At 57.3% G+C, this 114958-nt stretch carries 105 protein-coding genes and 4 tRNA genes (1 of these 109 cut by a window edge); 51 read left to right on the top strand and 58 right to left on the bottom strand.

The features are described from left to right. Positions 1-5 precede the first annotated feature (5 nt). Both GS630_RS05735 and GS630_RS05740 read right to left on the bottom strand, forming a co-directional pair. Positions 6-677: a YafY family protein gene (locus GS630_RS05735; protein ID WP_171179907.1), complete on the bottom strand. Its 672-nt coding sequence runs from the start codon at positions 675-677 to the stop codon at positions 6-8. 21 nt (positions 678-698) lie between these two features. Continuing rightward, complete coding sequence (locus tag GS630_RS05740; protein ID WP_171234398.1) at positions 699-1004, bottom strand: hypothetical protein; 306 nt, start codon at positions 1002-1004, stop codon at positions 699-701. A gap of 222 nt (positions 1005-1226) precedes the next feature. Here GS630_RS05740 and GS630_RS05745 point away from each other — a divergent pair, with 222 nt between their 5' ends. The 4 genes from GS630_RS05745 (at position 1227) to GS630_RS05760 (ending at position 3743) form a co-directional block, all read left to right on the top strand. Continuing rightward, positions 1227-1442, top strand: a complete 216-nt coding sequence (locus GS630_RS05745) for a twin-arginine translocase TatA/TatE family subunit (RefSeq protein ID WP_171179912.1) — start codon at positions 1227-1229, stop codon at positions 1440-1442. A 6-nt stretch (positions 1443-1448) separates the two neighbouring features. Next, positions 1449-1907, top strand: a complete 459-nt coding sequence (gene tatB / locus GS630_RS05750) for a Sec-independent protein translocase protein TatB (RefSeq protein WP_171179914.1) — start codon at positions 1449-1451, stop codon at positions 1905-1907. Then, complete coding sequence (gene tatC / locus GS630_RS05755) at positions 1904-2785, top strand: twin-arginine translocase subunit TatC (protein WP_171618868.1); 882 nt, start codon at positions 1904-1906, stop codon at positions 2783-2785. Before tatB ends, tatC begins: the two co-directional genes overlap by 4 nt. A gap of 115 nt (positions 2786-2900) precedes the next feature. After that, positions 2901-3743 (top strand): ATP-binding protein, encoded by an 843-nt coding sequence (locus GS630_RS05760; RefSeq protein ID WP_171179918.1) that lies wholly within the window; start codon positions 2901-2903, stop codon positions 3741-3743. A gap of 60 nt (positions 3744-3803) precedes the next feature. Here the strand turns inward: GS630_RS05760 and GS630_RS05765 are convergent, their stop codons facing one another. The 11 genes from GS630_RS05765 to alr all read right to left on the bottom strand — a co-directional run bounded on the left by GS630_RS05765 (position 3804) and on the right by alr (position 13697). Continuing rightward, positions 3804-4448 (bottom strand): SDR family oxidoreductase, encoded by a 645-nt coding sequence (locus GS630_RS05765; RefSeq protein ID WP_171179920.1) that lies wholly within the window; start codon positions 4446-4448, stop codon positions 3804-3806. 42 nt (positions 4449-4490) lie between these two features. After that, complete coding sequence (locus GS630_RS05770) at positions 4491-4739, bottom strand: hypothetical protein (protein WP_171234395.1); 249 nt, start codon at positions 4737-4739, stop codon at positions 4491-4493. A 265-nt stretch (positions 4740-5004) separates the two neighbouring features. Beyond that, the gene (gene purF, locus GS630_RS05775) at positions 5005-6528 is read right to left on the bottom strand and encodes an amidophosphoribosyltransferase (RefSeq protein WP_171179924.1); all 1524 of its coding nucleotides are present in this window, start codon (positions 6526-6528) and stop codon (positions 5005-5007) included. Between the two features lie 654 nt (positions 6529-7182). Further along, on the bottom strand, positions 7183-7776 hold the full coding sequence (locus GS630_RS05780) for a CvpA family protein (protein ID WP_171179926.1): 594 nt from the start codon (positions 7774-7776) through the stop codon (positions 7183-7185). Positions 7777-7816: 40 nt separating this feature from the next. After that, a complete protein-coding gene (gene radA, locus GS630_RS05785; RefSeq protein ID WP_171179928.1) occupies positions 7817-9181 on the bottom strand; it encodes a DNA repair protein RadA in 1365 nt (454 codons plus the stop codon). Positions 9182-9302: 121 nt separating this feature from the next. Then, positions 9303-10085, bottom strand: a complete 783-nt coding sequence (locus GS630_RS05790) for a DNA repair protein (RefSeq protein ID WP_171179931.1) — start codon at positions 10083-10085, stop codon at positions 9303-9305. Positions 10086-10235: 150 nt separating this feature from the next. Next, positions 10236-10688: a paraquat-inducible protein A gene (locus GS630_RS05795; protein ID WP_171618870.1), complete on the bottom strand. Its 453-nt coding sequence runs from the start codon at positions 10686-10688 to the stop codon at positions 10236-10238. A gap of 3 nt (positions 10689-10691) precedes the next feature. Further along, entirely contained in the window at positions 10692-11132 is a 441-nt protein-coding gene (locus GS630_RS05800) for a hypothetical protein (protein WP_171618872.1), read from the bottom strand. An 8-nt stretch (positions 11133-11140) separates the two neighbouring features. Beyond that, positions 11141-11887, bottom strand: coding sequence for an ABC transporter ATP-binding protein (locus tag GS630_RS05805; RefSeq protein ID WP_171179937.1), 747 nt, complete (start codon positions 11885-11887; stop codon positions 11141-11143). After that, entirely contained in the window at positions 11884-12666 is a 783-nt protein-coding gene (locus GS630_RS05810) for an ABC transporter permease (RefSeq protein WP_171179939.1), read from the bottom strand. Before GS630_RS05810 ends, GS630_RS05805 begins: the two co-directional genes overlap by 4 nt. Beyond that, positions 12663-13697 (bottom strand): alanine racemase, encoded by a 1035-nt coding sequence (gene alr, locus GS630_RS05815; RefSeq protein WP_171618873.1) that lies wholly within the window; start codon positions 13695-13697, stop codon positions 12663-12665. Before alr ends, GS630_RS05810 begins: the two co-directional genes overlap by 4 nt. A gap of 241 nt (positions 13698-13938) precedes the next feature. Between alr and GS630_RS05820 the strand changes: the two genes are divergently transcribed. Next, positions 13939-14478 (top strand): GNAT family N-acetyltransferase, encoded by a 540-nt coding sequence (locus GS630_RS05820; protein WP_171618874.1) that lies wholly within the window; start codon positions 13939-13941, stop codon positions 14476-14478. A 254-nt stretch (positions 14479-14732) separates the two neighbouring features. Here GS630_RS05820 and GS630_RS05825 read toward each other — a convergent pair whose 3' ends face one another. From GS630_RS05825 to GS630_RS05850, 6 genes are all read right to left on the bottom strand, one after another. After that, positions 14733-16223 (bottom strand): replicative DNA helicase, encoded by a 1491-nt coding sequence (locus GS630_RS05825; protein ID WP_171179946.1) that lies wholly within the window; start codon positions 16221-16223, stop codon positions 14733-14735. Positions 16224-16424: 201 nt separating this feature from the next. Then, positions 16425-17102: an orotate phosphoribosyltransferase gene (locus GS630_RS05830; protein ID WP_171179948.1), complete on the bottom strand. Its 678-nt coding sequence runs from the start codon at positions 17100-17102 to the stop codon at positions 16425-16427. Positions 17103-17238: 136 nt separating this feature from the next. Then, on the bottom strand, positions 17239-18420 hold the full coding sequence (locus tag GS630_RS05835) for an ammonium transporter (RefSeq protein ID WP_171618875.1): 1182 nt from the start codon (positions 18418-18420) through the stop codon (positions 17239-17241). A 204-nt stretch (positions 18421-18624) separates the two neighbouring features. Continuing rightward, positions 18625-19092 (bottom strand): CinA family protein, encoded by a 468-nt coding sequence (locus GS630_RS05840; protein ID WP_171179951.1) that lies wholly within the window; start codon positions 19090-19092, stop codon positions 18625-18627. Then, the gene (locus GS630_RS05845; RefSeq protein ID WP_171234387.1) at positions 19089-19586 is read right to left on the bottom strand and encodes a phosphatidylglycerophosphatase A; all 498 of its coding nucleotides are present in this window, start codon (positions 19584-19586) and stop codon (positions 19089-19091) included. Before GS630_RS05845 ends, GS630_RS05840 begins: the two co-directional genes overlap by 4 nt. Further along, positions 19583-20713: a bifunctional 2-C-methyl-D-erythritol 4-phosphate cytidylyltransferase/2-C-methyl-D-erythritol 2,4-cyclodiphosphate synthase gene (locus tag GS630_RS05850; protein WP_171618876.1), complete on the bottom strand. Its 1131-nt coding sequence runs from the start codon at positions 20711-20713 to the stop codon at positions 19583-19585. Before GS630_RS05850 ends, GS630_RS05845 begins: the two co-directional genes overlap by 4 nt. A gap of 182 nt (positions 20714-20895) precedes the next feature. Here GS630_RS05850 and dusB point away from each other — a divergent pair, with 182 nt between their 5' ends. The 7 genes from dusB (at position 20896) to GS630_RS05885 (ending at position 29945) form a co-directional block, all read left to right on the top strand. Beyond that, a complete protein-coding gene (gene dusB, locus GS630_RS05855) occupies positions 20896-21879 on the top strand; it encodes a tRNA dihydrouridine synthase DusB (RefSeq protein ID WP_256368689.1) in 984 nt (327 codons plus the stop codon). Further along, positions 21876-22964: a nitrogen regulation protein NR(II) gene (locus GS630_RS05860; RefSeq protein ID WP_171237687.1), complete on the top strand. Its 1089-nt coding sequence runs from the start codon at positions 21876-21878 to the stop codon at positions 22962-22964. Before dusB ends, GS630_RS05860 begins: the two co-directional genes overlap by 4 nt. Continuing rightward, positions 22964-24331, top strand: coding sequence for a response regulator (locus GS630_RS05865; RefSeq protein WP_171179962.1), 1368 nt, complete (start codon positions 22964-22966; stop codon positions 24329-24331). The genes GS630_RS05860 and GS630_RS05865 overlap by 1 nt, the downstream gene beginning before the upstream one ends. Before the next feature lie 123 nt (positions 24332-24454). After that, the gene (locus GS630_RS05870) at positions 24455-26719 is read left to right on the top strand and encodes a PAS domain-containing sensor histidine kinase (protein ID WP_171179964.1); all 2265 of its coding nucleotides are present in this window, start codon (positions 24455-24457) and stop codon (positions 26717-26719) included. Further along, positions 26716-28125, top strand: coding sequence for a sigma-54 dependent transcriptional regulator (locus tag GS630_RS05875; RefSeq protein WP_171090357.1), 1410 nt, complete (start codon positions 26716-26718; stop codon positions 28123-28125). Before GS630_RS05870 ends, GS630_RS05875 begins: the two co-directional genes overlap by 4 nt. Before the next feature lie 24 nt (positions 28126-28149). Further along, complete coding sequence (locus GS630_RS05880) at positions 28150-28728, top strand: helix-turn-helix domain-containing protein (RefSeq protein ID WP_171618878.1); 579 nt, start codon at positions 28150-28152, stop codon at positions 28726-28728. 53 nt (positions 28729-28781) lie between these two features. Continuing rightward, complete coding sequence (locus GS630_RS05885; RefSeq protein ID WP_171618879.1) at positions 28782-29945, top strand: MFS transporter; 1164 nt, start codon at positions 28782-28784, stop codon at positions 29943-29945. Here the strand turns inward: GS630_RS05885 and GS630_RS05890 are convergent. Beyond that, complete coding sequence (locus GS630_RS05890) at positions 29937-30419, bottom strand: hypothetical protein (protein ID WP_171090351.1); 483 nt, start codon at positions 30417-30419, stop codon at positions 29937-29939. The two genes, GS630_RS05885 and GS630_RS05890, sit on opposite strands and share 9 nt — an antisense overlap. Before the next feature lie 96 nt (positions 30420-30515). Between GS630_RS05890 and trkA the strand changes: the two genes are divergently transcribed. The 5 genes from trkA to GS630_RS05915 all read left to right on the top strand — a co-directional run bounded on the left by trkA (position 30516) and on the right by GS630_RS05915 (position 35401). Further along, entirely contained in the window at positions 30516-31892 is a 1377-nt protein-coding gene (trkA, locus tag GS630_RS05895) for a Trk system potassium transporter TrkA (protein WP_171179974.1), read from the top strand. Next, complete coding sequence (locus GS630_RS05900; protein WP_171618881.1) at positions 31892-33430, top strand: TrkH family potassium uptake protein; 1539 nt, start codon at positions 31892-31894, stop codon at positions 33428-33430. The genes trkA and GS630_RS05900 overlap by 1 nt, the downstream gene beginning before the upstream one ends. A gap of 131 nt (positions 33431-33561) precedes the next feature. After that, positions 33562-33801: an RNA chaperone Hfq gene (hfq, locus tag GS630_RS05905; protein ID WP_005982826.1), complete on the top strand. Its 240-nt coding sequence runs from the start codon at positions 33562-33564 to the stop codon at positions 33799-33801. Continuing rightward, positions 33801-35072 (top strand): GTPase HflX, encoded by a 1272-nt coding sequence (gene hflX, locus GS630_RS05910; RefSeq protein ID WP_171618883.1) that lies wholly within the window; start codon positions 33801-33803, stop codon positions 35070-35072. The genes hfq and hflX overlap by 1 nt, the downstream gene beginning before the upstream one ends. Positions 35073-35092: 20 nt before the next feature. Next, entirely contained in the window at positions 35093-35401 is a 309-nt protein-coding gene (locus tag GS630_RS05915; RefSeq protein ID WP_171237681.1) for a putative quinol monooxygenase, read from the top strand. Between the two features lies 1 nt (position 35402). On the opposite strand, the gene GS630_RS05920 is transcribed toward GS630_RS05915, so the two are convergent. From GS630_RS05920 to hemB, 4 genes are all read right to left on the bottom strand, one after another. After that, positions 35403-35798: a nuclear transport factor 2 family protein gene (locus GS630_RS05920; RefSeq protein ID WP_171234378.1), complete on the bottom strand. Its 396-nt coding sequence runs from the start codon at positions 35796-35798 to the stop codon at positions 35403-35405. 109 nt (positions 35799-35907) lie between these two features. Next, entirely contained in the window at positions 35908-38370 is a 2463-nt protein-coding gene (locus tag GS630_RS05925; protein WP_171618885.1) for a penicillin acylase family protein, read from the bottom strand. Between the two features lie 170 nt (positions 38371-38540). Further along, positions 38541-39116: a YSC84-related protein gene (locus GS630_RS05930; RefSeq protein WP_171234376.1), complete on the bottom strand. Its 576-nt coding sequence runs from the start codon at positions 39114-39116 to the stop codon at positions 38541-38543. 145 nt (positions 39117-39261) lie between these two features. Then, positions 39262-40260 carry a porphobilinogen synthase gene (gene hemB, locus GS630_RS05935; protein WP_171618887.1) on the bottom strand — a complete coding sequence of 333 codons (999 nt, stop codon included), beginning with the start codon at positions 40258-40260 and terminating at the stop codon, positions 39262-39264. 119 nt (positions 40261-40379) lie between these two features. On the opposite strand from hemB, the gene GS630_RS05940 reads away from it, so the two are divergent. Next, positions 40380-40904 carry a component of SufBCD complex gene (locus tag GS630_RS05940; protein WP_171179990.1) on the top strand — a complete coding sequence of 175 codons (525 nt, stop codon included), beginning with the start codon at positions 40380-40382 and terminating at the stop codon, positions 40902-40904. Positions 40905-40925: 21 nt separating this feature from the next. Continuing rightward, positions 40926-44384, top strand: coding sequence for a transcription-repair coupling factor (gene mfd, locus GS630_RS05945; RefSeq protein WP_171179992.1), 3459 nt, complete (start codon positions 40926-40928; stop codon positions 44382-44384). A 145-nt stretch (positions 44385-44529) separates the two neighbouring features. Here the strand turns inward: mfd and GS630_RS05950 are convergent, their stop codons facing one another. From GS630_RS05950 to GS630_RS05965, 4 genes are all read right to left on the bottom strand, one after another. Then, a complete protein-coding gene (locus GS630_RS05950) occupies positions 44530-46188 on the bottom strand; it encodes a tetratricopeptide repeat protein (RefSeq protein ID WP_171711901.1) in 1659 nt (552 codons plus the stop codon). A gap of 58 nt (positions 46189-46246) precedes the next feature. Further along, positions 46247-47455 carry a multidrug effflux MFS transporter gene (locus GS630_RS05955; RefSeq protein ID WP_171618889.1) on the bottom strand — a complete coding sequence of 403 codons (1209 nt, stop codon included), beginning with the start codon at positions 47453-47455 and terminating at the stop codon, positions 46247-46249. Positions 47456-47531: 76 nt separating this feature from the next. After that, a complete protein-coding gene (locus GS630_RS05960; RefSeq protein ID WP_171179999.1) occupies positions 47532-48191 on the bottom strand; it encodes a DsbA family oxidoreductase in 660 nt (219 codons plus the stop codon). Further along, the gene (locus tag GS630_RS05965; RefSeq protein WP_171618891.1) at positions 48188-49705 is read right to left on the bottom strand and encodes a class I adenylate-forming enzyme family protein; all 1518 of its coding nucleotides are present in this window, start codon (positions 49703-49705) and stop codon (positions 48188-48190) included. Before GS630_RS05965 ends, GS630_RS05960 begins: the two co-directional genes overlap by 4 nt. A gap of 65 nt (positions 49706-49770) precedes the next feature. On the opposite strand from GS630_RS05965, the gene GS630_RS05970 reads away from it, so the two are divergent. Next, positions 49771-50394, top strand: coding sequence for a helix-turn-helix domain-containing protein (locus GS630_RS05970; protein WP_171618893.1), 624 nt, complete (start codon positions 49771-49773; stop codon positions 50392-50394). Here GS630_RS05970 and GS630_RS05975 read toward each other — a convergent pair. Next, entirely contained in the window at positions 50383-50622 is a 240-nt protein-coding gene (locus GS630_RS05975; RefSeq protein ID WP_171237674.1) for a hypothetical protein, read from the bottom strand. The genes GS630_RS05970 and GS630_RS05975 overlap by 12 nt on opposite strands. A 543-nt stretch (positions 50623-51165) precedes the next feature. Further along, positions 51166-52995, bottom strand: coding sequence for an extracellular solute-binding protein (locus GS630_RS05980; protein WP_171618895.1), 1830 nt, complete (start codon positions 52993-52995; stop codon positions 51166-51168). A gap of 301 nt (positions 52996-53296) precedes the next feature. Here GS630_RS05980 and GS630_RS05985 point away from each other — a divergent pair, with 301 nt between their 5' ends. Further along, positions 53297-54070 (top strand): 3-hydroxybutyrate dehydrogenase, encoded by a 774-nt coding sequence (locus GS630_RS05985; protein WP_171180010.1) that lies wholly within the window; start codon positions 53297-53299, stop codon positions 54068-54070. 64 nt (positions 54071-54134) lie between these two features. Then, entirely contained in the window at positions 54135-55160 is a 1026-nt protein-coding gene (locus GS630_RS05990) for a patatin-like phospholipase family protein (RefSeq protein ID WP_171180012.1), read from the top strand. Here GS630_RS05990 and GS630_RS05995 read toward each other — a convergent pair whose 3' ends face one another. From GS630_RS05995 to GS630_RS06005, 3 genes are all read right to left on the bottom strand, one after another. Continuing rightward, the gene (locus tag GS630_RS05995) at positions 55161-55838 is read right to left on the bottom strand and encodes a DUF502 domain-containing protein (RefSeq protein ID WP_171237672.1); all 678 of its coding nucleotides are present in this window, start codon (positions 55836-55838) and stop codon (positions 55161-55163) included. A 79-nt stretch (positions 55839-55917) separates the two neighbouring features. After that, a complete protein-coding gene (locus GS630_RS06000; protein WP_171618897.1) occupies positions 55918-56829 on the bottom strand; it encodes a pseudouridine-5'-phosphate glycosidase in 912 nt (303 codons plus the stop codon). Further along, positions 56826-57719 (bottom strand): PfkB family carbohydrate kinase, encoded by an 894-nt coding sequence (locus tag GS630_RS06005; RefSeq protein ID WP_171237671.1) that lies wholly within the window; start codon positions 57717-57719, stop codon positions 56826-56828. Before GS630_RS06005 ends, GS630_RS06000 begins: the two co-directional genes overlap by 4 nt. A gap of 169 nt (positions 57720-57888) precedes the next feature. On the opposite strand from GS630_RS06005, the gene GS630_RS06010 reads away from it, so the two are divergent. Beyond that, positions 57889-59031 (top strand): HupE/UreJ family protein, encoded by a 1143-nt coding sequence (locus GS630_RS06010; protein WP_171711903.1) that lies wholly within the window; start codon positions 57889-57891, stop codon positions 59029-59031. A 7-nt stretch (positions 59032-59038) separates the two neighbouring features. Here the strand turns inward: GS630_RS06010 and GS630_RS06015 are convergent, their stop codons facing one another. After that, entirely contained in the window at positions 59039-59659 is a 621-nt protein-coding gene (locus GS630_RS06015; RefSeq protein ID WP_171618901.1) for a thiamine phosphate synthase, read from the bottom strand. Between the two features lie 163 nt (positions 59660-59822). Between GS630_RS06015 and GS630_RS06020 the strand changes: the two genes are divergently transcribed. The 4 genes from GS630_RS06020 (at position 59823) to GS630_RS06035 (ending at position 64388) form a co-directional block, all read left to right on the top strand. Further along, complete coding sequence (locus GS630_RS06020; RefSeq protein WP_171180024.1) at positions 59823-60566, top strand: RNA methyltransferase; 744 nt, start codon at positions 59823-59825, stop codon at positions 60564-60566. A gap of 59 nt (positions 60567-60625) precedes the next feature. Next, a complete protein-coding gene (ctaA, locus tag GS630_RS06025) occupies positions 60626-61771 on the top strand; it encodes a heme A synthase (RefSeq protein WP_171180027.1) in 1146 nt (381 codons plus the stop codon). Positions 61772-61775: 4 nt separating this feature from the next. Further along, entirely contained in the window at positions 61776-63245 is a 1470-nt protein-coding gene (locus GS630_RS06030; protein ID WP_171237666.1) for a carboxypeptidase M32, read from the top strand. A gap of 447 nt (positions 63246-63692) precedes the next feature. Then, a complete protein-coding gene (locus GS630_RS06035) occupies positions 63693-64388 on the top strand; it encodes a THxN family PEP-CTERM protein (RefSeq protein WP_171180031.1) in 696 nt (231 codons plus the stop codon). A 107-nt stretch (positions 64389-64495) separates the two neighbouring features. Here GS630_RS06035 and gyrA read toward each other — a convergent pair whose 3' ends face one another. Further along, positions 64496-67219, bottom strand: coding sequence for a DNA gyrase subunit A (gyrA, locus tag GS630_RS06040; RefSeq protein WP_171237665.1), 2724 nt, complete (start codon positions 67217-67219; stop codon positions 64496-64498). A gap of 192 nt (positions 67220-67411) precedes the next feature. On the opposite strand from gyrA, the gene GS630_RS06045 reads away from it, so the two are divergent. Further along, entirely contained in the window at positions 67412-67681 is a 270-nt protein-coding gene (locus GS630_RS06045) for an usg protein (protein ID WP_171180035.1), read from the top strand. A 101-nt stretch (positions 67682-67782) separates the two neighbouring features. Then, entirely contained in the window at positions 67783-68478 is a 696-nt protein-coding gene (locus GS630_RS06050; RefSeq protein ID WP_171180037.1) for a hypothetical protein, read from the top strand. Here the strand turns inward: GS630_RS06050 and GS630_RS06055 are convergent, their stop codons facing one another. Further along, on the bottom strand, positions 68479-69432 hold the full coding sequence (locus GS630_RS06055) for a radical SAM protein (protein ID WP_171180039.1): 954 nt from the start codon (positions 69430-69432) through the stop codon (positions 68479-68481). Between the two features lie 165 nt (positions 69433-69597). On the opposite strand from GS630_RS06055, the gene zwf reads away from it, so the two are divergent. From zwf to GS630_RS06075, 4 genes are all read left to right on the top strand, one after another. Further along, positions 69598-71052 (top strand): glucose-6-phosphate dehydrogenase, encoded by a 1455-nt coding sequence (gene zwf / locus GS630_RS06060; protein ID WP_171180041.1) that lies wholly within the window; start codon positions 69598-69600, stop codon positions 71050-71052. Further along, the gene (pgl, locus tag GS630_RS06065; protein WP_171234357.1) at positions 71049-71720 is read left to right on the top strand and encodes a 6-phosphogluconolactonase; all 672 of its coding nucleotides are present in this window, start codon (positions 71049-71051) and stop codon (positions 71718-71720) included. The genes zwf and pgl overlap by 4 nt, the downstream gene beginning before the upstream one ends. 4 nt (positions 71721-71724) lie before the next feature. Then, positions 71725-73329 carry a glucose-6-phosphate isomerase gene (pgi, locus tag GS630_RS06070; RefSeq protein ID WP_171618903.1) on the top strand — a complete coding sequence of 535 codons (1605 nt, stop codon included), beginning with the start codon at positions 71725-71727 and terminating at the stop codon, positions 73327-73329. A 185-nt stretch (positions 73330-73514) separates the two neighbouring features. Then, on the top strand, positions 73515-75134 hold the full coding sequence (locus tag GS630_RS06075; protein WP_171618905.1) for a long-chain-fatty-acid--CoA ligase: 1620 nt from the start codon (positions 73515-73517) through the stop codon (positions 75132-75134). A 19-nt stretch (positions 75135-75153) separates the two neighbouring features. Here GS630_RS06075 and GS630_RS06080 read toward each other — a convergent pair. Further along, positions 75154-75228, bottom strand: a tRNA-Asn gene (locus GS630_RS06080). A 371-nt stretch (positions 75229-75599) separates the two neighbouring features. Between GS630_RS06080 and GS630_RS06085 the strand changes: the two genes are divergently transcribed. Then, positions 75600-76193 carry a hypothetical protein gene (locus tag GS630_RS06085; protein WP_371809068.1) on the top strand — a complete coding sequence of 198 codons (594 nt, stop codon included), beginning with the start codon at positions 75600-75602 and terminating at the stop codon, positions 76191-76193. Positions 76194-76323: 130 nt separating this feature from the next. Here the strand turns inward: GS630_RS06085 and GS630_RS06090 are convergent. Next, positions 76324-76398, bottom strand: a tRNA-Asn gene (locus GS630_RS06090). 76 nt (positions 76399-76474) lie between these two features. Further along, complete coding sequence (locus tag GS630_RS06095; protein ID WP_171618944.1) at positions 76475-77389, bottom strand: MBL fold metallo-hydrolase; 915 nt, start codon at positions 77387-77389, stop codon at positions 76475-76477. 44 nt (positions 77390-77433) lie between these two features. Here GS630_RS06095 and GS630_RS06100 point away from each other — a divergent pair, with 44 nt between their 5' ends. From GS630_RS06100 to GS630_RS06115, 4 genes are all read left to right on the top strand, one after another. Further along, on the top strand, positions 77434-78753 hold the full coding sequence (locus GS630_RS06100) for an ATP-binding protein (RefSeq protein ID WP_171237650.1): 1320 nt from the start codon (positions 77434-77436) through the stop codon (positions 78751-78753). Between the two features lie 98 nt (positions 78754-78851). Then, on the top strand, positions 78852-79388 hold the full coding sequence (locus GS630_RS06105; protein WP_171618945.1) for a hypothetical protein: 537 nt from the start codon (positions 78852-78854) through the stop codon (positions 79386-79388). Positions 79389-79685: 297 nt separating this feature from the next. Beyond that, entirely contained in the window at positions 79686-80327 is a 642-nt protein-coding gene (locus tag GS630_RS06110) for an imm11 family protein (protein ID WP_171173790.1), read from the top strand. A 160-nt stretch (positions 80328-80487) separates the two neighbouring features. Further along, a protein-coding gene (locus GS630_RS06115) for an IS5 family transposase (RefSeq protein WP_171618947.1) occupies positions 80488-81275 on the top strand; the annotation gives its coding sequence in 2 pieces (ribosomal slippage) (positions 80488-80827 and positions 80827-81275; 789 coding nt in all). 351 nt (positions 81276-81626) lie between these two features. Here GS630_RS06115 and GS630_RS06120 read toward each other — a convergent pair. After that, positions 81627-81703: transfer RNA gene (locus GS630_RS06120), tRNA-Ile, on the bottom strand. A 107-nt stretch (positions 81704-81810) separates the two neighbouring features. Here GS630_RS06120 and purM point away from each other — a divergent pair. The 3 genes from purM to rnd all read left to right on the top strand — a co-directional run bounded on the left by purM (position 81811) and on the right by rnd (position 84722). Beyond that, the gene (purM, locus tag GS630_RS06125) at positions 81811-82857 is read left to right on the top strand and encodes a phosphoribosylformylglycinamidine cyclo-ligase (RefSeq protein ID WP_171176150.1); all 1047 of its coding nucleotides are present in this window, start codon (positions 81811-81813) and stop codon (positions 82855-82857) included. Beyond that, positions 82854-83450, top strand: a complete 597-nt coding sequence (gene purN / locus GS630_RS06130; protein WP_171173794.1) for a phosphoribosylglycinamide formyltransferase — start codon at positions 82854-82856, stop codon at positions 83448-83450. Before purM ends, purN begins: the two co-directional genes overlap by 4 nt. Before the next feature lie 114 nt (positions 83451-83564). Beyond that, positions 83565-84722 carry a ribonuclease D gene (rnd, locus tag GS630_RS06135; protein ID WP_171173796.1) on the top strand — a complete coding sequence of 386 codons (1158 nt, stop codon included), beginning with the start codon at positions 83565-83567 and terminating at the stop codon, positions 84720-84722. A gap of 6 nt (positions 84723-84728) precedes the next feature. On the opposite strand, the gene GS630_RS06140 is transcribed toward rnd, so the two are convergent. Further along, a complete protein-coding gene (locus GS630_RS06140) occupies positions 84729-85259 on the bottom strand; it encodes a hypothetical protein (protein WP_171173797.1) in 531 nt (176 codons plus the stop codon). Positions 85260-85398: 139 nt separating this feature from the next. On the opposite strand from GS630_RS06140, the gene GS630_RS06145 reads away from it, so the two are divergent. Then, on the top strand, positions 85399-85809 hold the full coding sequence (locus tag GS630_RS06145; protein WP_171173799.1) for a SufE family protein: 411 nt from the start codon (positions 85399-85401) through the stop codon (positions 85807-85809). A gap of 2 nt (positions 85810-85811) precedes the next feature. Here the strand turns inward: GS630_RS06145 and GS630_RS06150 are convergent, their stop codons facing one another. Together GS630_RS06150 and GS630_RS06155 are read right to left on the bottom strand one after the other, a co-directional pair. Continuing rightward, complete coding sequence (locus tag GS630_RS06150) at positions 85812-86471, bottom strand: DUF1638 domain-containing protein (RefSeq protein ID WP_171173801.1); 660 nt, start codon at positions 86469-86471, stop codon at positions 85812-85814. Between the two features lie 238 nt (positions 86472-86709). Further along, positions 86710-87408, bottom strand: a complete 699-nt coding sequence (locus GS630_RS06155; RefSeq protein WP_171090262.1) for a B12-binding domain-containing protein — start codon at positions 87406-87408, stop codon at positions 86710-86712. Between the two features lie 275 nt (positions 87409-87683). Here GS630_RS06155 and GS630_RS06160 point away from each other — a divergent pair, with 275 nt between their 5' ends. Continuing rightward, positions 87684-88751 (top strand): PA0069 family radical SAM protein, encoded by a 1068-nt coding sequence (locus tag GS630_RS06160; protein WP_171237641.1) that lies wholly within the window; start codon positions 87684-87686, stop codon positions 88749-88751. Positions 88752-88885: 134 nt separating this feature from the next. Here GS630_RS06160 and gltA read toward each other — a convergent pair whose 3' ends face one another. Both gltA and gltX read right to left on the bottom strand, forming a co-directional pair. Further along, on the bottom strand, positions 88886-90181 hold the full coding sequence (gene gltA, locus GS630_RS06165; RefSeq protein ID WP_171173804.1) for a citrate synthase: 1296 nt from the start codon (positions 90179-90181) through the stop codon (positions 88886-88888). Positions 90182-90303: 122 nt separating this feature from the next. Continuing rightward, on the bottom strand, positions 90304-91704 hold the full coding sequence (gene gltX / locus GS630_RS06170) for a glutamate--tRNA ligase (RefSeq protein ID WP_171619449.1): 1401 nt from the start codon (positions 91702-91704) through the stop codon (positions 90304-90306). Positions 91705-91782: 78 nt separating this feature from the next. Here gltX and GS630_RS06175 point away from each other — a divergent pair, with 78 nt between their 5' ends. Then, positions 91783-93831, top strand: a complete 2049-nt coding sequence (locus tag GS630_RS06175; protein ID WP_171618949.1) for a ComEC/Rec2 family competence protein — start codon at positions 91783-91785, stop codon at positions 93829-93831. Here GS630_RS06175 and lexA read toward each other — a convergent pair. The 6 genes from lexA to GS630_RS06205 form a co-directional block, all read right to left on the bottom strand. After that, the gene (lexA, locus tag GS630_RS06180) at positions 93825-94523 is read right to left on the bottom strand and encodes a transcriptional repressor LexA (protein ID WP_171173811.1); all 699 of its coding nucleotides are present in this window, start codon (positions 94521-94523) and stop codon (positions 93825-93827) included. The two genes, GS630_RS06175 and lexA, sit on opposite strands and share 7 nt — an antisense overlap. Before the next feature lie 78 nt (positions 94524-94601). Further along, positions 94602-95774, bottom strand: a complete 1173-nt coding sequence (gene glp / locus GS630_RS06185) for a gephyrin-like molybdotransferase Glp (protein WP_171234346.1) — start codon at positions 95772-95774, stop codon at positions 94602-94604. After that, positions 95771-96244, bottom strand: coding sequence for a cyclic pyranopterin monophosphate synthase MoaC (gene moaC, locus GS630_RS06190; RefSeq protein WP_171173814.1), 474 nt, complete (start codon positions 96242-96244; stop codon positions 95771-95773). The genes glp and moaC overlap by 4 nt, the downstream gene beginning before the upstream one ends. After that, positions 96244-97056 carry an indole-3-glycerol phosphate synthase TrpC gene (gene trpC / locus GS630_RS06195; protein ID WP_171618951.1) on the bottom strand — a complete coding sequence of 271 codons (813 nt, stop codon included), beginning with the start codon at positions 97054-97056 and terminating at the stop codon, positions 96244-96246. The genes moaC and trpC overlap by 1 nt, the downstream gene beginning before the upstream one ends. Next, complete coding sequence (gene trpD, locus GS630_RS06200) at positions 97053-98072, bottom strand: anthranilate phosphoribosyltransferase (RefSeq protein WP_171173818.1); 1020 nt, start codon at positions 98070-98072, stop codon at positions 97053-97055. The genes trpC and trpD overlap by 4 nt, the downstream gene beginning before the upstream one ends. Next, a complete protein-coding gene (locus tag GS630_RS06205; RefSeq protein ID WP_171176152.1) occupies positions 98069-98650 on the bottom strand; it encodes an aminodeoxychorismate/anthranilate synthase component II in 582 nt (193 codons plus the stop codon). The genes trpD and GS630_RS06205 overlap by 4 nt, the downstream gene beginning before the upstream one ends. Positions 98651-98849: 199 nt before the next feature. On the opposite strand from GS630_RS06205, the gene GS630_RS06210 reads away from it, so the two are divergent. After that, entirely contained in the window at positions 98850-100268 is a 1419-nt protein-coding gene (locus GS630_RS06210) for a divergent polysaccharide deacetylase family protein (RefSeq protein ID WP_171618953.1), read from the top strand. 56 nt (positions 100269-100324) lie between these two features. Here GS630_RS06210 and trpE read toward each other — a convergent pair whose 3' ends face one another. From trpE to fabI, 5 genes are all read right to left on the bottom strand, one after another. Then, the gene (gene trpE / locus GS630_RS06215) at positions 100325-101836 is read right to left on the bottom strand and encodes an anthranilate synthase component I (protein ID WP_171711905.1); all 1512 of its coding nucleotides are present in this window, start codon (positions 101834-101836) and stop codon (positions 100325-100327) included. An 11-nt stretch (positions 101837-101847) separates the two neighbouring features. Further along, entirely contained in the window at positions 101848-103689 is a 1842-nt protein-coding gene (locus GS630_RS06220) for a peptidylprolyl isomerase (protein WP_171173824.1), read from the bottom strand. 80 nt (positions 103690-103769) lie between these two features. Continuing rightward, complete coding sequence (locus GS630_RS06225; RefSeq protein ID WP_171618957.1) at positions 103770-104945, bottom strand: aminotransferase; 1176 nt, start codon at positions 104943-104945, stop codon at positions 103770-103772. 64 nt (positions 104946-105009) lie between these two features. Then, entirely contained in the window at positions 105010-105519 is a 510-nt protein-coding gene (gene gpt, locus GS630_RS06230) for a xanthine phosphoribosyltransferase (RefSeq protein ID WP_171237632.1), read from the bottom strand. A 4-nt stretch (positions 105520-105523) separates the two neighbouring features. Continuing rightward, the gene (gene fabI / locus GS630_RS06235) at positions 105524-106330 is read right to left on the bottom strand and encodes an enoyl-ACP reductase FabI (RefSeq protein WP_171237631.1); all 807 of its coding nucleotides are present in this window, start codon (positions 106328-106330) and stop codon (positions 105524-105526) included. Positions 106331-106465: 135 nt separating this feature from the next. Between fabI and pdxH the strand changes: the two genes are divergently transcribed. The 4 genes from pdxH to GS630_RS06255 all read left to right on the top strand — a co-directional run bounded on the left by pdxH (position 106466) and on the right by GS630_RS06255 (position 108314). Continuing rightward, complete coding sequence (gene pdxH / locus GS630_RS06240; protein ID WP_171173832.1) at positions 106466-107071, top strand: pyridoxamine 5'-phosphate oxidase; 606 nt, start codon at positions 106466-106468, stop codon at positions 107069-107071. Positions 107072-107213: 142 nt separating this feature from the next. Then, the gene (locus GS630_RS06245; protein ID WP_174836485.1) at positions 107214-107720 is read left to right on the top strand and encodes a cold-shock protein; all 507 of its coding nucleotides are present in this window, start codon (positions 107214-107216) and stop codon (positions 107718-107720) included. 6 nt (positions 107721-107726) lie between these two features. Further along, positions 107727-108194, top strand: coding sequence for a DUF192 domain-containing protein (locus GS630_RS06250; RefSeq protein WP_171237630.1), 468 nt, complete (start codon positions 107727-107729; stop codon positions 108192-108194). 43 nt (positions 108195-108237) lie between these two features. Further along, positions 108238-108314: transfer RNA gene (locus GS630_RS06255), tRNA-Pro, on the top strand. Between the two features lie 11 nt (positions 108315-108325). Here GS630_RS06255 and GS630_RS06260 read toward each other — a convergent pair. Next, positions 108326-108760, bottom strand: coding sequence for a hypothetical protein (locus GS630_RS06260; RefSeq protein WP_171711907.1), 435 nt, complete (start codon positions 108758-108760; stop codon positions 108326-108328). 542 nt (positions 108761-109302) lie between these two features. On the opposite strand from GS630_RS06260, the gene GS630_RS06265 reads away from it, so the two are divergent. Both GS630_RS06265 and GS630_RS06270 read left to right on the top strand, forming a co-directional pair. Further along, the gene (locus GS630_RS06265; protein WP_171173840.1) at positions 109303-112923 is read left to right on the top strand and encodes a vitamin B12-dependent ribonucleotide reductase; all 3621 of its coding nucleotides are present in this window, start codon (positions 109303-109305) and stop codon (positions 112921-112923) included. Positions 112924-113464: 541 nt separating this feature from the next. Then, entirely contained in the window at positions 113465-113710 is a 246-nt protein-coding gene (locus GS630_RS06270) for a hypothetical protein (protein ID WP_171173843.1), read from the top strand. Between the two features lie 43 nt (positions 113711-113753). Here GS630_RS06270 and GS630_RS06275 read toward each other — a convergent pair whose 3' ends face one another. Beyond that, on the bottom strand, positions 113754-114958 hold the 3' portion of the coding sequence (locus GS630_RS06275) for a trimethylamine methyltransferase family protein (RefSeq protein WP_171618963.1). 340 nt of this gene lie beyond the right edge of the window; the window shows 1205 of its 1545 coding nt (coding positions 341-1545); its start codon lies beyond the right edge, outside the window; it ends in the stop codon at positions 113754-113756.

Below are 114958 nucleotides of genomic sequence, written 5' to 3' on the forward strand. Positions count from 1 at the left end.
ACCTGTCAATCGTTTGGGTCGTAGTCGCTCAGGCGTTTGCCAGGTTCATCGGCAAAGACTTCCGGCAGAGGTAAGACGGATTCGATCAGGTCGATACGGAAGACCCGGAAACCCTGACGCAGCTCGCACCAGGCCGTGAGGGTCCAGACGCGGCCCCAATACTCCATGTGCAGCGGGCGGATAGTGCGGTTGGTGAGAACCCCGTCGATTCTGCGATAGGACAAGCGGAGTTTCTGGCGTGATTTGATGGCCGCGCGGATCGGGGCCATATGTGCCAGCCCGCGGGCGGCATCGGCAAAGGGGTAGACTGCGAATTTCCACGTGTCAGCTTCGGCCACAACCTGCGTCGGTAGAACCGCGTCGATTTTGTCAGCCAGCGCGTTGGCGGCGGCTTTAAGTTCCGGGTCGGCAGCTTCCGCCACGATGGCCATGCCAAGGTTCAGCGCCTCAAGCTCGGCTGGGGTCAGGTTCAAAGGGGGCAGAGTAATCTGCTCGCGCACCATGTAGCCTACGCCGCGCTCGCCTTCGACCGGAACACCCGAAGCCACCAGCGTGTCCATGTCGCGATAGATGGTGCGGACCGACACCTCAAGCCGGTCCGCAATGTCCTTCGCACGGTGCAGTTTGCCGTCGCGCAGGATCTGGATGATATCAAATAGGCGATCCGTGCGGCGCATGTCACGCCGCCCAGACTGCGCCTAGGCAGTCATGTTCCATAGCACATTCTCGTGACGCATCTGAATGCTTTCAGGGTTGATGGCCGCCATCATACCGGCGCAAAAGTCCTGTTGTGGGAATTGTGCGGCGGCGTCCTTGGCCGCCTTCATGTCCGTCCAGATGACATAGTCAGTCCAGCGACCGTCTTCGCCCTGGCTCAACTGGCGGTTGGCAAAGCCCGGTGCGCTGCGCACAAAGGCTTCTGAGGCTTGGCTGAGCTTCACAAACTCTTCCGGTGTAGTGCCATTGGCGAGGGTGAAGGTGACGATTTCAGCAACATGGGTCATTTGGGTCTCCGTTGACCAGGTTTCGATACCGTCTACTTATGCGTACCCAACTGACATAAACCTGTCAGTTGAGAAATACGAGCCCTTAGATTCTTTCAGATCACATCAAATTTTGCCTTCAATCCGCTTCTGATCTCTTTTTACAAAAAGCCTCCGGGCGTAAACACAGAGCCAGTTCATATTCCCGGCGTTCATTCGCGCCGACGAAAAAGGAGAAAAGACATGCTCAACAATATCGGCCTTCCCGGTCTTCTGCTGATCGCCGTTGTGGTTCTGGTTCTGTTTGGTCGCGGCAAGATCAGCTCGCTGATGGGCGAAGTTGGCAAAGGCATCACCGCGTTCAAAAAAGGCGTGAAGGACGGAACGGAAGAGCTGGAACAGGATGCGTCCGAGATCGCCAAGGACGTGACCCCCGAAACCGAGAAAGACAAGGCGTAAGCGCAGATGTTTGATCTGGGCTGGACCGAACTTCTGGTCATCGGCATCGTCGCCCTGATCGTTGTGGGGCCGAAGGACCTGCCGGTGCTGTTCCGCAATGTCGGGCGTTTTGTCGGCAAAGCCCGTGGCATGGCGCGCGAATTCAGCAGCGCCATGAACGAGGCTGCGGATCAGGCTGGCGTGAACGAGATCAAGAAAGGTCTCAACGCCGCCGCGAATCCTGTGGGTTCTGCCGTGGACGGTGTCAAACAAGCCGCGCAGGACATGGCAAAAAGCATCGATCCCACTAAATTCGATCCTGACAGCGAAACCGGCAAACTGGCGGCAGAACGGGCCGAGCAGGCCAAGAAAATTCAGGCCACCACAGCACGTGCCGCTGCCGAGCGCAAAGCCAAGGAAGCCGCCGACGCACTGGCCAAGGCGGAAGAGGCCGAAGCCGCGCTGAATACTGAAAGCAAGACATGAGCAAGACCGACGAGATCGAAGATACCTCGGCGCCCCTGATCGAGCATCTGGCCGAGCTGCGCACACGGTTGATACACTGTGTCGTGGCATTTCTGGTCGGTATGATCATCTGCTTTACCGTGGCCACGCCGCTTTTTAACTTTCTGACAAATCCCCTGTGCGAGGTTCTGACCGAGCGTGGACAGGATTGCGGCCTGATTTTCATCTCGCCGCAGGAAGGTTTTTTTGTGGCTATCAAGGTCTCGTTGCTGGGCGGGTTTATTCTGGCGTTTCCCTATATAGGGATGCAGATGTGGCGCTTTGTGGCGCCTGGTCTCTACAAGTCGGAAAAGAACGCGTTTTTGCCCTTTATGCTGGCCTCGCCCTTCATGTTCCTTCTGGGCGCAAGCTTTGCGTTCTATGTCGTCACGCCACTGGCCTATGATTTCTTTCTTGGGTTTCAGCAGTTCGGCGCCGAAGGTGAAGCCGTAGCAGAAGGTGCAACTCCTGCACCCCTGAGCGTTGTTTTCCAGGGCTCAGCACAGGAATACCTGAACCTGACGATCAAGTTCATCGTGGCTTTCGGACTGTGCTTCCAACTGCCGGTTCTTTTGACCCTCATGGGCAAGGCGGGACTGGTCAGCGCCGAAGGGCTGGGTGCCGTGCGCAAATATGCCGTCGTAGGCATTCTGGTTTTAGCGGCCATTGTCACGCCCCCTGACGTGATCACTCAGATCATCCTCTTTGTTGTGGTTTATGGTCTCTACGAAATTTCGATCTTTTTGGTAGCCCGGGTTGAACGGAAGCGAGAAGAACAATTGCGCGCCGACGGCTACTACGACGATGAAGAGGCCGAAGCGGATGAAGACCTTATGCAGGAGTTCGAAGACAAGAAGTAATCTGCTGAGAAAACAACAAAGGCGCGCCACATCTGGGCGCGCCTTTTTCGTTGGTTGGCCTTGTTGCGTCAATCAGAACATGCTTTGAACCCATCAGAATTGACCGGAGGACCCGATGGACGACCAAGCTTTGAACCGCATCGCCGCTGCATTGGAACGCATGGCACCGGCGCCTCTGGCAACGCCGGATTTCAACGCGGCACCGGCTTTTGTCTGGCATGTGGAACCAGAACGTCTGGAACCGGTGGAGCAGGTCAACCGCGTCGATTTGGACTTATTGGTCGGCATCAACCGGTCGCGCGATACCTTGCTCGACAACACACGCCGGTTTGCTGCCGGGTACAAAGCGAACAACGCGTTGTTGTGGGGCGCTCGGGGAATGGGGAAGTCCAGCCTGGTAAAGGCCGTCCACGGCACGCTCAGCACGGATCACCCGGATCTGAAACTTGTAGAGCTACAGCGTGAAGATATGGCTTCAGTCGCGCGCCTGTTGAATCATCTGCGCCCCGCCCCGTACCGGTTCATCCTGTTCTGTGATGACCTGTCGTTCAGTCATGATGACCAGCACTACAAGTCGCTCAAGGCCGTTCTGGATGGAGGCATCGAAGGCCGACCCGAGAACGTGGTGTTCTATGCCACTTCGAACCGCCGTCATCTGATGCCACGGGATATGATCGAAAACGAACGCTCCAGCGCCATCAACCCATCCGAGGCGGTTGAGGAAAAAGTCTCGCTGTCCGACCGTTTCGGTCTTTGGTTGGGTTTCCATCCCTGTGATCAGGACGAATACCTTGCCATGATTGACCGGTATTGCGCGGCCTATGGTGTGTCAGCCGATGCAGATACCCTGCGGGCTGAAGCGATCGAATGGCAAGCTACGCGCGGTTCGCGCTCGGGCCGTGTCGCATGGCAGTTCTTCGTCGATCTGGCCGGGCGCAATGGCGTCCATATCGCCTGATCCCAGCTTCATCTGGCTAAAAATACCTCCGCCGGCGGCATGGCCCGATAGGGCCATTTCCTATAACAGCGCCAGAATGCGCGCGGCTTCACTTGCCGTGCTGTTCAACGCATCCCGGTCTTCTCCGGGATGAAACCTTGCACGTACAGCGGTGGGCATCGGTGCAGGTTCGACAATTGAAACGCGCGGACCGGTGCGTTCGGTTTCCGCGGCCCAGCTACGGGCCAGAGCCATCTGCGCCGCCTTGGTGGCCCCATAGATGCCATAGAATTTTTCACCAACCTTCGGATCGTCAAAGAACACCGCGTGGCCGTTTTCACCCAGCAGGGGCGTAACGTAGGGAATCAGAACCGAGGTCGCATTGGCGTTGGTGTTAACGGCCTTTGCCCACTCTTTGGGATCAATGAAATGAGCCGGTGTCAGGGCCGAGGTATGGATCGCTGTGTGCAACCAAAGATCCACCTTGCCCCAACGGTCGTGAATTCCTCTGCACAAGGTTGCCATGGCATTTGGATCGGTGATGTCCATAGGGGCCAGCGTTGCCGACCCACCCTTGGCCTTGATCCTGTCGTCCAGCTCTTCCAGCCCGCCGGTGGTGCGGGCAACGGCGACGATATGATATTCGGGCGCCAACGCTTCGGCCAGGGCAGCGCCCAACCCGCGAGAGGCCCCGGTGATAAGGGCGATTTTGGTCTGATCGGTCATGGCTGCGGTTTGAACCCCTGCGCGCGGGGCGTCAAGTCGCGATTAGCTGCCGGGAATGGTGATCCGCTTGGTCTGGCCGCTTTGTCGCAGCATAATGCCATGTTCATCAATCGCAACAACCGTACCCGAAGCAACCCGACTGCCGGTTTTGACCTCTTTTACTCGTCCCGACGAAAGTCGCATGAGGGCCCGCATCTCGGCCTTTGGTCCAAAGACGCCAAGGACCGACACGGAGTTCTTCTTCAACGCGCCCCGCTGGGTGGCCGCGCTTTTGACTGTTGCATTCGACATGATCTGCGGCCTGGACCGTAGCCCAAACCCCTTTTTAGTGAGTGGTGTGGGCCAACTACCAAAACCAAAGCGCAAGCAAAAGCGCATCACACACAGATGTCATCGAGAAAAAAATGCCCTACGAAAAAGCCCCTGAGATCACACGGCATTCACCGCTGAGTTGTGGCAAAAAACCACTCATCGAAACGGCCCGAACTGAATGCTGTCGTCACGTTACCAAAGCGAATCATCCGCCCTTAGCACCGGGGGGTAAAGGTGAACCCGTTTAGCCAGAAGCCAGCTTTGCCGCGTTCCACGACCCGCCGGGCACCTGCATGTCTGCACGCTTCTGGCTGACGCGGCTGCTGTTTTCCAGATTGTCCAGATAATCCTCGCTGACGCTGCCGGTGATATAATTGCCGTCAAAGCACGAACAGTCAAAGGCGTCGATCTCGGGGTTGCCTTCTTTGGCGGCCCAGATCAGGTCATCCAGATGCTGATAGAACAGAGCATCCGCGCCCAGTTCTTCGCGGATCTCCTCGATCTCTTTTCCGTTTGCGATCAACTCGGCCTTAGTCGGCATGTCGATGCCGTAGACATTGGGGTATTTTACCGGGGGCGAGGCGCTTGCGACATAAACTTTCTTGGCACCCGCGTCGCGACACATCTGCACAATTTTTTTGATGGTATTGCCGCGCACGATGGAATCGTCGATCAGCAAAACGCTGTGGCCATCAAATTCCAGCGGAACGGCGTTCAACTTGCGGCGAACGGATTTCTGCCGTTCAGCCTGGCCAGGCATGATGAAGGTGCGCCCGACATAACGGTTTTTCACCAGACCTTCGCGATAGGGGATTCCGGTGATCTTGGCTGCTTCCAATGCCACGGGGCGGGCACTATCCGGTACAGGGATGATCCGGTCGATTTCCAGACCAGACTCCTGAATCTGCTTGGCCAGCGTCTGCCCCATACGCATTTGGGTTTTGTACACCGAAACCCCGTCCAGCAGTGAATCAGGACGGGCGAGGTACACGTATTCAAAGATACAGGGCGTCAGCTTGCCTTCGACGGCCTGGAATTCGTGCATGTTGCCGTCCAGATCGATCAAGATCGCTTCACCCGGGCGCAGATCGCGCAGCTTTTCAAAGCCGTTGATGCCGAAGGCTACGTCTTCTGAGGCAAACGCATAGTCATCGCCCTGGCCATCGACCTCGCGCTTTGCAACCGACAGAGGACGAATCCCAAACGGATCGCGGAAGGCCAGCATCCCGACGCCCGCGACCAGACATATCACGGAATAGGCGCCCTGAACGCGTTCCATCGTCATCTTCACACCTGCAAACAGGTTGCGGATGGGTTCCGCATTGCCGTTTACCTTGATCGCGTCCGCCACCTTGTCGGCCAAGACGTTCAACAGAATCTCGGAGTCTGAGGTGGTGCGCAGATGGCGGCTGTATTTGCCGGTAACCTTCTCGCGCTGCTCGGCAGTGTTGGTAATGTTGCCGTTGTGAACCAGATAGATGCCATAAGGCGCGTTTACAAAGAACGGCTGCGCCTCGGCCGCGCTAAGCGAACCTGCGGTGGGATAACGGACATGGCCCATGCCGACATGGCCCAGAAGGGTTTCGGCGTCCTGAGCATTGAACACGTCCTTGACCAACCCGTTGGCCTTCTTTTCCCGGAAAAACTCGCCATTGAAGGTCACGATCCCCGAGGCATCTTGACCCCGGTGCTGCAGCATAAGCAGCCCGTCATAGATCTCGGCAAACACATCATGTGTCCGGCTTGCGATTCCCAAAATCCCACACATTTACGGGGCTCCAACTTCTATGACGATTTTATCTGAGGACTGACCGCTTTTCGGAGACGGGCCGTCTGCAAAGCGTATGCGGATGTCTTGGTAGCAGGTGAAATTGACGCCAATAGGGCGACTATCATCACGACCAGCGCGCATTCATACAGAAAGAACAAGATCGGTGGCTCCGATTCCGTGGCGGGTTGGCCTCCACATAAAGCCTAATGACCGGGCTGTCATCAAAGGATCACACTCACCTATTGCCGCAGGCGGAAATATTCGCCGGAGTCGTGTTGTGACGAAGGTGATGACATGCACAGACATATATGCTGTCATGCTAAGGAGTATCCGCAAGTTTGGAGTAGTAGAGCACACAGAGGACCCGAATGTGGCAGCATAAGTCTCAACAGAACAAGCAGGAACGCATCAAACAACGGTGTCATCGCTGCCGGGGCATGGGGCGTGCGCCTTGTCAGATCTGCAACGGTGCTGGTGAAGTTGCCAAAGGTCGCGATATTCTGGGTAAACCCATCTTTAGCCGGTGCGATGGCTGTTTCGGACTGAAAACCATCCGATGCACCGTATGTGGTGGCGAAGGTTTCAACTGACCGGCATGAAAAAAGCCCGGGCCAGACCGGGCTTTTCAGTGAAAACCAAACGAAAGGGCGCTTAACCTTCGGCAGGTGCCGTTGTTGCAGGCTGGGCGTTATCTGCAGTGCAGCTGGCTACCAGCTCTTCATATTGCGCCGTAACCCAGCCCAAAGCGGCTTCGGGATTTTGTTCTTCGATCTGACCGCTGAACTGTTCGAACACCTTGGCCGAGCGGCTTTCGTCAACGATCGTGTAAGATTGGCCGGTCATGACGGTGTCGTAGACAAAGAAGGCAATCGCAACCAGCAGAATGCCGCGCGCGATACCAAAGAACAGACCAAGCGCCTGATCCAGCCCCCCCAAGGCCGAGCGTTGCACCAGTGACGAAAACAACGGCGTGAAAATGCTGACCACGATTAGCGCCACGGCAAAGACTGCAGCAAAGCCGGTGATGACCGAAAGCTCGCAACTGTCGCGTAAGAAATCTCCGACAACGGGGATCTCCTTGACCAGTGGGACGGCCTGTGGGGCAAAGATGAACGCCAGAACGGCCGCTGCGACCCAGCCTGCGATTGCAAGAACCTCGCGCATGAAGCCACGTGAGTAGGCCAATATGCCCGACACCACGATGATCAGGGCGACGACCCCGTCAATTATTGTAAAACCTTCCATGGCCCTCGCCTGTTCGTTTTCTGCCCCTCAGGGCGCGACTTTAACCTGCTCCGAAGGTTTCGCCAACAAACCCAACCAAATCAGAGGGTCGGGTGAGTGACAGACCTGCCACAGTGCCGGTTTTGCCACCTGCCGGAGCAATTGCCGCTGTGAAACCAAGTTTTTGTGCTTCTTTCAACCTGTTTTCTGTCTGCGGGGCAGGTCTAAGTGCCCCAGATAGCGAGATTTCTCCGAAAACGACGGTGTCGGCGGGCAGGGCGGTGTCTTCACGCGCGCTGAGTAACGCAGCGGCAACTGCGAGGTCGGCGGCGGGTTCGGTGACCTTTAGCCCTCCTGCCACGTTTAGATAGACATCGAGGCCTGCAAACGGGATTCCGCAACGCGCCTCGAGCACGGCAAGGATCATGGCCAGCCGCCCGCTGTCCCATCCAACGACCGTGCGGCGGGGCTGGGAATGGGGCGAAGGGGCGACAAGGGCCTGCAATTCGACCAAAACGGGGCGGGTGCCTTCGATGCCTGCAAAGACAGCTGAACCGGGGCTGGGCGTGCCTCGTTCCGACAGGAACAGGGCAGAGGGGTTCGTGACCTGAGCCAGCCCTTTGCCAGTCATCTCGAAGACACCGATCTCGTCCGCCGGGCCAAAGCGGTTCTTGACGGCGCGCAGGATGCGGAACTGGTGGCCGCGCTCGCCTTCGAAATACAGCACCGTGTCGACCATGTGTTCGACCACGCGGGGACCGGCAATCTGGCCCTCTTTCGTAACGTGGCCGACCATTATGATCGAGACACCGTGCCGTTTCGCAAATGTGGTCAGTTCATGCGCTGCGGCCCGGACTTGTGACACCGAGCCCGGCGCGCTGTCCACATTGTCGGCCCACATGGTCTGGATCGAGTCGATGATCGCCAGACCGGGCTTTTCGGCCTCAAGCGTCGTAAGGATGTCGCGCAGGTTGGTTTCTGCGGCCAGTTGCACCGGAGCATCCTCCAAACCCAAACGACGCGCACGCATCCGGACCTGAGCGCTGGCTTCCTCGCCCGAGACGTAGATGGTTTTGACGCCAGCACGCGCAAACCGGGCAGCAGCCTGCAACAGCAGCGTGGATTTACCGATGCCCGGATCTCCGCCCACAAGAAGGGCAGAGGCCGGGACCAGACCACCGCCCAATACCCGGTCAAGCTCCTCGACCCCGCAAAGGGTGCGGGGCGGCGGGGTTTCCTCGGTCGACAAATCCGTGAGTGCAATGGACTGGCCGCGTTTGCCGCCGAGGGATTTCTTGGTCGGGCCAGCCGAAAGGGGCACGTCCTGAACGATGGTGTTCCATTCGCCGCACGCGTCGCAGCGTCCGGACCACCGCGTATGTGTTGCTCCGCAGGCCGAGCAGGAGAAAGAAGTCGTTTTTGCCATGCGGCCTTTGGTGCCCGAGCTTGGGCGGTTCTTCAAGCCCTTGCAGGCTTTCCTCACCGCCGGTGGCGCGCTGCGGCCTCAGGCCCGGATGGGCCATCGCCCACAGCGGGCGCTGACGCGCCTATTCCGCCGCCCGAGGGGGAGACATTGCAACCACGCTGGACGCCTTTGAGGCGCTGTCTTTGCGTGGTGTTTGCAACTGAGTCGACAGTTCGGGCAACAGCTCGAACAGTTCATCCCGCAAGCGTGCCAATTGCGACTTGGCGATGGTCTCTTCCATTTCCACATCGCGCGTCCATTGGCGCAATTCGTTTTGGATGACCTGAGCCTCTTCCAAACGTTGCTGGAACAGCTCAATCTCTTGCTGCCGTTGTTGCAGGAACATCTGCGCCCGTTCGACCCGCGCGTCGCCATAGGTTTCGGCCAATTCCTGGCTGATCTGGCTCATTTGTGCAGCCAGTTCCAGAATCTCTGGTTCAAGCGATTGCAGGTCAGGGTGCTGGCGCAGAAACGCCATACGCTCTTTGACCGCGTCGAACTCGGAGGACATCATGAACAGCCCGCCTCGGTCAGCGGCATGGGCCATCTGATACGCGTTCGCGATGTCATGCATATCGAGGGCAAATTTGCGGTGGTTGTTTTCCAGGGCCATCATTCGTGCGTTTGCGGGCAGGTAGAATGCCAGCATTAGAATCAGTGCGGTCAGCCCGATCTGGATGAACATCCCGGCATCCGTCGCCGGTCCGTCGCCGAATCCGGCCTGCATCGAAAGCCAGGGCAACACGCCCGCAGCGGATAACATCGTGGTTGAAACGGCCAGCAGGGCCGCCATGCAAATCAGTAAAAAAGTCAATCTTAAAAAGGCATTCTGACATTGCAATGTGATGTTGTGGAGGGCGGCCATGGTCGTCGAACTCCTTTTTCAAACCGGAACACACCGGGCCGAAGCGGAGGAAGATCAAACAACTTAGGGCGATCCGCTGCGGACCCGAAAACTACAAATCTTAACTGCTCGAAATATAAAGATGATACTTAGATATGTGTTTTCAATCAATTAGGTCTGAGCTTTTCGTGAACCAGATGTCATCTCTGTAATATGGCCAAGCGCGATCGAGGCCAGAATACAGGCCGTGAACAGGTAAAGACCCCACGCAGTTTCGATGGTGGCGTAAGAGATGCCCTTGGCCAATGTGATGTAAAGCGCGATCAGAAAAATGTCTGCCATGGCCAGTTTACCGAGGATGTTCAGCGCGGTTTGGACGCGGGCGTCCAGCAGGTTCCACTGGATCAGCGCGGTGCCGATGGTTTTGATGTAGGGGGCGAAGAGGGCGAAGATGGTCACGATTAGCGCGAGGAAGATGTCGGATTTCCACAAGGATTGGAGCCCGGTGATGACGCTGATTTCGCTGAGACCGAAAATCGGCAGGAACCCCGCGCGCATAAGCGGGGCAAACCACGCGATGGGGTAGAGGATCAGGAGCGAGAGGGTGGCGAGGCGGAGGGTCATTCTTCAAATCTGTTGTAAGTAGAAAAACAATCCAATCAAAAAACAAGCGAAATCCAGTTTTAATCTGGATCCGTACCAGTCTCGTAAAAACTGTCTTCTAAGAAACAATCCCATTACTAGCGATGCCGAACCCAGCAAGAAATTTAACGCAGGTATTTGAGCATTCTCCACCCATCTAAACCCGTAAATCGTGAGGCCGATAAGAAGGACAGTAACGGGAAGCATACGCAAGACTTGTTTGGTACTAACCTCCTTATCTGGTGCTTCGGGCGCACCCCATCCTAATTTTTGGCGGCGAATACGAGCCTCTGCTTCAGCGTATTTGAGTTTTGAAAAAATGGTCTTTCCAAATCCTGGGAATATCCCGGATGTGGTGATCACCAGGCCTGCTACGTAGGAAATTCCAAAGACTCTAACGAATTCGGAGGCGACAAGAAAAGTCATTTCACTGATTACCGAACCGCCTCAATCGGCCCCTCTGCACTCCCGCTGATGAACTGCTCGACATAGGGATCACCCGAGGCATCCATCTGCCCGACGGGACCGGTCCATTGGATGACGCCTCCGTGCAGCATAGCGACGTTGTCGGCAATCGCGCGGACCGAGCTCATGTCGTGGGTGATGGTCATCGCGGTGGCGCCCATCTCGGTCACGATTTCGCGGATCAGATCGTTGATCACGCCGGACATTATCGGGTCAAGACCAGTGGTGGGTTCGTCGAAAAAGATGATCTCGGGCTCGGCGGCGATAGCACGGGCAAGGCCCACACGTTTTTGCATCCCCCCTGACAGCTCGGCCGGAAAACGGTCGGCGACGTCGGATTTCAGGCCCACACGACGCAGTTTTTCGATAGCGATTTCGCGCGCTTCCTCGGTCGGACGTTTCAGAGAACCACGCAGCAGGCGGAAGGCAACGTTTTGCCAGACGGTCAGTGAATCAAACAGGGCGGCCCCCTGAAACAGCATCCCGAACCGGGCCAGAAACGCGTCGCGGTCGCCTTTGCTGGCGTCTTTTCCGTCCACATAAATCATGCCGCTGTCGGGGTGGATCAGGCCAAGGATACATTTCAGAGCCACCGATTTTCCGGTGCCCGACCCACCGATGATGACCATCGAAGTGCCCTTGGGGATCTCAAGGTTAAGTCCTTGTAATACGCGGTTGTCACCAAAGGCTTTATGTACGTTCTCCATCCGGATCATAGCGAGAAGAATACCCCTGTGAGAACGAAGTTTGCGGCCAGGATCAGCACGGCTGCGGCCTCGACCGAGCCTTTGGTGGCGCGGCCTACGCCCTGTGCACCGCGACCGGAATTCATACCGTAATAGCACCCCATGATGGCCGCGATCAGGCCGAAGACTGCGCCTTTGACCAAAGACGAGACGATGTCGCGGGCTTCAAGGAAATCGACCGTGTTTTTCAGATAGGCCGCCGGATTAAAGCCCAGATTTTGAGTGGCAACCGTGTAGCCTCCGGCAATGCCGATGATGTCACCCACCGCGACAAGTGCGGGCACGGTGATCAGCGCAGCCAACACGCGTGGAGCGGTCAGGTATTTCATCGGATGGGTCGACAGCGTGACCAAAGCATCGATTTGCTCGGTCACTTTCATCGTGGCGATCTCTGCAGCGATGGAAGAAGTTACGCGGGCAGCAATCATCAGGCCGACCAGCACCGGGCCAAGCTCTCGCACCATACCGATGGCTACGATTTGGGGTACCACGGCTTCGGCGTTAAAACGTGCGCCGCCGGCGTAGATTTGCAACGCCAGCGCGCCGCCGGTGAAGATAGCGGTCAGGCCGACCACGGGCAGGGAAAGCCAACCGATATTAAGCAAGGCCATTCCGAACTCGCGCGGATAAAAAGGCGGGCGCAGGATATGCGAGATGGCATCCAGCGCAAACAGGGCCACGCGGCCAAAGGCTGCCATCAGGCTCAGTACAGCCCGGCCCAGCCCCCCAAGCGCGGAAATTGGGTTCATTCCACGTAGCCCCGCGAATAGCGATTGCCGAGAGATGTCAGTATTTCGTAACCGATTGTTCCGGCAGCTTCAGCCAGATCGTCGACAGTCTGGTGGCCGTTGAGAATGCGCAGGCGTTCCGGGTCGTTCGGCAAGTCGGTAACATCCACCGTGATCAGGTCCATCGAGATACGGCCGACCACCGGGCAAGGCTGGTTTCCGGCAAAAGTGTCAATCCCTCCGCCGATGGCACGATGCAGGCCATCAGCATAGCCCGCCGCGACGGTCGCGATACGTGACGGGCGGCGTGCGACCCAGCTGTTGCCGTAGCCGACGGTTTCGCCCACCTCTAGTTGGCGTACCTGAATGACGGGCAGATCGACGGTGACAACCGGCTTGGCCCCAGCAAACGGCAGACCGCCATAAAGGCCGATACCCGGGCGGCAGAAATCGAAATGGAACTCTGGCCCCAGTAAGGTGCCTCCGGTTGCGGCCAGCGAACGCGGGGCAGTGATGCCGTCGGTCATCTCGCGGAAGGTCTTAAGCTGCTGATGGTTCATCGGGTGATCCGGCTCGTCCGAACAGGCCAGATGAGACATGACCACCGCCGGGTTCAAGGCCTCAGCCTTTGGGCGCAATTCGGCCCAGTCTGCGCGCTCCAGCCCCAGACGGTTCATGCCGCTGTCCAGTTGAATGCCGAATGTGTGGTCAGGGAGTGCTTGCAGGTGACGCTGGAACTGTTCGGCCGAGTTGATCAGAGGCGTCAGGTCGTGCGCGCGCAGCAGATCCGTGTCGCCTTCCATATGCCCAGAAAAGACACCGATCATCGGGCCAGGTCCCACGGCCTCGCGCACGGCAGCACCTTCCTCGGAGGCGGCAACAAAGAATTTGCGAACGCCTTCTTCGGCCAGCGTGTCACTGACAGGCCCGACACCCAGCCCATAGGCATCGGCCTTGACCACGGCTCCGGTTTCAACCCCGGTCTTCGCATCAAGCGCGCGCCAGTTGCTGGCCAGCGCATGAAGATTGATCGTCAAACGTGCAGTACTCATGGCACTGTTCATGACATCGCGCTGTCCAAGGTCAAGAGGGAATGGTGCTTTTCTGTTGCGTATTCCGTTGCACGATGTTGCCAATCATCAGATGGCGCCGAAAACCATGACGTTTTAGCGGTTTTTCGCTGTGAATGGTTCGCTTTGCGATTGTTTTCACATTGGTGTTAAAGCGATCTTGCGAGAATGATCGTTCCATCATTGTTCAGTCAATGACAAAGCAGCGAGAATTGAGGAAGTCATGAAGTTTTCGACCGGGTTGGCTGATAGCCCCTTCAATGTGGCCCAGTTTTTCGAGGATGTTTTTGCGGCGTCTGAAGGCACGGGTGAAGGCGTGGTCATTGGTGCCTTTGTGCAAGACCTGATCGACAGCACGCCATCAAAGGACCTGTTGGTCTGCACCGCGCATAGCGAAAGCCAACTGCTGGGCTGTGCCATCTTTTCGCGCATCATGTTTCCGCAGGACGCGCGTTGCGTATTCATCCTGTCGCCCATGGCGGTTAGGACAGACAATCAAAAGACTGGCGTGGGGCAGGCATTGATCTCTTACGGGTTGGACTGCCTGCGCGCAGCTGGTGTGGATGTGGCGCTGACCTATGGCGATCCCGGGTACTATTGCAAAACCGGCTTTGGTCAGATCTCTGAGACAACCGCGCAACCGCCGCTGGCGCTGAGCCATCCGCACGGATGGCTGGGGCAGTCATTGGATGGTCAGGATCTGACACCGCTGAAAGGCCCGTCGCGCTGCGTGCCCGCATTGAACAATCCATCGCTTTGGTGAGGGGAATCGTGCGGTACGCGAAAGGACCTGTCGCCAGTTCAGAGAATAATCGAGCATTGTCTTGTTGTTGTGAACATGGCGCGCCACCAGCTTCTTTTGCGGCCGTTGTCTTGGGATATGGCCGGCCATAATCCGCAGCGCCGGCGGCGATGCAGACCTGTTGCTGTGGAAGCTTTGTTCAGCGGTTCTAACACAGCGTGGCTGATGCGCCATCGCTTCGGCCGGAGGAACAGGAAAAGTCAGAGACCGCCTGTTCAGTAGCCTTCGATCTCGCCACCCTGCTGCCAGGGTTTGACCAGATTGCCAAAGCGTGTGAACTGGGCTTCGAACGAAAGCTCGACGGTGCCAATGGGACCGTGGCGTTGCTTGCCGACAATGACCTCGGCCTTGCCGTGCAGGCGTTCCATCGCCTGCTTCCACTCTTCCATCTTTTCCAGCTCGTGATCACCGGGCTTTTCGCGTTCCTTGTAGTATTCCTCGCGGAACACAAACATCACCACATCGGCATCCTGCTCGATCGAGCCCGATTCCCGCAGGTCGGACAGTTGCGGGCGTTTATCGTCGCGGTTTTCGACCTGACGGCTCAGCTGTGACAGGGCGATGACCGGGATATTCAGTTCTTTGGCGATGGCCTTCATACCCATCGAAATCTCGGCAATCTCGTTCACGCGGTTGTCGGACATACCTCGGCAAAGCTGCAGATAGTCGATCACCAGAAGGTCCAGACCATGCGTCCGCTTGAGCCGACGCGCACGGGCGGCAAGCTGCGAGATCGGCAGTGCCGGGGTGTCATCGATGAACAGGGGGCAGGCTTCCAATTCCTTGGCCGCGTCCACGAAGCGGCGGAACTCGGCCTCGGTCATATCGCCTTGACGGATCTTGTGCGAGGAAATCTCGGACGCTTCGGCCAGCACACGGCCCGCCAACTGCTCGGCGCTCATCTCAAGTGAGAAGAACCCGACCACACCACCGTCAATCGCGCCTTCCGAGCCATCCGGCTTCTGTCCGCGTTTGTAGGCTTTGGCCACGTTGAACGCTACGTTCGTCGCCAGCGAGGTTTTCCCCATCGACGGACGCCCGGCCAGAATGATCAGGTCAGAGGGGTGCAGGCCCCCAAGCTGTTTGTCCAAGTCGGCCAGACCGGTGGAAATCCCCGCCATTCCACCACCGCGCTGGTACGCTTCATTGGTGACGTTGACGGCTTCTGTGACCGCCTTCAGGAAGGATTGAAAACCTTGTTCGGTCTGGCCCTGCTCGGATAGCTGATAGAGCTGCTGCTCGGCCTCGACGATTTGTTCTTTTGGCTCACTGCTGACTTCGACCCGCGCTGCCTTGTCTGAAATGTCGCGGCCAAGTCGGATCAACTCGCGCCGAATGGCGAGGTCATAGATCATCTGGGCATAGTCATGCACAGCAAAGGCGCTGATCGAGGCACCGGCAAGCTTGACCAAATAGGCCGGGCCGCCCAGCTCCTTCAAGCCTTCATCTTCGCCCATGAAGGATTTCAGTGTGACCGGTGAGGCCAGCGCGTTTTTAGCGATGCGGGCGGCGGCGACTTCATAAATCCGGGCATGAACCGGATCATAGAAATGCTCGGCCCCGATGATCGAGGCGACCCGGTCATAGAGGTCGTTATTGGTCAGGATCGCGCCCAGAAGCTGCTGTTCAGCCTCAATGGAATGCGGCATGGTTTCTGCGTTTTGAATCTGTGCCGCTGCTTGCTCGATACTGCTGATCTCGTTCATTGCTGCTCTCACCGTCCCTTGGGACATGGTCCATAGCTTAGCCCTGCGAGTCGGGGCAAATTGTATGTTTTCTGGGGATATGCTGTGAATATCTCCGGGCCCCATCATCTTGAAGCATGACGGGGCTGTACGTCAACATGTAGTGCGAATTAAGTCCGCGGACCTGCTACTGTTTCCGCTCAGAAAATTGATTTCGCGACGTCAGCTTTTATTCGCTTCCTGCCACCCCCGCGGGTCATTCAGGAAGGCCTCGACGCCGCTAAGGGTCTCTTCGTCAAAGGCCTTTTGCGCCTTGGCCTCGGCAAGAACATCCCACCAAGTGCAAAGCGAATGCAGCTTTACACCGTGATCGCCCAGTGTTTTCTCGGTTTCGGGAAAGATGCCGTAGTAGAAGATCACCGCAGTATGCCCGCAGGTCGCGCCGGTTTCGCGGATCGCGTCCACGAAGGAAAGTTTCGAGCCACCGTCGGTTGTCAGATCCTCGACCAGCAGCACCCGCTCGCCTTCGTTCATCGCGCCTTCGATCCGGGCGTTGCGGCCATAGCCTTTGGGTTTCTTGCGCACATAGGTCATCGGCAGCGCCATCCTCTCGGCAACCATGGCGGCAAAGGGGATGCCTGCGGTTTCGCCGCCGGCGATGTTATCGAACGCCTCGAACCCGGCCTCGCGCATCACGGTCACGGTCAGGAAATCCATCAGTGTCGAACGGATGCGCGGGTACGAGATCAGCTTGCGACAGTCGATATAGGTCGGGCTGGGCAGTCCGCTTGCCAGGGTAAACGGCTCACGCGAGTTGAAATGGACGGCCTTGATCTCCAGCAGCATCCGCGCGGTCAGGCGGGCGATTTCGGTGCTGTCGGGAAAGGAACTGGGGATCATGGCGCAAACCTCGGGGCTGAAAACACGTTGCGGGCTGATAGCCCGACCGTTGGGCCGGAGTCGAGAGGGCAAAAAAGAAAAGCGGACCCCCAAGAGGTCCGCTTTTCGCCCTTTCGGGCAGAGCGCCAAGGTGGGCTTAGCTGCTCATGTCGTAGGCGCGTTCCCCGTGTACCGAAAGATCGAGCCCGTTTGTCTCGGTTTCGGCGTCTACGCGAAGCGGGGTGAGAAGTGCAACCACCTTCACCAACACAATCGTAACAACTGCCGTAAAGACACCCACGATCATCAACCCGCCCAATTGCGCGGTCCATGTGCCAAGGCCAAACGCAGCGATCATGATGGTGCCGAAAATGCCGCCGACGCCATGCACCGCAAATACATCTAGCGTGTCGTCGATGTTCAGCTTGTTGCGGATGACATTGACGGCTTCCTGACACAGGACACCGGCGACCGCACCGATGATCAGCGCTTGTACCGGACCCACAAAGCCGGATGCCGGTGTGATCGAAGCCAGACCAGCAATGGTGCCTGTGACCAGACCGACCATGGAAGCCTTGCCAAAGCGGATACGTTCCCACAGTGCCCAGGTCAGCGACGCGGTTGCGGCGGACAGATGCGTGACGGTCATGGCCATTGCGGCGCCGCCATCTGCGGCCAGCTGTGATCCGCCATTGAAGCCGAACCAACCCACCCACAACATCGCAGCACCAACCATGACGTAGCCGGGGTTGTGCGGGGGTGTGGTACGGTTGCGGCGCGGGCCAAGTATGACGGCGATGATCAGAGCGGCCAGACCAGCGGTTTCATGGACTACGATTCCGCCCGCAAAGTCGCGTACGCCGATCTCGCCCAGAATGCCGCCATCAGCCAGCATGCCGCCGCCCCAGATCCAATGGACGACCGGCGCGTAACAGAGCAGCATCCAGAGGGCGGAAAAGGTCAGAACAAACCCAAAGCCAACGCGTTCGACATAGGCACCCACAATCAGGGCCGGTGTGATGATCGCAAAGGTCATCTGAAAGGCGAAGAACAGGATCTCGGGCAGGGTGCCTGCAAGGCTGTCGGCATCCACACCGTTCAGGAACGCTTTGCCCAGACCACCCCAAACCCCGCTTTCTCCGGGGCCGAAGGCGATCGAGTAGCCCGCAACGAGCCACAGAATGCTCATCAAACAGGCGATTGAGAAGCAGTGCATGAACACGCTGAGTACATTTCGGGCACGTACAAGCCCGCCGTAGAACAGGGCAAGACCTGGCAATGTCATGAAAAGGACCAGTGCGGTTGCAACGATGATCCAGGCTGTATCGGCTCCATTCATGGGCCGTTCTCCTTTCCCCTGCGTTTGGTTCGGAACGCTTTGTATCGGCGCTCGGAAGCCTTGTGAGTGTGTGCGCAGCCTTGAAACGGAGGAGAGGTGAGGAAAAAAGAGGCAGAGTTGTTAAAGGCGCTTAAAATGTCGCCTTTTATTCAAGTGATGACAGTTTTTGCGGCTTTTCAGGCATCTTGCCTAAGGAATGGGCGTTTAGGAAAGGCCATCTTTAAGTAGATCTAACGCGTGATCACGCGCTGCCAGCCGGACCGCATCTCGCCCCAATGCGCCAAATTCAACGGTTTCGGTTCGAGTGTCTCTACTGTCTCGGGACAGTCCAAAACACACACGCCCCTCTGGCTTGAACTCGGACCCGCCCGGTCCGGCAATGCCGGTGATCGACACGGCTAGCTGCGCCTGAGAATGACGCAGGGCTCCGTCTGCCATCTCGCGGGCGACCTCCTCTGACACTGCGCCATGCGCGGCCAGCGTTTCGGCCAAAACACCCAGCATGTCCTGTTTGGCTGCGTTGGTGTAAGTGACAAAGCCCCGGTCAACCACAGCGGAGCTGCCGGGAATATCGGTCAGGGCCGCAGCCACCATCCCGCCCGTACAGCTTTCAGCCGTGGCGATCATCACGCCCTGCGCCTTGGCAAAATCCAACAGCTCGCTCACGTTCACAGACCCAGTACTCCGTGTGCTATTCCCGCCAGTATCATCACGCCGATGGCTGCGAAAACGCCTGCGATGACGTCGTCGAGCATAACGCCCATCGGATCGCCACGCCTGTCGGCCCAGCCAACGGGGCCGGGCTTGGTGATATCGAACAGGCGGAACAGGATGAACCCAGCCACCCAACCGGGCCAAAGGGCGGTAATGTTGATCCCATGGGCCCAAGACGGGTAAGAAATCGCCCAAAGCGCGATGAACTGGCCTGCGACCTCATCAACGACGATTTCTGACGGGTCGTGATCATCTTGGCCCTCGGTCATCACGCGGGTTGCCCAAAGGCCGCCAACAAAAACGGCCAGTGTTGCAAGTGCCAGCAGGGGAAACCCACCCAGCGTGTGCAATATCCAAGCCATCGGCAGCGCCGCCAAGGATCCCCAGGTTCCGGGGGCAGGGCGCAAATATCCGACACCGCCGACCGTACCGATCACCTGTGCCGTGGTCATTGTTTCACCAAGCAGGCTGTGGCGAGCGAGGCGATCCCTTCGCTGCGACCAGTAAAGCCCAAACGCTCAGATGTGGTGGCCTTGACCGAGACCTGATCTGCGCTTAACCCCATGATTTTAGACATTTCAGCGCGCATGGCAGCGGCATGAGGGCCGATTTTTGGATACTCGCAGACTAAGGTGCAATCGACGTTCGAAATGCGGTATCCCATCTGCCCGGCCAGCTCGACCGCATGGCGCAGAAAAATCTCGCTGGCAGCACCCTTCCATTGCGGATCTGAGGGCGGGAAGTGGTGACCAATGTCACCCTGCGCCAAAGCGCCGTAGATCGCATCGGTTACGGCGTGCATCCCGACATCCGCATCTGAATGTCCCTGCAATCCGCGCCCATGAGGCACCTTCACACCACACAGGATAACGTGATCCCCCTCGCCAAAACGGTGTACGTCATACCCGTTGCCAAGCCTTACATCCATATCCGTTCCCATTATCCGTTCCGCCCGGGCAAAATCCTCGGGTCGGGTGATTTTTAGATTGTCTGCGTCGCCGGGGACAATGCATACATCAAGGCCCGCCGTACGGGCGACCTCCACATCATCCGCAGCCCCGCCCGAATGGGCTGCGTGTGCGGTTGTGATGGCGTCAAAGTGAAACCCCTGCGGTGTCTGCGCAGCATAGAGGCCATTGCGATCCTGCGTGCCCGTTACAGCGCCATCCCGCCCAACCCACAGCGCATCCGTGACAGCAAGCCCCGGGGCAGCCGCTTGGTGCGTTTCCAGCGCGTTCAAAACGTCCTTTATGATGCGCGACGAGACACAAGGGCGGGCCACGTCGTGGATCAGAACATGTTGCACACCCAGACCTTCCAGGGCCTTCAATCCGCTACTTACTGAGCCTGAGCGATCTGATCCGCCAGATGCGAGGATCAGATCTGAATTGCGAAACTCTTCCCATGCGGGGGTGTCTTCGTCTGAAAGCACAAGTACGATGTGATCCACCTGTCCGCGGAACCGCTCGATCGTCCAGTCTGCCACGCGACGGCCCGCAAGGATGCGCCACTGCTTGGGTACGCCACCTCCGGCGCGCAACCCGCGCCCTGCGGCGACTATGATGGCGGCTGTAGTCATGTCTCGGGCGCTCCTTCGTATTGGGCTGTGTTTAGGCGGCGGTGAAAGCAGAGGCAATCACCCAAGGTAAAACGATTAAAAATTAGGCATGTGATGATTTTGCGGGCTTGTTTCGCGCCGTTTTGTTGTTCATATGCGCGGAATTCGATATCAAAACCGCAACTGCCCAAGGATTAAGCACGTTGACTCTGCGCCTCGCTGAAAAAGAAGTAACATCACCGGTCCTTCTGGCTCCGATGGCCGGAATCACTGATCGCCCGTTTCGCGATCTGGTGATGCGGTTTGGTGCCGGCATGGTGGTAAGCGAAATGGTCGCCAGTCAGGAGATGGTGCAAGCCAAGCCTGGCGTGCGCGAACGTGCGGAACTGTCTGCGGACGTAGAAAACACTGCCGTGCAATTGGCCGGGCGTGAAGCGCACTGGATGGCCGAAGCCGCCCGTCAGGTGGCCGACAGGGGCGCGCGGGTGATCGACATCAACATGGGCTGTCCCGCCAAGAAAGTGACCAATGGTTATTCTGGTTCGGCGCTTCTGAAAACGCCGGATCACGCACTGACCCTGATCGAAGCCGTGGTCAGTGCCGTTGATGTGCCGGTGACCTTGAAAACCCGGCTAGGCTGGGACGACTCTCTGCTGAACGCACCAGACGTGGCGCGACGAGCGCAGGACGCCGGAATTCAGATGGTCACGATTCACGGGCGCACGCGGTGTCAGTTTTACAAAGGGCATGCCGATTGGCGGGCGATCCGGGCCGTGAAAGAGGCTGTGTCGATTCCAGTCATCGCCAATGGCGATATCGTGGATACCGCTTCCGCGCAGACTGCGCTGGATCAGTCCGGTGCAGATGGGGTGATGGTCGGGCGCGGCGCGCAGGGCAAGCCCTGGCTCTTGGCGCAGATGTGTCACGACCTTTACGGGGCAAAGGCCCCAGAAATTCCCGTTGGTGGGGATCTGATCGACATGGTGCAGGCGCATTATCAAGCGATGCTGTCCTTCTACGGTGCAGATCTGGGGCTGCGCGTCGCCCGCAAACATCTGGGCTGGTACATGGATGAGGCCGCGACACCACCGCCTTTACGGCGGGCTGTTCTGACGTCGCGCGATCCAAAAGAAGTGCTTCGCCTGTTGGCCGACGCATTGAGTGAAACAGACGAGGTGGCGGCATGAACTCGAACGCCAGCATCTGGAACTCATTGCCCGTTCCGGCCTTCATCATTGATCCGGACGATCGCATTTCCGATGTAAATGCCGCAGGTGAAGGGTTTCTGAACGCGTCACGCAAGGCTGTGATCGGCCATCCCGTGTGGGATCAGATCGCCGTAGATGCACCGCTTGAAGAGGCTTTCGAGCGCGCGCGCACCTATGGTACGCCGCTTTTTGTCAACGATGTAGACGCCGGATCAGGAAACCGCGCACCGTTGCAATGCGCGTTGCAGATCGCGCCTTTGGTTGGATATCCTGGATCGATGATCATGATCATCTCGCCGCGCGAATTGTCGGGGCGGATGACACGGGGCAACACGGTCAAATCGGCCGCGCAATCGGCCATTGGCATGGCTGAGATGCTGGCCCACGAGATCAAGAACCCCTTGGCCGGGATCACGGGCGCCGCGCAGTTGCTGAGCATGAATATCCCGGCGCAAGATTTAGAACTTACAGACTTAATCGTGGCGGAAAGCCGCAGAATTGTGAAGCTGCTGGAGCAGGTTGAACAATTCGGAAACTTGCAGAAACCCGACTTCAAACCAGTCAATATCCATGACGTTCTGGATCGCGCCCGCCGGTCAGCCTTGCTGGGGTTTGGCGCGGACATGACGATCATTGAAGATTACGACCCGTCCTTGCCGTTGGCCTTCGGAGACCCGGATCAATTGTTGCAGGTGGTTCTGAACCTGCTCAAGAACGCATCCGAAGCTGCTGGGCCGCAGGGGGGAACCATCCGGCTTCGGACTTACTTCGAACATTCCTTCCGTCTGCGCCGCAGCGATGGGTCTGGTCATTCATTGCCTTTGCAGATCGAGATTATCGACGATGGACCAGGGTTGCCCGAGGACATTCGCGGGGACATTTTTGACCCCTTTGTCTCGGGCAAGGAAAATGGCACCGGGCTAGGGCTGGCGCTGGTGAGTAAGATCATATCGGACCATGACGGCTGGATTTCAGCCGAGTCCGTTCCCGGGCGAACCGTATTCAAACTGTCGCTGCGCCGCGCGCCGCGCGAGGTCGCCGAGCACAAAAAGGAGACCACCTAATGGATGGCACCGTACTGGTTGCGGATGATGACCGCACGATCCGCACCGTTCTGACACAGGCCCTGACGCGTGCAGGGTGCAAGGTGCATGCAACGTCGTCGCTGACCACGCTGATGCGCTGGGTTGGGGAAGGTAAGGGCGATGTGGTGATCTCGGACGTGGTCATGCCAGATGGCAACGGATTGGAAATGCTGCCAAAGATTGCCGAAGATCGTCCCGGACTGCCCGTCATCGTGATCTCGGCGCAAAACACGATCATGACGGCGATTCAGGCGGCAGAGGCGGACGCCTATGATTACTTGCCGAAACCTTTCGATCTACCTGACTTGATGAAACGAACCGCGCGGGCCTTGGATCAAAAGCAACGGGTACAGCCCGAAACGGCTCATGTAGATGGCGAGCGTCCGGACGAATTGCCTTTGGTCGGGCGCACCCCGGTGATGCAGGCCCTGTACAGGTTGGTCGCACGGGTAATGAACACCGATTTGTCGGTGCTGATTTCCGGTGAAAGTGGAACAGGTAAGTCCCTGATTGCACGTGCTATTCATGACTTCTCGGACCGGCGCACATTACCTTTTGTTACAGTTACGGCGGCGGAGTTGCGGGATCTGGAAGGACCCGCGCGTGTTTTGGCGCGGGTTCGCGGCGGCACGCTGTTGATCGATGAAATCGCAGATATCGAAGATGAGGTTCAGGCCCGTATCGTGCGCATGATGGATACACCTGGCGATCATGTTCCGCGTTTCATGGCCACAAGCCAGTCGGATCTGACGGAAGGGATGGAAACCGGGCGCATTCGTCAGGATTTGTATTACCGGTTGTGCGGTGCCACCATTCATGTGCCGTCATTGCGTGAACGGGTGGATGACATTCCGCTGCTAGCGGAACATTTTCTGGCCCGCGAAGAGCGTGAAAGCGGTGCAAAGCGCTGGCTCAGCCCCGAAGCGGTAGAATTGGTGCGGCGCTATTCCTGGCCCGGTAACGTAAGGCAGTTGGAAAACGCAGTGCGCAGGCTGAGCTTGACAAGCCGGGCGGATGAAATCTCGAAGGCTGAAGTGGAAATGGTTCTGGGCAGCCAGCCCGAAGCGGAACCGGTTCTCAGTGGCGGAGAGCGTGAAAAACTGTCGACCTCGGTCGAGCGACATTTGCGTCGATATTTTGACCTGCACGGCAATATTTTGCCGCCGCCGGGTCTGTATCAGCGCATTTTGCGTGAGGTTGAGGCACCGCTGATCGAAATTGCACTGGACGCAACCGGCGGAAATCAGGCGAAATGTGCCGATTTGCTGGGGATCAACCGAAATACGTTGCGAAAAAAGATTACTGACCTCGATATTCAGGTGACACGCCGTCGCAAACTGATGTAATATCGCCACACAAACCGTGGCATCCCGGCATCTGTCGGGAAAAGATCACGATATATGGCGGTAAGCCGCGAACGCGGCACATCAGGATGAGGGCAGACGGTGGCAACCCGAGCACAGAGCGGGATGATCCCATCGATAAGTCGATGGCGTAAATCACGAAAACTGCGCAATTTCGGTACCTTTGGGCTGGTCCTTTTAGGGCCAGTGCTGGCGCTTGCCACCTATCTTGTGATCGGACCTTTTGACCTTGGTTCGACCGCACCGACCCTGCGCCTGATTCTTCTGGCCGATCTTGTTTACGTTCTGGTTGTCGCTGCGCTGGTGCTGGGGCAGGTGGGTAGCCTGATTGCTGCGCGGCGTGCAAAGTCGGCTGGCTCGCGCCTGCACTTGCGCCTGATTGGGGCGTTCACTCTGCTGGCGCTGGTGCCTACCGTAACCGTAGCGATTTTTGCCGGGCTCACTGTGAATATCGGCCTCGAGGGCTGGTTCTCGGACCGGGTGCGGCAAGTGGTTGGATCGTCCCTGACAGCGGCAGAAGCGTATGAACAAGAACACCGCCGCGGGTTGGTTCAGGACGCCTCGGTGCTGGCGCGGTATCTGGACAATGCGCGTTCGCTGGATTTCTACATCTCGGACGCCGAATTGCGCGAAGTGTTGGCGCAGGGGCAGGCCCAAATTCAACGCGGATTGCGGGAAGCTTATGTCATCGACGGCAGTGGCGAGATCAAATCGCGCGGCGATCGATCATATCTGTTCAACTACGAAGCACCCACTTCGGAACAGATGGCTGAGGCCACTGACACAGGGCTGCTGATCATAGCTGATTGGCCAAACAATGAATTCCGCGCGCTTGTGCCTCTGACAGCCTATCTGGACCGTTACCTTTATGTCAGCCGCGAAGTGGATGGGCAGTTGCTGACCCTGCTGGATGACACCAAGGAAACGGCACAGTTCTACCAACAGCTGGAAAGCGAGCGGGGCAGGGTGCTGTTCGAATTTGGCCTGCTGTATCTGGGCTTTGCGTTGATCCTGATCCTTGCTGCGATGTCTTTGGGGATGTGGTTCGCCGAACGCCTATCACGTCCGGTGGGGCGTTTGACCACGGCGGCCCAAAGGGTCGGGGCCGGGGACCTGAGCGTTCAGGTTATAGAAGAGGCCAGCGATGACGAGATCGCCATGCTGGGCCGGTATTTCAACCAGATGACCCGGCAACTGAAAGGGCAGCGGGACACGCTGCTGGAAAACACACAGCAAATCGAAAGCCGCCGTCGCCTGTTCGACTCGGTACTCAGCTCGGTCACATCGGGTGTTGTCGGCGTTGACCCTGAGGGCTGCGTGACCTTTGTGAACCGCTCGGCCGAACGGTTGCTGGACTGGTCGCGGGGAGAAGAGCACCTGGCCATTGGCATCGCGGTGCCAGAGTTTCTGCCTCTGTTCGAAAGCCTGAAAGACAGCGGGCAAGAGGCTGTTCAGGGCGAGGTTAAAGTCACACGCAAGGGACGTCTGGAAAACCTCTTAGTGCGGATGGCCATCCGTCGCGGCGAAGATGGTGGGTTGGAAGGCTATGTGGTCGCCTTTGACGACGTGACCGATCTGGTCAGTGCGCAGCGGATGGCGGCCTGGGGTGACGTTGCCCGCCGTATTGCACATGAGATCAAGAACCCATTAACCCCGATTCAGCTGAGCGCCGAACGCATCAAACGCAAGTTCGCGCGCAAGCTGGACGAGGAGGATTGCGAAAGCCTCGAGTCGATGACAGGTGTCATTGTGCGCCAGACCAACGATTTGCGCCGTATCGTGGACGAGTTCTCGAAATTTGCGCGGATGCCCGAGCCTGAGCGCCGCGAAGAAAACGTGGTCGAACTCGTCCGTGAAGCAGTTGTTTTGCAACAGGCAGGGCAACCGGACGTGCAGATTGACGCGGATTTGCCGAAGCAACCCATCATGGCCGACCTGGATGCGACGATGTTGCATCAGGCCCTGACAAACCTCATTAAAAACGCCGGAGAAGCGATTGGTACCCTTAAAGAAAAAGGGGCACCGGATAATCTCAAGCCACAGATAAAAGTGGCAGTTTCCAGTGATGATGCCGGTACGGTCATCACGATTGCAGACAACGGGATCGGTCTGCCCGAGGATCGGGCGCGACTGTTTGAACCCTATGTGACTACACGCGACGAAGGGACCGGGCTGGGCCTGCCCATCGTCAAGAAAATCATCGAAGAACACGGCGGAGCGCTGACGCTTGAGGACGCGCCCGTCTTTGACGGACAGGACCATTTTGGCGCGATGGCCGTAATCCGTTTGCCGGGGGCCAATATGTCCTCGACCGTTGCGCCACAGAAGCAGGCAATTAGAACCAACAAACTGAAAGCAGGCCAAAGATGAGTGACATTCTGATCGTAGATGACGAGCGCGATATTCGCGAGCTGGTGTCCGACATTCTGGAGGACGAAGGCTATTCAACCCGGCTGGCGGCCAACTCGGACGAGTGTATGGCGTCCATCAATTCCGAACCGCCGGGGCTGTTGATCCTTGATATCTGGCTGAAGGACAGCCGCATGGATGGGATCGACATTCTGAAAGCGGTGAAACGCGACAACCCGGATGTTCCGGTGGTGATCATTTCCGGACACGGCAACATTGAAATCGCTGTCGCCGCCATCAAGCAGGGCGCATACGACTTTATCGAAAAGCCCTTTAACATTGACCAGTTGATGGTGGTGATCCGCCGCGCGATGGAGACCTCTCGCCTGCGTCGCGAGAACGCGTCGCTCAAGCGCAAAGAGGTCAACAACTCGGACATGATCGGCAAATCCGCGTCGTTCCGGGCCATGCAGGGTCAGCTGGACAAAGTGACCAAATCAAATGGTCGCGTGATGCTGAGCGGTCCTGCCGGGTCGGGCAAGGAAATCGCAGCGCGCTATATCCATGCGCATTCCAACCGCGCAAACGCGCCCTTTGTCACCGTGAACTGTGCCGGGATCGAGCCTGAGCGCGTGGAAGAGGTATTGTTTGGCCGGGAATCCGCCGAGCGTGGCGTTGAACCCGGATTGCTGGAAGAAGCCCATGGTGGTGTGGTGTACTTTGACGAAGTGGCGGATATGCCATTGGGCACGCAATCCAAGATCCTGCGGGTGTTGGTGGATCAGCAATTTCAGCGTGTGGGCGGCTCCGACAAGGTGCGTGTGGATCTGCGGGTTATCTCGTCCACCAACAAGGATCTGGACGAAGAAATCGCAGCCGAGCGTTTCCGCGAAGAGCTGTATCACCGATTGAACGTTGTGCCGGTTGCGGTTCCTTCGCTTGAAGATCGCCGCGAGGACATTCCGGTTCTGGCCCAGCATTTCATCGAAATGTGTAACGAAACCCAAGGTTTGCCGATCCGTGAACTGTCGGAAGAAGCCGTCGCTCTGTTGCAGACGATGACCTGGCCGGGGAATGTGCGTCAGCTTAAGAACCTGATCGAACGGGTTTTGATCCTGGGCGACGGAACCGGCCCGATCGAAGCGCGCGAGCTGCCAAGCGAAGAGGAAAAGACCGAAGATTCGGGCCGCGTCGTTCTGTCGGGTGCGCTGGCGACCTTGCCACTGCGTGAGGCGCGTGAAGCGTTCGAGCGCGAATACCTGCTGACCCAGATCAATCGCTTTGGCGGCAATATCAGCCGCACGGCCAGCTTTGTTGGGATGGAGCGCAGCGCGCTGCACCGCAAGCTGAAGTCGCTGGGCGTGGTGACGTCGAACAAGTCCGGTGCACGTGTTGCGCAAATCGATGAGCCGGAACCGGCAGAGTAATCCGCCGGGACGGCTGGGCTGGCCATGAGTGTTTTGAGAGCAGTGAATCGGCTTGAAACCCGCGGCTATCCGGGGTTCGGAAAGCGCCTGAAACGGCTGCGCCGGTCGGTTGGGTTCAAGCAAGCTCATCTGGCTGAATTGTTGGAGGTGGATCAGGCAACCATTTCGCGGTGGGAACGAGGCGGTCAGACACCGCCGCCCGAGACCCAACAGGCCGTCTTTGCGGCCCTTGGACCGGTCCGCGCTAATGACAGCGCATTGCGGCGGTTGGTCATGAGCTCGTCAGATTGTTTGCATTTGGTGGAAGAGGCGAGCCACAGGTGTCTTGCCTATTCGGCCAGCAGGGCGCGCGATTGGAAAACCAGCCAAAGCGCGCTGTTGGGAGTATCTCTGTGGCAGTTTGCAACGGATGAAATACAGGCGGCCGAGGCTGAACTCGACGCCGACGGATGGTGGGACATGCATACGCCCGCACCAAAGGCGTTCCTAACGTCCGAAGCTGTCCATGACCGCATTCGCATCAGCGCGGGCGAAATCATCTGGGAACGTCTGTATCTGTCTGACGGCACGCCTGTTCGTCTGGTCAGCGGATCCAGACACTGAGGCTGCATAATTTATGCGTTCCTTGATCCTGTTGCGCGCAGTAGAAGCGGCTTATGATACAGATATTTCAGGTTCTTCTTCTCTGGCTTGCTGGTCTGGGCGCGGCGACGCAATTTGCAAAAATTGCAGTTCCGTTTCCCGAGCTTGTCTTACTGTATCCTGATCACACCGAAACCATGGGATGGTTGCTGTCGATCATCAGCCTGATCGGAGCCTTGCTTGGGGCCTTGTCCGGGGCCATCGTGGGGCGGGTTGGGCCCTTGAAACTTTTGATCTTCGGCTTGTGCCTCGGTGGCGCGATTTCGATGTTTCAGGCGACATGGCCCGGGTTTTACATCATGCTGGCCAGTCGCTTTGTCGAGGGGCTTTCACATCTGGCCATTGTCGTCGCTGCGCCCACACTGATCGCACAAATCACAACCGGCAAGGCGCGCAACATTGCGATGGTCCTTTGGAGCACATTCTTTGGCGTCGCTTTTGCGCTGAATGCGTGGATCGGATTGCCGCTGATCGCCGCTTTTGGTCTGACCACGTTCTTCCTGCTGCATGGTTTCTTGATGCTTGGAGTAGCTGGCGTGATCCTGATCTGCCGGATGCGCGTGCAATTTGCCTCTGACACCAAACCCTGGCAGTGGACAGAAGTGCTGAACGTTCATCTTCGCACCTATCGCTCTCCGTTCGTGTCAGCCCCGGCAGTGGGGTGGTTCTTTTATACGCTGACCTTTGTGTCTTTGCTGGCCATCCTGCCGGGTCGTTTGTCGGAAGAAATCAGCGCGCACGTCGCCGGGTTGATGCCACTGGCTGGAATTGTCCTGAGTTGGATAGCAGTTCCCGTCCTATTGAATGTGATGCCCTGCGTCGCGGTGATCAATCTGGGGTTCGGGCTGGGCATTTTTTCCATTGCCGGGGCCTTCCTTGGTCTGCCGCTGGAGATAGTATGCGTTCTGCTGTTTGCCGTGTTGGGACTCGTACAGGGGGGCAGCTTTGCAGCAGTGCCGATCCTGAACCAAACGGCCGAGGCGCAGGCGCTTAGCTATGGGGCAATGGCGCAGATGGGAAACGCGGGCAACTTGCTGGGTACACCAGTTCTGCTGGCGGTTTTGTGGCGCGTGGATGAGGCCGGGATGCTGTTGAGTGTGATCGGAATTTATGCAATCGCGATCCTTGCGCATATCGCGCTGGCCCGCCAGCGCGCGGCACAAACGCGGTCAGCCTGACTGACCGGGCGAAATGATTTGAAAAGACCCGTCATCGAATTTGACAAAACACGATTGCGTCGTAAGCGGCGGCAATGTTGTTGTGCGCGTTGCAGGTACGCTTGATTTTACGTTTTGCTTGCAGGCTGGCAGGCTGACGGGGCGGAACCCTTTTTGCGCCATGCACTGCGCCTCGACCGTGTTGCGCAGGCCCTGGTTCACATCCACGGTGTAAACCCGGCCCGGCTGCCACCATCCCGGTGACTGGTAACACCGTCCCCGACCGTCGCAATAGGTGCGACCGGGCCAGTATGTTGGCGGGCTTTGACGGATTTGATTGGCAACCGGCACTTCTTGTACTGCCTTTAGCTGACACTGTGTCGTCTCTTTTTGCAGGCGGGAAACGGTTGCCCCTTCGCGGTAATAGAGCGAAAGCGGCCCGCCGCATGAGGACAGCACCATTAGGGTTGCAAGCATAGGAAACAGCGTTTTCATATGCTTATCTTGCCGCAGCTGCGCTGGGATGACAATTCAATTGACCGCTTTAGGGGCATCTGTCATTCAATCCTTTCAGGCAGAAGGGCCAGAAACATGAAGGTCATCATTTGCGGTGCGGGTCAGGTTGGCTGGCAGATTGCGCGGCACCTTTCGGGCGAGCTGAATGACGTAACGGTCGTGGACAACAATCCCGACCTCGTGCGCCGGGCGACGGAAACGCTGGATGTACAGGGCATTGCAGGGTTTGCAAGCTACCCTGACGTGCTGGAGCGGGCAGGGGCCCGTGACGCCGACATGATTATCGCCGCGACCCATTCTGACGAAGTGAACATGGTCACCTGTCAGATGGCGCATTCGGTGTTCTCGATCCAGCGCAAGATCGCGCGCCTTCGGTCGAAATCTTATCTGGAAGCCATTCATTCGGATCTTTATCGCCGCGATCACCTGCCCATCGATGTGGTGATCAGCCCGGAACGCGAAGTGGCCGCCGCGGCCATGCGCCGCCTGTCTGCCCCGTCGGCCTTTGACACCGAGATTTTCATGGACGGCAAGGCGCAGCTACTGGGCATCAGGGTGGAAGAGGATTGCCCGATTGTGAATACGCCGCTCCGGCAACTGACTGATCTGTTTTCCACGCTCAGTTCGATTGTGGTTGGTGTTCGGCGCGAGGGTACGCTATTCGCGCCTGAATCCGAGGATCAGCTGTTCGTCGGTGATGAATGCTACGTCTTTACCAATGTAAACGACGTGAACCGCACCATGGAAGTGTTCGGAAAAGCCCAAAAGCGACAGGATCGGGTTGTGATCGTTGGCGGTGGCAATGTCGGTTTGGAGGTGGCCAGAACGCTGGAGGAGCGCGAAAGCCGCGTGCGCGCAAAGGTCATCGAACGCGACCGCCAATGCGCCGAGATCGCCGCCGAAGCGCTGGAGCGGACGATTGTTTTGCATGGGGACGGTTTGGATTCCGGCTTGCTGAGCGAGGCCGGGATCGACCGGGCCGATGCGATGCTGGCCGTCACGGATGACGACCGCACGAACATGCTGGCTGCCGTGCGTGCCAAGGCCGAAGGCTGTGCGCTTGCGATTGCGCTGATCAACGATCCCAGCATGGTTGCCCTTATGGGACCGTTGGGCATTGATGCTTATATTAACCCGCGCGCTACCACCGTCAGCTCGATCCTGCGCCATATCCGGCACGGGCGTGTTAGACAGGTCTATTCCATCGGTGACGCCGAGGCCGAGGTGATCGAGGCCGAGGTTCTGTCGACCTCTCCGATGGCGGGGCAGAAACTGCGCGATATCGATTTCCCCGAGGGTGTGCTGGTTGGTGCCGTGCGCAAAGGAGACGAGGTTCTGCGTCCGACGGGCAGTCTGCGGATTGATGAAAAGGACGTGGTCGCAATCTTTGCCATGGCCAAGGACGTGCCCGAGGTCGAACGTCTGATGCAGGTCTCAATCGATTTCTTCTGATGGCGCGCGCAGGGACACAACAGGTTGGGATTCTGCGGCGTTTACCGTTGTTCTTGCTGATCTGGGCTATCGTGTCGCTGGCCATGTGGATTCCGGCAGTCTATGCTCTGGTGCTGGATGATCACGATACATCGCGGTCCTTTCTTTACTCGGGCCTTCTGGGCCTGTTTCTGGTCGCAATAATTGCAATGGCCTCGTCCAATCGCATTCCACGGCGGGGGACTTTGGGGCAGTTAGCGGTGATGCTAGCCTGTTTCACCATCCTGCCGATCTTTCTGGCGATACCGCTCCATGATGCGCTTGGCACGACCACATTTCTGAACGCCTATTTCGATATGGTCAGCGCGCTTACAACGACCGGGGCTGATCTGTTTCCTGACTACAACCGGCTAAGCGCGCCGCTGCACCTTTGGCGTGCGCTGGTCGGTTGGATGGGTGGCTTGCTGATGTGGATTGCGGCCGCTGCGATTCTGGCGCCGCTGTCCCTTGGCGGGTTCGAGGTAACAGCCAAGGGGCAGCCCGGTCGGCCGGTGTCAGGTGTTGCGCAAAGCGAACGCGTGGACCCGCGCGGCCGTTTGCTGCGTGTAGCGCGGACGCTGACACCGGTATACGCCGGGCTGACTGTAGCGATCTGGGTTCTTCTGATGATCGCGGGTGAGGCCGGTTTGACCGCCGTTTGCCACGCAATGTCGGTGATGGCCACGTCCGGTATCTCTCCGGTTGGTGGTATGGAGGGGGCGCAGGCCGGGTTTACCGGTGAAGCGATCCTGTTTCTGTTCCTGTTCTTTGCCCTTTCGCGCCTGACCTTCTCGACCGATACTGCCGCCACAGGGTTTTCTCGTTTGGACAGAGACCCCGAGTTTCGTATCGGCCTGATGACCGTTCTGGCAGTTGCACTTTTATTGTTTTTCCGGGTGGTGGCCGGCGTCACCGAGATCGGTGGGCAAATCGCTCCACTTCAGGCGTTGCAGGTGATTTGGGGTATGCTGTTCACCGTGTTGGCCTTCCTGACCACTGCCGGGTTCGAAAGTGCGAACTGGAACGATGCGCAACAATTGTCGGGTCTTGGCACGCCGGGGTTGTTGCTGATGGGACTTGCGCTGATTGGCGGTGGGGTCGCCACCACGGCTGGAGGCGTCAAGCTGTTGCGGGTTTTTGCGTTGTACCTGAACGGTGCGCGCGAGATCGACCGATTGATCTATCCCTCATCCGTAAGCGGTGTCGGGGGCGGCAACCGGCGTATTCAGAGCGACGGAGCCTTTATCGCCTGGATCTTTTTGATGCTTTTCGCTCTGACGCTGGCGGTGTTCAATCTTTTGCTGGCGGCGATGGGGGCCGGATTTGAACAGGCAATGGTGCTGAGCGTTGCCACCCTGACGACGACAGGCCCATTGATCGAGCTGGCGACGGATGTCCCGATCCGGCTGATTGATTTGTCCGCAGGGGCAAAACTTACGCTCTGTGCAGCGATGGTGATTGGTCGTCTGGAAACGCTTGCAATTATTGCATTGATAACACCGTCGCTGTGGCGGGATTGAACCACAACGCTCGGCCAACGTTACCACCTTATTTTTCATCTGGAATATCTCTGCGCGGCACTCCATACTCGCCCGGAGGGAGCGCGTTGGTCCGCAGCGCGTAGCAAGAACAATGGCGAGATTATAAAAATATGGCTTCGGACAGACAGAATCTTCAGGATGCCTTCCTGAACAATGTACGGAAAGCTAAGGTTCCGGTAACGATCTTCCTGATCAATGGCGTGAAACTGCAAGGTGTGATCACCTGGTTCGACAATTTCTGCGTATTGTTGCGCCGCGACGGACAGTCGCAGTTGGTCTATAAACACGCGATTTCGACCATCATGCCATCACAACCGATCAATCTGTATGAGGGCGAAGACGCCTCTTGATGGAACATGACCGGAGGCGCACCCGAGCCTGGGTGCTGCATCCCGAAATCAAATCAGATGAACAGCGCCGTGTTCCCGAACCAGCGCTGGCTGAGGCGGTTGCACTGGCCGCTGCGCTACCCGATCTGGATGTGATTGGGTCCGAGATTGTGCGCCTGCAACGTGCCCAACCGGGGCTTTTGTTCGGCAGTGGCAAGATCGAGGAACTGGCCGAACGGCTGCATGACAGTGAAATCGAGTTGGTTTTGATCGACGGGCCGGTCACGCCCGTGCAGCAACGCAATCTGGAAAAGGCGTGGAAGGTCAAGATACTCGACCGAACCGGGCTGATCCTTGAAATTTTCAGCGATCGCGCCCGCACCCGTGAAGGGGTGCTGCAGGTCGAGATGGCGGCTCTCAGCTATCAACGCACGCGATTGGTCCGGGCCTGGACCCACCTTGAACGGCAACGGGGTGGGCTGGGATTCGTTGGCGGACCCGGTGAAACCCAGATCGAAGCCGACCGCCGCGCCATTGACGAACAATTAGTCAGACTACGGCGTCAGCTGCAGAAAGTGGTCAAGACCCGTACCCTGCACAGGGCTGCGCGCGCCAAGGTGCCGTATCCAATCGTTGCCCTTGTGGGGTATACAAACGCGGGCAAGTCGACCCTGTTCAACCGCTTGACCGGTGCCGAAGTGATGGCCAAGGACATGCTGTTTGCCACGCTGGACCCAACCATGCGTCGCGTCCAGCTTCCTGATGGCCCTGAGGTGATCCTGTCGGACACGGTGGGCTTTATCTCGAATTTGCCGACCGAGCTTGTGGCGGCCTTCCGCGCAACCCTCGAGGAAGTGCTGGGCGCGGACCTGATCGTTCATGTGCGTGACATCAGCCACGAAGAAACGGATGCGCAGGCCCAGGATGTTGAGACTATCCTGACCTCATTGGGTGTCGATGAAGAACGTCCACGGCTTGAAGTTTGGAACAAGATCGACCTGCTCAACCCCGAGGACAAAGACGCCGCTTTGGCGCGGGCTGAACGGGACCCGGCGATATTCTCAATCTCGGCAGTAACGGGCGAAGGCGTTAACCCGCTGTTGGCCGAGATCGCCACACTGCTTCAGGGTGCACGGCACGAGGTTGTCTTGGACCTGTCTTATGCCGAGGGGGACAAGCGGGCGTGGCTGTTCCGTCAGGACGTTGTCCAGGGTGAGGATCAAACCGAAGAAGGGTTCCGCCTGACCGTTTTGTGGACAGACAAGCAAGCCGCGCAGTTTGCGTCGCTTTGAACAAGGTGGAAAGGTCAGCTATGACGGAAAATTCAGATCAAAGAGTGTTCTTGAACGGCCTTATCGATGTACCGCAGGACCGGCTTGAAGACGTGCGGGCAGCTTTGCCGCTCCATATTGCTCTTACACGCGCGGAAGAGGGCTGTATGTCTTTCGAAGTTGTGGAAGATCAGACAACGCCCGGGCGGTTCATGGTGTCGGAAGTGTTTGCAACGCAAGCGGCCTTTGACGCCCATCAGGTGCGAACCAAGGCGTCAGACTGGTTTCAGGTCACGCAGGGAATACCCAGGAACTACACGATAGAAACGGCTGCGGATCGGACACGTTAAGCTATTTGCCGTCAATCTGCCGTTGATAGTCATCTGCGTCGAACCAGCCCAGCGAAGACTTTACAAGATAGTCTGACGTCAATTCCCACTCTTCCCAACCGCGCGCCACAACGTGATTGCCGGTTTCGGCGTGGTTCCCCTCTAGAGTCCAAACAAAAATAGCGTGAGATCCGGCCCATCGCATCATATCGCAGCGGACCTCTAGATCAGGAAAGTCGGCGTAAAAGCCACGAGCCATATCGGCAATCGCTGCGCGCCCTTCTATGGGGTCGCCCCGATTGATCGTGATTTGCCCATCAGGTGCAAAGAAACCGGCAACTGCATCGGGGTCACCGGAACTCCAGGCAATTGCGTAATCCCGCGCGAGATTGTTCAATGTATCCCGAATACTGGCCATATTCGCCCCCCTTTGGTCCCACATAATCGGTGGAATGATCATAGGCGAAAAAGGTTCAAGGTGCTACGACGCCCCGGAAACCGGGGCGAGGAGTTGCCGATTAGGCGGATTATCGCGGGATCAGATTGGTCACGCCAACCGCTGCAGCGCGGGCCAGATCAAGGTCCAATGACATCGGGATATATTCGCCACGCCGCCATAGCTGCGCCTGATCGTCGTAGTAGCGCGACAGGAAGTGCCCCGATTGACCGGTCGCAGTGATAAAGACCGAGCTGTTGGGATCAGCAAAATCGTACACCCCGCGATACCCCGCACCGTGTACGTTCTGGAACGGATCCGGGCCTTCGCCTGACGTGCGCCCGCGCAGCAGCGTATTGTCGCCACCGCTGGTCGATTGGCGGATGTTCACGAAATAGCGCAGGACAGGCACGTCGCCCAGGACCGGGTGATCATGCGTGGCTTGATGCGCATCGCCCCAGCGCAGGGATTCCAACGCGCTGCCATAGCGCTCAGAAATCCAGATCAGGGCGTCGTCCAGCGCCAGTCGGGCCATTTCGGTACACGTCTCAACCGGGGCGCTTTGTCGTACATCGCACCAGACGCTTGCTCCGTCGATGTCGCGATAAACGCGTTCGATGAACAGCGGCTCGACGTGTTTGTATTCGCTGGCCAGTGGCCCAAGCTCATCCGCGATCAGGCGGATCTGAAGAGCGCGCAACCATGCCGCATAGATCAACGGCTCGGGCAGGTGTTCATTCATCTCACCATTCCAGTCTGCCAGCAGTGACAAGGCGATCTGGCGCTGACGTTCCGGTGTGCCCTCGGGGGCCGAGGCACCGGTGAACCACAGGTCTGCGCCGATGAGCGGTAGCAGGGACCGCGCCGTGAAGCTGACGGTATCAAGTTGCGCTTCGATAAAGCTGTCGCGCGTATGCACCTCACGCGATTGCATCAGGCGATCCCAACGGTGCACGCGCTGTGTGTCGCCCCATTCGTAAGAGACATGGTTGGGAAAAGGACGGTCGATAATCTTGTTGTTCGTATTGCCCAAAATGCCACCGACCGGTGCGACAAATTCCGGATTGTCCGCATAGGGCAGGCGGCCCTGCCAGCGGTTTGCCTCGATCCAGCCGGGCGTTGGGATGCGCCCGCGGCTTTGGTTTTGCAGATCCCGGCTGGGCATGGCACCGATCAACTTCATCCCAATTGTAGTCCGGTCGACCAGAGACAGGTTCTGGGATGGGGCGATGAACTGCTCGCCCGCTTGTATGGCCTGACGCACGTTGTCCGCATTCATGAGCGCCATAGAAGCGGTCATCGAAGTGTCGCGCGGGCTGAGCGCCGTCCAGGACAGAGACGCCACATGGCCGGGCGGAGTGATGGTCTCCAGCTTGTAATCCGTGCCGGGCAGCACCGGGCCGTTATCTGTCCAGCGCAGCGTTAGTGTGACTGGCGCCTCGTCTTTGATGGCGATGATCGATGGGCGGGTCAGAAATTCTTTGTAGCCATCGGGGGTCAGGTATTCCTCTGGGTTGTCCGGGTTCAGTTGTTCTATGTGCAGGTCCTGATCATCCAGATATGACGAGGTCAGCCCCCATCCCAACCGGTCACTGCGTCCGGTCATAATGGCAGGAACACCGGGTATAGAGGCTCCGATCACACCACCTTTTTCAAGATCAAGATGGGCTAGATACCACACACCGGGGGCTGTGAAACCCAGATGCGGGTCGTTTGCCAGCAAAGTGCCTCCACTTGCCGACCGCGATGGGGCGGCGGTCCAAGCATTGGACGCTCCGGCCAAGCCGCGTTTGGGAAGCGGTGAGAGAGGTGTTTCGGGTATTTCAGTACCGGCGGCGTAGCGCGGCAGATTGGGAAACAGGGACGCATATTCCGGAAGGGCCGCGATGCCAGGACCGGGGACGTCAGGCAGGATGTCGGCCAGACGCTCGGGGTTGTTCAATATCAAAGAGGTGCGGGCGCGCAGAACCTCATCACTCAGGTGGCCTGAAAGTTGCAAAGCCATCAGCTTGATGACCGCAATGCTGTCGCCCGGTTGCCAGGGCGAGACGGGGGCGTTGAACAGGAACATTTCCGGCGCACCGCGACCCAAAGCCTCCTCATTGATTTCGGTAAGCCTTGCATTGACCCCGGCGGCATAAGCCCGCAAGGCGGCTTTGGTATAGTCATCCTGCATCTCGACCGAGCGATGGGCGAGGCCATAGAGATCCAGTCGCCGCAGCAACTTGTCGATGCGCAGCGTGCGTGTCCCGAAGACTTCGGACAAACGGCCTTGCGCAGTCCTGCGCATCACAGTCATTTGCCACAGCCGGTCTTGTGCGTGGGCATATCCCAGTCCAAAGAACACATCCGGATCGGTTTGGCCCAGAATATGCGGCACGTTGGCGGTGTCGCGAACGATCTCGACAGGGGCGGTAAGACCATCAACTTCAAGGGTCTGGTCGTAATCCGGCAGGGACTGGCTTGCCAGGAAATAGACAAGGCCTATCGCGGCGAGGATCAGAATAATCAGACCCGACGCGATGCGCACCAGCCAGCGGAAAACAAGACCCATTACTGCCCCATATTATCTTTTGGAATAAGGTTGCGCAGAGATTAGAGGATGGTCGGTCTGACCGAAAGAGGAACGCGGCAAGAACCTGCTTGGAAACGCTTTTAAATAATTGCCCCGCCGCAGTGTTGTGCTGCGACGGGTGCCATGTGCGGGGGAAGTGGTAATTTTGGTTATGGAATAATGCGCGTGTATTTCGTGCCTTCGATGGTCGCGCCGAATTTCAGACCGGCCTGACCAAAGACCGCCGCCAGCACTGGCGTACGCAGTGTAGTTGTGTCCGTGGACAAAGAATTCCCAGTTGAGTCAACCACATAGCCAATATCGGCGCCGGCTGTCCATCCGCTGGAACGGCGGAAATCGTTCAGCGCATCTTCGGTCATAAAGAACAGGACATGCGCATATTGCTGCGCACCAAATTGCAGGCCGGCGGTTCCGGAGATTGCGGAATAGTAATCGACCGTCGCCCCGTTGATGCGCAGCGCGCCTTGCCCGTAGGCACCGCCAAAAATGATCAACCCGGCGTCAGTTATCAGGGGCATGACCAACATACCGTTGGCTTTGTTCGCAATCTCAACCGTGTTGGGATATTTCGCGTACATCTCGGTAAGCGTGGCGTCCACGCGGGCGTCGATTGTTGCCGCGTTCGAATTGCCGACGCCGTTGCCGCAGGCAGCCGTCAGGGTCAGACCTGCCATGCCAAAGGCAAAGCCGCGACGGCTCAGTCGGGGGGAAGGGGAACTGCTCATGGTTTTTATATCTCTGTAACTGTGCCTGATGTTGTCGGGTGAACCCGATCTTGTGGGCAAGGATACGCCGATTGGCCCCATGTGTCACGGGAAAGCTGCTCGCCAACGCCAGTTCGTCGGCGAAAAATTGCGAGTCCTTGGGGTTTTAGCCCTGAAGGATGCGCGCAACCTGCGGCGAGAAATAGGTCAGAATTCCATCGCATCCGGCCCGCTTGAAGGCCAGCAAGCTTTCCAGCATCACCTTCTCTCCATCAATCCAGCCATTCTGCGCGGCCGCCTGAATCATCGCGTATTCACCGGATACCTGGTAAGCATATGTCGGCGCGCCGAAGCCGTCTTTCACACGGCGGCAGATGTCCAGATAAGGCATGCCGGGCTTGATCATCACCATGTCCGCGCCCTCAGACAGGTCACGCTCGATCAAACGTAGAGCCTCGTCCGAATTGGCCGGGTCCATCTGATAGGTCTTCTTGTCACCCGTCAGTGCGCCCGAGGCCCCAACGGCATCTCGGAAAGGCCCGTAAAAGGCACTGGCGTATTTTGCTGCATAGCTAAGGATCATTACGTTGTGATGGCCTGCACCTTCCAGCGCGCGGCGCATTTCTCCGATCCGACCGTCCATCATGTCTGATGGGCCGATGATGTCAGCACCGGCTTCGGCCTGAGCGAGAGTCATTTTGACCAATGCCTCTACGGTCTGATCGTTGACAATCTCACCGTCGACAACGTACCCGTCATGGCCATTGATGTTGTAGGGGTCCAGCGCAACATCGGTCATCACGGCGATGTCGGGGGCAGCCGCTTTGATTGCGCGGATGGCGCGATTGGACAGGTTGTCCGGGTTCCAGGCTTCGGCACAGTCTTCAGTCTTCAGTGCGGAATCTGTGTAGGGAAAGACGCAAATCGCAGGTATCCCAAGCGCTTGGGCTTCGACCGCAGCCTTGGCAATCAAGTCAACCGACCGGCGCACCACACCCGGCATCGAGGGCACCGGTTCTTCAATTCCGTCGCCATCGCGCACAAAGACCGGCCAGATCAGGTCATCCGTGGTCAGCGTGTTCTCTCGCACCAGCCCGCGAATTGCCTCAGACTGACGCGCCCGCCGAAAGCGGGTCATAGGGTAGGGGGCAATAGTCGGTTTCATGGCGCGTTCTCCTTGAACATTCGTGCATTGGGTGGCATGAATTCACAAAGGTCTCAAGGGTATCAATGGACGCGCCACCGCGATGAACCCCCCTGAGTGGTTTGAATAAAGGGTTGGGTTTGGACTGGTACTCTTCGATCTTTGAACTCATTGACATGCGCAGCTTTTCGAATCTGTGGTATTGGATTGTGCTGGCGGTATTTTGGTCATCCGCCAGTCATTGGGTGATGGGCATTCCGTATGATTTGGTTGTTCGTGCGCGTCGGATTGGCGGGCAGGTTGAAATCGACCTTCTGGACATTGTGCGCATTCACACGAACCGGATTTTGCTGATCGTAGATATGTCGGGTGCCATCCTCCTGGCGCTTGCGTGCTTTATGCTCACGGGTTTGGCAATGCTGGGTTTCTACTATGACGTAGAGTTTGCACAGGCGGTGTTTTTGTTGGCGTTTCCAATGACTTTGGTGTTGCTGGTGAACATATCGCAAGCAAGACGTCTGCGCCGGCAGGAACTGACGCTGGAAACTGTTTCCAAGACCATTTCACGCTGCAGGCTGTACACGCAGATCATCGGCATGATCTCGATACTGGTCACTTCTTTCTGGGGCATGTATCAGAACATCTCGATTGGCGTTCTTGGGTAGAAAAATCTGAAAGGCGAGGCGATGAAGGCTCCGAACCACGTGACAGTTGGCGGTGCCCCCGAAGGGTTTGACGCGCAGCTCGTGCTGAACGAAATCGCCCGCAGCAACGGACCGGTGGCCCATGTCGCACGAGATGACAAACGGATGGAGGCGATGCGCGCCGCGCTGGCCTTCTTTGCCCCCGACATTCCGGTTTTTGTGTTTCCCGGCTGGGATTGTCTTCCTTACGACCGTGTGTCGCCGAACGCGGATATTTCAGCGGCACGAGTGGCCACTTTGGCGGCACTGGTCCATCAGATGCCGCAGAAATTCGTACTGCTGACCACGCTGAATGCCGCGACCCAGCGCGTACCCGCGCGCGAGGTGCTGCGCGAGGCGGCGTTTACCGCGCGTGTTGATCAGCGCATCGACGAGACCGCGCTCAGGAATTTTCTGGTGCGTATGGGATTCACCCAAAGCCCAACAGTGATGGAGCCCGGCGACTATGCCATTCGCGGCGGCATCATCGACATCTTCCCCCCGGGCGAATCCGGTCCTGTCCGTCTGGATCTTTTCGGAGACGTTCTGGACGGTGCGCGTCGCTTTGATCCGGTGTCTCAGCGCACCACTGAAAAGCTGGATGTAGTGGAACTTGCGCCTGTATCCGAGGTCATTTTGGACGAGGCCGCTATCACCCGGTTCCGTCAGAATTATCGCATCGAATTTGGCGCGGCAGGTACAGATGATCCGCTTTACGAAGCGGTCAGTGCCGGTCGCAAACATCAGGGCATCGAGCATTGGCTGCCGTTTTTTCACGACAAGCTTGAGACGCTGTTTAACTATCTGCCGAACGCCACAATCACCTTGGATGATCAGGTCACACCAGCGCGTCTGGCGCGGTGGGATACGATTGCCGATCAATACGAAACCCGGCGTCTGGCGCTGGAAAACCGGTCCCGCATGGACACGGTTTATAAACCGACGCCTCCGGGGCTGCTGTACCTTGACGATGCCGCGTGGGAGGCCGCAGTTGCAGATCGCAGGGTGATGCAGTTCAGTCCTTTGCCGCAGGCATCTGGGCCCGGTGTCATTGACGCAGGCGGGCGAATTGGGCGCAACTTTGCCCCGGAACGTCAGCAGGAGAACATCAGCCTGTTTGGCGCTTTGGCCAGCCATATCACAGCCAAGCTCGACAAAGGCCCTGTGTTGATCGCCTCTTATTCAGAAGGTGCGCGCGAACGTCTGACCGGTTTGATCGAAGATGAAGGTCTGGCCGAGGCCATCCCGGTGACGAACGGCACCCGCATCGGTAAACGCGGTTTGCATCTTGCTGTTTGGGCACTGGAGCACGGGTTTGAAACCCCTGGCCTGACAGTCATCGCCGAACAGGACGTATTGGGTGACCGCCTGATCCGCCAGCCCAAGAAGCGGCGCAAGGCCGAGAACTTCCTGACCGAGACCCAATCTCTTAGCCCCGGTGATCTGGTGGTGCATGTGGACCACGGGATCGGTCGCTATATGGGGATGGAGGTCGTTACAGCCGCAGGCGCCGCGCACGAATGCCTGCTGCTGGAATACGCCGAGCAAGCCAAGCTGTACCTGCCGGTCGAAAACATCGAACTTCTGTCGAAATACGGCCATGACGAAGGTTTGCTGGACCGTCTTGGTGGTGGCGCTTGGCAGGCCAAGAAGGCCAAGCTGAAAGAACGCATTCGCGAGATGGCGGACAAACTGATCCGCATCGCCGCTGAACGTGCCCTGCGCAAGGCTCCGGTGATGGACCCGCCGCCGCACGCGTGGGAGGAGTTCAGCGCACGCTTCCCGTATCAGGAGACCGATGACCAGCTGCGGGCCATTTCGGATGTGATGGAAGACATGCATTCTGGTGCCCCAATGGATCGCCTGATCTGTGGCGACGTGGGCTTTGGCAAAACCGAGGTCGCCATGCGGGCCGCCTTTGTGGCGGCCATGTCCGGCGTACAGGTGGCCGTCGTGGCACCAACAACCCTGTTAGCCCGCCAACACGCGGCCAGTTTCAAGGAACGGTTCCGCGGTTTTCCGCTGGAAGTGCGGCAGCTGTCGCGGTTTGTGTCCGCGAAAGAAGCTCAGCAAACCCGTGATGGGCTGGCACGCGGAACGGTGGATATTGTGATCGGCACCCATGCTCTGCTGGCCAAGACCATTCGGTTTAACAATCTGGGCTTGCTGATCATCGATGAGGAACAGCATTTCGGCGTAGGTCACAAAGAACGTCTGAAGCAACTGCGCAGCGACATTCACGTGCTGACCTTAACCGCGACTCCGATACCTCGGACGCTGCAATTATCGCTGACCGGCGTGCGCGATCTGTCGATCATCGGAACGCCTCCCATCGACCGCTTAGCCATCCGAACATATGTCAGCGAGTTCGATGCCGTCACGATCCGAGAGGCGCTGTTGCGTGAACACTATCGCGGCGGTCAGAGTTTCTATGTGGTACCCCGTATTTCGGACCTGCCGGAGATTGAAGAGTTCCTGAAGGACCAACTGCCCGAACTGACTTATGTGGTGGCGCATGGTCAGATGGCAGCGGGTGAACTCGACGACCGAATGAATGCGTTTTACGACGGCAAATATGACGTGCTGCTGGCCACGACCATTGTCGAAAGCGGGCTCGATATTCCGACCGCAAACACAATGGTTGTTCACCGCGCGGATATGTTCGGTCTTGCGCAACTCTATCAGATACGGGGGCGGGTAGGGCGGTCGAAGACTCGTGCCTATGCTTACCTGACTACCAAGCCGCGTCAGAAGCTGACCGCCACGGCTGAAAAACGCCTGCGCGTTTTGGGCTCGTTGGATACGCTGGGGGCGGGGTTCACACTAGCGTCGCAAGACCTGGACATTCGCGGAGCAGGTAACCTTCTGGGTGAGGAACAGTCCGGCCAGATGCGCGACGTGGGGTACGAGCTCTACCAATCCATGCTGGAAGAGGCGATTGCCAAGATCAAGGCAGGTGAGATGGAGGGGCTGTCGGATGCCGACGATCAATGGGCCCCGCAGATCAATTTGGGCGTGCCGGTTCTGATCCCGGAGGATTACGTGCCCGATCTGGATGTGCGCTTGGGCTTGTATCGCCGCCTGTCCTCGCTTTCGACCAAGGTGGAGCTAGAAGGGTTCGCCGCCGAACTGATCGACCGGTTCGGAAAACTGCCAAAAGAGGTCAACACTCTGATGCTGGTCGTTCGCATCAAGGCGATGTGCAAGCGCGCCGGGATTGCCAAGCTGGATGGCGGCCCAAAGGGCGCAACCATTCAGTTTCACAACGACAAGTTTGCTTCGCCTCAGGGGCTGGTCGAATTCATCCAGAATCAGCGTGGTATGGCCAAGGTCAAGGACAACAAGATCGTTGTGCGGCGCGATTGGAAGAAAGACAGTGACAAGATCAAAGGTGCCTTTGCGATCGCCCGCGACCTTGCTGAAAAAGTGGTCGCGCAAAAGAAAAAGGCCAAAGCCGGTTGAGATGTGGGCAGGGGGCGCTGCCCCCGCTGCGCGTTCCGCGCATCTCCCCCGAGGTATTTGCGGCCAGATGAAGAGACGGATCCCCGCTTCATCTGGCTAAAAATACCTCCGCCGGAAGCATCGCGCGGCAGCGCGATCTATCCCACTAATAACGCATCGCGGCCTGCGCACAGAAGCAAGAGGCCGCCACCATCCGGTCGGCTCGTGCCAATGCCATGTCGAGCCGCTGTTTGATTTGGCGGATTTCCACCTGTTCGTTGCGCGCCATGAGGCAATCGTGCAACCCCTTCAGGCTCCACACATTGTCGGGGTGGATAGAGGCGCGGCTTAGCGCACCGCCCAAGCCCAGATCTTCGCGATATACATCTTCGGCTTCGGCCATATGGCCTTGTTCAAACAGCAATGCCCCAAGCGCGTGGCGGGTGGGCTGCATCCAACCCCAGGGTTCGTCATAGGGCAAGGTGTCGTCCAACTCGACCGAGCGACGTAGATGAGCAAAGGCGATTTCGAAGTTGCCTTTGCGATATTCGATCTCGCCCCGCAGCATTTCCTGTGCGATCTCGAGCAGATCGACCACACGATTGTTGTGCAGTCTGCGGGTTTCGGGGACGCATTCCTTGGCTGCGAGAAACAGGTTCTCTTCAGCTTCGGCGTGGACGACATCGCCGGTTGCGGCATGAGCGATGGCGCGGGCGTAGTGGGTCGTGGCTGTCAGGGTGCGGTAAAGGTCCGGATCGGAGGGAAGGTCCAGCGCCTTGGCCTCTTCCCAGCGGCCAAACCGGATCAGGATGTGCGGCCCCATGGACATGTAGCTTTCGAAGAAATCAGCCATGGGCGGGCTTTCGATACGCAGCATCTCTTCGGGCGTTGTATCCCAAAGGCCCTGATTGGCGCGCAGGGCGGGTTCGATCTGTCCCAGAAACAGGGCACCGTAAATCGCGAAGTGATAGTTGTGTTGACGATAGCCAGTGTAGATGTTGAACGCGCCTTCACGTTCGTAATACTTCAAGTCAGCTTCCGAGGCTTTTTCATTCCAGTGCACCACATTTTGGTAATGGCCGCACAGCACATCGATATGCGTCGGCATATGCACGAGATGGCCCGCATCCGGTACCAATGTGCGCAAAACATCCCCGGCTTTCAGTGCCTTTTCTGGCGTTGGCGACATCTCCATCAGGTGGACGTAAAGATGCAACAAGCCAGGATGCGACATTGCGTCGGGATCGTTGGCTATGGCCCATTCAAGCACCTCTTGTGCTTCAAGTGTGGCTGCGCCTTCTGCGGGTTGGCCGGTATTCAGATCCCACATCTGCCATGGTGTTAGGTTCAGCAACGCTTCGACATAGATTGTACGAAGGTCGAGGTGATCTTGGTGCGTTGCAAATGCCGCGCGCATTGCGTCAGCAAAGTCATGATCCCACTGGTGCATGCCCTCGATTGGATCGGATTGCGGGTAACGTGCGGGCAGAGCGTGGATCAGAGCCTGCTCAACAGGCGTGCAGTTATCGGCATTTTCCAAAGCCTTCTGCATTGCGTCATGGGCCAGCGTCAGTGCCTTTTTGCGTCCTCGGTCGTCCTGTAAGTCCCAGGGCAGGTTGTAATTCGGACCCGCCGCATAGGCCACACCCCAATGAGCCATGGCGCATTGGGGGTCATGCTCGACCGCGCGTTGAAAACAGGCGACGGCTTCTTCGTGATTATAACCGTAGGTCCAGTTCAGGCCCCGGTCGAACCACCGTTGTGCTTCGGGGTTCGAAGTGGAAACTGGGCAGGTGTATGTACCTAGATCGTAGTAGTCGCTCATTGAAAACCCTCCCCTCAGCTTGAGCGGAGGGTAGCGCGTTTCCAACGGCTTGCACAGGTCAGGCGGGCAGGCGCTCTTCCAAGCGGCCCATATGCAGCATGAGGCCGAAGGCAAGAACGCACATGGTCAGGATGCCGAAAGTCAAAGGTGCGATGGAACCGTCGAACAGCAATCCGATCGGGGCGGCGATGACGGCTGCCAGCACAGTCGAAATTGCCCCGATCACCGAAGCTGCCATGCCTGCAATATGGCCCATAGGCTCCATTGCGATGGCGTTCAGGTTGCCGATTGTCATGCCAGCCATGAAGAAAACCATGGTTTGCCAAAAGACGAACAGCGCAAATGAGGCGTTTGGCGGCAGGTTCGTCATGTTGAGAAGAATGACCAGCGATGTGATGGCGATCTGAGCGCCAAAGGCAAATGTCACCATACGTCGCATTCCGACACGCACGACCAATGCAGCGTTCAGCAAACTTGCCGACCCTGACATCAGGGCGACGAAGCCGAACCAGAAGGGAAAGCTTTCGGCCCGATCATAAATCACATCATAAACCGGCTGCACCATGGTAAGCATAGTAAACAGCATCCCCATGCACAGTGTCTGAACAAAGATCGACAGACGCACTGTGGGGTGGGCAAACATCTCTTGCACGGCGGCGATCATCAGGGGCAGGCGGAAGGGGCGACGGTTTTCTGCGGCGAGGGATTCGGGCAGGCGAACACCCATCCAACTGACAACGATCAGTGCAAACAGGATGAAAGAGACGAAGATGCCGCGCCAGCCGAACAGGGCGATCACACCCGCACCCAGCATTGGTGCGATGGCTGGAACTAGCGTGAAGATCATCATGGCTATTGATACGATTCGGGCCATTTCACGACCGGAATAAAGGTCTCGGATAATAGCCATAGCCACGACCCGCGGACCAGCTGCGCCTAAACCTTGCACAACACGTGCGATCAGAACCAGCTCGAGCGAGGAACTGGCCCACGCAACCGCAGATGCCGCAATGTAAAGAACTGCGCCGCCGAAAATTACGGGTTTGCGCCCCAACGCATCCGAGATCGGACCGGTAAAGAATGTGCCAATCCCCATGCCCAGCACAAAGGACGTTAGGATCAACTGTGCCTGATTGATGTCATCGGGGCTGAGCTGCGCGCCGATTTCTGGCAGGGCGGGCAGCATTGAATCGATCGAAAAGGCGATAGTGGCGAACATCATTGCGATTAGCGCAATGAATTCCGCCTTCGACATGCGGTTGGTCATGAAGAACTCCTAACCTGTTCGCGCTATCACGGCGGATCAGGTTAAGCCAGACTGGAAATTCGCACAGACCTCTGTGCTATTCTGCAGAGGAGGCCTCAAGTTGAGACATGATCTCGGCGATCACTTTTTCCCACATCTCAGGGGGTTGCGCCCCTGGAACAGCGTGTTGATTGGCCACAATGTAGGTGGGGACCGAACTGACGCCCATATCACGCGAATGGCTGTCCCGGTTGCGAATATCTTCGCGGTCGGCGTCAGATTTCAGCAATTTCATGACGACGGCGGCGTCCATACCGGCGCTGTCGGCGATGTCAGACAGCACTTCGGGGTCACCGATGTCACGGGCTTGCACGAAATATGCATCGAACAAGGCATCGACGACAGCGTTCTGTTTGCCTTCGATTCCGGCCCAATGGATCAGGCGATGGGCGTCCAACGTGTTGGGCGTGCGCTTCATGCCTTCGAAGTCGATCTTCAGGCCCGCATTCTCTGCATGCTCCACCACCGGAGCATAGGCCCGTACCGCACCGTCCTTGCCGCCGAACTTGCGTTCAAGATACTCACGCCGGTCCATGCCCGCATCCGGCATTTCGGGGTTCAGCTGAAACGGATGCCATTCGATGACAAAGGGGTGATCAGGGACATTGGCCAAAGCCTTGTCCAAATGGGTTTTGCCGATATAGCACCAAGGGCAGATCGGGTCGGACAGGATGTCGAGTTTGACGGTCTGGGTCATTTGCTTGGTGCCTCGAAATAGGCCGGCAACGCCCGGCGCAGAAGTTTGCCATTGCCGCCGGTTGGCAGGACAGGCAGGTGGATGAAGGCGCGCGGTTGCTTGTAGCGCGCCAGATTGGCCTCGACATAGGCGCGCAGGGCCGCATCGTCCAGCTTTTCCGGGCCGGTATAGAAGGCTGCTATCACAAATGTGTCCGGTTTGACCTCAATTGCCGCTGCGCCGACCTGCGTGATGCCGGGAAAGCGGGACAGGGCGGCTTCAACCTCGACTGGCGACACGCGATAGCCGCCGGCGTTCATCATGTCATCATCGCGGCCCAGATAGCTGATCTGGCCGTCCACTGCCATTGCGCCCTGATCTCCGGTCAGAAACCAGTCGCCTTGCATCCGCGCCTCAGCTTCGTCGGGTGCGTTAAGATAGGTCAGCATCAAACCGGGGTCCGAGCGGTGTATGGCGATGGTGCCTTCCTGTCCTTGTGGTACTGGGCCATCCGTCCCCAGGATCGCCACGCGACGCCCCGGTTGCGGCTGCCCCAGCGCGTCGCTACGCGCGGGGTGGGTCGGGCTTGAGGAAATAAAGGTCGAGCATTCGGACATGCCGTAGGCTTCGAATAGATCGGTGCCGGTGCTGGAAACCCATTTCTCATGCAGAGCGCGCGAGAGTTTCTCACCCGCGCATAAGCCATGGCGCAGGTCGGGCAATTCCATGTGTTCGGACATTTGCAGCATCTTCCGAAAGACTCCGGGGGCTGCAGCAAAGATCGTCGCACGGTGCTGGCGCAACAAGGTGGGCAGCGCGTCAATACTGGTGCCGCGTTCCGGGATCAGGGCCGTTGCGCCAATGGTCCACGGGTCCATTAACCCGGTGCCCAGCGTATAAGTCCAGTTGAACGCGCCCGCGTGGCACAATCGGTCGGTGTCGCGCAGACCGTACCAGCCATCGACCATCATCTGCCGCGCCCAGATTGCCCGGTGGGCATGGGCCACCGCACGTGGCTTGCCTGACGTTCCAGAGGTGTAGACGACATAGGCCATTCGCTCGGGGTCGCCCATGGCAAAATGGGCTGCAGGCAGGCTTCGGATGGAATTCAACGCATCCAACCCAATCTGATTGGGGTGCGCGGCGCAGGCAACGTCGGGGTCGCGCAGAACGGCCGCTGGGGAAAGTTCCGCGATCATTTTGGCCGTTTCAGGCTCGGTCAGTTGCGACGATGTCGGCACAGGAACGATGCCCACTGCAATTGCGCCAAGATATGCGATCGGGAAATCCACTGTATTGCCCAGCCGCATCAACGCAATGTCGCCGGGCTTCAAGCCTGCTTGCAACAACCCTGCGCCAGTCCCCAATACGGCTGCTTTCAGATCGCGAAAGCTCCAATCCTGAGCGCCCGTCTCACGCAGCACGGATAGGGCAACCTTTTCGGGGATGCGATCCGCTTGGCCCAGGACATGCGCCGCCAGATTGAAAGGTGTGGGGCAGGGCTCAGGCGCCCCTTTATCAAAGATGGACAACATGGCCTTTGGCTATCGCGGAGCCTGCCGCGTTGCAAGCGCGGCGGACCGGGCCTATAGAGAGGGGCATGAGCACTCAAGATCCCAAATCCCTGATCCGAATTGCCCGTGACACAGGTGATCATACCGAAGTCGAACCACTGGACCTTGGCGCACGGGTGCGCGAGCTGCGCAAAGCGCGGAATTGGACTTTGGAACAAGCCGCCACGCAGGCGGGATTGGCACGTTCGACCCTCAGCAAGATAGAAAATGGGCAGATGTCGCCTACCTATGATGCGCTCAAGAAGTTGGCGATTGGCTTGGAAATATCAGTGCCGCAACTGTTTACGCCGCCACAACGCAATCAGGTGATTGGCCGTATGGCCGTGACACGATCCGGCGATGGGGCAGCCCATGCAACTGCCACCTATGAACATGAGTTGCTGGCCGAGACGCTGACCAAGAAACACATGCTGCCCTACCGTGCGCGTGTACGGGCGCGGTCAATGGAGGAATTTGAAGGCTGGGTACGTCACGACGGTGAAGAGTTCATGTATGTCCTCACCGGTGTCGTGCGGTTGTTTACCGAGTTTTATGAACCCGTCGAAATGCGCCGTGGTGACAGCGCATATTACGATGGCAGCATGGGTCACAATGTGATCTCCGTCAGTGACGAAGATGCGACGATCCTTTGGGTCACATCACTTGCTTAAAGACGCGTGAGCGAATTCGCGGTTCAGGCCTTCGGTAAACAGGAAATCTTCGACCTCTTCATGCGCTTCGTTAATTGTGAGTTGGTGGCGCTCGGCCAGATAGGCTTCGAACCCCTTTCGATCCTTAGAAACGCGCATCATGTCCTGATCCCGCAAGTTCGGAAAGCGCCGTTTTGCACGTGCGTAGGCCGCGCTCCAGTCTTGTGTAAGATCCGTCCAGTTCATCATCTATGAGCTTTCCTTTTGTAGCCATTAGGACTGCTCTCCCCCGACATCAGGGTACGGAAAGGCTGCCGCAAGGTAAGACATGACAAAATGTCGCACCTATCTTTCGCGATTGATCAGAGGTTTGTTGCCCGCTGCGAAACATCCGCAACGGGCGGACGGGCCTGCATTTGGTGTGAGTGGTGGCGGGCCCGGTTATGCTTTGTCCGGCATTGCCGGATTGTTCAGGTGCAGTGCCGAAATGCGTGAAGCCAGTTCTGCACCTGACCTAGTAAGTACAGGGTGTATACACGTTTTGCCCAGTAAATAAAGGATTTTGAACGGCGCCTCGATTTACTCACCAAGTATTGATAGACCTCAACGAGCTTTGTGAACGTCAAATGGCAGACTTGTGTGATTGTGACGATCTTCCGGTGTGCAGCGATCGGCAAATGGGCGCCGGGTGCCGCAAGGTGTGATCAGCAGAAATTTGCCAAACCCCGTGCATTTTCACCAGGCAAATCGAACCAACCCGGGTTCAGCTGACCCCGGTTGGTTAAAGAGTGTTTAATTCGCGTCGTACCACCAAACGTCGGGCATGTACTGCGGACCGTCACCATAGATCGGCACCGTGTCGGGAAACTTGAGCTCGCGGACATGCGCGATGCGCCCGACATCAAAGCTCCAGATCGGGATCACAAGGCGGCCGGCAGTCAAGACGCGGTCCAGTGCGCGGGTGGCTGTTGTGAAGTCTTCGCGCGTTTCAGATGCCAGCATGGCATCGATCATCGCGTCAACGGCAGGCGAGGATACACCCATCAGGTTGCGCGTGCCCGGTGTGTCGACGTATTCACTGCCCCAATAGAACCTTTGTTCGTTTCCTGGTGACAAGGACAGAGCGCGGCGGAAAGGCGTCATGTCGAAATCAAGCTCGTTCATGCGCGAGGTGTATTGCGCGTCATCGACTTTTTCGACCACCAGCTCGATGCCCAGACGTTCTAAGGCGCGGGCGTAAATCTCGGCAATTGTGCTGACGTCCTGCACGACATTCAGGCTGCCCTGGCTGATCACCATTTCAATCTTGAACGGCTGGCCTTCCACGTTTTTCAACACACCATCCTGAACGGTCCAGCCCGCGTCTTCCAGAAGCTTGACGGCCTTGCGAATGTTGCGCCTGTTCCGTTCTGATCCATCACCTTGCGGCAGTTCATAGCCTTCCAGCGTGCCGGGTGTAAGGTCTGCTTCGAAAGGTGCCAGCAAAGCCTGCACTGGTGCAGGGGCAGGTCCGGGTTGCATCGCCAGATCAGATCCAGAGAAATACGACGAAATACGCGGCTGCGCGCCACCTGTGACAGTGTCGTTGATAAATTCGAAATTGAAGGCAAGGGTCAGCGCCTCGCGCACCCGCCAATCGTCCAGCGGTGGTTTGCGAGTGTTCATCACAAAGCCGGTCATCCCGGACGGTTTGCCATGGGGGATTTCGGTCTTGATCACATCTCCGCGCTGAACGGCCGGGAAGTTGTATTGCTTGGTCCATTTGTCGGCGTTGAATTCGCGTACAGCCGAAAGCTCTCCGGCTTTGAACGCCTCAAATGCGACAGAGCCGTCGCCGTAGAACTCGATCCGTAGATCGTCGAGGTTCATGGTGCCGCGGCGAAACGGGATGTCATTACCCCAATAGTTCGGGTTTCGACGCAGGTTCACATAGCGGCCTGCTTCGTAATCGTCGATCACATAAGGGCCGGTGCCGATTGGAATATCCTGCAACGTGGCGTTTGCAAAATCCTTTCCCTCCCATTGCGCCTTTTGCAGGATGGGGCGCATCCCAGCCAGCAAGGCCAGTTCCCGGTCTGGTTCGTTGAATGAAATCCGAACCGAGCGCGGTCCGGTCTGTTCAATGCTGTCGATCTTGCCCCACAGCCCGCGATAGCGCAGATGACCCTCGGTCCCTAGGGTCTCATAGGACCAGATCACATCTTCGACCGTAACAGGGCTGCCGTCGGAAAACTGCGCCTCTTCGCGCAGGGTGAATTCGACCCAGGACCGGTCTGGTGCTGCCTCAACTGATTCGGCTAACAGCCCGTAAAGCGTGAAAGGTTCATCCCAAGACCGCCCCATCAGGCTTTCATGGGTCCAAAACGGCAATTGCCACGGAGAGGTGCCTTTTTGCAAAAACGGGTTCAAGCTGTTATAGCCGCCGGTGTTTCCGAACACCGCTTTGCCGCCTTTGGGCGCATCTGGATTGGCGTAGGGGAGAGACACAAAATCCGGTGGTAGGGCCGGTTCCCCATACATAGCTATGCCATGAGACGATTCTGCATGGGCGACAGACGTGAGAAAAATGCTGGCGATTCCCGCCGCAAATTGTCGAAACGGTCGGAGAAAATCCGGGCTCATTTTGGAAACAATCCTGCTCTGGCCTTATTTTGTTGGGGATCACCGTAGTGATGATTTTTCTTATTATCAAACTTTTAGCTTGGACGAAGGCATAGAATTGCTTATAAAGGTCTTACTGCTCGATAGGTTTCTTGCCTGTATGAAACCTGCCTCAATAACTTAACGCCCGCTTCGTGCGGGCGTTTTTTTTTGAGCAGATCGGGATGTCCAGGACCTGGGTATCGTTTCCATAGTTTCCCCGTTTTCTTTGCAGGTGCAGCATGGCATGGTGCGCCAGGACATCGCATAAGGGAGATCGGTCATGAGCCTTTCCGGCAAAACGGCAATCATTACAGGATCAAATTCAGGCATCGGTCTGGGGGTCGCGCGCGAGTTGGCCAAGGCGGGGGCCAACGTGGTTTTGAATTCCTTTACCGATCGGGATGAAGATCATGCGCTGGCCGCAGAGATAGCGAAAGAGACCGGAACCAACGCGCGCTACATCAAAGCGGACATGTCCAAAGGCGATGAGTGCCGTGCACTGATCGAGCAGGCAGGGGCCTGCGATATTCTGGTGAACAACGCGGGCATTCAGCATGTCTCTCCGATCGACAAGTTCCCGACCGAAAAATGGGACGCCATTATTGCGATCAATATGAACTCGGCTTTCCACACCACAGCTGCTGCACTGCCGATGATGCGTAAGGCGGGTTGGGGCCGGATCGTCAATATTGCCTCGGCTCATGGTCTGACCGCCTCGCCTTACAAGGCGGCCTATGTTGCTGCAAAGCATGGTGTGGTTGGGATGACCAAGACCGTCGCGCTTGAGACCGCGCAAGAGCCGATCACCTGCAACGCCATCTGTCCGGGCTATGTTCTGACACCTCTGGTTGAGGCGCAGATCCCGGATACGATGAAGGAATACAACATGAGCCGTGAAGATGTTGTGAAGAATATCTTGCTGGAACGGCAGCCTTCGAAGGAATTCGCCACTGTCGAACAGTTGGGCGGCACCGTGCAGTTCCTGTGCTCGGACGCGGCGGCTCAGATTACCGGGACAACGATTTCGGTCGATGGTGGCTGGACCGCACTTTGAGGTTCCATGGGGGCGCTGCCCTCATACCCCCGGAGTATTTCTGAAAAGATGAAGGGGCCGAGGCATGAAACGGATCAATCTGGCATTGCAGGGCGGCGGGGCGCATGGGGCGTTCACCTGGGGTGTGCTCGACAGGTTTCTGGATGAAGAAGACGTCGAGGTTGCGGCCATTACCGGGACGTCAGCGGGGGCGTTGAACGGGGCAGCGTTCAAGTCGGGTATGGTGCACGCCGGGCGCGACGGCGCACGCGCAAGTCTGGATGCGGTGTGGGCGCGTATGGGTGCGATTGGCGATTTGCGTATGGCCCATTGGTTCCGAGGAGTGGAGCCTGCAGCGATTTCCAGAGCTATGGAGTATTCAGTCCCTTATTCCATAGGCGAGGCGTGGTCCCGAATGGTGTCGCCTTACGCCTATGGTCCGTTTTACAGCAATCCGTTGGAGGCGGTGGTTGATCGGTTCAATTTCGCCGAAGTATGCGCAGATGAAGGCCCGCGCCTGTTTGTCTGTGCCACTTGCGTGCGAAGCGGGAAAATCCGCGTCTTTACGGGTGATGAAATTTCAACCGACGCCATTCTGGCCTCGGCCTGTTTGCCGACCTTGTTCAAGGCCGTTGAGATATACGATCCTGAAACCGAGCGGACCGAGGCGTATTGGGACGGTGGGTATACGGGGAACCCAGCGCTTTACCCGTTGTTCAATGACGATCTGCCCGACGATGTGGTTATCGTTAATATCAATCCGCTGGAACGCGATGAGGTGCCTGTCACACCGCAGCAGATCCAGAACCGGATCAATGAGATCAGCTTCAACTCATCCCTGTTTCGCGAACTCAGGGCGATCAGTTTTGTGCAGCGTTTGCTGAAAGAGGGAAAACTGAAACCCGGGGAAATGAACCGCGTACTGGTTCACATGATTGCGGATAACGAATTGATGAATAGTTTGTCTGTAGCAACCAAAACCGTGCCCAACCCGGTCATCCTGCACAAGTTGAAAGAGGCTGGGCGAAGGGCAGCGGATGACTTTCTTGTCAAACACAAAGCGGATTTGGGGCAGAACAGTACGGTTGATCTGCCCGCAATGTTTGGCTAATCACTCGGGCGGCTGCGTCGGATCTTTTTCGTTGGGGTAAACGAGACCTGCCGAGATTACCAGTTTCGCGGCATCTTCAATGCTCATATCCAGCAATATTACGTCTTCGGCGGGAAAAAACAGCAGGAAGCCTGAGGTTGGGTTGGGCGTGGTTGGCACAAAAACGCTGAGCAGTTCGCCCCCGGTTTCAGCGCGTTTGCTGACCTCACCGCGCGCGTTTGTTGATACAAAACCAATGGCCCAAATACCGCGACGCGGGTACTGAATCAGGCAGGCTTTTTCAAATGACCGTTCAGTCTGAGCAAAGACCGTTTCCGAGATTTGCTTGATCCCGGAATAAACCGACCGCACGACGGGCATCCGATCGACCAGACCTTCGGCGAAATGGATCAGTGAACGGCCCAGTATTCCCTTGGCGATCCAGCCAACGAGTACCGTGAAAATCAGGAAGATCACCACACCCACGCCGCGCAGGTTGATGCCAACATATTGTTCCGGCTGGAACTGTTGCGGCACAAGCGGCAGTACGGCGCTGTCGATCCATCCGACCACCGACCAGATCAGCCAGACCGTCAACCAGACAGGTGCAATGACGACGATGCCCGTCAGAAAGGATGCGCGCAGCCGGGACAGCAGGCCGGGGCGGCGGTGGGGCTCTTCGTCGAAAGGTGTGTTCATTGCAGGTCCGAGTGAGCAGTTCCGAATGGTTTCCGTGGTTTAGGTAGTCAATCCCTCGCTTTGGTACAATAGGGCTGCGTCAGCCCTGATGCACCAGCGATTGCGCGATTTTGGCAGCGAGACGTGCATTGTTGCGGACCAGCGCGATGTTCGCGGTCAACGAGCGGCCTTCGGTTTTTTCGAAAATGCGCTGCAGAAGGTATGGGGTCACGGCCTTGCCGCTAATGCGGTGGGCATCTGCGTCGGCCTGAGCCTCGGCGATGATGGGAGCCAGTTCCTCGGCCGGAATCTGATCGGTGGCAGGGATTGGATTGGCAACCAGTTGTCCGCCGGGCAGACCTAGCGCGCGGCGCATGGCGTGGGCTTTGGCGATGGCGTCGGCACTATCCATGCGCAGGGGCGCAGCAAACAGCGATTTAGCGGACCAGAACGCTGGAAATTCATCCTGCCCAAATGCGATGACAGGCACGCCCAAAGTCTCTAGCACTTCAAGCGTTTTGGCGAGGTCAAGGATGGCTTTGGCCCCGGCAGCAACCACCGTGACCGGAGTATGGCCAAGTTCGTGCAGGTCGGCAGAAATGTCGAACGTCGTCTCAGCCCCCTGATGCACGCCACCGATGCCGCCGGTGGCAAAAACCTCGATCCCGGCGTAATGCGCGGCGATCATCGTGGCGGCGACGGTGGTGGCCCCGGTGCCCCCGGTCGAAATGCAAGCTGCCATGTCCGCACGTGAGATCTTGGCGACACCTTGCGCCTGGCCCAGCCATTGCAGTTGGTCGGGCTCGAGCCCCACGTGCAGTTTGCCTTCAATCACCGCCATGGTTGCCGGAACTGCGCCCGCATCACGAATGTCCTGTTCGACCTGAGCCGCAACTTCGACGTTTTGCGGATAAGGCATTCCATGGGTGATGATGGTGCTTTCCAGCGCGACGATGGGTTGGCCTGCGTCTTTGGCGGCGCGGACCTCGGCTGAGTATTGAATGTCGATCACAGTGGGGTTTCTCCGGAAACATAGGTTGCAGCGGCGTGCAGAGCGCGGGTCAGGGCCTCATCACTGGATGCGCCACCGGATTCTGAGGCGATATGGGCCGCCATGAAGGTATCCCCTGCACCGGTCACGCGGGTGACCAGAACGGACGGGGGTGTTTGGGTCAGGATTTCGTCGGAACTGCCGACGGTGGCTGAGTTTCCGCCGTCAGTCACCAGAACGCGTAGCGCACCGCGATCCAGCAGCCCCTTGGCAGCGGATTCGGAGTCGGTGAATTCGCGCTGGCACAGGATGCCAGCCTCTTCGAGGTTGACATAAAGCGTGGCGCGGGCGTGCTTGAGGAAGGGCAGCAGCCGTTCGGCTTTACCGGGTGAGGCCGGGGCCACGCGCAAATCGGCACGGGCAAAAGCAGGGCTTTGGGCAATTTCTTCCAGCAGGTCCAGCGTCAGGTTGCCGTCCAGTGCAATGGGGCCTTCAAATGGCTGGTTTTCATAGCCCAAAGGTCCGTGCATCAAAGGGCGTAGGATCTTTGCGCCTGCCGCTTCCAGTGAATGCGCATCAGCAATGGCTGCGATCAGCCCGTTCGCACCCTCGACCGCCATGTAGCGGTCGGTCGGCAAATCCTGTGAGCGGTAGATGTGATCCGTCACCATACCAAGACGCGAACAAGAGTGGACAAGTTCATCGCCTTCGGGATCGCGCCCGATGGCTGTCAGCAAAGTGGGGGTCATACCAAAGCGCACCAGCGTCATGGCGATGTTCATAGCAACGCCGCCAGGCAGGCGCGTGATCCGCCCCGGCACGTCGGAACCTTGCCGCATTGCGCTGGCCGACCGCCCGATCACGTCCCACAGGACCGATCCGATACATAGGATATTGCTGGTCTGAGTCATGGGGATGTCATGCCGCAGCGGTGATGCCCGTGCAAGTCAGAACGTAACCACCGTCAGATATTCCCGAACCACCCGGCATTTACGCCTTTTGCGCTTGCGATCAGAGACCTGCACGGGAACAATTGACCACAATGATTGGTGATTTGTTTCTTTTTCCGGAGCGTTTCTTATGAACGGCCGTGTATTTCGGGCCATCCTTCGTGTCTTTGCCCTCTTTGTACTTACCTGTTTCGTCTTTGCGTTCCTTTCTTCAAGCGCGGTGAGGGCGCAATCTGACCAACCTACGTTGATTGATTTCTGGATCGCTGATGAAAAGCTGTTCCTTGAGGTTGGATTGAATGCTGAAGCACTGTTGCTTGGGTTTGATCCAACACGGCATGAAGTTCTTTCCGGGGATCCGCAGTATCTGACACTGCGGCAGATGGCGGCATCGGAACTGGAGCCACAGATCAGAGCGTTTGTTGAAACGTGGGTGCAGGACGTCGAAGTCCAGGTTCCCGAGCGTTTGAAACTGACTTTGGAACGCGTGGTTGTCTCTGAAGGCGGTGGTCAGGAAGAAGCGCGTGTTACCAAACTGCTGCTAACAGCACCTTTTCCGGATCAAGCTTCGAACCTGAAACTGCGCTGGCCGGTTGATGGCGGGCCGATTGTGCTGCGGCAGCAGGGCGTTGCGGCCCCCTATACCAGTTACTTGGCGGCTGGTGAAACCAGCCCTCTCATACCATTGCGCGGAGGGGCATCCTTGACGCCGCAACAGACACTACAGACGTTTTTTGCGTTGGGGATCGATCACGTCATAAACACGCCGTTCACACCGTGCTTGCTTGCCCTGGTTCTTGTGTTTCTGTCCTTGTCCTTGCGAGCAGTCGTGGCGCAGGTGGTGTTTCTGTCAGTTGGCGTGTTCGTTGGGCTTGGCTTGGCTGTCTACGACGTTTTGAACGTGCCGACCTATGTTGGTTTACACGCGCCGACGGCGTTCGTCATCGGGCTGGCGTTGTGGAACCTCGTGGCACGACGGTTGCAGGTCGCGCGCCTGTTGACGGTGTTTGCTGGCGGAACAGTGTTTGGATTGGCTTTGGCAAGGGCTCTTAGGGCTATCGGCGTGCCGCCGGACCATCAGCTTCCAGCGTTGTTGGGGTTTGGGGCTGGGGTTTTGGTGCCGCTGGTTTTGGCTGCCTCGGCTGCGTTTGGACTGGCGCTTTTGTTTGCTGGCGGTTCGCATAGGACCCGCAGCCGGATTGCAGTTCTGGCCTCAATCCTGATTGCAGGGCTCGGGGTGTATTGGCTGGCCGAGCCCTGGATGCTGCGTTGATGCAGGGTTAGGACATCCCTGCTGTCAGAGTGTTAAGCGCGCCAAGCGGATCGTCGCTGTTCCAGATTTCGTCCCCAATTCCGAAGAAATCGGTGCAGGGGGCAAGGTCGCGGATCAGGTCGGGCCCTAGCCCACCTTCGGCCACAACCGGAACTTCGATCATCTCGGACCACCATTGGAACAGGTCCTTTTCTGCGCGGGTACCATCGCCCAACGTGGCCGTGCCAACAGGTCCGAAGGCCACGTAATCGGCCCCGCTTTCACCTGCTGTCATGCCATCATGGCTGGAGGCACCGCAGAAACTACCAACAATTGCATCCGCGCCCAATTCCTTGCGCGCAGCCCTGACGGACCGAGCCGCGTCGTCCAGATGCACCCCGTCCAGACCCAGACGCTGGGCCAGCAGCACGTGGTTCGAAATAACTATGGCCACATCACGCGCATGGGCGACTTCCCGGCAAGCGTCGGCCGCGCGGGCGATTGTGTCTTCGTCGCTTCCGGCCAGCGCCAGGCGGATGCAGGCGATGTCGGCCCCGTCCAGTACCGTTGCCAGCTTGTTTGTGAAGGTGCTCAACTCGATGGTCGGAGGCGTGATCAGGTAAATCTGCGGCTGCTCGGGGGTGTCCATGGGCGCGTCCTTCGGTTTTTGGTCTTTGGCGCGGTTTAGCGGATTGCGGCGGGGAAGCAAACTTTTATGCCTGCCGAGGCGGTATTTGGAAACAGAAGAAAAGGATCGGGTTGCCCTGTTGACGCCGTCGGATTAGAGCGGGCGGAACTTTTCGGAGACAGCCATGCCCAGCGATACATCTCAGCCATCCTTCGTGCTCGTGCGCCCGCAGATGGGCGAAAACATCGGCGCCGCCGCGCGCGCGATGTGGAATTTTGGTCTGGACCGTATGCGCATCGTGGCCCCACGCGACGGCTGGCCGAATCCCAAGGCCGTGGCCATGTCCAGCGGGGCAGGGCGGTTGCTGGATGAGGCGCAGCTTTTTGACGATCTGGCAGGATCGCTGGCTGACAGCACGTTTGTCTTCGCAACAACAGCCCGACAGCGCGGGTTAACCAAGCCGGTCTACAGCCCAGAACGTGCGATGCAGATCGCGGCTGAGAAAGTCGCAACAGGTGAAAAAGTCGCCGTGTTGTTCGGTCCTGAACGCGCAGGGCTTGAGAATGAGGACATCGCAAAGGCCAACGCGATCATCTCGGTTCCGGTGAACCCGGAATACGCCTCGCTGAACCTGGGGCAATGCGTGTTGCTGACCGCTTATGAGTGGATGCGCCAGACCGGAGACGTGGTGCATGAGGCCACCGATCTGGGCAAGGGCGACTGGGCCACAGGGATCGAAGTGGAAAAACTGGTCGAGCATTACGAGGATCGTCTGGAAGAGGCCGGGTTCTTTTATCCCCCTGAAAAAGCAGAGGGTATGAAAGTTAATCTACGTAATCTGTGGTCGCGGATGCGGATGACACGCGCCGATGTGCAGATGCTGCATGGGATCATGCGGCAGATGGTCCGCTGGAAAGACAATAGCTGAGGCTGGACCTATCTTCCACCAAGCCCTAGCTTGCGACAAAATCAGGACATGAGGACAGCATGAGCGGTAAGCGCAGCATCTTCGAAGAGGTCTCGGACACCGAAAAACAACAAGCCGTGCAACCGGGAATGATCGACCGGGGACGCGGCGGCGCGCGTCAGGCGATCCGCGTTTGGCTTATGATCCTGTTTGCCCTGGTCGTCGTGATGATTGCGGTTGGTGGCCTGACACGCCTGACCGACAGCGGCCTTTCGATCACGGAATGGCGTCCGATCACCGGGGCCATCCCGCCGATGAATGAGGCGGACTGGCAAGCGGAATTCGATAAATACAAGCAGATCGACCAATGGCGCATCCAAAACCAATGGATGGAGTTGAATGATTTCAAGTTCATCTACTGGTGGGAATGGGGCCATCGTCAACTGGGCCGCGTGATCGGACTTGTCTGGGCCATTGGCTTTTTTGGCTTTCTTGCAGCGCGCAAAATTCCAACCGGCTGGACTGGTAAGCTGTTGATTCCGGGCCTGTTAGGCGGTGTTCAGGGTGCGGTCGGCTGGTGGATGGTCGCCTCAGGCGTGACGCAGGGTGAGGGCATGACCGCCGTTGCCAGTTATCGTCTAGCCACACATTTGGGTCTGGCTTTTGTGATCCTGGGCTTTCTGGCGTGGTACATCTTTGAATTGGGCCGCGAAGAACGCGACCTGATGCAGGCGCGCCGCGCGAAAGAGGCGAAACTATTCTCGCTGTCCACCGGTCTGATGCATTTCGCCTTTTTACAGATACTCGTTGGGGCGCTGGTTGCTGGGATCGACGCTGGGCGGTCCTACACCGATTGGCCCTTGATTGGCGGGCAAGTGTTGCCGCCGGATGCCACTGCGTTGGAGCCGATGTGGCGGAACTTCTTTGAAAGTCCCGGATTGGTGCAGTTCATTCACCGCTGTGCGGGGTATCTGCTGTTCATCTTCGCCTTCATCGTCTGGCGTCGGGGTGGAACCAGCGCGCATCCGCAGACACGTTTTGCCTTCAATGCCGCCTTTGCCGCGCTGGCGTTGCAGGTTGTCGTCGGCATCGTGACCGTGGTCTATGGCGCACCTTGGCAGATCGCGATCTTCCACCAATTCATGGCCGTTGTCGTCTGGACCCTGATCCTGCGTGCTCGGTTCCTGACCGCTTATCCCATCGCAACATCCCTGCGCGGAGTTTGATCCAATGACCGCTTTCAATGAACTCATGGCCTTTCAGCGTGAAACCTCGGCTTTGGGCCAGATTGCCGGGCGGCTGGGTTGGGATCAGGAAACCGTCATGCCGCGTGGGGCTGCCCCGCAACGTGCCGAAGAAATGGCCGCAATCGAAGCGGTGCTGCATGCGCGCCGGTCCGATCCGCGTGTGGCGGAATGGCTTGAGCAAGCCGCGCCACAGGACGAAGTGGGTAAGGCCCAGTTGCGTGAAATCCGCCGGGCCTATGAGCGTGCGGTGAAAGTGCCTGCTGATCTGGCAACAGCGATCGCCCGTGTGACATCCGCTGCGCAGGGGTCTTGGGCGCAGGCGCGGGCGGATGAAGACGTCTCGGCCTTTCTGCCGGTGCTTGAAGAGGTCGTGTCACTCAAACGGCAGGAGGGCGAAGCCCTTGCGCAGGGCGGGGACGTCTATGACGCCATGGTCGAAGATTACGAGCCCTACACGACCGGCACGCAGATTGCGGCCATTTTTGATGAGATGCGCCCACGTTTGGTTGCCCTACGCGCCGCAGTATTGGATCGCCCGGAACCGGCAGCCCTGAATGGCAGTTTTGATGAACGGACCCAGATGCGCCTGACGCAAAAGCTGGCGACGACTTTTGGGTATGATCTGAACAATGGCCGTGTTGACAAGGCGGTGCATCCGTTCAGCTCGGGCAGTGGGCTGGATGTGCGCATCACCACGCGAACCAGTGAAACGGACCCGTTCAACTGCTTTTATTCCACGATACACGAGGTCGGCCACGCCGCTTATGAACAGGGTATCGACAAAGCTTATTTGCTGACCCCGCTTGGGAACGGCGTGTCAATGGGCGTGCATGAAAGTCAAAGCCGCATATACGAAAACCAATTGGGTCGTTCGCGTGCCTTTACTGGGTGGCTGTTCGGACAGATGACTGAGGCATTCGGCGATTTCGGTATCGCTGACGCGGAGTCGTTTTACGCTACGGTAAACCGTGTTCATAACGGCTATATTCGGACCGAGGCTGATGAAGTGCAGTACAACCTTCACATCATGTTGCGCTTTGATCTGGAACGCGCACTGATGGCCGGAGACCTGCAAGTGAGCGAGCTCGAGGCCGCCTGGAATGACAGGTTTAAAGCCGACTTCGGCTATGCGGTCGACAAACCTTCGAATGGCTGTTTGCAGGACGTGCATTGGTCGGTTGGATTGTTCGGGTATTTCCCGACCTATTCGCTGGGCAACGTTTATGCAGGATGCTTGTTTCAGGCGCTGCGTGCGGCAGTGCCAGGGCTGGATGACCGATTGGCCGAGGGTGACACCTCGGGTGCGACGGGCTGGTTGCGCGAACAAGTTCAACAACATGGCGGGCTTTATGCACCCCGCGATGTCATTGCACGCGCCAGCGGTGTAGAGCCGGGGCCAGAGCCTTTGCTTGCGTATCTGGAAAAGAAGTTTGGGGCTTTGTACGGGCTGTGACCTGAGAATTCGGTCTCCGGACTGCGTGCAGAAAGGCCGGATTTCTTTGGTAATGCGGCCGCGACAACGGTGATTTTTTTCGTATTTCACCTTAGACGGACCGTTCCAGAGATGATTGCCGTTGGCGACGTCAATACCGCGCGTGTGACACCATATCGCGATCCAGTACGTGAGGCATCATTGACTTGGTGTTCACGCTTGACAGGCCTTTATAAGATAGGCCCGGATCGATTTTTGGGGTGTAAGGAATTGTATTATAGAAAGCTGAAAATACTTCCAGTCAGCGTCACCGTTTCAACATAGGTAACAATGTTGAGGGGATTTACCCTAAATGAGGAAAAAGGGTGGCCAAATTGTGTCCGGGATACTACGTATTTTCAAGTCTATGTAGCACTCTAGTTGGAGTGCGAATTTGTAAAAAGTGTTTCAAGGGTAGGGGTTAAACACATGGCACTGAAACGTAATGTGGCCGCGGTTGCCTTAGTTGGGGTGTTGGCTGGTAGCGCCGCCTCGGCGTTGAGTGTGACAGCTATTTCTCCTTCATGGCAGAACGTGAATCCAACGACTGGTATTACGGAAAGCAGTTCTGGTTCTACGATCTCGCTGCGTTGGGGCGGTGGCAGTAACCCAAGTGGTTATGATTTTACGCCGACGGGAACACCAATATTGAATCTTTCGCCGGACACAGCTTTTGACCTGGGACAGTTCACGCACCTCAACTTTCCGATTCCGGGGGACGTACTGAGTTCGGTCGATCTTGTCGTCGATCTTCAGATCGGCGGCGGACCTCTGGTGTCATCAACCTTTTCACTGACACATAATGAGACCTTGAATCGATCGGCAAATTGTCCTCAGGATCCAACACCTTGCAACGATGTTGTGACAATTGCCAACACACTTGGTTCTCAGAACTTCACCTTTGGTGGACAGAATTATGTGTTCTCGGTGCTTGGCTTTTCACAGGACGGTGGTAACACGATTTCTACTGGATTCAGTACGGTGGAAGAGGCGCAGAACTACGCAACGCTTTATGGTCAGTATACGATCGCGCCTGTTCCGCTGCCAGCAGCCGGGTGGCTGCTGCTTGGAGGTATTGGTGGGCTGTTCGCATACGGACGTCGCCAAAAGCGCAAAGCGGCTTAGGCAAGGTTTCTCCACCACGCGTTCATTCGTGCGGTGTAGACTTTTCGAATACAAAAAACCCGAGGTCATCGAACCTCGGGTTTTTCTATTTCCAAAGGTTGGAACGATTACTCTTCTGTCTCGTCCTCGCCTTGATCGGCGATCCAAGCCACGCTGACAACCTCTTCGCCCTTACCGGTGTTGAAGACCCGCACTCCGCCCGCGCTGCGGGATCTGAAGGAAATCCCATCCACCGGCACCCGGATCGACTGACCTTTGGACGTGGCCAGCATGATCTGGTCATCGATCTCGACCGGGAAGGACGCCACAAGCTCACCGCCGCGCATCGCCTTGTCCATGGCGGCGACGCCCATACCGCCGCGTCCGCGAACAGGATAGTCATGGCTGGAGCTCAGCTTGCCTGCGCCGCCAGTGGTGATGGTCAGGATCAGGTTCTCGGCTGCCGACATCTGAGCATAGCGTTCCTGCGTAATCGAGCCCGGCGCGGCTTCGTCTTCGTCCACCTCACCGTCATCGGCAATGCCAGCCACGGCGCGGCGCATCTTGAGGTAAGCTGCGCGTTCATCCGGGTCGGCCTCAAAGTGCCGGATCACAGACATCGACACAACGCGGTCGCCATTGGTAAGTTTGATGCCGCGCACACCGGTGGACTCACGTGAGTTGAAGACACGTACATCGGTGGTGCGGAAGCGGATTGCACGGCCTGAATTGGTGACCAGCATAACGTCTTCATCTTCCGAACAGATGCGGGCATTCACCAGTTCAACGCCCTCGGGCAGCTTCATGGCGATCTTGCCGTTGCGGCGGACATTGGTGAAATCCGACAGTCGGTTACGACGTACGTCACCCGCGCTGGTGGCGAAGACGATTTGGAGGTTTTCCCACTCTTCATCCGGCACATCCACAGGCATGATCGCGGCGATAGATACACCGGTAGGAATTGGCAGGATATTGACTATGGCTTTGCCTTTGCCGGTCCGGCTGGACTGCGGCAGACGCCAAGTCTTGAGTTTGTAGACCATGCCTTCGGTGGTGAAGAACAGCAGTTGGGTATGCGTGTTTGCCACGAAGAGGTTGGTGACGACATCCTCTTCCTTGGTCTGCATTCCCGACAGGCCTTTGCCGCCACGTTTCTGAGCACGGAAATCGGCCAGCGGTGTGCGCTTGATGTAACCGCCTGAGGTTACGGTCACGACCATATCCTCACGCTCAATCAAGTCCTCGTCTTCCATGTCGCCGGACCAGTCGACGATCTCGGTGCGGCGGTCGACAGCGAACTTTTCGCGGACGTCGCGCAGCTCATCACCGATGATCGACATGATGCGTTCGCGCGAGGAAAGAATATCCAGATATTCCTTGATCTTGGCTGCTAGTTCTTCCAGCTCGTCCGTGACCTCTTTGACACCCAACTGGGTCAAACGTTGCAGGCGCAGTTCCAGAATTGCGCGGGCTTGAACCTCGGTCAGGTTATAGGTGCCATCGTCGTTCATCTTGGACAGAGGATCGTCGATCAGACGAAGATAACCTTCGATCTCAGCAGCAGGCCAGCGGCGGGTCATCAGCTTTTCGCGCGCTTCGGCGGCGTCTGCCGAGGATCGGATCGTGGCGACTACCTCGTCCACGTTCGACACGGCCACGGCCAGACCACACAGAATGTGGCTACGCTCGCGCGCTTTGCGCAAGTCGTAGGCGGTCCGACGGGCAACAACATCCTCGCGGAAGTCGATGAAGGACGTCAGGAATCGGCGCAGGGTCAACTGCTCGGGTCGGCCGCCGTTCAGCGCCAGCATGTTGCAGCCAAAGGAAGTCTGCATCGGAGAGAACCGATAAAGCTGGTTCAGAACCACCTCGGGCGTGGCATCGCGCTTCAGTTCGACCACGACACGCACACCGTTGCGGTCGGATTCGTCCTGCACGTGGCTGACGCCTTCAATACGTTTCTCGCGCACCGCTTCGGCGATCTTTTCGATCATCGAGGCTTTGTTTACCTGATACGGGATCTCATCCACGACAATCGCATAGCGATCCTTGCGGATTTCTTCGACACGAGTCTTGGCGCGGATGATGACGCTGCCGCGACCTTCCAGATAGGCCTTGCGCGCACCAGATCGGCCCAGCATGACGCCACCCGTTGGGAAATCGGGGCCGGGGACGTATTCAATCAACTGCTCTGAGGTCAGGTCAGGATCGTCGATCAGGGCCAGCGTGGCGTTGACCACCTCCCCCAGATTGTGAGGCGGAATATTGGTCGCCATACCCACGGCGATACCACCGGCGCCGTTGACCAGCATGTTCGGGAAACGCGCGGGCAGAACGGTTGGCTCTTTGTCTTTGCCGTCGTAGTTGTCCTGAAAATCAACCGTCTCTTTTTCGATATCAGCCAGCAGTGCGGCAGCCGGTTTGTCCATCCGCACTTCGGTATAACGCATGGCCGCTGGGTTATCGCCGTCCATCGAACCAAAGTTGCCCTGACCGTCCAGCAAAGGCAGCGACATCGAGAAATCCTGCGCCATCCGCACCAGCGCGTCATAGATAGCTGAGTCCCCGTGCGGGTGGTACTTACCCATTACGTCGCCAACCGGGCGCGCAGACTTGCGGTAGGCTTTGTCATGGGTGTTCCCGGTTTCGTGCATCGCATACAGAATCCGGCGATGCACCGGCTTCAGGCCGTCACGCAAATCCGGGATCGCGCGGGATACGATGACCGACATGGCGTAGTCCAGATAGGATGTGCGCATTTCGGATTCGATGGAGACCGTCGGGCCGTCATACACTGGGCGCTCTGGCGGGGTTTCGTCCATGTTTTCAGGAATTTCTGGCGTATCGCTCACGTAAACTGCCCGATCTTTGGCTTGGGTCTATATCTTGTGGATGCACCTTATCAGACCCGGCACATAAGGTGCAAGCAAGCAGCGCATTGAGTGCGAAAAACCACGGTAACGTCCCGGTAACATATTGTTATCCAAGAATTAGAAGGTTTCTGTGCTAGCCTGAAGAGACCTTGCAACAAACCAGAGGTCCGCATGAACCCAAGCGAAACCGAATTGATGCTAAAGGGGTACGGTCTGACAACGGCGGAATTCTTCTACCATATGCCCGACTATATCCACGTACTAAACACGTTCATCTGGCAGGACTACGACCTGGCGCCGGATCATCCGAAACTGTTCGAATTCATCGATTTCTGGCAGCGAGAGATTGAAGGTCCGCTGCATTCGGTCAAATTCACCCACCGCAAGATGATTGCACCGGGTGAGTGGCGTAACATGGTTGGCGAGTTTCGCGTGAATTGAGTGGTCGGTAATGCCTGACTGACCATTGAATTACCCGTTTTCATTTAAGGCAAGTCGGGTAAGGTGACGGCCAATCTGTTGCTGCCACAGGAAAACAAACCATGACAAAAGCCTTTCTTTTTGCTGCGGCGCTTTGCCTAAGTGGTCCCGCTTGTGCCGAAGGCGTTCTGGACAAGATAAAGAAGGGTGCTGAAAACACCGCAGAAGCGATCGGTCGCGGCGCGGAAAGCGTCGGTGATACTGTCAACAAAGGCGCTGCGGTCGTCGATGAAACCATCGATTCCACGTCGGACTTGCTGTCCAACGAAGCAACGCCGGAAGAAACGCGTGCCAAGCTGGACGTGATGGCAGGAGAAATCCTTGATCAGTTGCTTGCCGAAAACCCCGAAGCGCAGTCACTCTATGACGTCAGCGCAGGTTATGCGGCCTTCGACTCGCGCAAGATTTCGGTGTTTCCGGTATCGGCAGGGTATGGGCGCGGTGTGGCCGTTTCAAAAGACACTGGTCAGCACACCTATATGAACATGGGCACGGGTGGTGTGGGCGCGGCCATTGGCATTGGCGGCTTTGAGACCAAGTTTGTGATCCTGTTCGAAAGCCCTTCAGATTTGGACAACTTCATTCTCCATGGCTATGACGCGACGGCTGAAACCGGCGCCATGTATGGAGAAGACAAAAAGGGCGAAACCGTGCGCTTTAGCGATGGGCGCTCTTTCTTTGTGCTCAGCAAAAAAGGATGGCGCGTGTCGGCAGGTGCGTCCGGCACCAAGTTCTGGAAGTCGCCCGAACTGAACTGATCAACCCGAGCAGCTTGCGCCGCCAAGAACGCAAAACTTGGCGCAGTGGGGATGGTTAAGGTGAACATCCGCCTCGGCTTCGGCCAGGCTGTGCCCCATCTCGAATTCGGGCTCATAAGGCAGCAACGTGCAGGCCAGAACGGCAGGGCGATCCGCACCTTTGCGTTTGACCACCATGCGCGAATTGGCACACATCACCGCATTTGGGGATTTGTCCAGAATTCCCCAGCACGCCGTCGTAATTTCAGGCACTTCCACGGATTCGTCCATCTCGGGGAATAGAACGGTCTGAGCTGGATTGTTCGGGTCGATGTCAAAGTCATGCCGGGCGAAGAACGCAGCATAACCAGCGCGGCTTTCTGCATCCGTGTCTCCCCACACCGACCTGCCTGCGATCGCCATGTTGAAACCGTGATCGCGCAACCACTCCATCCCGGTAACGGTTTTGTCGAAACTGCCCTTGCCGCGCTCTTCATCATGCAGGTCGGGGCGGTAGTGATCGACTGAGATGCGCAGCGTAAGCTTGTCGTTGTATTTGCTCTGCAACTCCAACAATCCTTCTCGCATCTTGCGGCGCATCATCGGGGCCATCGCATTGGTCAGAATCAAGACCTCATACCCACGTTCCAGCGCGGCACGAGTCATCTCGATCATCTCGGGGTTCATGAAGGGTTCGCCGCCGGTAAAGCCGATCTCGCGCACGGGCCAATTGCGCTCGTCGATCTGGTCCAGATAATCACGGATTTCATCCGCGGTCAGATAGACCAAAGCATCATTGGTCGGGCTGCTAGCGATATAGCAGTTCACGCATTCGATGTTGCACAGCGTACCTGTGTTAAACCAAAGCGTGTCTGGCTGGGTCAGTGAAACTGTTGCGCGGGTCTGCCCGTCTGCTGTCACCAGTTTGTCTTGGAACTTGCCGATATTGGCAAGCTGAGGGGCATTGTCTTTCATTCCCGCGTCCGGCTTTTGCTGAAATCTTTGGTTCGAACTAGCGTGTTGTCGGGGATTTGGTAAGGGTGACGCGGCGGTTCTAACAGAGTTTTGATGATCTTTGAGTTTTCATTTTTGGTTGCGCTAACATTGGACATGCAAGTTGGGTCGGGTTAAGGACAGCTTATGGTTTCACGCGTCATCCCTGTTGATCCTTTTGATCTGATTATTTTCGGCGGCACTGGTGATCTGGCGCAGCGGAAAATTCTGCCTGCCCTGTATCGTAGGTTCTGTGCCGGGCAATGGCATGATGACACGAAAATCCTTGCAGCAGCCCGGGCGAACCATACTGCGGAAGAGTTTCGCGAGATGGTTGCCGATTCTTTGCGCCAACATGCGCCGAAGCGGGCGCAGGACAGCCGGGCGCTGACCGGGTTTCTGCAGCGGGTTGACTATGTGCCTCTGGATGCAATGACAGCAGAAGGCTGGGATGTTCTGGGCCAAAAGCTGTCATCGGACCGCATAAGGGCGTTCTACTTCTCGGTTGGTCCAAGTTTGTTCGGCCCGCTGGCCGAGCGGGTCAGGGCGCATAATCTGGCGACGGACGACACCCGCATCGTGGTGGAAAAACCGTTTGGCCATGATCTGGACAGTGCGCGGGCCCTGAATGCCACGCTGGCTGCGCATTTCGACGAGAGCCAGATTTACCGGATCGACCATTATCTGGGCAAGGAAACCGTGCAGAACCTGATGGCTGTGCGCTTTGGCAACATGCTGTTCGAACCCTTGTGGAACAGCCAATATGTCGACCACATTCAAATCACGGTTGCTGAAACCGTGGGGATTTCCGGGCGTGAGGAGTATTACGAGCGCGCAGGCGCAATGCGGGACATGGTGCAGAACCACCTGATGCAATTGCTCTGCCTGATCGCGATGGAACCTCCGGCCAAATTTGATCCCGACGCGGTGCGCGACGAGAAACTCAAGGTAATCCGGGCGCTTGACCAGGTAGAGCCGCATCACATTGTGCGCGGCCAGTTCGCTGCAGGGCCCGAGGGTCCGGGATACCGAGACTGCGTTGGCAATCCGCGTTCAACCACCGAAAGCTATGTAGCGTTGAAGGCCCACATCAGCAACTGGCGGTGGGCTGGTACGCCGTTCTATCTGCGCACGGGTAAGCGGTTGGTGGCGCGGTCTTCGGTGATCAATGTGATGTTCAAGGACGCGCCGCATTCGATCTTCGGGGAAGAAGCCGGACGGCACGCCAATGCATTGTCGATCCGTTTGCAACCCAATGAAGGGATCACCCTGAAGGTGACGATCAAGGAACCGGGGCCGGGTGGGATGCGTCTGGTCGATGTCCCACTGGACATGAGCTTTGCCGAAGCCTTGGGACCCGAAAATCAGGACCCGCCAGATGCTTACGAACGGTTGGTGATGGATGTGATCCGGGGCAACCAGACGCTGTTCATGCGCGGGGACGAGGTCGAGGCCGCCTGGGCCTGGACCGATCCAATCATCGCTGGCTGGCTGGCGCGCGGCGACGTGCCGAAACCTTATGACAGCGGCAGCACAGGGCCGGGCGACGCCGAGCTGCTGATGAAACGAGATGGTCGCCGTTGGCAAGGAATCAAGCCATGAATATTCAGGAATATGCAGACCGCGAAATGCTGGCCATCGACGTGGCAAATGCTTTGGCGGGCGATCTGGAGGCTGCATTGTTGCATCATGACACTGTTGCGCTGGCCGTTCCCGGTGGGACAACGCCGGGGCCAGTGTTTGACAGCCTTTGTGCAGCGGACGTGGCGTGGGACCGTGTGCGAGTTTTGCCAACAGATGAACGGTGTGTACCTGCCGATCACGAGCGTTCCAACGAGCGTCTGATTCGCGAAAGACTGCTGACGAACCGGGCGTCTGTTGCGCATTACATTCCGCTCTATGTACCCGGTGCGGAACCCGAGGCGGCGTTGCCCGAAATCGAATCTCTGATTGCGCCGGTGTTGCCGTTGTCGGTTCTGGTTCTTGGAATGGGTGATGACATGCATACGGCTTCGTTGTTTCCGGGTATGGAAGGGCTGGCTCAGGCATTGGGCAGTGATGCGCCTACATTAACCGTCGCGCGCACCGAGGTGCAGCCCGAGGCGCGCATTTCCCTGACCGCGCCGGTCCTGGATGGGGCATTGTCCAAGCACCTGATTATCTACGGTCAGACCAAGCGCGACGCGTTGGAAAAAGCCATGTCGCTGCCACCGGAAGACGCACCAATCGCCGCTGTGCTGAGCGGTATGACTGTCCATTGGTCGGAGTGAACACATGCAACTGGACGCTTTGAAGGCATTGGCAGACGCGGACCGCCGTATCTTGGACCTGTTTGAGGCGGACGCGAACAGGGCTGTGGAATTTTCAGCTTCGGCCGGGGATATGCATTTTGATTACTCCAAGACGCAGATCGACGAAAGCGTGCGCGCGGGGCTGATCCAACTGTGCGAAGACGCCGGTCTTGCGGCGCGGCGCGATGCGATGTTTGCGGGCGAAAAGATCAACGAAACTGAAGGGCGCGCGGTGCTGCACACGGCCTTGCGCAATCTGGACGGTGGGCCGGTCGACGTGGATGGTCGGGACGTCATGCCCGAGGTTCTGGACACGCTGCAACGGATGCGGGTTTTTGCCGAGGAAGTGCGCGGTGGTGCGATTGCGGGGGCAGGGGGCAGCTTTACCGATGTGGTCAATATCGGCATTGGTGGGTCGGATCTTGGTCCTGTCATGGCAACACATGCGCTGGCTCCGTATCATGATGGGCCGCGTCTGCACTATGTTTCGAACGTGGATGGCGCGCATATCGCTGACACGCTGCGTCAGTTGGATCCGACACGGACTTTGGTGATTGTCGCCTCGAAAACCTTCACGACCATTGAGACAATGACCAATGCGCGCACGGCCCGCGCCTGGATGTCCGAAGGCGGAGGCGATCCGTCCCGGCAGTTTGCCGCCGTATCCAGCGCATTGGACAAGACGCAGGCGTTTGGCATTCCCGAGGCGCATGTGTTCGGTTTCGCCGATTGGGTCGGTGGGCGCTATTCGGTCTGGGGGCCAGTGGGCCTGCCGGTCATGATCGCTGTTGGCTCAAACGCGTTTGACGCGTTTCTGCGTGGTGGGCAGGCGATGGATCTGCATTTCCGCTCGGCGGATTGGGCTGAGAACGTGCCCGTCATGCTGGCGCTGGTCGGTATCTGGCATCGTCAGGTTCTGGGCCATGCCAGCCGCGCCGTGCTGCCCTATGATCAGCGGCTATTGCGGCTGCCAGCCTATTTCCAACAGTTGGAAATGGAATCGAACGGCAAATCGGTGGCGATGGATGGTTCTTCCCTGACTGTTCCGTCGGGCCCTGTGGTCTGGGGGGAACCGGGCACGAACGGTCAGCACGCCTTCTACCAACTGATTCACCAGGGTACGGACGTTATCCCATGCGAATTCATGGTTGCGGCCGAAGGGCACGAACCCGAGCTGACCCATCATCACCGCTTGCTTTTGGCCAATTGTCTGGCGCAGTCCGAAGCCCTTATGCGCGGCCGGTCACTGGACGAAGCCCGAGACCGCATGGCGGCAAACGGGCTGACAGGTGCGGAACTGGAGCGGCAGGCGCGACATCGGGTTTTCCCCGGCAATCGTCCGTCCACCACTCTGATTTATCAGAAACTCACACCATTCGTACTGGGTCAGATCGTTGCCCTGTATGAGCACCGGGTGTTTGTCGAAGGTGTGCTGTTGGGTATCAACTCTTTCGATCAATGGGGGGTGGAGCTGGGCAAGGAGCTGGCCACGTCGCTTGGCCCCATTGTGGACGGTGAAGAAAGCGCCCAAGGCAAGGACGCATCCACCGCTGCGCTGGTCGCCTATGCGTTGAAACACCGGGATTAACGCCCCAAAACGCAGCCTGCTGCACTAGTGGGTGGCATTCTTTTATTGTCAGACAATTAAATGCTTGGCAGGGTTCCTTCCTAGGAAACGACTGGATTGACGCAATGGGGCACGCCCCTAGCTGTTAATGTCAGATGGATAAGGCAGGGGTCATCTAAGACCCCGCCAACGACGGGAGGATGTCCATGCTGGGACAGATGATGACGCAGCCCCTGCTGATTTCGTCACTTATTGATCATGCAGAACGCTACCACGGCCAAACCGGGATAATCTCGGTCGAAACAGACGGTACGATTTCCGAGACCAACTGGTCTGAGATTGCGATGAACGCCCGACGCCTGGCATCAGCGCTAACAAAACTGGGATTAGAGCCACAGGACAGGATCGGAACTCTGGCCTGGAACAACCGGCGGCATCTTGAGATTTACTATGCAACCTCCGGCGCTGGCTATGTCTGCCACACGGTCAATCCGCGCCTGTTCCCCGAGCAACTGACCTATATCATCAACCACGCTCAGGATCGTGTGCTGTTCTTTGATGCAACATTCATCCCGTTGGTTGCAGCGCTGCACGATGCGCTTACCGAAGTCAGGCACTTTGTCCTCATGGGCCCACGCAATGAAGAGGCAGCGTCACAGATCCCCGGTTTAGTGTTCTATGATGAACTGATCGAAACAGGAGATGCTGGCTTCACATGGCCTGATCTGGATGAAAACACGGCATCAAGCCTGTGTTATACCTCGGGCACGACGGGCAATCCCAAGGGCGTGCTGTATTCCCACAGGTCGACCCTGCTGCACAGCTTTGCGTCGAACACAAAGGATGTGATCGGTTATTCTGCGATGGACGTCGTCATGCCCGTCGTGCCGATGTTCCACGTCAACGCCTGGGGATCGCCCTATGCCTGTGCCATGTCGGGGTCGCGGATGGTCTTGCCGGGACAGGATTTGCACGGCGAGGCGCTGGTCAACCTGATCGACACCTATGGTGTGACCCTGGCCATGGGTGTGCCGACCATTTGGCAAGGTTTGCTGGCCCATGCCGCCAAGTGCGGGACCGAGTTGAAAAGCCTGGATCGAACTGTGATCGGGGGCGCGGCCTGTCCGCCTTCGATGATCGAAACCTTCCGCGAAACCTATGGGGTCGACACTGTGCATGCCTGGGGCATGAGCGAGATGAGCCCGCTGGGCACAACAAACTACCCTCTGGCCAAGCATCTTGAGCTACCACTTGAAGAACAGCACGCAATCCGCCTGAGTCAGGGCAGGCCGCCCTTTGGGGTCGAGCTGAAAATCGTCGATGATGATGGCAATGATCTGCCGCATGACGGCGAAACTCAGGGCGATCTGATGGTGCGGGGGCATTGGGTTCTGGACAGCTATTTTATGCTGCAAGATCAGAAACTTCTTCAGGATGGCTGGTTTGCCACCGGCGACGTCGCCACGCTGGACCCGGATGGCTATATGACCATCCGCGACAGATCCAAAGACATTATCAAATCCGGCGGAGAATGGATCAGCTCCGTTGAGCTTGAGAATATCGCAGTCGCGCATCCCAAGCTTGCAACCGCCGCCGTGGTGGGCGTGCCGCACCCGAAATGGGACGAAAGGCCGCTGCTGGTTGCTGTAAAGGCTGAAGGGGCAGACCCAAGCGAAGACGAATTGCTGAGCTTCTTCGATGGAAAGATCGCCAAGTGGCAAATCCCGGACAAGGTGGTCTTTGTCGATGCACTGCCGCTGAACGCAACCGGGAAAGTCCTGAAACGCAACCTGCGCGCGGATTTCGAAGACGCCCTGACGGGTTAACTTCAGTTAAGGGAGAAGATGGCTCCGGCGGTAGGGATCGAACCTACGACCAATTGATTAACAGTCAACTGCTCTACCGCTGAGCTACGCCGGAACGGTTCGCGCCGTATAGCAATCGAATTCCCGGTCGTCCAGTGCAGGCCGCAAGTTTTTTCGAAAAATTCAGCAGCAACAAAGCGAGGTCCAAAAACTTGTCAAACAGGAGGGATCAGGGCGGCGCTGAGACTGTGCAAATGCTGCTATCAAATTGCGCGTTTTTGTGTTTTGAAGAGCGCCATGCCGCCAAAATCTGGTGTGGCTTCTGTCTGGGCATAGCATGTTCCCGAAAAAGGTCTCGTTGCGGTCGCTACAGCGAAACTTGCACGGGAATACGTGTTAATCCGCCTTAGTACGGTTGATCCCACTCGCTGAAACTGTCGGACTTTAGGCTTGAATCGTGGAATTCAACAGGAGAACGCATTGAAAGTGAACGAACTTGAAAAACCTGTTCTAACCATGCCGGAAGACGCGCAAAATGTGCTGCGCGAAAACTACGAAGCGGCCTCTGTGATTCTAGAATACGGCTCTGGCGGATCGACTGTTTTGGCCTCAGAAATGCAAAACAAAACTGTGTTCAGCGTAGAAAGTGACCGAAGCTGGACCCGAAAAATGAGGCGCTGGTTTCGCGAAAACCCACCCAACACCGGGACCGAAGTTAATATATCCTGGGTTGATATCGGTGACACCAAGAAATGGGGGTTTCCGGCAAATCAAGACAAATCAGGACGGTATCCCAGATATCCTTTGTCAATCTGGCAGAGCGAGGGGTTCAAGCATCCGGATGTTGTGCTCGTCGATGGCCGGTTTCGAGTCGGCTGTGCTTTGGCCACCGCATTCAATATTACACGGCCCGTGACCCTTCTTTTTGACGACTATGGAGATCGACCGCGAATGCAAGCAGCGGAAGAATTTCTAGATGCACCAGAACTTGTCGGCCGCATGGCTATATTTAGGGTAGAGCCCATGCAAATCCCGGCGGATCGCCTTATTCGGGTTATTCGCCTGCTAACGGTACCCTGAAGCGACGACTGAAGTGGAAATTGATTTGATAATCCAAAGAGCGCCGGAAAACGGAAACTGATATAGCAGTGGACGAAAGTACGGGCTCTCGACCGATCTATTTGTCAACTTCTTGGATTGTCAGGATTATTGGCTCCGGCGGTAGGGATCGAACCTACGACCAATTGATTAACAGTCAACTGCTCTACCGCTGAGCTACGCCGGAACTGAGGCGCGTATAGCAACCCGGATTCCCGGCGTCCAGAGGGGAAGCGCGCGAAGCATGAAAAAATTTTGACCTGTTATGCGACGCGATGAAAAACCGCCGAGGCAGACATTTTTCCGCGCGAAAGGACCCTGTTTTTCCCATTCAGATCAACAAGGTGCGCAAAGACGTTGCGTTCCGCGGCGGGCAGCAGGGCGGCGGGTGTTTCGGTATAGATACGCTCGGCCAACTGCCGGGCCGTGCCATCTGCCTGTTCCAGAGCCGTCAGAATCTGTGCCTCGCGGGATTGTCTGTGTTGGATCAACCAATCCAGACGTCCGGCAGGGTCTGTGATTGGCGCGCCGTGCCCTGCATAAAAAACAGACCAGGCGCGGGCGCGCAGGTGGTCGCAGGCCGCCATGAAGTCCGTTAAATCTCCGTCCGGGGGTGAGACCAAAGAACTGGCCCAGCCCATCACGTGGTCAGCTGTGAAACAGGTGTCCTGCCAGCCGAGCGCAATGTGATTTCCCAAGTGACCCGGGGTGTGGATGACCTCCAACTGCCAGTCATTTCCTTCAATGACTTCGCCGTCTGCAACCTCAACATCAGGACGAAACGCGGTGTCGATCCCTTCGCCGCCCCCTGTCATACCTTGCGCGACCAAACGGGTCATGACATCGCTTCGCCCGGCCTCTGGTCCGCCGAAGGCATAGATGGCTGCGCCTGTCCGCTTCGCCAGTGGGGCGGCAAGCGGTGAATGATCCAGATGCGTGTGCGTCACGATGATGTGGCTGATTCTCTGCCCAGGAGTCAGAGCATCCAGAATAGCGTTCAGATGGGCCTCGTCTTTGGGGCCAGGGTCGATCACCGCGATGTCTCGGTCTCCCAGCAAGTAGGTGTTGGTGCCTCGATAAGTCATGGCTGAGGGATTCGGGGCCAGAATACGTCGCAACCCGGGTTGCAGATCGACCGCAACACCTGCGGGTGGGTTGAAATCGTCAGGTGCCTGCATTCTGTGCTCTTTCTCTTATCCGGACGGCCCGCTAGGTTTAGCCCATGTCTTCGCAATGGCTCAAACCCTATCTGCCTCGCAGCCTCTACGCCCGGGCAGCCCTAATTCTGGTTCTTCCGGTGATCGTGCTGCTGCTAGTGGTGGGTATTGCCTTTATCCAAAAGCATCTGGAAGACGTTACCGGGCAGATGACCCGCGCGGCGTCACGCGAAGTGACTTTGATCACGACGATGATCGCCGATGCCGAAACGCAGCAGGACGCTCTGGCCGTTGTGCGCCCCGATTTGCGGGCCCTTGAAATGCAGGCGCGTTTTCTTGACGTGAACGAAGAACCGATGATTGGGGCGCGGCGCTGGTATGATTTCATCGCGCCACAGGTCCAGTCCGACCTTCAGTCAAACCTGCCCGATCTAGTGGCTGTCGCCTTGCCGACAAGTCGCGAAGCGCGGGTGTATTTGCAGACACATCTTGGGGTATTGCAGCTGACCTTTGATCGGCGCAGGTTGTCCCCAGTCGCGCCGCATCAGTTGATCGTGACAATGGTATTTTTCGCCGTGATCATGACTTCGATTTCCTTTCTATATATGCGCAATCAATTGCGGCCGATCACACGTCTGGCCGATGCGGCGCAGGCCTTTGGGCGTGGAAGGGTCGTGCCCTATACACCCGGCGGCGCCATCGAGGTTCGTGCGGCAGGAAATGCGTTCCTGGACATGCGCGCCCGGATCGAACGTCAAATCGAACAGCGGACGCTAATGCTGTCGGGTGTCAGCCATGATCTGCGCACACCGCTGACGCGATTAAAACTTGGACTGTCTATGCTGCCCGAAGACGAGGCCGCGCCTTTGCAGCAGGATGTGACGGAAATGCAGTCCCTGCTTGACGCGTTTCTGGATTTCACGCGCGGAGCTGCGGAAGGCTCCCCAGAAGAGGTGCAGCCAGATGTTTTCATTCGCCAGATCGTGGAGGATGCCAAACGCGCCGGGCATCAGGCCGAGCTGATTGGGGTTGAGGGGCAGGGGGCAGTGCTGCTGCGCCCTATGGCCATTCGCAGGGCCGTTGAAAATTTGATCGGAAATGCGGTGCGCTATGGATCACGGGCTGACGTCAGCTTGACACTGAATCCCAAGTCCATGCGTATCCGTGTCGAAGATGATGGCCCGGGTATTCCAGTCGAGGAACGCACCGAAGCGGTCAAGCCTTTCACGCGGCTTGATCCGGCACGGAATCAGAACAAGGGCAGCGGAGTAGGTCTTGGTTTGGCGATTGTGGCGGACATTGCCCGTGCGCATGGCGGTACATTGCGCCTGGCAAAAAGCGAGCGTTTGGGCGGTCTTTGCGCGGATATTATCATAGGTCGATAGCAACACGCCTTGTTGCTAAAAAATGCATGCAATTTTGTGCTTTTGTATAAGCATGTAATTCTGACCCCAGTTTTCTAACGACGTGGGGTTCAGAGAAAATGATTAAAGCAGCTCTCAGCAATATCGAGAAAATAGTCGTTACCGTCACTTCATTGTTTGCTCTTGTTCCGATTACGCAATTCGCGCGGGAAGCCGAAGACCGAAAATTCGAACGTATGGCCAGCTTCATTGCGCTTGGCGACACCTGCAGCAATTGGATGCAGGAAGAAGTGATCCAGGGTATGGCGTTTGAGTTAAAGCATTTTGTCAAAGAAGACGCAGACGAATTCGCACCAATTCCAGTTCAGGTCAGAGCAAATCAGGTGATCTATTGCTCATATGTTCTAGATTACTTCCAGGCCGAGTTTGCGAAAGTTTATGGCCCGCCAGATCCGGATCAGGACTATTTCGAACCAACTGCGGACGAATACTTGGCCATGCTGTATGACGCATCACATTGGTCCGTTCCGATCGACTTTGCAGACTATCTGGTCACGATCCGAAACCTGCCAAATTCAGCCGGGACACACGCGTTCTATGAAACGCAGAGTCCTTGGTGGCTGGCTGATAGTGTAGAAGAGTTTCTTAAATACTAGCGCCCGAGGTTTAACTCGCAGACAGGCCGCAGGTTGCTCCGAATTGTGGGGCTGGGCTTAGGATGTGTCACCTAATACCCATACCAACACCCCACAACCGTGACGGTATGGAAGTCGCTACTTGATCGCCGCTTTGATAGGCAGTTTGAGTGTGACAGCGTGGATGCAACGGTTCAGAAATTCTCTTTAAGAATAATGCTGTCCGAGAATTAAAACCACGCAACAGGAAGTGAGGTAACGATGTCAAATTAAACCAGACAAACAGATGGCGAGCCCTGTGTGTGGATTGCGACGACAATGAATCGCAGCGGTGTGATCCAGTCCATCCTTCGCAAGGAGTTTGGGTTAAGCTGGAGGGAAAAGCGCTCGGCGGACCATGTTGAATGGTCAAAAAGGATGGTTCAGGAGTCCGCTCTTGGTTGGAAGCGGGGGGATATCCTGACAAAAGAACAGGTTGGCGAGGTTTGGTACTTTAACTCCAAAGCTGAATATTACACCGCACCGTTCATTAGTGGCGGTGGCTATCCCTTGGTGTCTGAATTCACAAAGGCGGTATTGGAGCAGTTTGATCTGGGCAATACTGTTTTTCACCCATTGAAGCTGATGGATTCGACCGAGTCCCATCTGACCACATCCGAGCCATATTATTTTCTGAACGTGGGCAACAAACGCTCCATGGGCAACTACGATGCTCTAGGGCCAGAAGGTGATATTCGTTCGCCTCTCGATAACATCGGAAACGGAATCCGGTATCTGCCCAGAAGCAGTCGCGAATCTGAACTCGTCGTTGTGCCGGAGGCAATGGATGGTCCTGATATTTGGGTTGATCCGCTGGTACCCAAGCTCTTGTTTTTGTCTGACCATCTCGTTGCCGGTTTGAAAGCTGCGGGCGTCGACAAGGGCTGGGGTCTTGTTCGCTGCCGTGTCGGCACGCTCTGATATCTGACTTAATTCTCTAGAATATTTGAACCAGAAAGCATTTATCCATGGGTGAATACACTTTTAATGTCCATCATATTATTCCCCGCAAAGTGTTTAGGTCGTGTTGACAAAAGGGATTCACATCGGGCTTTGGGCATGATTCAAGCTAACATCTGCGATGGAGACCAGCTTGGCACGAGATTTGATCTCGGACGAGGAGTGGGCGTTCTTTGAACAGTTCATTCTTTCCGTTCGCGCCCCGAATGGGCGAAAACCTACCAACCACCGCCTTGTTCTTGACGGCGTTTTCTGGATAGCACGTACCGGCGCGCCGTGGCGGGACCTTCCTGAAGAGTTCGGGAAATGGTCGAGTGTCTATCAACAGTTCCGGCGTTGGACACTTGCCGGCCTCTGGGAACAGATCCTGGAGGCGCTGATCGAGAGCAGGATCGTTCCAGATGCCCTACAAATGGTCGACAGTACCGTGGTTCGCGCCCATCATCAGGCAGCGGGCGCTAAAGGGGGACTCCGCGACAGGGTTTTGGTCGCTCAAAGGGTGGCTTTACGACCAAGATCCATCTCCGGGTGAATGCGGCCGGTCTGCCGATGAGAACTGACATCACACCTGGCCAGACGTCCGATTATCTTGGCTTCGATCTCATCATGGACGACAATCTGCCGGAACCTTTAGTACTGCTGGCGGACAAGGGGTACGATGCCGACAGCACTCGCGACCAAATGCGCAGCCGATATATCCAACCTGTGATCCCAATGCGGAAGTCGCGAAAGAAGCGCGTCGGTGTTGATCGCCCACTGTATCGACTACGGAACCTGGTTGAGAGATGCTTCAACAAGCTGAAGAATGCCCGCCGTGTCGCGACACGTTACGACAAAACTGCTGAAAGCTTCCTCGGCTTCGTCGATATCACGTCAATCCGCATATGGCTCCGCCATTTGTCAACATGACCTAGTCACGGTCGCTTCCAGATTGGGAAGCGGCAGCGCATGTTTGGGCAAAAGCCCACGGGTTGAATCGAAGAATCCAGTGGTATTCAAGATTACAAAGCTCAGCTCGTGGATCTGCGTTCTCGCCGATGCGTGGCGAAACCCCAAAACCATAGGGCGGCTATCAAAGAGTGGCTGGAGAGAAATGACATTCCGGCACTGGAAAAACGGCCAGGGTGGTTTGAGGTGGATTCGATAAAAACTACTGAGTTCGTTGGGTAGTACATTATATATGTGGCTGCTTCATTTTGAGCCGCATATCGTACCCCGCCGGTGTATTATTTATATAAAACAATAACATAGCGGTGATCTTGGTAGGCCCGGCAGGACTTGAACCCGCAACCAAAGCGTTATGAGCGCTCTGCTCTAACCAATTGAGCTACAGGCCCGCCACGGCGTCTTGCCTATCACGGTGAACGCCCGCGTCAAGCCTGACCGTTGCAACATGATGCACAATCGACTAACCCGCCCGCAAAGCATTCATGAGGGACCGACCATGACAGCGGGTAAGAACGGAATCACCTATGCCGATGCAGGCGTGGATATTGACGCGGGCAATGCTCTGGTCGATCGGATCAAGCCCGCCGCCAAACGGACCAACCGCCCCGGCGTGATGAGCGGGCTGGGTGGCTTTGGCGCATTGTTCGATCTGAAAGCAGCGGGGTATCAGGATCCCATTCTGGTTGGGGCAACCGATGGCGTGGGCACCAAGCTGCGGATTGCAATTGATACTGGCGTTGTGGATGGGGTTGGCATTGATTTGGTGGCCATGTGCGTCAACGACCTGATCTGTCAGGGGGCCGAACCGCTGTTCTTCCTGGACTATTTCGCCACCGGAAAGCTGGATACCGACACGGCAGCGCGGATCATCGAAGGCATTGCCGAGGGTTGCGCGCAATCCGGCTGTGCGTTGATCGGGGGCGAGACGGCTGAGATGCCGGGCATGTATCCCGATGGTGACTTTGATCTGGCCGGGTTCTCGGTTGGTGCGATGGAACGTGGTGCGGATTTGCCCGCTGGTGTTCAGTCGGGTGATGTGCTGCTGGGCCTGGCCTCGAACGGGGTGCATTCCAACGGTTATTCGCTGGTGCGTAAACTGGTTGAGCTGTCTGGGCTGGGCTGGGACGCGCCGTCGCCCTTCAGCGCTGGCACCTTGGGTGAGGCTTTGCTCACGCCCACACGCCTCTATGTCAAACCGGCGTTGGCTGCTGTCCGCGCCGGTGGTGTTCACGCGCTGGCGCACATTACAGGCGGTGGTCTGACCGAAAACCTGCCGCGTGTGTTGCCCGAGGGGTTGGGGGCCGAGATCGATCTGGACAGCTGGCAATTGCCGCCCGTCTTCAGCTGGATGGCGGAAACTGGCGGTATTGTCGAAGCCGAAATGCTCAAGACCTTCAATTGCGGTGTTGGCCTGATTGTCGTGTGCGAAGCAGACAAAGCGGATGAGCTGTCGATCTTGCTAAAAGACGCCGGTGAGACCGTTGCACGGATCGGCACCGTGACTGAGACGCCCGGCGTTGCCTATTCGGGCAAACTGCTGTGAGCCACAAGCGCGTCGCGATCCTGATTTCCGGGGGCGGGTCGAACATGGTGTCGCTGGTCGATAGCATGATCGGTGACCATCCGGCGCGGCCTTGTTTGGTGCTGTCTAATGATGCGCAGGCGGGCGGGCTGAAAAAAGCTGCAGACCGTGGCATTCCGACCGCAGTGGTCGATCACCGCCCGTTCAAAGGGGACCGCGCCGCGTTTGAGGCCGAGCTTTTGAAGCCCTTGCAAGAGGCACAGCCGGACATTGTGTGTCTGGCGGGTTTCATGCGCGTGCTGACGGGGGATTTTGTGTCCAGGTTTCAGGGGCGGATGCTGAACATCCACCCTTCTTTGTTGCCGAAGTACAAAGGCTTACATACGCACGCTCGTGCAATTGAGGCCGGGGACGCCGAGCATGGTTGCTCGGTTCATGAAGTCACCGCAGCGCTGGATGATGGCCCGATTTTAGGCCAGGCTCGTGTGCCTGTTGAGCAGGGTGACACGCCGGATACGCTGGCTGCGCGAGTCCTGGTTCAGGAGCATGTGCTCTACCCCGAAGTGTTGCGCCGTTACGCAGAAGGCAACAGGTCGCCCGTCCTGTTGCCCTGAACCCGCTCTGGGTGATTTACACCCGCCCGATATTCGGCCTATGGTCGTCGGTAACGCTCGGGACGAAGAAAATAACGGGCAGTCACAAAACCAAGAGCGATACTAGTACGGCGCATGAAAACCCTGACGACGACGCAAGAGCTGGCCGACTTCTGTAAGGCCGCCGCAAGCTATCCTTATATCACTGTCGACACTGAATTCCTGCGCGAGCGGACGTATTATTCCAAACTCTGCCTCGTGCAATTGGCGGTCCCTTCCGAAGACGAAGATAGCGCGGTTCTGGTGGATCCCTTGGCTGATGAGCTATCGCTGGAACCGCTGTACAAGCTGTTCCGCAACGAAGATGTCGTCAAGGTTTTCCACGCCGCTCGACAGGATCTTGAGATTTTCTGGGTTGAGGCAGGTGTGTTCCCCAATCCTTTGTTCGACACACAAGTCGCAGCGATGGTTTGCGGCTTTGGTGAACAAGTCGGGTATGAGACATTGGTGCGCAAAATCTGCAAACAGGGCGTCGACAAGACCTCTCGGTTTACGGACTGGTCTAGGCGTCCGCTGACAGACGCGCAGAAATCTTATGCGTTGGCTGATGTCACCCATCTTCGCAAGATTTATGAACACCTGGCGGCTGAACTTGAAAAGACAAAGCGCAGCCATTGGGTAGGGGAAGAACTGCGGACGTTGACGCAACCCACCACCTATGACATCCGCCCGGAAGAGGCTTGGAAACGGGTAAAGACGCGGACAAACTCGGCCAAGTTCCTGGCCGTGGTGCGGGAATTGGCCCAGTTCCGCGAAGCTTATGCGCAGGAAAACAACGTTCCTCGGAATCGGGTTTTCAAGGATGATGCACTGATCGAATTGGCGTCAACCAAACCCAAAACGCCCTCGGATCTGGGCGGATCGCGGCTGTTGCTGCGCGAGGCAAGAAAGGGCGCGATTGCCGAAGGTATTTTGGCGGCTGTAAAACGCGGGGTGAATTGCCCGGCGGATAAGCTGCCAAAGGTCGATACGTCGCGCGATAAGCTGAAGGTCAACCCGGCATTGGCCGACTTGCTGCGGGTTCTTCTGAAATCCAAGACAGAGAGCTCCGGCGTAGCCGCTAAACTGATCGCCACCAGCTCTGAACTGGATCAGATCGCCGCTGGCGAGCGCGACTTGCCCGCGATGTCTGGCTGGCGGTTCGAAGTATTCGGCGAAGACGCGCTGAAGCTATGCGAAGGCAAGATCGCTTTGGCTGCTAAAGGGCAGGCGGTCAAGGTTGTGTCGCTTTAGAAGGTTTTAGCGCCGTCGCGACTCTAACGCGTTCTGCTGTCCAACCACACGCACCAGTCGAATGCCTTCAAGATCCTGACGACTGACATTCACAGCGTCCGACACCATGCGGGTACGTTCGGATCCTTGAGGTGTTTGCGCGCTGGGATAGTTCACGAGGAACTCAAATTCCATTGTGCCGTTTTTCTCGTTCTCTTCCGAGTTCACACGAACCAGGCGGGCATTGTATGCGCCCTGACGGACAGCCGTTCCCGACGCATAAATGATGGCACCGGTTGGGGTGGGATCGATGCGCAGCTCGTCAATCTGACCGATTGGAATGCTGGTGTCCGCGATATTCGGGCGCGAAAACAGGCCCGTGCCTTGTCTTTGCTGAGGAACCAAAGCGTCAGCTGCGTTAGGGTCCGGCGGCGTTTCAGCTTCTACCGATCTGCTTGAGCCAAACCAATTCGACGGGTTCACCCGAGAATCACGCCAGCCGCTGCATGCAGTCAAGGTCAGCGTGGCGATGATAAGAACGGACAGAGATTTTTGCATGGACCCACAGCTTTTCACACGAATACAGGCAATGGGTTAGCGCAAATTCCTCGCGTTGAAAAGCCACCGCGGGGCTGGACAGCAGGTGGTCGTCGGCATAGGTCACAGTTGGTACCGAAACCAAAAGGATCGCCGCACCATGGCCACGCCCGCCTTTGAAGACATTGTCGAGGATTTCGAGTTTCTGGAGGACTGGGAAGACCGGTATCGCCATGTCATCGAACAGGGCAAGGCGATGGACCCATTGGATGACGCGTTCAAAGTTCCAGCAACAAAAGTGAACGGGTGTGCCAGCCAAGTCTGGCTGCATCCGATGATCGAGTCCGGTGTTTTCAAATTCGATGGCGACAGCGACGCGCTGATCGTGCGAGGGCTCATTGCTGTCCTGCGCTCCTTGTATAATGGTCTGCCCGTAGCCGAAGTGCCCAAGGTTGATGCTGGAGCAGAACTGGCGCGTTTGGGGCTGAATGATCATCTGTCTGCACAACGGTCCAACGGCCTTCGTGCCATGATCGAACGCATACGGCAGGTGGCCCAGGAAAACGCGTAAGGTCAGGTCGGACGGTTTGCCCAATCTGACAGCGTGGTTTCCAAATCGCCATAGCCGGTAAAGCGCCGCTCGAACTCCAAACCCATCCTGTCCGCGCATTCTCGCGCACGTTCCGTGAGGTCCGGATCGTCGATCTGCGCTTGATAGATCAGTTTGGTGTAGTTGCCGAAATACATATCCCGCAGCTCTGGGTGTCGATCCAGACCCAAGGGTTTCCAGACAAAGGCGTCAAATTGCCGGGCCAAAAAGTCGGTCAGGTAAAAGGCCGTGGTCTCATCCTCGCCGCGCGCCTCAAAGGCTTGGTTGCCTTCGAAGAACGAGTAACAATGCGGGCCCTTGACCATCTCGACCCCCAGCTTTTCACAGGCTTGTTGAAGCAGGCCGCCGGTCCCGCAATCTGCGTAGACCACATAGATTTTGTCGAATTGGTCCCGGTGCTTGGCCACAGCGTCTTCCACAGCTTGCGTGATCCGTTCCGGGTGGACATGAAGAATCGCAGGCAGGCATGTCAGCGCCATGTGATCCCAGCCGTTACGCGATTTGATATCCAGAATCTCTTTGGCCAACGCCCCACATGCGATCAGCAGGATACGGCCAGATTCGGTGTCGGTGTAGCCTTTGGTCGTTAGGCTGGCATCATCAGGCAGAGCGTCGTTTGACATTGTGTGGCGTCCTCTGGGGTTGCTCACAGAAGAGGATGAATTTGACCTGCCGGCAAGCCTTGTTCCGACCTCTGATCGTAAACTGCCGACGTCTTCGGTTTGGTCCCGCCAAAATAGGTTGTGGTCAGAGACCTGCGCAACTTAGCGGTCGCGCTTGTTCCAAAGATATAAGCCCGAGCTTCTAAATGAAAAAGGGCCGCCCCAATCGGGCGGCCCTTTTGTGAAAATGTAAGGCGGATTAGCCAGCCAGTTGGTTGTGCTTGCGGCCTACAAAGTCTTTTGCAGTTTCCACTGCAACAGCCGCGTCACGGCAGTAAGCGTCTGCGCCGATGGCTTTGCCAAACTCTTCGTTCAGCGGGGCACCGCCAACCAGAACGATATAGTCGTCACGCACACCTTGTTCGACCAACGTGTCGATAACCACTTTCATGTAAGGCATTGTGGTCGTCAGCAGCGCGGACATGCCAAGAATGTCAGGCTGTTCGGTTTCCAGCGCTTCCAGGTAGTTTTCGACTGGGTTGTTGATACCGATATCAACAACTTCAAACCCTGCGCCTTCCATCATCATCGACACGAGGTTCTTGCCGATGTCGTGAATGTCGCCTTTGACGGTGCCGATGACCATCTTGCCAACGCGTGGCGCGCCGGTTTCTGCCAGCAACGGCTTCAGGATCGCCATGCCACCCTTCATGGCGTTGGCGGCCAGCAGAACTTCGGGTACAAACAGGATGCCGTCGCGGAAGTCATGGCCCACAATGGTCATGCCACCGACCAGAGCTTTGGTCAGAATGTCATAGGGGGTCCATCCACGCTCCAGCAGGATGTTGGTTCCTTCTTCGATCTCTTCTTTCAGACCATCGTAGAGATCGTCGAACATCTGCTCGACAAGTTCGTCGTCGTTCAGTTCGGACAGGATGATGTCTTCTTCGTCGGACATGGGGTATTCCCTGTGCTGGGCGGGCCATCGGCCCGTGGTGGCATTTTTTCCGTTTTGGCCAAAACGTCGCATTCTGACTGTGACGATTGCGACGTCGGTCGTTTCGGGACCGACCTATATGTCAAAAAATCACGTGGCTCGAATGAAAAATCCGCATGATAATCGTGCATTCGGTTTGATCGCGGCTGTTTGGGGCGCTTTCATGAGGAGACTTGTACAAACCCGGGCGCAGGTTTATGTTCCAGGTGGGAACAAAAATAGAACAAAGCGCCAAAATGACTGTTGTACCAACCATAAAGGCCAGAGGAACTAATTCGAACGCCACTGGTCGGTTCGAGCGTTTTGCAACCGTAGCCACCGATGATGGGTGGGAGATTGACGAATCCCCACCGCCTTTGCGCACCGAAACAAGGGACGAGGTGGCGCGCAGTGCGATTACGTACAATCGGTCTCCGGATTTGCCGTTTGATCGATCCATCAATCCATATCGCGGTTGTGAACATGGCTGTGTCTATTGTTTTGCCCGGCCCAGTCATGCCTATCTGGGATTGTCCGCAGGGCTGGATTTCGAAACCCGCCTGACAGCGCGTCCCAACATGAGCTGTGTTCTGCGAAATGAATTGTCGTCCAAGTCTTATAAGGTCGCTCCGCTGGCTATAGGTACAAACACGGACCCGTATCAGCCGATCGAGAAAGATCGCCTGATTACAAGGTCCTGCCTTAAGGTGTTGCACGAGTTCAACCATCCGGTTGCAATTGTCACCAAGGGCGCTTTGATCGAGCGGGATCTGGACATTCTGACTGAAATGGCCAGCCGTGGATTGGTGCGCGTAGGGATCTCGCTGACCACTTTGGATCCCGCTTTGTCGCGTCGGATGGAACCTCGTGCACCGTCACCGCAGCGGCGTCTGCGCATGATCCGCACACTGACCGAGGCCGGGGTTCCGGTGCGTATGATGACATCTCCGATTGTGCCCGGCCTGACGGATCATGAACTAGAGAACCTGCTTGAGGCGGGACAGGAGGCAGGAGCAGATGCCGCCAGTTGGATCATGCTGCGATTGCCGCGTGAGGTGTCGCAGTTGTGGCAGGATTGGCTGGCCGAACACCAACCGGCACGGGCGGAAAAAGTGATGTCCAAGCTGCGCGACATGCACGGTGGGCGGGACTATGACCCGCGCTGGGGCCACAGAATGCGGGGTGAGGGTGAGTACGCCGGAATTATTGCCCAAAGGTTTTCCAAAGCTTGCAAGCGGTTAGGGCTTTCTGTGAAATCTGCCCCTCTACGTTGCGATCTTTTTGAAATTCCGCCGCAACCCGGGGATCAAATGAGCTTGTTCTAAAGCCTAAATACATCCCTGGGCTGACCGCTGAATAATATCGCAAAAGCAATTTCTTATACTGATTTCGAAATGCCCGATTGCAAAAAAGACCCTGGTTAAACCAGGGTCTTAAATATTTGTCGAAGTTTGGAGAATCAGCGGTTTTCGATATCCACGTAATCCCGCAGTGTCTCGCCCAGATACAGCTGACGCGGGCGACCGATCTTGTTCTGAGGATCGGCAATCATCTCTTTCCACTGGCTGACCCAGCCTACTGTGCGCGACAGAGCGAAGATCGGCGTAAACATGGATGTTGGGAAGCCCATCGCCTCAAGAATGATCCCAGAATAGAAATCGACATTCGGGAACAGTTTCTTTTCGGCGAAATACGGATCTTCCAGCGCTTCTTTTTCCAGTTCTTTAGCGACCTGAAGCTTGGGATTGTCGTCAATGCCCAACAGGTCAAGAACTTCGTCTGCCGACTGTTTCATCACTTTGGCACGCGGGTCGAAATTTTTGTAGACACGGTGACCAAAGCCCATAAGACGGAACGGATCGTCTTTATCCTTGGCGCGGGCGATATATTCGGGAATGCGATCAACGGTGCCGATCTCTTCCAGCATTTCAAGACATGCCTGGTTGGCGCCCCCGTGGGCAGGACCCCACAAGCACGCAACACCGGCTGCGATGCAAGCGAACGGGTTCGCACCCGAGGACGATGCCAGACGCACGGTCGAGGTCGAAGCGTTCTGTTCGTGATCCGCGTGCAGAGTCAAAATCCGGTCCATCGCGCGGCTGAGGATCGGGTTGACCTCATAATCCTCGGCGGGAACGGCAAAACACATGCGCAGGAAATTCGACGCGTAGTCCAGGTCGTTGCGCGGGTAAACGAACGGCTGACCGATGTGGTATTTGTAGGCCCAGGCCGCAATTGTCGGCATCTTGGCGATCAGACGGTGCGAGGCAACCTCGCGCTGGTGCGGGTCCGAGATATCGGTCGAATCGTGATAGAAGGCCGACATTGCCCCGACAACACCGACCATGATGGCCATCGGATGCGCATCTCGGCGGAAACCGCGATAGAAATACTGCATCTGCTCGTGCAGCATGGTGTGACGGGTGATCGTGGTTTCGAACTTTTCCAGATCCTTTGCCGCAGGTAGTTCCCCATAAAGCAACAAATAGCAAACTTCGAGAAAGTGCGATTTCTCGGCCAATTGGTCGATCGGATAACCCCGATGCAGCAGCTCACCTTTTTCGCCGTCGATATAGGTGATGGTGCTGTCGCAGCTAGCGGTCGAGGTGAAGCCTGGATCGTAGGTGAAAACCCCGGCTTGTCCGTATAGCTTGCGAATATCAACAACATCAGGGCCGGCGGTCGGGGAATGAACTGGCAACTCGTATTCTTTGCCGTGAACAGTCAGAGTGGCTGTTTTGTTGCTGTCAGTCATAGTCGTCCCTTCTTCAATCATGCGCACGCCGGACAGACCTCCGGCGATACGGGCAACGATTGCGCGCGAACGCGCAATCCGGGTGTTAGCGGAGCAGCGTTACCCGACTATGAAGATTGGGTTTATTTCGCTGCCTCAGAAAGCCGCGCCAAGGTTTCATCCCGCCCTAGCACCAGCATCATGTCAAAAACCGAAGGTGTAACGGCCCGGCCTGCCAGTGCGGCCCGTAGCGGACCCGCCAGCTTGCCGAACTTGAGCTCCTTTGACTCGGCAAAGGAATTCAGGGCCTCCTCCAGTTCGTTCCGGGACCAGCTAGCATTTTGCAGCTGCGGCGTCAATTCCGACAGTATACCATCGGATACAGATGACAGCGCCTTCTCCGCCTTCTCATCCGGGACAATTGGGCGTTGGGTTAGCACAAAATGCGCTTTTTCAAGGAGTTCTGGGAAAGTACGCGCCCGATCCTTGAGGCAATACATCGCACGTTCCAGATCACTGGATTGTGTCGAAGTGAGAGCAGGAAGGTTCGCTGCCGCGAGGTAATCTTCAATTTCCCGCCGCAGCGCAGCATCATCTGAGATTGCAATATGCTGTCCGCAGAGATTTTCCAGCTTTTTCAGATCGAAACGGGCCGGGCTTTTACCGATTCCGTCCAGATCGAACCACTCTTTTGCCTGCGCATCCGTGAAGAATTCGTCATCACCGTGACTCCAGCCTAAACGCGCCAGGTAATTGCGCATTCCAGCCGCGGGATAGCCCATGGCCTGGTATTCCTGCGCGCCCAGTGCGCCATGGCGCTTCGACAGTTTCTTGCCGTCGGGTCCATGAATCAGCGGGATGTGTGCCCACACTGGAACGTTCCAGCCCATCGCCTCGTAAATCATCATCTGGCGTGCCGCGTTATTCAGGTGATCGTCGCCGCGAATAACGTGGGTGACGCCCATGTCGTAATCGTCGACCACCACCGCCAACATGTAGACCGGCGTGCCATCCGATCGCAGCAGGATCATGTCGTCCAGCTGATCGTTTCGAACGGTAACATCGCCTTGCACCTGATCGCGGATCACTGTCGCTCCGTCTTGCGGGGCTTTGATGCGAATGACAAATGGCGCATCAGGATGTGTTGCCGGATCAGCGTCGCGCCACGGGCTGCGGAACAGGGTTGATTTACCTTCGGCCCGCGCCTGTTCGCGAAAGGCAGCAATTTCTTCCTGTGTCGAGAAGCACTTGTAAGCCTTGCCTTCGGCCAGCAATTGATGCGCAACCTCGGCGTGGCGGGCCGCCCCTTCGAACTGGCTGATTACGTCGCCGTCATGGTCCAGACCCAGCCATGCCATACCTTGCAGGATCGCGGCAGTCGCTTCAGGTGTCGAGCGTTCGCGGTCGGTGTCTTCAATCCGAAGCAGGAACTTGCCGCCACGACCCCGTGCATAAAGCCAGTTAAACAACGCGGTACGCGCGCCGCCAATATGCAGAAAACCTGTAGGTGAAGGGGCAAAACGGGTGACGACCTGGTCGGACATGGTGGGGATTAACCTTTTGGTAACCGTATCTGGCATAGTTTGACGCCTGTCTAACGAGCCCGAAGGACGGGGGCAACCATGCGTGTTCTTGCACGGGTTGAGGCCGCGCTGCTGCACCAGACTGGGTACATGTTCCCATGGACGCCGGTGATGCTGGCAACCGGGATTGGCCTGTATTTCGGCATCCGGGCAGAACCTGCCATGCCGGCCTACGCTGGTCTGGTTTGTCTATGCTTGGCTTTCGCCTTTGCGCGCCGCTGGCTTGCGCCGGGGGTGGGGTCGTTGGCCATCGGGGGGGCGTTGATCGCTGCTGGTTTCTGCCTGGCAGGTGTTCGCGCCCATATGGTGGCAGAACCGGTTCTGTCATGGCGGTATTATGGCCCTATCGAGGGGAGGGTCGTCGCCATGGATCGGTCTGCCTCGGATGCGTTGCGGTTGACGCTTGATCAGGTGCGCATAGGGGACGTGCCGCAGGAGCGAAGGCCGCAGCGCGTCCGTCTTTCTGTTCATGCCCCAACCGGACCTATTGCACCGGGGCAGAGGATTATGACGACGGCGCATCTGTCTCCACCACAAGGGCCCGTAGAACCCGGCGGGTTCGATTTCCGCCGTCACGCCTGGTTCCAGAGTTTAGGCGCGGTGGGGTACACCCGCGTTCCTGTTCTTACCATCGCACCAGCTTCGGACGGGATCGAGGGCGTTCGGATAACCGCAATCCGAATGGCCATATCGCAGCGCGTGAAGGAAATACTACCTGGTGAAATTGGTGGCTTTGCAGCAGCAGTAACCACCGGGGATCGCAGTGGTATGGGGCAAGATACGCTATCGTCGCTGCGCGCATCGAACCTTGCACATCTGCTGGCAATCTCGGGGCTGCATATGGGGCTGCTGACGGGATTCGTATTTGTGGCTTGCCGCATCTGTCTGTCGTTACTCCCGGCGCTTGCGCTGCGCTTGCCTGTGCGAAAAGTTGCCGCTGTCTGCGCCTTGTGCGCGGCGACTGTCTACCTGATGTTGTCCGGCGGAAATGTCGCGACCGAACGTGCCTTTGTCATGGTTACGGTCATGCTGGGAGCGGTGCTGATCGACCGCCGGGCGATCTCTCTCCGCGCCGTGGCGGTTGCGGCGGTGATCGTTCTGCTCCTCAGGCCGGAATCCCTGTTAAGTCCGGGATTCCAGATGTCATTTGCAGCAACCACAGCTCTGGTCGCCGTGTTCGGGGCGCTGCGCGAAGTGGGTCCCTTGCCTGGACCGAAATGGATTAAGCCGGTGGTTGGCGTGCTGATGTCCTCGGCCATTGCCGGGCTTGCGACGGCTCCGATCGGTGCCGCGCATTTCAATACCATGTCGCACTACGGTCTTTTGGCAAATCTGCTCTCTGTTCCGGTTATGGGTTTGTGTGTTGTTCCAGCGGCGGTTGTCGCCGCGCTATTGGCTCCTCTGGGGCTTGAGACGATTCCCCTGACAGTGATGGGGTGGGCATTGCAGTGGATTTTGACGGTGTCACATTGGGTTTCGAATCTGCATGGCGCACAAGGTTATGTGGTCAGCCCGCCGTGGTACGTTCTGCCTGTTATCGCCCTGGGCGTTTTGTGGATCGCGCTGTGGCAGGGACACGCAAAGTGGATTGGGATGTGCCCGATTTTGGCGGGCTTTCTGCTGTGGACTGCGGGGCAACGCCCCGACGCCCTGATCGCCGAAACCGGAGGTTTGGTCGGCGTGATGACGGAACAGGGGCGCGCGTTGAGCAAAGGCAAAGGCAGCGGGTTTGTCGCAACTGTTTGGCTTGAGAATGACGGGGATGGTGTCGATCAGGTTCAGGCCGCGCTCAGATGGCCCGAGACGAACGCAATCCAGCGCTACCTGATGAAAGATCAGGAGATTATCCACCTGACTGGCAAAAGGGCTGCAAACGGGTTTGACGAATGCAAGGCAAACCAGATCATCGTCTCTGCTGTGGCTCTGAATTTGCAGGGGCCGTGCGGGGTCTTTGACCCCGATCGCTTGTACGAAACCGGCAGCTTGTCTGTTCTAAACGGAAAGCTGATATCAAGTGCCGAGCTAACGGGGCAAAGGCTTTGGTCCCCAAACGCGACCGGGGACCTTCCGTCCAAGCAGGATCAGTAAGTCCGGATCAAGCCAACAAGGCGGCCTTGAACCTTGACCTTTTCTTCGGGCAGAACGCGCGTTTCGTAGACCGGGTTGGCAGCTTCAAGCGCGATGGCATTGCCCCGGCGGAAATACCGCTTCAACGTCGCTTCCTGATCCTCGACCAAGGCAACCACGATGTCGCCGTTATCTGCTGTCGACGTTTCCCGGATCACCACTACATCACCGTCGTTGATACCCGCGTCGATCATCGAGTCTCCACGAACCTCTAACGCGTAATGCTCGCCCTTGCCGGAGACCATGGGGCCGGGGACGGCGACATGGTGCGAGACATGGCTGATGGCCTCAATGGGAACACCAGCCGCAATCCGACCCATGACCGGCAGTTCCAGCGCGTCGACTGAAACGGGTTCCACATTCGCGGGGCGGCGACCTTCCGGTTTGTCACCTTCGATAACCCGCGGCGTAAACCCGGCTGTGGGTTCGCCACCTAGGCTTTCGGGAAGTTTCACGATCTCAATCGCGCGGGCGCGATGGGCAAGGCGGCGGATAAACCCGCGTTCTTCCAGAGCGGTGATCAATCTGTGGATGCCGGATTTCGACCGCAGATCAAGCGCGGCCTTCATTTCGTCGAAACTGGGCGGAACACCGTCCGCCTGCACGCGTTTGTGGATGAATTCCAGCAAATCCAATTGCTTCTTGGTCAGCATCGCTCACACCTCGTCGCTCATGCGTTTTCTTTTGTTCTACGCATGTTCACGTTTTGTGTCAACGGATTTGAGAACATCTCAGATCGGCAGGTACTGAACCGTTTCCCCGATTTCACGGGCGGGATCGTGCGGTTGTCGGACCAAAAGCGCATTTGCTTGAGCCAGAACGCTGAGAAGCGAGCTATCTTGATCTGCAGAGGCTTCGATGCCCGTGTCGCTTAGAACTGCGCGCATGTAGTGCTCTCGCGGTCCGTTTTCCGACAAGGGAGCCGTGAGCTGCGCTGTACGGAAAGTCGGAACCACGTCGTCCAGGCCAAGCATCCGGCGCACCATCGGTGCTAGAAACAGATACCCGCACACCATGGCGCTGACCGGGTTGCCGGGCAAGCCCACCATAGCCGTTTCGCCGATACGACCGGCCATCAGTGGTTTTCCGGGACGCATTCGGATCTTGTAGAACGACCGCTCCATCCCCAAACCCTGCGAGACATCTGCGACAAGGTCATAGTCACCAACCGAAGCGCCACCGATTGTGACGACAAGATCGGCCCCGTGCGCCAAGCCAAATGCAGTTTCAAGCGAGGGAACGGTATCGCGCGCAATGGGCAGAACGCGTACCGACGCACCCAGACCTTCAAGCAGCGCCTGCAAACCGAATGTGTTGGAGGCAATGATCTGATCTGGGCCCGGCTCTTCTCCGGGCATCACCAACTCGTCGCCGGTGGAGATAAGTGCAATCACCGGTTTGCGCGCAACCGTAACGCGGGGAGTGTTCATTGCGGCCATAAGAGCCACATCTTCGGCCCGGATCAAACGTGGTGCTGAAATGGATGTGCCGATTTCAAAATCTACGCCAGCTGGCCGGATATTGGTTTTGGGGCCGGGTTCGTCGGTGATCGTGATCAGGTCACCACGTCGATCTGTGTCTTCCTGAATGATCACAAAATCCGCGCCCTCGGGCACTGGCGCACCGGTGAAAATGCGCACCGCCTGACCGGGACCGACCTGGCCATCAAAGCGATGGCCAGCCGCGGATTCTCCGACCACCTTGAACATGGCGTGCAGCTCAACTTCGGCGGCCTTTACGGCATATCCATCCATCGACGATGCCGCGAAGGGCGGTTGGTTCCGCCCCGCCACAACATCCCGCGCCAATACACGCCCGGCGGACTGTGCCAGAGGAACCTCTTCCGAAGGTAAAACCCCCACCAGATCGAACAGCAGGGCGCGCGCCTCTTCGACTGTGATCATTTCGCCTCGTAACGCCCTGATTTACCGCCATCTTTCAAGAGAACGCGGATTCCGCCAATCTCCATCGCCTTATCGACGGCCTTTGTCATGTCATACACTGTCAAAGCCGCGGTTGAGACTGCGGTTAGGGCTTCCATCTCAACACCGGTCTGTCCCGAGGTCTTGACCGTGGCCTCGATCTGAACACCCGGCAAATCAGGATCAAGGGTCAGTTCAACCGCCACTTTGGTGATTGGAAGAGGGTGACACAACGGGATCAAGTCGGGCGTCTTCTTTGCGCCCATGATGCCCGCCAGACGGGCGATGCCCAGAACGTCGCCCTTTTTCGCGCGGCCTTCAGAAATGATTTCAAAGGTTTCCGGCGCCATCCTAATGTGCCCGGCAGCAACGGCGACACGGTCTGTCACGTCTTTGTCCGACACATCGACCATATGCGCCTGACCTTGAGCGTCAAAATGGGTCAGCGGCATCACATCACTCCGGGGATCAGAGGGTTGGACAGGATATGACGCGTGGCGGCTTCAACATCATCCTGCCGCATCAGGCTTTCACCAATCAGGAAGCACCGTGCACCATAGCGCGCAATGTCCTTCAGATCATCCGGTGTTCCCAGGCCGCTTTCGCAAACAATTGTGCGGTTCGCTGGTACCAGCTTGGACAGGCGTCGCGTGGTGTCCAATGTTGTCTCGAAGGTCTTGAGATTGCGGTTGTTGATGCCGATCAACGGGCTTTTCAACTGGGTGGCTCTTTCCAGTTCCGCTTCGTCATGCACTTCGATCAGAACATCCATACCCCAATCAAAGGCAGTTTGTTCCAGTTCAGCCGCCTGATCATCACTGACCGAAGCCATGATGATCAAAATGCAATCGGCGCCCAAGGCGCGGGCTTCGATCACCTGATAGGGGTCATACATGAAATCCTTGCGCAAAGCGGGCAGCGAAGTCGCCTCGCGCGCCTGCGTCAGATATTCCTTTGCGCCCTGAAAGCTTGGGGTGTCGGTCAGCACGGACAAACACGCAGCACCACCACCCTCATAGGCTTTGGCCAGTACAGGCGGGTCGAAATCCGGACGGATCAGACCCTTGGACGGGCTGGCTTTCTTGACCTCGGCAATCAGGCCATAGCCTTGCCGCGACGCGGATTGCAAAGCTGTGGCAAAGCCACGGGTTTCCGATGCGGCCCGTGCTTCGCTCTCCAGTGTTTCCAGGGATTTCTGTGCTTTGTCGGCTGCGACCTCTTCCAGTTTGTAGGCTTTGATCTTGTCCAGAACGGTTTCGGTCATGCGGCTTCCTGTGTCTTGCGTGCCAGAGCGGCGATTTTTTCTTTGGCTTTGCCGCTGTCGATGCTTTGGGCGGCCATGGCGACACCGTCGCGCAGATCGCTTGCCGCTTCGGCGACGACCAAAGCGGCAGCCGAATTCAACAGTACTGCATCGCGATAAGCGGATGGGGCACCGTCCAACAGAGCGCGGAATGCGACGGCGTTCTCTTCTGGTGTGCCGCCGATAATGTCTTCGAACGGATGTACCGGCAGACCTGCGTCTTCGGGGTGCAGTTCGACCTCTTTGATCGTGTCATCTTCCAGCGCAGCGACCCAGCTGATTCCCGTGATCGTGAGTTCATCCGTCCCGTCCGATCCATGCACCAGCCACGCGCGGTCTGAGCCCAGCAGACCAAGCGTTTCGGCCATTGGTCGGATCAGGTCGCGACTGAACGCGCCGGTCAATTGCCGCTTGACGCCTGCGGGGTTGGTCAGGGGGCCAAGGATGTTAAAGATTGTACGCGTGCCCAGTTCCTGGCGTGATGGCATTACGTGGGCAATGGCCGGGTGATGCATCGGTGCCATCATGAACCCAATTCCAACTTCTTTTAGAGCATCTTCAACAACTTGGGGGCCAACCATGACGTTGATGCCCATCTGACCCAGGGCATCGGCTGCTCCTGATTTCGAACTGAGGTTCCGATTGCCATGCTTGGCAACGGTGACACCGGCACCGGCAACCACAAAAGCCGTCGCGGTCGAGATGTTCAGTGTGCCTTTGCCGTCGCCGCCTGTGCCCACGATGTCCATCGCTCCGTCCGGAGCTTTGACGGCGTTGCACTTTGCCCGCATCACAGCGGCGGCAGCGGCGTATTCATCGACGGTTTCACCACGTGTGCGCATGGCCATCAAAAGCCCACCGATCTGGCTGGGCGTGGCTTCGCCATCAAACAGGATGGCAAAGGCTTTTTCAGCTTCGTCACGAGTCAATGGACGATCGGCCGAAGCTCCGATCAGCGGTTTCAGCGCGTCGCTCATGCGGGGACTTTCAGTTCTTGTAGGAAGTTCTTGAGCAGGGCGTGGCCATGCTCGGAGGCGATGGATTCCGGGTGGAATTGAACGCCATGTATGGGCAGTTCCTTGTGCTGCAGCCCCATGATGGTGCCGTCTTCCAATTCAGCCGTGATCTCAAGACAGTCGGGCAGGGATTCACGCTCAACAATCAGCGAATGATAGCGGGTCGCTTCAAAGGGTGAGGGCAGACCAGCAAAAACACCTTTTCCGGTGTGTTGCATCGTGCCCATCTTGCCATGAACAATCTCGTGACAGCGCACTACTTTGCCGCCAAAAACCTGACCGATGGTCTGATGCCCCAAACAAACCCCCAGCAATGGTGTTTTGGTTTCTGCGGCGGCTTCAGTCAGCGCCAAGCAAATCCCGGCCTGATCCGGGTCGCAGGGGCCGGGGCTTAGCAGGATACCGGCGGGGTTCATAGCCATCGCTTCCTGTACATCAAGCGCATCATTTCGGCGAATAACCATTTCGGCACCAAGTTCGCCTAAATAATGTACCAAATTGTAGGTAAACGAGTCGTAGTTGTCGATCAGCAGCAGCATATGGGCACTTATCTTCACTTGGGCATTTCAGGCTGGCGATGCAGCCCCGGGCCACGGTATAATGTCCGCACATACATGCTCAGGCTTGGGCGGCAGCGTCAAGAGGACATACCGTTTCTGACGCGTTCAATTGGCCGAGCGCCACACCAGATGGCGCAGAGCTGGACGAGGCAGAGAAAAGAGGCGAAAGGCAGAAAAAATGGGCGGATTTTTCGGAGGAATGGTCGCCGGGGCGATCGTTGTTTTGATCCTGGGCGTGATCGTGTCGCTCAAGACGCCGATGGTCAATACGCCGGTTGTTGTAACCGAAGCACCGGCTCCGGTAATTTCCGAAGCACCTGAAGCACCGACTGAGGTGGCCGAAGCGGTTTCCGATGCCGATGTGGTGGAATTGGCTCCGCGTGGGCTGGAAGCCGCCGATGACTCAACCGAGGATCTGGCTGACTTGTCCGGGCTTGAATCGTCTTCGGACACGCAACCAGAAGTGGGCGCAGCGGCTGAGGCCGTGGACCAACCAGAGGCCGCGGTTGCGACTGAAGTGTCAGTTGTGACCGAAGCGCCTGCAGCGCCGCCAGAACCCAGCCTTGCACCTGCGGCTCCGCAGGACGAGGCAGAGCCAGCCGTAATCGACGATACACCGACCCCTCCCGTGGAAGAGCCCCAGACAACCGAAGTCGCGCTTGTCGAGCCGGAACAAGACCCATTGCCTCAAACGACGGTGGACACTGAAGAGGTAAATCCGTTTGAAAGCAGTCCGATTGCGGTGGAAGGGGATGAAGAAATTCTTCCGCGCAAGTTGCCGCGTATCGCGGCATTGCCGCAGATCGGCGGCGAACAGGAAGTACCAGTCAGCTCAACGATTGGAAAACGCGTTGTTCCTTTGACCGAACGGGATGATGAGCCAGTGGTCGAGCAAGCCTCGGCAGAAGAAGCGGCACCAGCGGGCAAGCCGATCGAACGCTATGCCGCGAAGTTCGAAAACCCCGAGGCCAAGCCCTTGATGTCCATCATTCTGATCGATGATGAGGGCGCGTTTGGTGTCGAAGCGCTGCAAGACTTTCCCTATCCAATCAGCTTTGCCGTTAACCCGTCCGATCCTGATGCGGCGGAAAAAATGGCGCGGCACCGCGCGGCCGGGTTCGAAGTCATGGCGCTTGCTGATTTGCCTGAGGCCGCAACCGCTCAGGACGCCGAGGTGTCCCTGTCGGTCTGGCTGGATACTCTGCCCGAAACCGTTGGTATTCTGGAAGGGGTAGACAGCGGCATTCACGGCAATCGCAAGTTGGCCGATCAAGTTGCGGAAATTGCTGCCGGAACTGGCCGGGGATTGATCACGCAGGACAATGGGTTGAACACCGTTCAAAAACTCGCGGCCCGAAACGGAACCCCTTCGGGTGTCGTGTTCCGTGACATCGATGGTGCGCGTCAGGATTCGAAGGTCATGCGTCGTTTTCTGGATCAGGCCGCGTTCCGCGCCGGGCAGGAAGGTGCTGTGGTCATGTTGGGGCGGGTCCGTCCCGAAACGATTTCAGCATTGTTGCTTTGGGGGTTGGAAGACCGTGGCAGCCGCGTCGCCATGGCGCCGATTTCTGCGGTCATGATGAAACAGGTACAGTGACTGGCATAAAACAGAAAATGAGGGCGGCGATCTTTTGATCTGCCGCCCTTTTGCGTTTAGCTGTTTCCGTTTCCGGTGAAACGCGCGGCATCCGCCGCAGCGCGTCGTATCGCGTTGGATTTATGGACGGTTTCCATGAATTCGGCTTCTGGATCGCTGTCATAAACAACGCCGCCGCCTGCCTGAATATAAAGCTTTTGATCTTTCACAATTGCGGTGCGCAGCGCGATACACATGTCCATGTCGCCGCCCGCGCTGAAATACCCCACGCCACCGCCATAGACGCCGCGTTTTTCGGGCTCCAGCTCGTCGATGATTTCCATCGCGCGCACTTTGGGCGCGCCAGACACTGTGCCCGCTGGCATCCCGGCAAAGAACGCGTCCAGCGCGTCTTTGTCTTCGGCAAGTTCACCCACCACGTTTGACACAATATGCATTACGTGGCTGTAACGTTCTATGATGAACTCTTCAGTCGGGCGCACCGTGCCAATCTTGGCCACGCGTCCGGTATCGTTGCGGCCCAGATCCAGCAGCATCAGGTGCTCGGCCAGCTCTTTCTTGTCGGCCAGCAGATCCAGTTCGTTTGCCTTGTCTTCTTCCGGCGTCGCGCCACGGGGACGGGTTCCGGCGATGGGACGAATGGTGACTTCACTGCCGAACACGCGCACCAGAATCTCGGGGCTTGCACCCACAACCTGAAAGCCGCCGAAGTTGAAATAGAACATGAAAGGCGACGGGTTGGTGCGCCGCAGCGACCGATAGAGCGCAAAGGGTGGCAGCGGAAATTCCTGCGTCCAGCGCTGCGCCGGGACAACCTGGAAAATATCACCCGCGCGGATGTATTCCTTGGCCTTTTCAACGGCTTCCATATAGCCGGACTTGGTAAAGTTCGACACGGGCGGTGAAACTTCGCGCGCGTCCCCAAGATCGCGGGTTTCCGCAGGCATCGCACGTTCCAGATCGCGAACCGCATCCATCACACGTTCGGCGGCTTGTGCATACGCAGCCTTGGCGGATTGACCGTCGCTGGCCCAAGCTGGTGAAACCACGGTCACTTCGCCTTTAACACCATCCAACACGGCGATGACGGAAGGGCGCAGCATAATCGCATCGGGCAGGCCCAGAGGGTCAGGGTTTACGTCTGGCAGGTATTCCACCAGCCGGACCATGTCATAGCCCAAATATCCAAACAGCCCGGCTGCAGCCTGAGGCAGGTCATCCGGCAGGTCGATGCGGCTTTCGGCCAGCAAAGCGCGCAGGTTGTCCATCGGGTTGCCGTCTTGGGCCGAGAACGCCTCGGAATCGAACCGGGCAGAGCGGTTCAACTCGGACGCGTCACCGCGACACCGCCAGATCAGGTCGGGTTTCATACCGATGATCGAGTAACGGCCACGAACTTCGCCGCCGGTTACGGATTCCAGCATGAACGCATCTTTCTGTGCGCCCGTCAGCTTGAGCATCAGTGACACGGGCGTGTCAAGATCAGCGGCAAGCCGTGTGTAGACCACCTGATTTTCGCCCGCTTCATAAGCGCGCGCGAAGGTGTCGAATTCGGGTGTCAGTGCCATTTCGGTCTCGTTTAAAAGCTCGATTGCACGGCATTCAGCGCCTGTTGGTCGACGACCGGACGCGCGCGTGTCTGTGCATCGCGCACATAAGCGTTGAAAATATTCTGTGACAGGGCCTGATTCATCTGAGCGGAAAGGGCTTCACGCAGTTGGCGAAGCTCGTCTGTATCTGCCGGAGGCAGAACTTCATCCAGGCGCACCAGCAACGCTGCGCCGTTGCCACCAATGACACGCAATTCGCCAGGTTCCATCTGAAACACTTCGTTCATGAAATCCGCAGGAACGTCATCCAGAAACGCCGTGCGGGTCAGGGCATTTTCAACACGGAAGGGCAGGCCGGTGGCGGTAAAGTCACCATCTGTTGCAAGCTGTGTCAGAACCGCATTGGCCCGTTCTTCCAGCGCCTTGTTTGTTTCGGCTTGAAGCCACGCGGCGGCCACGCGATCACGCGCGCTGTCCAGCGGCTCGGGGCGACGCGGCAGAACCTCGTTCAGGCGCAGGGCAAAGATCGACCCATCTTCGAGGAATGCGATTTCCGGGAAATCACCTTCCTGCACAGCTTCGGCTGCGACGCGGAACCCGTCATAGGCGGCGATTTCATCTGAACTTTCGCGGGTCCAGTCGATCTGACCCAGCTCCATTTCGGTCTCATCCGCCAGTTCTTCCAGTGTAGCGCCGCCAGCAAGCATGTCGTTGATATCTTCGGACTGCGCCTCGATCAGGCGGCGCGCACGCTCGGCCGCCAGCTCTTCCCGCAAGGCCGGTTCAGCTTCTTCGAAGGGCACATTGTTGGCTGCCAGAGATCCGTTGATCCGGAAAAGGGCCGGACCAAATACCGACGGCAACGGGCCAACAACAGCATCCAGATCGGCCGCAAATACAGCATCCGCAGCTTCGCCCAGATCCTCACGCGTCACGTCGCCCAGATCGATGTCGTTCAATTCGAGATCGCGGTCGCGGACCAGCTGTTCAAAGGTAGTGCCACCCACCTCAAGCTGGGCCTTAGCTTCGCTTGCAGCTGCCTCGTCCGGGAAATTCAAGCGCTCAACCAAGCGGCGTGCGGGCTGGTTGAACTCAGCAGACCGGCTATCATAGAGCGCGCGCAGGGCGTCCTGATCCACCTCGACACTGTCGATCAGCATCGCAGGGGACAGGATCGCATAGGTCAGTTGCTTGGTGCGGGGCAGTGTGAACAGAGCACCGTTTTCATCATAATAAGCCTGAATCTGCGCCTCGGTCGGATCGGCAATCGAGGATTCCAATGCTTCGGTCCCGACGGTGGCCACCGTAAAGCTGCGCCGGGCGCCGATGTAATCCGTCATCGTATCCGTCAGAGTGGCTGGCATTTCGACGCCGCCCATGATCGCGCCCTGAACGATCGTACGCGCCGATTCCTTGCGCAAATCTGTTTCGAACTCGGAATCGGTCATGCCGATCTGTTCCAGCTGAAAACGATAGGCTTCACGGTCAAAGCTGCCGTCCACACCCTGGAAGGCCGGGATCGCGACGATGTCTTGCTGTAGGTTCTCGTCCCCGATGGAAATACCCAGTTGGCCGACTTCGTTGTCCAATGCCGCCAATGCCGTCAGACGGGCGAGGGCATTCTGATCAAGCCCCAACTCGCGTGCCTGCGACATCTGCAATGGCTGGCCGGTTTGTGCCTCAACCGCGCGGATTTCGCGCTGCAACTCGCGCACATACTCATCGACCGAGATGCTTTCGTCACCCACATGTGCGACGGTTCGGACCGTACCGCTGAGATTGGTGGCGCCAAATCCCGCAAGGCCCAGCATCAGCAGGCCCATCAGAATCCAGACAAAGGTTTTAGAAAGACTTTTAGCGCCTGCGGCCATGGTGCCCTCTTGTTATTGCGGCAGCGTTCTGCCCTGTCGGTTGCGGCCCTGAATACGACGCACACCGCCGAGGGGCAAGCTTAGAAGGACAGGCCCTGCAACCGGTCGAACAATTGACCCAATCCCGCACGGTCCAGATTGGCGAATGCTACACGGACTTGCCGTTTTCCGGCGGGGTCATGGGCGGGCATGAACATGGTGCCGGGCAACAGCAGCACGCCTGCCTCAGTCACCAAACGGCGTGCCAATTCGTCTGACGGCATATCGAAAGGGTGTTCGAGGTAAGCAAAATACGCCCCAAGCCCCAAAAGACGCCATCCTTGGGCCTCAAGGGCGGGCATTCCATCTTTAATTGCGGCTCTGCGGTCGAGAATTTCGTCTCGTTCACCCGCAAGCCATTGTGATAGGTTCTGCATCCCCCATAGGGCTGCAAACTGGCCGATTTGGCCAGGGCAAATGGCAACAGTGTCGAGGAATTTCTCGACCTCGGCCAGAAGAGAACGGCTTGTGGCTATCGCACCAACTCGGTGGCCTGTCAGGCGATAGGCTTTAGAGAAGGAATAGAGATGAACAAGCGTCTCATCCCAAGCCGGTTGTTGGAACAGATCGTGGGGCGGGCCGCTGCGGCTATCGAAATCGCGATAGGTTTCGTCCACGATCAGGCGAAGACCGCAGTCGCGTGCAAGGTCAAAAAACGCGCGGACCAGATCGGAAGGGTATTCCACGCCGCCGGGGTTGTTCGGTGTGACCAGGGCGATGGCGCGTGTTTTTTCGGTAATCAGAGCGCGCGCCTTCTCTGGATCGGGTAGCAGGTCATCTCCGGTTGGGAGGTCCACAGCCTTCACCCCAGCCATGTCCAACCACATTTTATGGTTGAAATACCATGGCGTTGGCAGAATCACTTCATCATCCTCATCGGTGATTGCCGAGATCACGGCCGAGAATGCCTGATTACAGCCCGAGGTGATGGCGGTCTGAGACGCGTCAACGCGCCCGGCGTAGTGCGCGCTGATCTGGGCCGCCAATTCTGTGCGAAGATCGTCGTTCCCCAAGACCGGCCCATATAAATGCGCGTTGTCTTCCTGCACGGCAAAATCTGCCATTGCCTGTCGCAGAGCAAGCGGAGGCGGGTCAACCGGCGCGGCCTGGCTGACATTGATCAGTGGGCGGTCTGCAGGAAAGTTGGCACCTTCGACCCATCGTCGCGCCTCCATCACCGGAGGAGGGAAAGTGGCGCTTGTGCGAGTCTGGGTCATGGTGTGCCAGTCTTTATGCGAGGCTCCGCCTCACGCTTCTAAGTATTTGAGAGCAGAAAAGAGGTTAGTCTGTCCCACGATAGGGTTCGACATATTGCAACGCCATGTCCCAGGGGAAGAAGATCCACGTGTCCTGACTGACCTCGGTGATGAACGTATCTACCATCGGGCGGCCCTTGGGTTTCGCATAAACCGTCGCGAAATGCGCGTTGGGGTACATTTTGCGGACCAGTTCCAGTGTTTTACCGCTGTCTACCAGGTCGTCGATGATCAGAACGCCAGTTCCGTCGCCCATCAGATCCGCGTCGGGTGCCTTCAAAACTTCGGCCTCGCCTTGTTCTTGATGGTGATAAGACCGCACGCTGATCGTATCGACGGTGCGGATGTCCAATTCGCGGCTGACGATCATCGCGGGGGCCATACCGCCGCGCGTGATAGCCACCACTGCGCGCCAGGCACCATTTTCAGGGCCTTGCCCGTCAAGCCGCCAAGCCAAAGCGCGCGAATCGCGATGGATTTGATCCCAGCTGATGTGAAAGCCTTTTTCGTGGGGCAGGCGGTCTTTGGCGCTCATGATATCAGCCCTTTTCCACGTCAGGTGCATCGACGGCCTTCATGCCGACAATGTGATAACCCGAATCTACGTGCAGATTTTCTCCGGTCACGCCGCTGGACAGATCAGACAGCAGGTAAAGGGCTGACTTGCCCACATCGTCGATGGTCACGTTGCGACGCAGGGGCGAGTTATATTCGTTCCACTTCATGATATAGCGGAAATCGCCGATGCCGCTGGCCGCCAGCGTCTTGATCGGACCGGCAGAGATCGAGTTGACTCGGATGCCGTCTTTGCCCAGATCCTCGGCCAGATACTTTACCGACGCTTCAAGTGCGGCTTTGGCGACGCCCATTACATTGTAATGCGGCATGACTTGCTCGGCACCATAGTAGGTCAGGGTGACGGCGCTGCCGCCTTCGCCCATCATCTTTTCGGCGCGTTGCATCACGGCGGTGAACGAATAGACCGACACATCCATGGTCAGTTTGAAGTTCGCCCGGCTGGTATCGACATAACGTCCGCGCAACTCATTTTTGTCAGAGAAGCCGATGGCATGAACCACAAAGTCCAGTTTGCCCCATTTTTCTTCCAGCGCGGTGAATAGCGCATCGATCGACGCCTCGTCGCTGACATCACAGGGCAGAACGATTTCACTGCCCAATTGGGCGGCCAGCGGGTCGACGCGCTTTTTCAAAGCATCGCCCTGATAGGAAAAAGCAAGCTCGGCCCCGGCATCGGACAAGGCGCGGGCGATTCCCCATGCGATTGATTTGTCATTGGCCAGTCCCATGATGAGGCCGCGTTTGCCGGCCATCAACTGATTTGACATGTGTGGTTCTCCGCCTGTCTTCGCGATGTGTTGAGTTGGTTTATGCCATTGGTAGCGTTGCTTCAAGGCCGTGCGCTCTTGCTCGCAGCGGGTTCTCGCCTTAGGTTCGTCTTTAATACTTTCCAGGGGATGGAAATGACCGAGCGTGATGGCATATTTGCTGGCTCCGATCCGTTTGAAATAGCGGGCCGGTGGCTTGCCGAGGCTGAAAAGACAGAATTGAACGATCCCAATGCGATCGCGCTGGCCACCGTCGACTCGGATGGTTTGCCGAACGCGCGTATGGTTCTGCTCAAGGAAATCGAAGCGGATTCGTTTGTGTTTTATACGAACTACGAAAGCGCAAAGGCCACCGAACTGGATGCCGCCGGGAAGGCCGCATTTGTCATGCATTGGAAATCTTTGCGGCGACAATTGCGTGTTCGTGGTACAATCACCCGCGAAGATGGGCCTCAGGCGGATGAATATTACGCATCGAGGTCGCTGAAGAGCCGTTTGGGGGCCTGGGCGTCGAAGCAATCTCAACCCCTATCAAGCCGTACAGCCTTGATGGCTGAGGTGGCCAAGGTGACTGCTAAGCTGGGTCCGAATCCCCCCCGCCCACCGTTTTGGGGCGGGTACCGATTGACGCCTACTGAAATTGAATTCTGGGCCGACGGGGCATTCCGCCTTCATGACCGGTTCAGATGGAAGCGTAATGAGCCGGGATCGGTATGGCATGTGGAAAGGTTGAATCCATGACGTTCACGTGTCGTGAAATGCAACAGACCGAAAATAAACAGTTTTTTCAGCTTGAAATTGCCTGCCATTCCCATAAACAACAAACCCTTAACGAACGGCTAAAATTCGCGATGGGAAAACCGTGCCAGAAGACCTGAACAATATGTATCGCGTTCGTGGACACGTTAAATGGTTCGATCCCGCCAAGGGGTACGGATTTGTCGTGTCCGACGAAGGTGGTCCGGACATCCTGTTGCACGTGAATGTGTTGCGCAATTTCGGCCAGAGTTCTGTCGCCGATGGCGCGGGGATTGAAATCATGACTCATCGCACGGACCGTGGTGTTCAGGCGGTTGAGGTCGTTGCGATTGATCCTCCGGAACGAACCGACTCGATGATGTTGGCCGATTTTGCCGAACTGGACCCGGTGGTTATTGCCGAGGCCCCGTTGGAAGCGGCACGGGTTAAGTGGTTCGACAAAGGCAAGGGATTCGGTTTTGCGAACGTCTTTGGTCGGGGCGAAGATGTCTTCCTTCATATAGAAGTTCTGCGCCGGTCAGGCCTCGCTGACCTTCAACCGGGCGAAGCGTTGGCCATGCGTGTAATTGATGGCAAAAGAGGCCGGATGGCAGCTCAGGTGCTGGCTTGGGAAGCCGCACTGGACGGCTGATTTCTCATGGGACGGTTTCTGACGCTTCTGACCCTGTTCTTTACGCTTTGGGCAGGTGGGGCGTTTGCCGCGTGTCGCGCTGATCAGGTTTCTTTGCGGAATGACGCGGCGACGGTACGATTTGACATCGAACTGGCGGTGACACCGCAAGAGCGTTCGCGAGGGTTAATGTTTCGCGAGTCACTTCCGAATCGATCCGGGATGCTGTTTGTTTTTGACCCGCCGCAACCCGTAGCTTTCTGGATGAAGAACACACTGATTCCGCTGGATATGATCTTCGTGGATCGAACTGGCACAGTTACTCGGGTGCATGAGGGGGCGATTCCCGGTGATCTGACCCCAATCGAAGGCGGAGATTCCGTATTTGCAGTGCTGGAAATCAACGCCGGACTGTCCGCACGCTATTCAATTACGCCGGGCACGCAGATGCAGCATGAAATTTTTTCGCAAGGTCCTGCAATTTGGCCCTGTTAGGGCTTTTCAAATCAGATTGGCATCGTTAGGAAGGCGCACGGTCCGGGGCGTGGCGCAGTCTGGTAGCGCACCTGTTTTGGGTACAGGGGGTCGTAGGTTCGAATCCTGCCGCCCCGACCACTTCCTCAATATCATGAGGGCAATCCGCCCATGGCTTGAAACAGCCTGCTGATCGATTGATCCAGGGTGGGGCTTTCCAAAGGCACTTCGATCACGGATCCGTCTTTCTGCGGAACTTCAAAGAACACGTTTGCATCCACGCGGTATCCCGCTGTGTTCTTGGTCGAGGTTAAGCGCGTGACGCTTTGCGGCAGGTCCTGTGGATTGCCGTCATAGTTCAGAATCAAAAAGGCGGATGCTTTTGCAGGCAGAATTTCGTAAAACTCGAACTTCTGGTTACCTGTTTTCTCAAAAGATTCCCCCGGCCCGGTACAACTGGTTTCGAAGCTTTCGAACAATCTTTGGGGATAGGTGTCAAACTGTGCGCTGCGTGATGCAATGGGCACATCTTGTGGTGCGCAGGCCACGATACAGATCAGGATCAGGCTATAGGCTAACAGCTTCATCGGGTTGGACCTTTTTAAAATTGAACGAACTGGCGACTCGTGAACGCGATGGGTTGCGAGGAAATGCAATTGATTCCCAGCCAGCTTAATCGGCACCGTCTTGGTTGATCAAACACGGATAACTATGCTGGTAAAAACGGGAATTCGTTTTGAGACTTAAAGGTTTCGGCGGAATTTTGCCGTGGATGATCCTGTGGAGGAATCGCGCGCAATTGGGTGGCGGACTTGAAACGTTCTCAGGTCAACAAAAAAGATTTCAAAAAAGACGGAAAAAGGGCGTTGACCTTCTATGGGTTCATACGTCAAATTGTATGAGCCGAAGAGATTGCCACAATATCTGGTGTTCAAACTGGAAGAGGCAGCAGGCGAGGGTCGGAAAGCACATCTAATTTAAGTGCGCCGTTTTTGCGGTTTTTCCGCTGTCTTTGACAGCGAACGATACCCTTGTCCGTAAGACTCTGGGCGTTGTGGGCGGCACCCTGCAACACAAGATTTGGTGTCGGGAACTGAACATTGGGCGGAATTTAACCAGGGCTGCGGACATGAAGATTGAAAGAAAATTCACCAAACCAGATCAGGATGCCTACTCGGACCTGGATTTTGTGTCTGCAACGTCTGAAATCCGCAATCCGGATGGAACGATTGTTTTCCGTCTGGACAACATCGAAGTGCCCGCAAGCTGGTCGCAGGTGGCAAGTGATGTGATTGCTCAGAAATACTTCCGCAAGGCAGGTGTTCCCAGCAAGCTGAAAAAGGTCAAAGAAAGGGACGTTCCAGAATTCCTGTGGCGTTCGGTACCTGCCGAAGGTGCGGAGTTTGACGGAGAAATTTCGTCCAAGCAGGTGTTCGACCGTCTGGCAGGTGCATGGGCCTATTGGGGCTGGAAAGGCGGCTATTTCTCGGATGAAGAAGACGCGCGCGCCTATTTTGACGAGATGCGTTACATGCTGGCGACCCAGCGTGCTGCTCCGAACAGCCCGCAGTGGTTCAACACTGGTCTGCATTGGGCCTATGGGATCGACGGTCCGGCGCAGGGGCACCACTATGTCGACTACAAAACCGGCAAGCTGACGAAATCGAAATCCGCCTACGAACATCCGCAGCCGCACGCGTGCTTCATCCAGTCTGTCGACGATGATCTGGTGAACGAAGGCGGCATCATGGACCTGTGGGTGCGCGAGGCGCGCCTGTTCAAGTACGGCTCGGGCACCGGTACCAACTTCAGCCATCTGCGCGCAGAAGGCGAAGCGCTGTCAGGTGGCGGCAAATCTTCGGGCTTGATGGGCTTCCTCAAGATAGGCGACCGCGCTGCTGGCGCGATCAAATCAGGCGGGACAACCCGTCGAGCAGCAAAGATGGTGATCGTTGATGCGGATCACCCGGACATCGAGCAGTTCATCGAATGGAAGGTGATCGAAGAGCAGAAAGTGGCTTCGATTGTTGCCGGATCGAAGATGCACGAGAAGATGCTGAACGGTATTTTCGAGGCCATTCGTTCGTGGGACGGATCTGCTGACGACGCATATGATCCGAACGCAAACGACGCCTTGAAAAAGGCGGTGCGCGAAGCGAAAAAGGTTGCAATCCCAGAAACTTACATCAAGCGTGTTCTGGATTACGCCAAGCAGGGCCATGACAGTATTGAATTCCCGACCTACGATACAGATTGGGATTCCGAAGCTTACAGCTCGGTCTCGGGTCAGAACTCGAACAACTCGATCCGCGTCACCAATGCGTTCCTGACCGCTGTCGAAAAGGACGCCGATTGGGAACTGATCAACCGCACCGACGGCAAGGTCGCCCGCACCGTCAAAGCACGTGACCTGTGGGAAAAGGTCGGTCACGCCGCATGGGCCTGTGCCGATCCAGGCATCCAGTTTCACGACACAGTAAACGAATGGCACACATGCCCCGAGGACGGCGAGATTCGCGGCTCGAACCCGTGCTCGGAATATATGTTCCTGGACGATACGGCTTGTAACCTGGCGTCGATGAACCTGCTGACCTTTCTGAAGGATGGTGAGTTCCAGGCGGCGGATTACATGCATGCCTCGCGTCTGTGGACCCTGACGCTGGAAATATCGGTAACGATGGCGCAGTTCCCGTCGAAGGAAATCGCACAATTGTCCTATGATTTCCGTACGCTGGGTCTTGGCTACGCCAATATCGGCGGCTTGCTGATGAACATGGGCTACAGCTACGACTCGGATGAAGGCCGTGCGATCTGCGGTGCGCTGACCGCGATTATGACTGGAGTGGCTTATGCAACCTCAGCCGAGATTGCTGGTGAGCTGGGACCGTTCAAGGGGTACGAGCGCAATGCCGACCACATGCAGCGCGTCATCCGCAACCACCGCCGCGCGTCGCAGGGGGTTACCGAGGGTTATGAAAAACTGGCCGTGAAGCCAGTGCCTTTGGATCACGGTAACTGCCCGGACAAGCGTTTGGTCGATCTGGCCATGTCGGCCTGGGATGAAGCGCTGAGCCTGGGTGAGAAGAACGGCTATCGCAACGCACAGGCCACTGTGATTGCGCCCACCGGCACCATCGGTCTGGTGATGGATTGCGACACAACCGGGATCGAGCCGGACTTTGCTCTGGTCAAGTTCAAGAAGCTCGCGGGCGGCGGCTACTTCAAGATCATCAACCGCTCGGTGCCGTCGGCGCTGGAAAAGCTGGGGTATTCGTCATCTCAGATCGAAGAGATCGTGGGCTATGCAGTCGGCCATGGCACCATCGGCAACGCGCCGGGGATCAACCACACCTCGCTGACCGGTCATGGCTTTGGCCCCAATGAACTGGCCAAGGTGGACGCCGCGCTGGAAAGCGCCTTCGACATCCGCTTTGTCTTTAACCAGTGGACGCTGGGCGAGGATTTCTGCACCGGCGTTCTGGGCATTCCAGCGACCAAGCTGAATGACCCGACCTTCGACCTATTGCGCCATCTGGGTTTCACCAAAGCGGATATCGACGCGGCCAACGACCACGTTTGCGGAACCATGACACTGGAAGGCGCGCCGCACCTGAAGGAAGAGCACTACGCGATCTTCGACTGCGCCAACCCGTGCGGCAAGAAAGGCAAGCGTTTCCTTGGGGTTGATAGCCACATCACCATGATGGCGGCGGCGCAAAGCTTCATCTCGGGCGCGATCTCGAAGACGATCAACATGCCGAATGATGCGACCATCGAGGACTGCCAGAAGGCATACGAACTCAGCTGGTCGCTGGGTGTGAAAGCCAACGCGCTTTATCGTGACGGCTCGAAACTGTCGCAGCCTCTGGCAGCGGCGCTGGTCGAGGATGACGACGAGGCGGCTGAGGTGCTGGAAAGCGGCTCGACGCAGGAAAAAGCCGTTGTTCTGGCCGAGAAAGTGATCGAGAAGGTTGTGGTCAAAGAAATGATCCGCAGCCATCGCGAAAAACTTCCTCATCGCCGCAAGGGCTATACCCAAAAGGCAATCGTGGGCGGCCACAAGGTCTATCTGCGGACTGGTGAGTTCGAAGACGGCAAGCTGGGCGAGATCTTCATCGACATGCACAAGGAAGGCGCTGGCTTCCGGGCGATGATGAACAACTTCGCCATCGCCGTGTCGGTCGGCCTTCAATACGGTGTGCCGCTAGAAGAGTTCGTCGATGCCTTCACCTTCACCAAGTTCGAACCGGCAGGGATGGTGCAGGGCAACGACTCGATCAAAAATGCGACGTCGATCCTTGATTACATCTTCCGCGAATTGGCCGTGTCCTACCTGGACCGCACCGATCTGGCCCATGTGAAGCCAGAAGGCGCGACCTTTGACGATCTGGGTCGGGGCGAAGAGGAAGGTGTATCGAACATCTCGGAAATCAGTGAAAGCGCTGCGTCCAAGTCGTTGGAAGTGCTGAAACAAATCAGCTCGACCGGCTATCTGCGCAAACGTCTGCCTCAGGATCTGGCCGTGTTCAATGCGGGTCAGGCAGACTTGGGCGGTATGGCTGAAACGGCCGCTGCTTTCGAGGCACCCGTTGCGGAAAATGCTGTGGCCACGGGAATGGACGCCCGCACCAAAGCCAAGATGCAGGGTTACGAAGGTGACCCCTGCGGTGAATGCGGAAACTACACGCTTGTCCGCAACGGCACCTGCATGAAGTGCAACACCTGCGGCGCGACAAGCGGGTGTAGCTAAGTTTTAACGCCCTGGCACCCCGGGGCGTAGGGGTCGGACGCTGCCCTAGGTAACCGACCCCGACGAATACGGAGAAAGGACGTAAGACTTACCTGATGACCTTTCTCCACTCGGCTGACATGCCCGTGTTGGCCGGGAACAGGGTGGGGCGGAATATTTGCTCCCTCCCACTCTTTCACGGGGCGGGTGCGCTCGTCCCATGCGCAGTCCAGGCCGCAGGCAAAAAAACACCGGGCGGTCAACGATATGAGCCTGGAAGGCGAAACTGACAGGGGGCTTCGGCCCCCTTTCTTTTTTCGCGCGGTCGCTGTTCTAAACGGTGTTTCGCCAGATCGTGCGCGGCGCGTGTGGCAAGACCTGCCGATACAGGTCTGGCGGAATTTTGCTCGGCGGCACTTTGCGATGCCGACTCGGTCAAACACGCAAGGATTGGCGCGAATCCCTGCTGGTCGCGCTATGCGGGGTGACGTGGTGCGAGGCTTTGTTGTTTCTGGGGCTTGTCCGGACAAAAACAAAACCAACCTATCAGGAGGCACCAAAAATGAAACCGCAGTATTTGATTGGAATTTACATCGCTGCTCTGACCTTGCCGGGACTGGTCTCGGCCCAATCTACAGCCGATGCCAATGGCGATGGCGTTCTGACCATCGAGGAAGTTCAGGCTGTCGCACCGAATGTAGACGCCGATACCTTCTCGGCGATGGACGCCAATGGTGATGGCGCGTTGGACGCTGACGAAGTGGCCGTTGCGCAAGAGGCAGGGCTGCTTCCGTCAAGCGATGGATAAATCCGTGGGTGGCCCGATTGGTTTCGGGCCGCCCTTCCGCTCACTAAGTGGGCAGATGAATTTTGAACTTTTCGCGCAGTTCCATGTCCAGCAGCGGATCGAACTTGGCCTCGGATGGCGCAGACAGAATTTCTTCCTTGCGCGCCGTTGCCTTGTCGATCAGATCGGGCTTGCCCAGCTCAACCCATTCTTTTGGCGAAGACCGGTCGCCGAAAACCGGATAGACATAGTCAGCTTGCATCCGGCTGAGCGTAGCTTCCGTTCCAAGATAGTGACCAGGGCCGCCCATGCAGACCTCGGCCATCTGGTCCAGAGCTAGGGTTTCATCGTTCACTTCGATGCCCCGCACGCAGCGCTGCGCCTGACCGATCAGGTCATCGCTGAGGATCAGGCTTTCAAAGCAGAAACCCAACAAAGAGGCGTGCATGCCCGCCGCTTCGTAGACCATGTTGAGACCGGACAGACCCGCCATTACGTTCGAGCACATCTGTTCCCACCCGGCCTGCATGTCGGGAAGTTTGGAATCCGACGCTCCGGCTGCTGCTCCGCCGGGTAGGTTGTAGAACCGGTGCATCTGTGCGCATCCAGCCGTCAGCAACGCCTGTTCGCCCGACCCAATGGACATCGCACCTGTCCGAAGGTCCAAGCCAAAGGGCCAGGTGCCAAAAACGGCTGGTGCTCCGGGACTTACGGCGTTTACGTAAACCAGTCCGGCAAGGCATTCGGCGGTCGCTTGAGTGATGGCTCCGGCTATGGTCGACGGCGCTGTGGCACCGGCCATCCCGGCTGAAAGAAGCAGGACAGGCATTCCGGCCTTGATGCACTCCTCCATCACTTCGCAGCTTTCAGTGGCGAACTTCATGGGGGGAACCACAAAGCAGTTCGAATTCGATACAAATGGCCGCTCGCGGTACTTATCCTCACCACCCGCGATCATGTAGATCATCTCCATCGCGGGCGCGACGTGGCTGGGTTCCGTGAACGATGTCCCGATGTGTTTGAAAGTGCCGGAACAGCTAGCATAGATCGTGTTCAGGTCCATTTCCAGGTTGTCGGCGATGTCGCGGCAAACCATAGGGCGTTGAACAAAGTGAATGTTATCAAGTTGCTGGCAGATTCGCGCGGCATCGTGTAGGTCCTGCACAGTTGAATCGCGGTATTCCCGCCCATGCACGTCGACCATGGACACGGCAGCGCCGGCAGTGCCGTAGTGAACTTTGGTGCCTGACAGCTCAAGATCGGTTTTGC

The organism is Ruegeria sp. HKCCD7303 (assembly GCF_013111185.1).
Classification (GTDB): Bacteria; Pseudomonadota; Alphaproteobacteria; order Rhodobacterales; family Rhodobacteraceae; genus Ruegeria.

Bases quoted from the DNA above. Each gene is read 5' to 3' on its own strand.
- hflX (WP_171618883.1), top strand. From the start codon at position 33,801: ATGGAACATGACCGGAGGCGCACCCGAGCCTGGGTGCTGCATCCCGAA.
- gpt (WP_171237632.1), bottom strand. From the start codon at position 105,519: ATGAGCGCCAAAGACCGCCTGCCCCACGAAAAAGGCTTTCACATCAGC.
- fabI (WP_171237631.1), bottom strand. From the start codon at position 106,330: ATGTCAAATCAGTTGATGGCCGGCAAACGCGGCCTCATCATGGGACTG.
- GS630_RS05845 (WP_171234387.1), bottom strand. From the start codon at position 19,586: ATGACCACGGCACAGGTGATCGGTACGGTCGGCGGTGTCGGATATTTG.
- GS630_RS05870 (WP_171179964.1), top strand. From the start codon at position 24,455: ATGATCCCATCGATAAGTCGATGGCGTAAATCACGAAAACTGCGCAAT.
- GS630_RS05975 (WP_171237674.1), bottom strand. From the start codon at position 50,622: ATGATGAACTGGACGGATCTTACACAAGACTGGAGCGCGGCCTACGCA.
- GS630_RS06160 (WP_171237641.1), top strand. From the start codon at position 87,684: ATGACTGTTGTACCAACCATAAAGGCCAGAGGAACTAATTCGAACGCC.
- GS630_RS05925 (WP_171618885.1), bottom strand. From the start codon at position 38,370: ATGGGTCTTGTTTTCCGCTGGCTGGTGCGCATCGCGTCGGGTCTGATT.
- trpE (WP_171711905.1), bottom strand. From the start codon at position 101,836: ATGGCACTGACACCCGAATTCGACACCTTCGCGCGCGCTTATGAAGCG.
- trpC (WP_171618951.1), bottom strand. From the start codon at position 97,056: ATGACCGAAACCGTTCTGGACAAGATCAAAGCCTACAAACTGGAAGAG.
- GS630_RS05875 (WP_171090357.1), top strand. From the start codon at position 26,716: ATGAGTGACATTCTGATCGTAGATGACGAGCGCGATATTCGCGAGCTG.
- GS630_RS05810 (WP_171179939.1), bottom strand. From the start codon at position 12,666: ATGAACCCAATTTCCGCGCTTGGGGGGCTGGGCCGGGCTGTACTGAGC.
- pgi (WP_171618903.1), top strand. From the start codon at position 71,725: ATGCAACTGGACGCTTTGAAGGCATTGGCAGACGCGGACCGCCGTATC.
- GS630_RS06250 (WP_171237630.1), top strand. From the start codon at position 107,727: ATGGGACGGTTTCTGACGCTTCTGACCCTGTTCTTTACGCTTTGGGCA.
- glp (WP_171234346.1), bottom strand. From the start codon at position 95,774: ATGATCACAGTCGAAGAGGCGCGCGCCCTGCTGTTCGATCTGGTGGGG.
- ctaA (WP_171180027.1), top strand. From the start codon at position 60,626: ATGAGCGGTAAGCGCAGCATCTTCGAAGAGGTCTCGGACACCGAAAAA.
- GS630_RS06055 (WP_171180039.1), bottom strand. From the start codon at position 69,432: ATGAAAGACAATGCCCCTCAGCTTGCCAATATCGGCAAGTTCCAAGAC.
- GS630_RS05850 (WP_171618876.1), bottom strand. From the start codon at position 20,713: ATGACTACAGCCGCCATCATAGTCGCCGCAGGGCGCGGGTTGCGCGCC.
- GS630_RS06175 (WP_171618949.1), top strand. From the start codon at position 91,783: ATGCGTGTTCTTGCACGGGTTGAGGCCGCGCTGCTGCACCAGACTGGG.
- GS630_RS05965 (WP_171618891.1), bottom strand. From the start codon at position 49,705: ATGTTGTCCATCTTTGATAAAGGGGCGCCTGAGCCCTGCCCCACACCT.
- GS630_RS05765 (WP_171179920.1), bottom strand. From the start codon at position 4,448: ATGACCGATCAGACCAAAATCGCCCTTATCACCGGGGCCTCTCGCGGG.
- GS630_RS05825 (WP_171179946.1), bottom strand. From the start codon at position 16,223: ATGAACGAGATCAGCAGTATCGAGCAAGCAGCGGCACAGATTCAAAAC.
- GS630_RS06100 (WP_171237650.1), top strand. From the start codon at position 77,434: ATGTCTTCGCAATGGCTCAAACCCTATCTGCCTCGCAGCCTCTACGCC.
- trkA (WP_171179974.1), top strand. From the start codon at position 30,516: ATGAAGGTCATCATTTGCGGTGCGGGTCAGGTTGGCTGGCAGATTGCG.
- GS630_RS05920 (WP_171234378.1), bottom strand. From the start codon at position 35,798: ATGGCCAGTATTCGGGATACATTGAACAATCTCGCGCGGGATTACGCA.
- GS630_RS06010 (WP_171711903.1), top strand. From the start codon at position 57,889: ATGAACGGCCGTGTATTTCGGGCCATCCTTCGTGTCTTTGCCCTCTTT.
- GS630_RS06105 (WP_171618945.1), top strand. From the start codon at position 78,852: ATGATTAAAGCAGCTCTCAGCAATATCGAGAAAATAGTCGTTACCGTC.
- GS630_RS06095 (WP_171618944.1), bottom strand. From the start codon at position 77,389: ATGCAGGCACCTGACGATTTCAACCCACCCGCAGGTGTTGCGGTCGAT.
- hfq (WP_005982826.1), top strand. From the start codon at position 33,562: ATGGCTTCGGACAGACAGAATCTTCAGGATGCCTTCCTGAACAATGTA.
- GS630_RS05835 (WP_171618875.1), bottom strand. From the start codon at position 18,420: ATGAATGGAGCCGATACAGCCTGGATCATCGTTGCAACCGCACTGGTC.
- GS630_RS05900 (WP_171618881.1), top strand. From the start codon at position 31,892: ATGGCGCGCGCAGGGACACAACAGGTTGGGATTCTGCGGCGTTTACCG.
- GS630_RS05745 (WP_171179912.1), top strand. From the start codon at position 1,227: ATGCTCAACAATATCGGCCTTCCCGGTCTTCTGCTGATCGCCGTTGTG.
- GS630_RS05990 (WP_171180012.1), top strand. From the start codon at position 54,135: ATGAAACGGATCAATCTGGCATTGCAGGGCGGCGGGGCGCATGGGGCG.
- GS630_RS05950 (WP_171711901.1), bottom strand. From the start codon at position 46,188: ATGAGCGACTACTACGATCTAGGTACATACACCTGCCCAGTTTCCACT.
- GS630_RS05960 (WP_171179999.1), bottom strand. From the start codon at position 48,191: ATGACCCAGACCGTCAAACTCGACATCCTGTCCGACCCGATCTGCCCT.
- GS630_RS05740 (WP_171234398.1), bottom strand. From the start codon at position 1,004: ATGACCCATGTTGCTGAAATCGTCACCTTCACCCTCGCCAATGGCACT.
- GS630_RS05820 (WP_171618874.1), top strand. From the start codon at position 13,939: ATGAAGTTTTCGACCGGGTTGGCTGATAGCCCCTTCAATGTGGCCCAG.
- hemB (WP_171618887.1), bottom strand. From the start codon at position 40,260: ATGAAACCGACTATTGCCCCCTACCCTATGACCCGCTTTCGGCGGGCG.
- GS630_RS05915 (WP_171237681.1), top strand. From the start codon at position 35,093: ATGACGGAAAATTCAGATCAAAGAGTGTTCTTGAACGGCCTTATCGAT.
- GS630_RS05735 (WP_171179907.1), bottom strand. From the start codon at position 677: ATGCGCCGCACGGATCGCCTATTTGATATCATCCAGATCCTGCGCGAC.
- purM (WP_171176150.1), top strand. From the start codon at position 81,811: ATGACAGCGGGTAAGAACGGAATCACCTATGCCGATGCAGGCGTGGAT.
- GS630_RS06245 (WP_174836485.1), top strand. From the start codon at position 107,214: ATGTATCGCGTTCGTGGACACGTTAAATGGTTCGATCCCGCCAAGGGG.
- lexA (WP_171173811.1), bottom strand. From the start codon at position 94,523: ATGCTGACCAAGAAGCAATTGGATTTGCTGGAATTCATCCACAAACGC.
- alr (WP_171618873.1), bottom strand. From the start codon at position 13,697: ATGAGTACTGCACGTTTGACGATCAATCTTCATGCGCTGGCCAGCAAC.
- GS630_RS05805 (WP_171179937.1), bottom strand. From the start codon at position 11,887: ATGATCCGGATGGAGAACGTACATAAAGCCTTTGGTGACAACCGCGTA.
- GS630_RS06045 (WP_171180035.1), top strand. From the start codon at position 67,412: ATGAACCCAAGCGAAACCGAATTGATGCTAAAGGGGTACGGTCTGACA.
- GS630_RS05955 (WP_171618889.1), bottom strand. From the start codon at position 47,455: ATGACCAACCGCATGTCGAAGGCGGAATTCATTGCGCTAATCGCAATG.
- GS630_RS06205 (WP_171176152.1), bottom strand. From the start codon at position 98,650: ATGCTGCTGCTGATCGACAACTACGACTCGTTTACCTACAATTTGGTA.
- GS630_RS05885 (WP_171618879.1), top strand. From the start codon at position 28,782: ATGATACAGATATTTCAGGTTCTTCTTCTCTGGCTTGCTGGTCTGGGC.
- GS630_RS06210 (WP_171618953.1), top strand. From the start codon at position 98,850: ATGGGCGGATTTTTCGGAGGAATGGTCGCCGGGGCGATCGTTGTTTTG.
- GS630_RS06110 (WP_171173790.1), top strand. From the start codon at position 79,686: ATGAATCGCAGCGGTGTGATCCAGTCCATCCTTCGCAAGGAGTTTGGG.
- trpD (WP_171173818.1), bottom strand. From the start codon at position 98,072: ATGAGCGACGCGCTGAAACCGCTGATCGGAGCTTCGGCCGATCGTCCA.
- GS630_RS06150 (WP_171173801.1), bottom strand. From the start codon at position 86,471: ATGTCAAACGACGCTCTGCCTGATGATGCCAGCCTAACGACCAAAGGC.
- tatB (WP_171179914.1), top strand. From the start codon at position 1,449: ATGTTTGATCTGGGCTGGACCGAACTTCTGGTCATCGGCATCGTCGCC.
- GS630_RS06005 (WP_171237671.1), bottom strand. From the start codon at position 57,719: ATGACTCAGACCAGCAATATCCTATGTATCGGATCGGTCCTGTGGGAC.
- rnd (WP_171173796.1), top strand. From the start codon at position 83,565: ATGAAAACCCTGACGACGACGCAAGAGCTGGCCGACTTCTGTAAGGCC.
- GS630_RS06140 (WP_171173797.1), bottom strand. From the start codon at position 85,259: ATGCAAAAATCTCTGTCCGTTCTTATCATCGCCACGCTGACCTTGACT.
- GS630_RS06260 (WP_171711907.1), bottom strand. From the start codon at position 108,760: ATGAAGCTGTTAGCCTATAGCCTGATCCTGATCTGTATCGTGGCCTGC.
- GS630_RS05790 (WP_171179931.1), bottom strand. From the start codon at position 10,085: ATGGCCGCCCTCCACAACATCACATTGCAATGTCAGAATGCCTTTTTA.
- moaC (WP_171173814.1), bottom strand. From the start codon at position 96,244: ATGCCGCTGACCCATTTTGACGCTCAAGGTCAGGCGCATATGGTCGAT.
- GS630_RS05880 (WP_171618878.1), top strand. From the start codon at position 28,150: ATGAGTGTTTTGAGAGCAGTGAATCGGCTTGAAACCCGCGGCTATCCG.
- GS630_RS06145 (WP_171173799.1), top strand. From the start codon at position 85,399: ATGGCCACGCCCGCCTTTGAAGACATTGTCGAGGATTTCGAGTTTCTG.
- GS630_RS05800 (WP_171618872.1), bottom strand. From the start codon at position 11,132: ATGACTTTTCTTGTCGCCTCCGAATTCGTTAGAGTCTTTGGAATTTCC.
- GS630_RS06050 (WP_171180037.1), top strand. From the start codon at position 67,783: ATGACAAAAGCCTTTCTTTTTGCTGCGGCGCTTTGCCTAAGTGGTCCC.
- GS630_RS06265 (WP_171173840.1), top strand. From the start codon at position 109,303: ATGAAGATTGAAAGAAAATTCACCAAACCAGATCAGGATGCCTACTCG.
- GS630_RS05970 (WP_171618893.1), top strand. From the start codon at position 49,771: ATGAGCACTCAAGATCCCAAATCCCTGATCCGAATTGCCCGTGACACA.
- GS630_RS05930 (WP_171234376.1), bottom strand. From the start codon at position 39,116: ATGAGCAGTTCCCCTTCCCCCCGACTGAGCCGTCGCGGCTTTGCCTTT.
- radA (WP_171179928.1), bottom strand. From the start codon at position 9,181: ATGGCAAAAACGACTTCTTTCTCCTGCTCGGCCTGCGGAGCAACACAT.
- GS630_RS05830 (WP_171179948.1), bottom strand. From the start codon at position 17,102: ATGATCCCCAGTTCCTTTCCCGACAGCACCGAAATCGCCCGCCTGACC.
- GS630_RS06270 (WP_171173843.1), top strand. From the start codon at position 113,465: ATGAAACCGCAGTATTTGATTGGAATTTACATCGCTGCTCTGACCTTG.
- GS630_RS06035 (WP_171180031.1), top strand. From the start codon at position 63,693: ATGGCACTGAAACGTAATGTGGCCGCGGTTGCCTTAGTTGGGGTGTTG.
- mfd (WP_171179992.1), top strand. From the start codon at position 40,926: ATGAAGGCTCCGAACCACGTGACAGTTGGCGGTGCCCCCGAAGGGTTT.
- GS630_RS05980 (WP_171618895.1), bottom strand. From the start codon at position 52,995: ATGAGCCCGGATTTTCTCCGACCGTTTCGACAATTTGCGGCGGGAATC.
- gltX (WP_171619449.1), bottom strand. From the start codon at position 91,704: ATGTCCGACCAGGTCGTCACCCGTTTTGCCCCTTCACCTACAGGTTTT.
- GS630_RS05795 (WP_171618870.1), bottom strand. From the start codon at position 10,688: ATGACCCTCCGCCTCGCCACCCTCTCGCTCCTGATCCTCTACCCCATC.
- GS630_RS06155 (WP_171090262.1), bottom strand. From the start codon at position 87,408: ATGTCCGACGAAGAAGACATCATCCTGTCCGAACTGAACGACGACGAA.
- GS630_RS05760 (WP_171179918.1), top strand. From the start codon at position 2,901: ATGGACGACCAAGCTTTGAACCGCATCGCCGCTGCATTGGAACGCATG.
- GS630_RS05995 (WP_171237672.1), bottom strand. From the start codon at position 55,838: ATGAACACACCTTTCGACGAAGAGCCCCACCGCCGCCCCGGCCTGCTG.
- GS630_RS05985 (WP_171180010.1), top strand. From the start codon at position 53,297: ATGAGCCTTTCCGGCAAAACGGCAATCATTACAGGATCAAATTCAGGC.
- zwf (WP_171180041.1), top strand. From the start codon at position 69,598: ATGGTTTCACGCGTCATCCCTGTTGATCCTTTTGATCTGATTATTTTC.
- GS630_RS05865 (WP_171179962.1), top strand. From the start codon at position 22,964: ATGGATGGCACCGTACTGGTTGCGGATGATGACCGCACGATCCGCACC.
- GS630_RS06220 (WP_171173824.1), bottom strand. From the start codon at position 103,689: ATGGCCGCAGGCGCTAAAAGTCTTTCTAAAACCTTTGTCTGGATTCTG.
- GS630_RS06030 (WP_171237666.1), top strand. From the start codon at position 61,776: ATGACCGCTTTCAATGAACTCATGGCCTTTCAGCGTGAAACCTCGGCT.
- GS630_RS06075 (WP_171618905.1), top strand. From the start codon at position 73,515: ATGCTGGGACAGATGATGACGCAGCCCCTGCTGATTTCGTCACTTATT.
- GS630_RS05860 (WP_171237687.1), top strand. From the start codon at position 21,876: ATGAACTCGAACGCCAGCATCTGGAACTCATTGCCCGTTCCGGCCTTC.
- GS630_RS06015 (WP_171618901.1), bottom strand. From the start codon at position 59,659: ATGGACACCCCCGAGCAGCCGCAGATTTACCTGATCACGCCTCCGACC.
- pdxH (WP_171173832.1), top strand. From the start codon at position 106,466: ATGACCGAGCGTGATGGCATATTTGCTGGCTCCGATCCGTTTGAAATA.
- gltA (WP_171173804.1), bottom strand. From the start codon at position 90,181: ATGACTGACAGCAACAAAACAGCCACTCTGACTGTTCACGGCAAAGAA.
- GS630_RS06225 (WP_171618957.1), bottom strand. From the start codon at position 104,945: ATGACCCAGACTCGCACAAGCGCCACTTTCCCTCCTCCGGTGATGGAG.
- purF (WP_171179924.1), bottom strand. From the start codon at position 6,528: ATGTGTGGGATTTTGGGAATCGCAAGCCGGACACATGATGTGTTTGCC.
- tatC (WP_171618868.1), top strand. From the start codon at position 1,904: ATGAGCAAGACCGACGAGATCGAAGATACCTCGGCGCCCCTGATCGAG.
- GS630_RS06020 (WP_171180024.1), top strand. From the start codon at position 59,823: ATGCCCAGCGATACATCTCAGCCATCCTTCGTGCTCGTGCGCCCGCAG.
- pgl (WP_171234357.1), top strand. From the start codon at position 71,049: ATGAATATTCAGGAATATGCAGACCGCGAAATGCTGGCCATCGACGTG.
- GS630_RS05770 (WP_171234395.1), bottom strand. From the start codon at position 4,739: ATGTCGAATGCAACAGTCAAAAGCGCGGCCACCCAGCGGGGCGCGTTG.
- GS630_RS05890 (WP_171090351.1), bottom strand. From the start codon at position 30,419: ATGAAAACGCTGTTTCCTATGCTTGCAACCCTAATGGTGCTGTCCTCA.
- GS630_RS05780 (WP_171179926.1), bottom strand. From the start codon at position 7,776: ATGGAAGGTTTTACAATAATTGACGGGGTCGTCGCCCTGATCATCGTG.